We start from the raw sequence: 114,693 nt of genomic DNA, 5'->3' as shown, positions 1-114,693 counted from the left end.
AGCGTGCCACAGCCTCGACCGTGTCACCGACTCGGTTCGCCGGAGCCACCGGACGGGGGTGCGGTTTGGCGTTCCCCAGTACGCCTGCCGTCTCCTTGACCGAGGCGGCGACCTTCTGCGGGCCCTTGCCCTTCTTGGCCTTCTTCGCGAAGACGACGCCGATCAGGGCAAGCAGCGCGGCCACCAGCACGTTCGCCGCGAAGGAGAGCAGGAAGCACCAGCCGAGGTTCCAGCCGCCCTCACCGTTGTGCCCGCCGGTCCAGGCCTGGATCCCGTAGGCGAGCGCGAAGCTCAGCATGGGCAGCGAGAAGAGCAGGACCACGCCGGCCGCCGAGAGGGCGCCGCCGCTGACCGCACCCCGCTTCACGTCCTGCTTGAGCTGGGCCTTCGCCAGAGCGATCTCGTCGTGCACCAGCGCGGACATCTCGGTCGTGGCCGTGGCGACCAGCTGGCCGATGCTGCGCTCGGCGCCGACCGGTGTGCCGTCGGGTGCGCTCATCGCGTACTCCCTCTTCTGTTTACGGGCATCTTTAGCAGACCTGCTGTCAGATCATGCCGGACGACTGCTCCCGTCGCTTGCCCCGCCCGTCACTTCGGCAAGCCTGCGGTGTTCGGCGGCCTTCTTCTCGTAGATCTCCGCCATCCGCAAGTGGTACTCCGGCTTGTCCTCCTCGTAGATGTCCGGGATGCCGTCGAGGTCGTCGTCCCGCTCCTCCTCGGCGCACATCGCGCGGTACTTGGCGTTACGGATCTTGAGCAGGACGCTCGACAGGACCGCCGCGATGAGGGAGCCCATCAGTACGGCGGCCTTGACCTCGGCTGTCAGCAGGGGGCTCTCGGTGAAGGCGAGTTCGCCGATGAGGAGCGAGACGGTGAAGCCGATCCCGGCGAGGGACGCGACCGCGAACACGTCGGGCCAGGCCAGTTCGTCGGAGAGCGAGGCCCTGGTGAAGCGGGCCGTGAGCCAGGTCCCGCCGAAGATGCCGACGGCCTTGCCGACGACGAGCCCGAGCACCACACCGAGCGTCTCGGGCTTGGTGAACACGTCGGTCAGGGCGCTGCCCGACACGGCAACGCCCGCGCTGAACAGGGCGAACAGGGGCACGGCGAGCCCTGCCGAGAAGGGGCGCACCAGATGCTCGATGTGCTCGCCGGGCGAGTGCTCCTCGCCGTCCTGCCGGGTGCAGCGCAGCATCAGGCCCATGGCGACACCGGCGATGGTGGCGTGGATGCCGCTGTTGTACATCAGGCCCCAGATCACGAGCGCGAGCGGCACGTAGATGTACCAGCCGCGTACGCCCTTCCGCAGGAGCAGCCAGAAGACGGCGAGGCCGACGACGGCGCCGGCGAGCGCCGCGAAGTTGATGTCGCTGGTGAAGAAGATCGCGATGATCAGGATCGCGCAGAGGTCGTCGACGACGGCGAGCGTGAGCAGGAACGCGCGCAGCGAGGACGGCAGGGACGTGCCGATGACGGCGAGGACGGCGAGCGCGAAGGCGATGTCGGTGGCGGTCGGCACGGCCCAGCCGTCGAGCGAGCCGCCGCCCGTGATGTTGACGAGGAAGTAGACGAGTGCGGGGACCGCCATGCCGCAGAGCGCGGCGGCGACCGGCAGCATGGCCGCCTTGGGGTCGCGCAGGTCGCCGGCGACGAGTTCGCGCTTGAGCTCGATACCGGCGACGAAGAAGAACACGGCGAGCAGTCCGTCGGCGGCCCAGTGCTCGAGGGACAGGTTGAGGCCGAGCGCTGCGGGGCCGACGTGGAACTCGCTCACGGACTCGTAGCTGCCGCTGAGCGGTGTGTTCGCCCAGATGAGGGCGGCGATCGCGGCGACGAGGAGCAGAACTCCGCCGACGGTCTCGGCACGCAGGGCGTCCGCCACGAACGTGCGCTCAGGAAGCGTGAGTCGGCCGAGTGCCTTACGGCTGCTCTTGTGTGGGGCGGGCGCGGCCACGGGTGAAGACCTCCGGTCGGGTTCGGCTTCGCGAACGCGCCGGCGAGGGGTCGCCGACGGCGTTGCCGACCAGACTTCCCGGCACACCATTTGAGGTATTCACCCTACCGGGTGCACGCGGTCCGTACCTGGTGATCGTCACTTTACGTACGAAACGGGCACCCGGCGCGTTCGGCGCCGGGTGCCCGTTTCGTGGTGTGCGGTGCGGTCAGTCCTCGCTTGATGCGGCCGGGAGCTTGGTCTGGATGAGGTCCATGACGGACGAGTCCGTCAGGGTCGTGACGTCTCCCAGCTCCCTGTTCTCCGCGACGTCACGCAGCAGGCGCCGCATGATCTTCCCGGATCGGGTCTTGGGCAGCTCGGCCACGGGCAGGACCCGCTTCGGCTTGGCGATCGGGCCGAGCGTCGCGCCCACGTGGTTGCGCAGGTCGGCGACGAGACCCTCGTCGTCGGCGGACGCCGTGCCGCGCAGGATCACGAAGGCCACGATGGCTTGACCCGTCGTCTCGTCGGCCGCGCCCACGACCGCCGCCTCGGCGACCGAGGGGTGCGAGACGAGCGCCGACTCGACCTCGGTGGTCGAGATGTTGTGGCCGGAGACCAGCATCACGTCGTCCACCCGGCCGAGCAGCCAGATGTCGCCGTCGTCGTCCTTCTTGGCACCGTCACCGGCGAAGTACTTGCCCTCGAAGCGGGACCAGTATGTGTCGATGAACCGCTGGTCGTCGCCCCAGATGGTGCGCAGCATCGACGGCCACGGCTCGGTCAGGACGAGGTAACCGCCGCCCCCGTCGGGGACTTCCTGCGCCTCGTCGTCCAGGACCGTCGCCGAGATGCCGGGCAGGGCGCGCTGGGCGGAGCCCGGCTTGGTCTCGGTGACACCGGGCAGCGGCGAGATCATCATCGCGCCGGTCTCGGTCTGCCACCAGGTGTCCACGATGGGGCACTTGTCGGCGCCGATGTTCTTCCGGTACCACATCCAGGCCTCGGGGTTGATCGGCTCACCGACCGAACCGAGGACCCGCAGACTGCTCAGGTCGAACTTGGCGGGGATGTCGTCTCCCCACTTCATGAACGTGCGGATCGCCGTCGGCGCCGTGTACAGGATCGTCACCCCGTACTTCTGCACGATCTCCCAGAAGCGGCCCTGGTGCGGGGTGTCCGGGGTGCCCTCGTAGATGACCTGCGACGCACCGTTCGAGAGCGGCCCGTAGGTGATGTACGAGTGCCCGGTGACCCAGCCGATGTCGGCCGTGCACCAGTAGACGTCGGTCTCCGGCTTGAGGTCGAACACCGCGTGGTGGGTGTACGAGGCCTGCGTGAGGTAGCCGCCGGAGGTGTGCAGGATGCCCTTGGGCTTACCTGTCGTGCCGGACGTGTAGAGGATGAACAGCGGATGCTCGGCGTCGAACGCCTCGGGCGTGTGCTCCGCCGACTGCTTCTGTGTGATCTCGTGCCACCACACGTCGCGGCCCTCGGTCCAGGCGACGTCCTGCTTGGTGCGCTGGACGACGAGGACCTTCTCGACCCCATCGACGCGGCTGACCGCGTCGTCGACGGCGGGCTTGAGCGCGGACGGCTTGCCGCGCCGGTAGCCGCCGTCGGCCGTGATGACGACCTTGGCGTCGGCGTCCTGGATGCGGGCCGCGATGGCGTCGGCCGAGAATCCGCCGAAGACGACCGAGTGCGCGGCGCCGATGCGCGCGCACGCCAGCATCGCGACGACGGCCTCGGGGATCATCGGCAGGTAGACGGCGACCCGGTCGCCCTTCTGCACGCCCAGCTCGGTCAGCGCGTTGGCCGCGCGGCTGACCTCGTCCTTGAGCTCCGCGTAGGTGATGGCCCGGCTGTCGCCGGGCTCGCCCTCGAAGTGGATGGCGACCCGGTCGCCGTTCCCGGCCTCGACGTGGCGGTCGACGCAGTTGTACGCGACGTTCAGCTTCCCGTCCGCGAACCACTTGGCGAACGGCGGGTTCGACCAGTCGAGGGTCTCGGTCGGTTCGGTGGCCCAGGTCAGCCGACGGGCCTGCTCGGCCCAGAAGCCGAGCCTGTCAGCCTTGGCCTGTTCGTACGCCTCCGCGGTGACGTTGGCGGCGGCCGCCAGGTCGGCCGGCGGCGCAAACCTTCGCTCTTCCTTAAGAAGGTTGGCCAGGCTTTCGTTGCTCACGACATCTCCCTTTCCCAGGGTGTCCGTTGTGTCCCAGACCACAGCTCATCAGACGGCCCCCCTCGGTGACAAGGGGGGTCCGAATAATGGTTTAGACCTGTTGGGCTCTATGCGTGCGCGCCGATGGCGTCACTCCACGGCACGCACGCTCTCACGGACGGGTTCACGCCGGGCGCAGTTCGCCCTCCGGCTGCACCTGGTCGAACACCTCGTCGGGCTGCTCGGTGAGCAGATAGGCCTGTGCCTCCCCCACGTGGAAGTACATCCCGTGGAGCTCGAGCGAGCCCTCGTGGAGGCGGCGGGCCACCGACTCGTGGGCCCGCAGATGCTCCAACTGCTGGACGACATTGGTCAGGCAGAGCTGCTCGACCGCGTCGGCGGGGGCGCGCCCGGCGAACCTCGCCCATGGCTGGTTCGCGACCGCCATGCGGGCAAGGCTCGGCAGGCCGTGCCGCAGCCACCGCTTCAGTGGTGTCTGCGCGCCGCCCTCGGGCGGACTGTTGAGCAGCGCCTGCATCGCGCCGCAGCCGGAGTGTCCGCACACGGTGATCGACTGCACCTTCAGTACGTCGACGGCGTACTCGATGGCCGCGGCGACCGAGTCGTCACCGCTCTCGGCGCCCGGCAGCGGCACCAGATTCCCCACGTTCCTGACGACGAAGAGGTCGCCGGGGCCGCTTGAGGTGATCATCGACGTCACGAGCCGGGAATCGGCGCAGGTCAGGAACAGCTGGGTGGGACGCTGCCCCTCACGGGCGAGCCGGGCCAGTTCGTCCCTGACATGCGGCGCCGTGTTCCGCTGGAACGCGCTGATTCCGCTGGCCAGTTGATACCCGCCGCCACCTGCCGGGGGCTCGGAGGTCTCGGTCTGCGGGCGGTCGCAGTGGTGGTTGCGCCAGGGGGTCCAGGGCCGGCAGCAGGAGTTCGACGTCGGCGCGGGCTCGGAGATGCGGGTACCCGCCCGCCCGGTCACCTCGACCTTGCCGCCCTGCGCGACATGTGACTTCTGCCAGTCCTGCAGGGACTCGAACGCGGCATGGTCCATGAAGGACCCGTCCAACTCCACGACGCAGCAAACTCCTTGGGGTACTTGATGCAGTACGCGACTGAGGCGGGGCACGGCGAGGAAGGTCAGTTGCCCGCGCACCCGTACGTGATGCGTCCCGCCTTGGCCTGCGGTGCCCGTCTCGTCCACGGTGTGGGTGATCCGGGTGCGGGCGAGCCGGTGCAGGGCGACGGCGACGGCGACGGCGATGCCGAGGGCCACGCCCTCGAGTACGCCGAGGACGACCACGCCGAGCGTCGTCACGGCGTAGACGAGGACCTCGCGGTGGCGCGTGACCGTACGGATGTGGTGCAGGGACACCATCTGGATGCCGACGGCCATCACCAGGGCGGCGAGTGAGGCGAGGGGGATCTGCTCAAGCACCGGGACCAACAGGAGCGCGGCCACTACTACCCAAACGCCGTGCAGCATCGTGGAGTTCCTGCTCTCGCTGCCCGCGTTCACATTCGCGGCGCTGCGGACGGCGACCCCGGCGACGGGGAGCCCGCCGAGGGTGCCGGAGACGATGTTGGCCGCTCCTTGACCGAGCAGTTCCCGGTCGAGGTCGGAGCGGCGTGCCTCCGGGCGCAGGGCGGGCTTCGAGGACGCGAGTTTGTCCACGGCGACGGCGCCGAGCAGCGACTGCACGCTGCACACGAGCGTCACGGTCAGGACGGCCGCCACGAGGCCCATTGCGGGTCCTTCGGGCAGGCCGGCCAGGGCGTGGCTGCTCCAGGACGGCAGGTCGACCTTGGTCACGGTGATTCCGGCGAACGCGGCGGTCGCGGTGGCGCAGGCGACGGCGACGAGCGCGGCGGGCACTCTTCGCAGGGCCCGCCCGGCGGGTCCGGGGATTCGGGGCCAGGCGAACAGGACCGCGAGCGTCAGCATGCTCAGGAGCAGCGCGGCCAGGTCCACGTGGGTCAACTCGGCGGGCAGCGCACGGAGATTGTCGAGAACGGCGCTCTGGGGGATGCCGCCGAGCACGATGTGCACCTGTGCGACCGCGATGGTGACGCCGATTCCGGCGAGCATGCCGTGGACGACGGCGGGGGACACGGCGAGCGCGGTGCGGGCCACGCGTAGGCAGCCGAGGCCGAGTTGGGCGATTCCGGCCATGACGGTGATCGCGCAGGTCGTCCGCCAGCCGTAACGGTGGATGAGGTCGGCGGTGACGACGGTGAGGCCGGCGGCGGGGCCGCTGACCTGGAGGGGAGAGCCGCCGAGGCGGCCGGCCACGAGTCCGCCGACGGCGGCGGCGACGAGTCCCGCCTGGAGCGGGGCCCCGGTGGCCAGGGCGATTCCGAGGGACAGCGGCAGGGCGATCAGGAAGACCGCCCCAGACGCGGACAGGTCGGCGCCCGAGATGCGGAAGCGGCGGGGCGGCTTCGGCGGCGGGCTGTGGGGTGGATGGGTGCGGCTGGTTTCGTCGGTCCGTGTCGGATCGGCGGGGCGTGTGGGGACGCAGGCTGACATGTTTCCCGTCTCCTCCGGGGCAGCGCGGTCGCGGAATGAGGGGCCCCGTCTGTGGCGGGGCAGGGTCGCGGCCGTGGATTACGGCGTGCAGCGGCGGGATGAATCAACGCTCGGTAAATGGATCGTAATGCAGAGTAAAGGTTGTGGACGTATTTTCGGGGCAAATGGGGCATTCATTCACCTCAATGGGTGAATGGGGCTTTCTTTCGGCTTGTCGTATTAATTCTTCCTCGGGCCTCGTGTGACGTTGGCGGCACCGTCGTCAAATGCGGCATTTCATCGCATTACGCCTGCCCTGGTGCGGAGAGATCAGAGCCGAAGAGACCAAGGAAGAAGGTGGGCGGACATGGCCGCCACCAAGCAGCTCGCCGCGAACTTCACCGCCGTCGCGGCGTGTGTCGCAGCCCTGTCCGGTTGCGCGACCGATGACCACCAGGCGACCGGACCCCAGAAGGGCGCTCCCGGTGCGAACGAGGCGGCCCCCGCCCCTGCCCCCGCCCCCGCGCCGGGACACGTGATGCGGCTGATCGGGGACGGCTCGACCGCGTTCACCGGAAGCCAGCCGCATCTGCCCAGGCCCGAGCGCCTGAAGTCCGGCCGGAAGCCGCCGCAGTTCGTGGTGTTCTCCTGGGACGGCGCGGGGGAGGGCAGCCAGAAGCTGTTCTCGCGCTTCCGCAAGGTCGCCAGGCAGAACAACGCGACGATGACGTACTTCCTCAGCGGCGTGTACCTGCTCCCCAAGGACAAGCGCGACCTCTACCGGCCTCCGCAGCACTCACCGGGCAGCTCGGACATCGGCTTCAACGACGAGCAGGGAATCAAGGACACCGTGGACCAGCTCCGCGGCGCCTGGCTCGAGGGCAACGAGATCGGCACGCACTTCAACGGCCACTTCTGCGGCAAGGGCGGCGTCGGCGAGTGGTCGGTGGCCGACTGGAAGAGCGAGATCGGCCAGGCCAGGTCCTTCGTGAAGTCCTGGAAGACGAACACGGGCATGAAGAACGCCGCCCCGCTCCCCTTCGACTACGACAAGGAGCTCATCGGTGCCCGCACCCCGTGCCTGGAGGGTCAGAAGAACTTCCGGCGAGGGGCCCACGACCTCGGTTTCCGCTACGACACCAGCGGTGTCAACGACCAGATCTGGCCCAACAAGAACGATGGCCTGTGGGATCTGTCGATGCAGCTCGTGCCCTTCCCCGGGCACAAGTCCGAGCAGCTCACCATGGACTACAACTTCATGGTCGACCAGTCGGGCACCACGCCCCAGGGCGACACCGACAAGCAGCAGTTCTGGGGTGACGAGATGCGCGACAGCCTCCTCCAGGGCTTCGACCGCGCCTACAACGGCAACCGCGCGCCGCTCGTCATCGGCAACCACTTCGAGTCCTGGAACGGCGGCAACTACATGCGCGCCGTCGAAGAGACCGTCCACGCCGTGTGCAACAAGCCCGAGGTGCGCTGCGTCTCCTTCCGTCAGCTCGCCGACTGGCTGGACGCGCAGGACCCGCAGATCCTGAAACGGCTCACCACACTGGGCGTCGGAGAGGCCCCCGCGCAGGGCTGGGCATCCTTCATGTCGACCATCCCCGCCCCGGCACCCAAGGGGGTGCCGGGAGCGCCGGCGGTCAAGCAGTAGCCGAGCCGGTCAGGCGGTGGCGGCCACACTCTCCTGGAGAACGAAGGCGGGGTCGACCTGGGCCGCCAGGTCGGCGCCCGTCTTCGCATTGCCCCAACTCTGCGCGTTCTTCAGGTGGAAGTGGACCATCTGGCGTGTGTAGCGCTCCCAGTCGCGGCCCGCGTAGGCGGCGTCCGCGGCGGACCTGAGCGTGCGCAGAGCAGCCGCGTTGGGCTCCTCCAGGAGATCGAACCGAGGCGGGAGGCCCTTCTCCATGGCACGCACCCAGTCGGAGTGCCCGACGGTGACGAGCAGGTCGTCCCCCACCTGTGCGCGGAGGAAGTCGAGGTCGTCCTGGCCCTGCACCTTGTTCCCCACGACCTTCAGCGTGATGCCGAAGTCCCGTGCGTACTCCTTGTACTGGCGGTAGACCGAAACCCCCTTACGCGTCGGCTCGGCGACAAGGAACGTCATGTCGAAGCGGGTGAACATGCCGGAGGCGAAGGAGTCCGAGCCCGCGGTCATGTCGACGACCACGTACTCGTCGCGGCCGTCGACGAGATGGTTCAGACACAACTCCACCGCTCCGGTCTTGGAGTGGTAGCAGGAGACACCGAGGTCGGCTTCGGTGAAGGGGCCCGTGACCATCAAACGCGCGGTCCCGCCGTCGAGTTCCACGGGTCGCGCACATGCGTCGTACACCGGGTTGTTCTCGCGTACCCGCAGGAGGCGCGAGCCCTCGCCGGGCGGGGTCGTCTTGATCATCGTGTCCGCGGAGGCGATCCGTGGATTCGAGCCGCGCAGGTAGTCCTTGATGAGGGGGAGGCGTGCGCCCATGGCGGGCAGTTCGGCGGCCTGGTCGTCGTCGAGACCGAGCGCGGGCCCCAGGTGCTGGTTGATGTCGGCGTCCACCGCGATGACCGGGGCGCCGATGGCGGCGAGGTGACGGATGAAGAGCGAGGACAGCGTGGTCTTCCCGCTGCCGCCCTTCCCCACGAAAGCGATCTTCATGTTCACCAAGGGTAGTGGGGTCGTCGCTTTTCGTGTCTGTGGAGCGTGAAGAAGACCACTCCTTCGTGGGGTCGGGCCCTGAACTGCGTAGGGTCGTACCCATGAGTACGACAGCCGACCCCCTTGCCGCCCTTGGGGCCCTTCCGGGCGTGGCCGACTCCGTGGACTCCGTGCGCAAGGCCGTGGACCGGGTCTACGGCCACCGGGTCATGCGGCGTCGCAGCACTGCCGTCACCTCCGAGGCCGCGCTGCGCGGCGCGCGGGGCAGCGCGGCGCTGTCCGGCGCCGACTGGCCGCTCGAAGAGGTGCGCAGGCGCTCCGACTTCAGCGGCGTGGGTGGGGACGAGGAGGCGCGCACCGTCGGCGCTGCCCTGCGGCTGACGGCGGAGGCGGGCCAGCTCCTGTCGATCTGGCGGCAGTCGCCGCTGCGGGTGCTCGCGCGCCTGCACCTCGTGGCGGCGGCCGACAGCGGCGACATGGTGGGGCGCCCCCGTCAGGGAGGCGAGCCGGTCGACGAGCCGCTGGTCGAGCTGCCGCTGCCGGATGCGCAGGAAGTGGCGGGCCGGCTCGAAGGGCTCTCCGGCCTGATCATTGCGGGCGGCTCGGCTCCGGCCCTGGTCACCGCGGCTGTCGTGCACGGCGAACTGCTCGCGCTGCGGCCCTTCGGGTCGTACAACGGTCTGGTCGCGCGCACGGCCGAGCGCATCGTCCTGGTGGGCAGCGGTCTCGACCCCAAGTCGATCTGTCCTGCCGAGGTGGGACACGCGGAGCAGGGGCGCGCGGAGTATCTGGCCGCGCTCGAAGGCTATGCGTCGGGCACTCCGGAAGGGGTTGCCGCATGGATCGCGCACTGCGGGCGGTCCGTGGAGTTCGGTGCCAGGGAGTCGACGGCCGTGTGCGAGGCGCTCCAGCGCGGAGCGGCGTAGGCGTCGTAACAGGTTCCTGGAAAGTCCCTGAAAAAGGGTTGCGGCGGTACGAGTCCTCGTACCGCCGCTGGCATGTTCACCTGGTTACCAAGCGTCCTCGAAAATTGCCCATCAGGTCGGGAACTTAGCCCGTGGCCTGGTGCGGCTGGCCCGTAATCGACGGGTCGACGTCGCGTGGGTGCCTGGCGTTCATGCTCGGTCCGTGGGGCCTTGGTTGCGTTTAAAGGTGATCCTCTCGGATGTCCCTTGGTCTCGCGGGCCGTTGCCTTATTTGTACTCCAGGTGCAGAGGAAGCGAAACCCCTGACCGTACTTCTTTACTTTTAGGTTCAATTAGGGGTGAAACGGGCGGCCGAGGGCGGCTCTGTTCGGCGGCTGTGTGGCGGGCCTGCTCAAAGGAGCCGGTCAGCTGGCCGTGGCGCGCCGGCGGCTGGCGTACCAGACCAGGCCCGCGGTGGCCGCCGCGGCGCCGACGGCGGCGGCCGCGACGAGGGCGGGCCGCGACGGCGCGGACAGAGTGGGCAGCCGCTGCTTGAGTCGGACGGGTCGGTTGAAGTCGAGAATCGGCCACTCGCGCGCGAGTGCCTCACGGCGGAGCGCCCGGTCCGGATTGACCGCGAAGGGGTGGCCGACCGCCTTCAGCATCGGCACATCGGTCGCCGAGTCGCTGTACGCGTAGCAGCGCGAGAGGTCGTACCCCTCGGACCGGGCGAGCTCCTCGATCGCCTCCGCCTTCGTCGGCCCGTACGCGTAGTACTCCACCTCGCCCGTGAAGCAACCGTCGTCGCCCACCACCATGCGCGTGGCCACCACGCGGTCCGCGCCGAGGAGTTCGCCGATCGGCTCGACGACCTCGGCGCCGGACGTGGAGACGATCACCACGTCGCGCCCCGCGGTGTGATGCTCCTCGATGAGTGACGCGGCCTCGTCGTAGATGATCGGGTCGATCAGGTCGTGAAGCGTCTCGGCGACGATCTCCTTCACCTGCTGCACATTCCACCCGCGGCACAGTGCCGAGAGGTACGCGCGCATCCGCTCCATCTGGTCGTGGTCGGCGCCGCCGGCGAGGAACACGAACTGCGCGTACGCGGTCCGCAGTACCGCCCTGCGGTTGATCAGCCCGCCTTGGTAGAACGACTTGCTGAAGGTGAGCGTGCTCGACTTCGCAATGACCGTCTTGTCCAGGTCAAAGAACGCGGCGGTGCGGGGCATCGAGTGGGTCAAGGAGTGGTTTTCCACGAGCCCGAGCATAGGCGCCCACCATTCGGCGTAAGCTCTGGCGCGTGGGTTTGCCTGAGAAGGCTCTCGGGTACACCATGGAAGTCACGGATCGTTCGCGACCGTGCTAACCCGGTCTGGCTCCTCCCCCCCCGAGTCGGACCGTGGGGACGACCCCCGCTCTCCCCCCCGGCGGGGGTCGTCGCATGTCCGGACCCACTTTGGGTCCGGACTTATGCGTTCTCCACCCTTGTGTCGCCCCGCGCCGCGCTTCCGGCGGGTGCCGCCTCGCGCCCGATCTACGTCACCGTGTGTAGTCGAAAGGCTGCTCTGTGGAAGGTGCGATGAGGGTAGTTGAGGGGCCGCCCTAGATGACACAAGTGATGTCACCGGTATGGGAGATGGGGATATTCACAAGCCCTCTCTTGTCCACAGTAATTGACCAAGATCCACACGATTTCCGGGATCGCTGCACGGTGATTCCACTCGCGAAGTCGGGACCGGTGTTCATTATCGGTTCCGTTTCCCGGTCGGGCACTCGGTAGGGCCTTCGGCCGGGTCTGGCTGCGCGAGGGGAGTGGCCGGCTCGCAGGTGCGAGCGGGACAGCGAGCGAGGGGGCGGAAATCGTGGCGGGAGCCATCACATGCGACCGGGCGCCGGTCGCGGACGGGCGGCGGCGCACACCGCTGATCGTGACCGAGGACGTGGATCTGCTGGACGACCTGCTGCGGCTGTGCGCCGCGGCCGGCACGCGGCCCGAGGTCCATCACGGGGTGCCGGAGCGCAGAGGGAGCTGGGAATCGGCGCCGCTGGTGCTCGTCGGGGACGACGCGGTCGAGCGGGTACTGGGCGTGGCGCGGCGGCGTGGCGTCGTACTGGTCGGGCGTGACCAGGACGATTCGGGGGTGTGGCAGCGGGCCGTCGAGATCGGTGCCGACCACGTGCTGATGCTGCCGGACGGCGAGCAGTGGCCGATGGACCGGATCGCCGACGTGGCCGAAGGCGTGGAAGGCCCGCGCTCACCGTCGGGGTGATCGGCGGGCGAGGCGGAGCCGAGGCGTCCACGCTGGCGTGCGCGCTCGCCGTGACCTCGGCGTCGCGTGACTGGGGTCGTGGGTGCGTGCATGTTGGACGGGGTGCGGCAGTGGCTCGCGGTGAACGGTGCGGAGGCGACCCCGGCGCGGGTCGCGGAAGCGCTCAGGGCCCAGGGGAAACTCCTCGGGGACGCCGAAGTGCTGGGCGCAGCCGATCAGTTGCGCCCCAAACTCGCGGGAACGGGCCCACTTGGGCCTCTGCTCGCCGACCTGTCGGTGACCGACGTGCTGGTCTCCGCGCCCGACCGGGTGTGGGTGGACCGGGGCGCTGGCCTGGAGCTGACGGGAGTGCGGTTCGAGAGCACATCGTCCTGCGGAGGCTCGCGCAGCGCCTCGCGGCGGTGGCCGGACGACGCCTGGACGACGCGAGGCCATGGGTGGACGCCCGGCTGCCGGACGGGATCCGGCTGCACGCCGCCGGCTGCGCCTGCCTGGCGCTGCGGGGGCGGTAGCGGCAACGCGCCTTCACGCTGGAGGAGCTCGTGGCGGCGGAGACGGTGCCGCCCGGCGGGGACCAGGTGCTTCGGGCTCTCCTCGACGCGCGGCTGTCGTTCCTGATCAGTGACGGTACGGGGTCCGGGAAGACGACGCTCCACAGCGCGTTACCCGGCCTGGTGGGGCCGGGGGCGCGTGGTGCTAGCCGAGGACTCCGCCGAGCTGCGGCCCGACCATCCGCATGTGGTGCGGCTCGAGGCGCGGCCTGCCAACCCGGAGGGGGCGGGGCTCGTGGGTCTGGACGACATGGTGCGTCAAGCGCTGCGCATGCTGCCGGACCGCCTGGTGGTGGCCGAAGTGCGGGGCCCGGAGGTCGTGGCGCTCCTCGCCGCGTGGCGTTACGGCCGCTCTTCGCTGTCCTCTCCGGCGCCCAGGACGAACGTCCCCTTCGCGGGCAGGGTCGCGACTACGCCCCGCTCACGGAGTAGCGCGACGGCGCGGCGCACTGTCCCGATGCTGACTCCGTAGACCTCCGTCATGCGGCGCTCAGCGGGGAGGGCGGCCCCCTTCGCCAGCGTCCCGGAGCGGACCTCCTCCGTGATCTGGTCGGCCAGCTCCTCGTACCGGTAGCGCGGCATTCCACTCATGATCCGAGACTGCCGCGGCCTAGGCCGTCCCGCAGCGTGAGGACGCGTCCGGACGCGTTGGGTATTAGAGGGACGCAGTGGGACGCAGTCGCGTAGCCTGGGGAACGAAGGACCCCCGCGACAGCGGCTAACTGTCCGGGGGCGTGGCCGATCGCTACGAAGGAGCGAACGACATGACACAGCCTATGCGGCGCCTCCCCTGGACCGACGATGGGCGGGACGCCTATACCCCCCAGGGCAACGGCCTCATCAACACCATCGCCGACACGATGGAAGCCAGCATGATTGCGACGGCGCGGGATGACGCCGGCCGGGCCCGCGCCCTGGCCGACGACCCGGACGCCTCCAAGCTGGAGATGCGTACGGCGATTCGCTACCTGGCCCACGCCGTGGAGGACACGGCCCTGGTGGCAGACCTCCGCCTGGAGCGACTCCCGGAGACGATCGCCCCCGCCGGAGAAGTCCTTTGGGGTAGTAAGGCCAGAGAGATCGGCGAAGCGCACCGGGGGTGATCCGCAATGACAACCACTGAAGCCCTGGAAGCCGCAGAGGTACAGGCGCTCTTCAACCTGGAAGTCCTGGAGATCCAGCGCCAGTCAAAGGACCTGCGGGAGGCCCTCCGGCGCGACAGCGGTAACCCCCGGCTGAAGGCCCGCATTGCGTGCCTGGACGCGCTCCTGTTGGCCCTCTGCGGCGACCCGTCAGCGCTCGCCGAGCGGCCGTCCGTACTGGCCCAGGGCGGGATGCCTGACGCCCCGGCGGATCAGACGGTGGACACCGTTAACGACTGACGCGGACAGCGCGGACACCCGAAGAGCCCCCGGCGGCCAGCCTGCGGACAGGCGGTCACTGGGGGCTCTCTGCTGTCCGCGGACAGGCGGCCAGACGCGGACAGTCTGTCCGGACAGCGTTAACGGTCAGACGGCAGGGATGCCATGAGCCAACCCAACAGGGCGTACCGGTTTGCGTACCGGATTCCGGGGTCTGCGGTTGCGAGTTGGTCACGTTGGACCGGTACGCAAACCGGTACGCGTTTCGGCACACCCCCTTGCGGCACCCGCCCCAACGCGAACCGGTCCTCGACAGGCCCGGCGAGCCTTCTGTGGACGTTCGCGTAATTCCCCAGCTGGAACGGCACGGAATGGGCCAGGGACATCGCGGAGTCGACTCCTTCGTCTCCAGGCGGACTGCGGAGGCGCTCCTTGCTCCCAGGGACGCCAGGGTTCTCGGGCCGCTCGATAGCCGACGATCATTACGGCTGGTCGGGGCGGTCAAGGGTGGCGAAGGCCAGCGCGGAGCGCCACCGAAGGCGCCCTTGGGGGCGCTGTCCAGCCCCACACTCAGCAGTCGGGCGGCCCGTCACCAGCCGTAACCAACTGGGGAATTACGCGGAGCTGAAGGCGCCGCCGATGGGGAATTGCATGAACGCTCACGTCTTCACCCAACGTGTCCAACTATGGGCTGCGCAGCGTCCGACGGCCGACTGCGCACCCTCGTTCTCGGAAGCTGCGCAGTGTGGTGCGCAGCCTCCTGACGACCCGTGCGCAGTGACCGGTGCCGGGGTGCGGCCTACGACTGCGCAGCGCCCTATGGATCCCGTACTCGGGGTGCAGCACGCCCGCCCGGCCCCGACTCCGGCTGCGCAGTGCCAACTGGGGCGCGTTGCGCACCGGGTACTGCGCAACGCGTACCGGTCGACTGTGAGCGGTCGTTACGCATTTTGTGGCGCTTGCCAAAAGCGCGTAACAGGCGGCTGGAGCGGTACGGCGAAAACGCGTGCCAGTACCTGAGCAACCCGTTGTGTTCTGCTGGCCATGGATACGTCTGACAGGTCTGTGACCTGGGTGTTCTGCAGACCGGTGCACGTTTGGGTACGCGCTTCTCCGCCCCCGCAAAACGCGTACCGGTCGGCGGACGGCAACGGGCGCGGCCAGTCGCCGCGGCGCCCTCGAAACCGGGTGACACGGAATTGGCCGAGGCTGCCGGTACGCGTTGGAAGACCAAACGCGTACCGGTGCGGGGGAGTGCGCAGTCACCGCGAAAGAGCGCCCACGGTGCTGCGCAACCTCCGCTGCGCAGTCACAGTGCACCCTGGGATCCCCGATGCGCAGCGGACTATCAGGTGGTGCTGCGCAACCATCCGCGAGCCGTTGCGCAGGCGGCGACAGGCGAGTGCGCAACGGTGCGCAGTAGCCGCCCGGCGGCGCGGTGCAGCGAGACGTGTACCGGTATGCGTACCGGTCGGCTGTGACGGACTGTGACCGCTACGCTTGTCATCGCCACCAGCGCGCCCTGGTGGGCGGCGCTCGCCGCCACGGGCCTCACCGCGGCCGTCTCTTCGGCCGTCACCGCCCTCTCCCCCAGAATTCCGCTGACCGCCTCGCCTCGTGGAGTAGCTACCTCAACAGCTGTACCCCTGTCCGCCTCGACAGCCAGTCCAAGCCCGCGGACGCCGACCACCGTGGCGCGCACTTCACGAAGAGTGCGACTCGACGACGGCGACGATGAGTGAGGGGGGTCGCTGTTGACGAACGTGACCCGCCGGGGCGGGCGGCGGCATTGAGGGCTCGGCGGCGGCCGGCCGCCGCCAGCACGTTCACCGGCGCGGCTCGTATCGGGCCGCCGGGGTCGTGATGGGCTCGGCAGTGGCGAGATTCCAGGGCGCGGGTGCGGAGTTCGTCGACGGCCGCTGCTTTGTAGGGGCGGGCGGCGCCGAGCAGCGTGTTGAGGCGGGAAGCGGGGCCGCCGCCTGATCGACCTGAGCCCGTGTTCACCATGGAGCCCGTAGTGCGCGGGTGACGGAGGCCCAACGCCTGTGACGACCTGCCCGGGCGCCACAGCCTCCGCACCTGCACTGTCGACAAACTAACCCTCAAAACCACTAGCAAAGTCACCCGCAAAACGGGTCTCAAAGCCCCTAGTGCACCTTCCTCCGCTTGAAAGAGGAAAACGGCAGGTCAGGACCGCCGGTACGGGCGTACCGGACTTGCCGACAACCCCTCTCACGCACCCTTCGGCCTGGCAGAAAAGGTGGGAAAGGAAGGAGAAGAGAAAGAGCAGACGGCAGGACGAGGCCGGCGCGTGCGTGCTCGGGGGTCGGAGCCGCGTTCTGTCTTGTTGCGCGTCGGCCGGGGGCCTTCGCGCTCGCGGCCCGATGAGACGGGCCGCGGCGGGAAGAGGGACGGCTGCTCTCGCGGCCGCCGTCACTGGATGGAGGGCCGTGAGGAGGCCTGCGCCCACGCGGCCCGGGTGGCGGTGGCACAGGACGCACGGCTCGTGCGGTGCGTGGTGTACCGACCATTTCTGCTGGTCCCGTGGATCCGGCCGGCCCCTTTGATCCCGAGTGATGGGCCTCGCGGGATCAGTCGGTCAGTCAGCCGCCGGACCAGGTTCCTGACCCTGAGATGTCGGCCGCCCCTCGGACGAAGCCCGCGCCGAAGACGTCCCCGTACCTGTCGAGACCGGTGCCGGAGGTGCCGTCGAAGGCATCACCGAAGGGGCGTCCCTGAGCAGGACCTTCAGCAGCCGTACCGCGCCGCGTTTGTGGAGAGGGTCGTTGCCGTTGCCGCACTTGGGGGACTGGATACAGGACGGGCAGCCCGCCTCGCACTCGCAGGAGGCGATCGCTTCGAGCGTGGCGGTGAGCCACTCGCGGGCCGTGTGGAACGCGCGCTCCGCGAATCCCGCCCCGCCGGGATGGCCGTCGTACACGAAGACAGTGGGCAGCAGGGTGTCCGGGTGGAGGGGGATGGAGACGCCGCCGATGTCCCAGCGGTCGCAGGTGGCGAACAGCGGCAGCATGCCGATGGAGGCGTGTTCGGCGGCGTGCAGCGCGCCGCCGAGGATCTCCGGGTTCACGCGTGCCGCGTCGAGTTGGTCCTCCGTCACCGTCCACCACACGGCGCGGGTGCGGAGGGTGCGGGGAGGGAGGTCGAGTTTGGTCTCGCCGAGGACTTCGCCGGTGATGAGGCGACGGCGCAGGAAGGAGACGACCTGGTTGGTGACTTCGACGGAGCCGTAGCACAACCGGCCTTCACCCCAAGGGACTTCGATGTCCGTCTCCAGTACGGAGATGGCGGTGGTGTCGCGGGCGGTGGTCGAGTAGGTCGGGTTGGCCTCCTCGACGAGGGCGACCGAGTCCTCCAGGTCCAGGTGCTTCACGAGGTATGTGCGGCCCTGGTGGAGGTGGACGGCGCCGTCGTGGACGGTGGTGTGCGCCGAGCCGGCGTCCACGGTGCCCAGGAGGCGTCCCGTACCCGCCTCGACGATCTGTACGGGGTTGCCGCCGTCGCCTCGGATGTCCGTCAGATCGGCGGCGCGTTCGCGGCGGGTCCAGTGCCAGGCCTTGGTGCGGCGGCGCAGCAGCTTCGCGTCCTCCAGCTGGGGGAGCAGCTCGGCGGTGGTCGGGCCGAAGAGGGGCAAGTCGTCGTCGGTGAGAGGGAGTTCGGCCGCGGCCGCGCATAGATGGGGGGCGAGGACGTACGGGTTGTCGGGGTCCAGGACCGTGGACTCCACCGGCTGGTCGAAGAGGGCTTCGGGGTGGTGGACGAGGTATGTGTCCAGTGGGTCGTCGCGGGCGACGAGGACGGCGAGTGCCCCCTGTCCCGATCGTCCCGCGCGGCCTGCCTGCTGCCACAGCGATGCCCTGGTGCCCGGGTAGCCGGCGATGACGACAGCGTCCAACCCTGAGACGTCGATGCCGAGTTCGAGGGCGGTGGTGGCGGCGAGGCCGAGGAGTTCGCCGGAGTGCAGGGCGCGTTCGAGGGCGCGGCGTTCCTCGGGCAGGTAGCCGCCGCGGTAGGCGGCGACGCGGCGGGCGAGGGAGCGGTCGATTTCGGCGAGGCGTTCCTGGGCGATCACCGAGATCAGCTCGGCGCCGCGCCGGGAGCGTACGAAGGCGACGGAGCGGACGCCCTGCAGGGTCAGGTCGGTCAGCAGGTCCGCCGTCTCGGCGGTGGCGGTGCGGCGGACGGGGGCGCCCTTCTCGCCGTGGAGATCGGTGAGAGGGGGCTCCCAGAGGGCGAAGACGAGCTCCCCGCGGGGTGAGGCGTCGTTGGCGATCTCGAGGACCGGGAGACCTGTCAGGCGCTCGGCGGCGACGGCCGGGTCGGCGGCGGTGGCGGACGCCAGCAGGAACACGGGTTCCGAGCCGTAGCGGGCGCACAGGCGGCGCAGGCGGCGCAGGACCTGGGCGACGTGGGACCCGAAGACGCCGCGGTAGGTGTGGCACTCGTCGATGACGACGTACTTGAGCGACTTGAGGAAGGAGGACCAGCGGGGGTGTGAGGGCAATATCCCGCGGTGCAGCATGTCGGGGTTGGTCAGGACGTAGTTGGCGTACTGCCGCACCCACTCGCGTTCCTCGACAGGGGTGTCGCCGTCGTAGACCGCGGGGCGGATCGCCGTGCCGAGCGGTTGTGAAAGTTCCTTCACCGATCGGCACTGGTCCGCGGCGAGGGCTTTCGTCGGCGCGAGGTAGAGCGCGGTCGCGCCACGCCCGTTCGGTGCCTCGGAGCCGTCGAGGAGCCGGGAGAGCACCGGGACGAGGTACGCCAGGGACTTTCCGGAGGCCGTTCCGGTGGAGACGACGACCGACTCGCCGTCCATGGCGTGCTCGGCGGCGAGCGCCTGGTGGGCCCAGGGGTGCTCGATTCCGGCCGCCTGGACGGCGGCGATGACCTCGGATCGGATGCGGTCGGGCCATACGGCATGACGACCCGGTCGCGGGGGCAAGTGCTCCGTATGAGTGATGCGCGAAGCCCGGCTCGGACCCGAAGCGAGCCGGTCGAGAATCGCCCCGGGAGAGGGGCTGGAAGCGGTGTCCGACGCGGGTTGTCCGCGACGGTGATTCTTGGCCATCGACACCGAGTGTGTCACTGGCGTGACGGACAATGCTCCTAAGGCGTCGTGCACGCCTGCCGGTAAGTGATTGAATGCCATCGCGGCTGGCGATCCGTCCCGGGGGCTCTGCCGAGGTGTCCCGAGGGATGACCGCTCGATAGCAAGGTGCTGGAGGATCCGTGGACCTGTCCCTGTCGACCCGTACCGTCGGCGATCGTACGGTCGTCGAGGTCGGTGGCGAAATCGATGTATATACCGCGCCCAAGCTGCGAGAGCAGCTGGTCGAGCTGGTGAACGACGGCAGCTTCCACCTTGTCGTCGACATGGAGGGAGTCGATTTCCTCGACTCCACCGGGCTCGGCGTGCTGGTGGGCGGACTGAAGCGAGTGCGGGCCCATGAGGGCTCGCTGCGACTGGTCTGCAACCAGGAGCGCATTCTCAAGATCTTCCGTATCACCGGCCTGACCAAGGTGTTCCCCATCCACACCTCGGTCGAGGAAGCCGTAGCGGCTACCGACTGATCGGTCACCGGCCCACAGGCCGGTGGCTGAGCGGAAGTGGGGGCCGGGCCGATGGCCCGGTCCCTTCAGAGCACGCCCGTACATCCGAGGGGGATGCATGGCCACCGTCGAACTCCGATTCAGCGCGCAGCCCGAGCACGTCCGAACCGCCCGCCTGGTGGCGGCCGCGGTGGCGCGCAGGGCCGGAGTGGACGAGGCCGTGCTCGACGAGGTCAGGCTCGCTGTCGGCGAGGCCTGCAGTCGCGCCGTCGGTCTTCACCGGAGCAGCGGTATCGCTGCACCCGTTCGGGTAATTCTCACCGAGGAGGAGAAGCAGTTCTCCATCGAGGTCGGGGACGAGGCTCCGCGGAGTGTTCCCGGCGATCAGTCGTCCGACGCGCCCGGCGGGTCGGACGATCTGGAGGCGGAGGGTGAGGACGACATGGGCCTCGCCGTCATCAGTGGCCTCGTCGACGACGTGGAGGTCACCACGGACGAGTCCGGTGGACTCATTCGGATGACTTGGCCGACCACGCCGGCGACTCTTCCGTCCTGACGCGGTCCCCCCGGCGTCCACACAACGCCCCCTGATCCGCTCGTCCGTGGCTCCGCCCGGCGGTTTCCCTATGTGATCGTTTCTGGCTCGAGGCCCTGCAGTCACCCCGGTGAGCAGGGTCCTTTTGCGTTTCCTAGATCGTCGATCATAATTGGATCAAGCCTCAATGCTTTCAGGGCATTACTGCTTCTTGTGCGCCCATCGTGTTGGACGATCATTTGCCGGGTAGTAACGGATGGCAAATTCCGTTTCCCGCGCACTGTTTTGATCAGGCGCCACTCCCTACAATCCGTCCACATCTTGAGCTCAGCCCAAGCGTCAAGGAGGACGAATGGCGGGGCTTTCTACCCCTCAAGCGTTTAACCACCCCTCAACCTTCGCAGCCGCAGTCCTGACCGACGACAACCGCCTCATCGTCATGGTGATCGGGATCGTCGCGCTCGCCGCCCTCGTGGTGGCCGCAGTGCTCGTACGCCAGGTACTGGCGGCAGGCGAGGGCACCGACAGCATGAAGAAGATCGCGGCAGCGGTCCAGGAAGGCGCGAATGCCTACCTCGGGCGGCAGCTGCGGACCCTGGCGGTATTCGCCGTCGTGGTGTTCTTCCTGCTCATGCTGCTGCCCGCGGACGATTGGAATCAGCGAGCCGGGCGTTCGATCTTCTTCCTGATCGGCGCGGTGTTCTCGGCGACCACCGGATACATCGGAATGTGGCTCGCGGTGCGCAGCAATGTGCGCGTGGCCGCCGCGGCCAGGGAAGCAACCCCGGCGGAAGGCGAGCCGGAAAAGGATCTCACCGCCGTCTCGCACAAGGCCATGAAGATCGCTTTTCGCACGGGTGGCGTAGTCGGCATGTTCACGGTGGGGCTGGGCCTGCTCGGCGCCTCCTGTGTCGTGCTGGTCTACGCGGCCGACGCGCCCAAGGTCCTCGAAGGATTTGGCCTCGGCGCGGCGCTCATCGCGATGTTCATGCGTGTCGGAGGCGGCATCTTCACCAAGGCCGCCGACGTCGGCGCCGACCTGGTCGGCAAGGTCGAAAAGGGCATTCCGGAGGATGATCCGCGAAATGCCGCGACCATCGCCGACAACGTGGGCGACAACGTCGGCGACTGTGCCGGTATGGCCGCCGACCTCTTCGAGTCGTACGCCGTCACGCTGGTCGCCGCACTGATCCTCGGCAAGGCGGCCTTCGGCGACTCCGGGCTCGCCTTCCCGCTGATCGTTCCCGCGATCGGCGTAGTGACGGCGATGATCGGAATCTTCGCCGTGGCGCCGCGCCGGTCCGACCGCAGCGGAATGAGCGCGATCAACCGCGGGTTCTTCATCTCCGCGGTCATCTCGCTCGCCCTGGTGGCCGCAGCGGTCTACACGTATCTGCCGGCGACGTATGCCGAGCTCAACGGCATCACCGACGCGGCGATCAAGGTGAAGGACGGCGATCCGCGGATCCTGGCCCTTGTCGCCGTGGCCATCGGTATCGTGCTCGCCGCGCTGATCCAGCAGCTCACGGGCTACTTCACCGAGACCAGTCGGCGTCCGGTCCGCGACATCGGCAAGTCGTCGCTCACCGGACCCGCCACCGTGGTGCTCGCCGGAATCTCCGTCGGCCTCGAATCGGCCGTCTACACCGGCCTGTTGATCGGTCTCGGTGTGTACGGGGCGTTCCTGCTCGGCGGCACGTCGATCATGCTGGCGCTGTTCGCGGTCGCCCTCGCGGGCACGGGCCTGCTCACCACGGTCGGCGTCATCGTCGCCATGGACACCTTCGGACCCGTCTCCGACAACGCGCAGGGCATCGCCGAGATGTCCGGTGACGTGACGGGCTCGGGCGCGCAGGTCCTCACCGACCTGGACGCCGTGGGCAACACGACCAAGGCCATCACCAAGGGAATCGCCATCGCCACGGCCGTACTCGCGGCCTCGGCGCTCTTCGGGTCCTACCGTGACGCGATCGTCTCCGCCGCCAAGGACGTCGGCGAGAAGGTCGGCGACGGCGGCCCGATGAACCTCGTGATGGACATCTCGCAGCCCAACAACCTGGTGGGCCTGATCGTCGGCGCCGCGGTCGTCTTCCTCTTCTCCGGACTCGCGATCAACGCGGTGTCGCGGTCAGCGGGTGCCGTGGTCTACGAGGTGCGGCGGCAGTTCCGCGAACACCCCGGGATCATGGACTACACGGAGAAGCCGGAGTACGGGCGCGTCGTCGACATCTGCACGAAGGACGCGTTGCGGGAGTTGGCCACGCCGGGTCTGCTCGCCGTCCTCGCGCCCATCGCGATCGGTTTCACGCTCGGCGTCGGTGCCCTCGGTTCGTTCCTCGCCGGCGCGATCGGCACGGGAACGCTGATGGCGGTCTTCCTCGCCAACTCCGGTGGTGCGTGGGACAACGCGAAGAAACTCGTCGAGGACGGGCATTACGGCGGCAAGGGCAGCGAGGCCCACGCCGCGACCGTCATCGGCGACACGGTCGGCGACCCGTTCAAGGACACGGCCGGGCCCGCGATCAACCCGCTGCTGAAGGTGATGAACCTGGTGGCGCTCCTCATCGCGCCCGCAGTCGTCAAGTTCAGCTTCGGGGCGGACGCGAGCCTGGGAGTACGGATCGTCGTCGCCGTGCTGTCGATCGGCGTGATCGCCGGTTCCGTTTACGTCTCCAAGAGGCGCGGCATCACGGTCGGCGACGACGACAACTCCGACCACGTAGCGAAGCGGGAGGCGGATCCGGCGGTGGTTTCCTGACCCCGGGTTTCACCTGGTCAGGTACGGCCGCGAGCTCAACGGACGGGCGGGCAGCGCGTATTGACGCGCTGCCCGCCCGCCCGCGTCGGGTGACGGTTCTTCAGTGAGGCTTATCTCTCTTGGTGCAAATGGCTGCAAATACCCGATAAAGCACTCATGACGGACGTTCAGCATGCGATTGTCGCCCACTTGGCGTGTATGTTCCGGGGCCGAGAGCCATGGAAGGGACCAATCCGGTGAACAAGAAGCTTGCAGCCGCACTGTCCGGCGGTGCGGTACTGGTGCTTGCGCTGTCGGGATGCAGCAGCGACAACGGCAACGAGAAGCTCGACTCCTGGGCCAAGGCGGTCTGTGACTCGGTCCAGCCGCAGGCCAAGAAGATCGAGGACGCCAACGCCGCGATCCAGAAGGAGACCTCGGACAACGCCAAGCCCGCGGACGTCCAGAGCACCGACGCGCAGGCCTTCCAGGACATGTCCGACGCCTACAAGGCGATCGGTTCAGCCGTGGACAAGGCGGGGCCCCCGCCGGTCGACGGCGGCGAGAAGAAGCAGACGGACGCGGTCAAGGAGCTCAACGCGATCTCGGCCTCGTACGCGGACCTGAAGAAGCAGGTCGACAAGCTCGACACGAAGGACCAGGCGAAGTTCGCCGACGGCCTCAAGGGCATCGCGGGCGAGCTCGACAAGCTGAGCCAGAGCGGGAGCGACGCGCTCAAGAAGCTGGAGGAGGGCGACGTCGGCAAGGCGATGGCGAAGCAGGACAGCTGCAAGAGCGCGTCCGCTTCCCCGGCTCCCTCCAAGAGCTGACGCGGGTGCGCCGATCCCGGGAGTTGGCCCAGTCGAGCCGACTCCCGGGGGCTGGCTCCGGGTGCGGGCTCAGGCGAGCCGGCTTCAGGCGCCGGCTTCGGGCGAGCTCACTCCGGGAGTCGGTTCTGCGGTGAGCTGGCTCCAAGGCGAGTCGGTTCTGCGGTGAGCGGACTCCGGGTGCTGGCTCTGGGGCGAGCTGACTCAGAGCGCTGACGTTTCCCCCGTGTCCCCGGTGCCGTTTTCACGCGGTGCCGGGGACACGTCGTATGTGGGTGGCCATCGGGGGGCCGGGGTGACAATGGGGGCGTGAGTAGCTCCAGTCTGTCCCAGTTGCCGTCCATTGACCGTGACGATGTCGTCGCCCGACTGCGTGAGGCCCTGTTGGGGGCCGAATTCACCGCCGACGGCCTGCTCGAGCTGCTCGGGGCGCCTGCCTACGCGGCGCTCGCGCGGAGCGAGACCGTCCCCGCCCTGCGGGCGACCCGCGGGGACAGCCCGCTGGAGACGCTCGTACGGCTGTTCCTGTTGCAGCAGCCCGCGGAGTACGCGCGCGTGGCGGCCGTTCTGCCGGCCGAGGAGTGCCTGGAGAGCGGGTGGCTGACGCGCGCCGGTGACGACGAGGTCGCCGCGTCCGTCGACGTACGGCCGTACGGCGGGCCCGACGGCGAGGACTGGTTCATCGTGTCCGACCTCGGGTGCGCCGTCGGTGGTGCCGGAGGCATCGGCAGTCGCGCCGAGGGCGTCGTCCTGGGTGTTGGTGGTGCGTCCACGACGCTGTCCGGGATCACCGTACGGACGCCCGTGGAGAGCGCGCTCGACCTCGGTACGGGTTCCGGGATCCAGGCGCTGCACGCCACCCGGCACGCCACGCGCGTCGTCGCCACCGACCTCAACCCGCGCGCCCTCCACATGACGGCGCTGACCCTCTCCCTCTCCGGTACCGGCCCCGCCGACCTGCACGAGGGCTCACTGTTCGAGCCCGTGGGTGACGAGACGTACGACCTGATCGTGTCGAATCCGCCCTTCGTCATCTCGCCGGGTGCGCGGCTGACGTACCGCGACGGCGGGATGGCCGGGGACGATCTGTGCCGCACGCTCGTTCAGGAGGCGGGGGCACGACTGAACGAGGGCGGGTACGCGCAGTTTCTCGCCAACTGGCAGCACGTCGACGGGGAGGAGTGGACCGACCGGCTCCGGTCCTGGGTGCCGCGCGGGTGCGACGCGTGGGTGGTGCAGCGCGAGGTGCAGGACATCACGCAGTACGCCGAGTTGTGGCTGCGGGACGCCGGGGACCACCGCACGGACCCGGCGGAGTACGCGGCGCTGTACGACGCGTGGCTCGACGAGTTCGAGGCGCGCAAGGTGCGGGGCGTCGGGTTCGGCTGGATCACCCTGCGCAAGGCCCCGGAGGGCGTCGAGCCGTCCGTCACGGTGGAGGAGTGGCCGCACTCCGTCGAACAACCCCTCGGGGACACGGTGCGGGCGCACTTCGAGCGCCTCGACTATCTGCGCACGCACGACGACGCCGCCCTGCTCGGCGCCCACTTCAGGCTCGCGGGCGAGGTCGTGCAGGAGCAGGTCGGGCTGCCAGGGGCCGAGGACCCGGAGCACGTGGTGCTGCGCCAGCACCGCGGGATGCGTCGGGCCACGAAGGTGGACACGATCGGCGCCGGGTTCGCGGGCGTCTGCGACGGCACCCTCAGCGCCGGCCGGATCCTCGACGCCATCGCGCAACTCGTGGGGGAAGACCCGGTCTTGCTGCGGGACCGCACGCCCGCGCAGATCAGGATGCTCGTCGAGCAGGGGTTCCTGGAGCCTGCTCAGGTCTGACGCGAGGTCTGGCGCGAGGGCGAATGCGATTCCGCTTTTCCTTCGGAAGATCCCGGGAGATCTTCCGAAAGACCTCAAAAGATCTCCGACGACGCCCCGTGACATCGTTGCCAGAGGCGCACCATGGCGGTCGTTCACCCGGGGTTCGCCCCGTCGTCTCCCGCGCGTGTCAGCCTCACCGGCCTGGGACCCCAGCACCGGGAGGAAAAGCCATGGAGAGCGGACCAGCGATCTTCGCCGGGACCGTGTTCACGCTGTTCGGGGCGGGGCTGCTGCTGTGGACCGGGGCACGTGTCATGCACCGGGCACCCGTCGCCGACGGTGTGAACCCTGTCGCATCGGCGACGCTCGCCACGCTGGCCGCAGTGGCCTGTCTGGTACTCGGGGTGTGGTGCTTCGGCCGGTTCTGAGCGGCGGCCCGCAGGGGGCGTCCCGGGTGAGGGCCCGGTGGACGTCCCGGACACCCTGTGGGCACTCCGGGCGGCAGGATCGTCGGTAGTCGGGTTACCGTTCGAGTGGCCGTTGCGGGCTTTTCCCGTTTGACACGGGGGCGGGAGGTACCGTCACACTCCGCAGCGACACCGCACGTACCGCAGTGCCGACCCCCATGAGGGCGCGGGGATCCCCAGCGCCGACCGGAGAGAAGAGCGAAGTTGTCCCCGACCAGCGAGACCGCACACGGCGGCCGCCGACTCGTCATCGTCGAGTCGCCTGCCAAGGCGAAGACGATCAAGGGCTACCTCGGTCCTGGATACGTCGTCGAAGCGAGCGTCGGGCACATCCGCGACCTCCCGAGCGGCGCCGCCGAGGTGCCCGAGAAGTACACCGGCGAGGTGCGCCGGCTCGGTGTGGACGTCGAAAACGACTTCCAGCCGATCTATGTGGTCAACGCGGACAAGAAGGCCCAGGTCAAGAAGCTCAAGGACCTGCTGAAGGACTCCGACGAACTCTTCCTCGCCACCGATGAGGACCGCGAGGGCGAAGCCATCGCGTGGCACCTCCTCGAGGTCCTGAAGCCCAAGGTCCCCGTCCACCGGATGGTCTTCCACGAGATCACCAAGGACGCGATCCGCAGCGCCGTCGCCAACCCGCGCGAGCTGAACAAGCGCATGGTCGACGCCCAGGAGACCCGCCGCATCCTCGACCGCCTCTACGGCTACGAGGTCTCGCCGGTCCTGTGGAAGAAGGTCATGCCGCGCCTGTCGGCGGGCCGCGTCCAGTCCGTGGCCACCCGCCTCGTCGTCGAGCGGGAGCGCGAGCGCATCGCCTTCCGCTCCGCCGAGTACTGGGACCTGACGGGCACCTTCGCGACCGGCCGCTCCGGCGACGCCAGCGACCCGTCGAACCTCGTGGCCCGCCTGAGCGCGCTCGACGGCAAGCGCATCGCGCAGGGCCGCGACTTCGACTCGCTCGGCCAGCTGAAGTCCGCGAATGTGCTCGCTCTGGACGAGACGAACGCCCGCGCGCTCGCCGCCGCCCTGGAGAACACGAACTTCGCCGTACGGTCCGTCGAGTCGAAGCCGTACCGTCGCTCGCCGTACGCCCCGTTCCGTACGACGACGCTGCAGCAGGAGGCGAGCCGCAAGCTCGGCTTCGGCGCGAAGGCCACGATGCAGGTGGCCCAGAAGCTGTACGAGAACGGCTTCATCACCTATATGCGTACGGACTCCACGACCCTGTCCGACACGGCGGTCTCGGCCGCCCGTGCGCAGGTCACGCAGCTGTACGGGGCCGACTACCTGCCGGACAAGCCGCGCACGTACGCCGGCAAGGTCAAGAACGCTCAGGAGGCGCACGAGGCGATCCGCCCTTCGGGTGATCGTTTCCGCACGCCCGCCGAGACCGGCCTGACCGGCGACCAGTTCCGGCTCTACGAGCTGATCTGGAAGCGGACCGTCGCCTCCCAGATGAAGGACGCGGTCGGAAACTCCGTCACGGTCAAGATCGGCGGCACCTCCGCCGACGGCCGCAACGCCGAGTTCTCCGCCTCCGGCAAGACGATCACCTTCCACGGCTTCCTCAAGGCCTACGTCGAGGGCGCGGACGACCCGAACGCCGAGCTCGACGACCGTGAGCGCCGGCTGCCGCAGGTCTCCGAGGGCGACGCACTGTCCGCCGAGGAGATCACCGTCGACGGCCACGCGACCAAGCCGCCGGCCCGTTACACCGAGGCCAGCCTGGTCAAGGAGCTGGAAGAGCGCGAGATCGGCCGCCCGTCGACGTACGCGTCGATCATCGGGACCATCCTCGACCGCGGCTATGTGTTCAAGAAGGGGACGGCCCTTGTGCCCTCCTTCCTGTCCTTCGCCGTGGTCAACCTCCTGGAGAAGCACTTCGGGCGGCTCGTCGACTACGACTTCACCGCCCGGATGGAGGACGACCTCGACCGCATCGCACGCGGTGAGGCGCAGGCCGTGCCGTGGCTGCGGCGCTTCTACTTCGGCGAGGGCGAGGGCTCCGGAGGGGCCGCCGACGCGGGCAACGGCGACGGCGACCACCTCGGCGGCCTCAAGGAGCTCGTCACCGACCTGGGCGCGATCGACGCCCGCGAGGTGTCGTCCTTCCCCGTCGGCGAAGGCATCGTCCTGCGGGTCGGCCGCTACGGCCCCTACGTCGAGCGCGGCGAGCGCGACTCCGAGAACCACCAGCGCGCGGACGTGCCGGAGGATCTCGCTCCGGACGAGCTCACCGTCGAGTACGCGGAGGAGCTCCTCGCCAAGCCGAGCGGCGACTTCGAGCTGGGCGCCGACCCCGTCTCCGGGAATCAGATCATCGCGAAGGACGGTCGCTACGGGCCGTACGTCACCGAGGTGCTCCCCGAGGGCACCCCGAAGACCGGCAAGAACGCGGTCAAGCCGCGTACGGCGTCGCTCTTCAAGTCGATGTCCGTCGACACCGTCACCCTGGACGACGCCCTCAAGCTGATGTCCCTTCCGCGCGTGGTCGGTGCCGACGCCGAGGGCGTCGAGATCACCGCGCAGAACGGGCGGTACGGGCCGTACCTGAAGAAGGGCACCGACTCGCGCTCCCTGGAGACCGAGGAGCAGCTCTTCGCCATCACGCTGGAGGAGGCCCTCGCGATCTACGCGCAGCCCAAGCAGCGCGGGCGCGCGGCCGCCAAGCCGCCGCTGAAGGAGCTCGGCGAGGACCCGGTCAGCGGGAAGCCCGTCGTCGTCAAGGACGGTCGCTTCGGCGCGTATGTCACGGACGGCGAGACGAACGCGACACTCAGGTCGTCCGACTCCGTCGAGGAGATCACGCCCGAGCGCGGCTACGAACTGCTCGCCGAGAAGCGGGCGAAGGGCCCCGCCAAGAAGACGGCCAAGAAGGCCGCGAAGAAGGCTCCGGCGAAGAAGGCGCCCGCCAAGAAGACGGCTGCCAAGAAGACCGCCGCTTCGAAGACGACGGCCGCGAAGAAGACGACCGCCGCGAAGAAGACGACGGCCAAGAAGGCGACGGCTTCGAAATCGACCTCTACGGAGGAGTAGTCCTCCTGTAGCCGTCCTCCTGTAGCCGTCCTCCTGTAGCCGTCCTCCTGTAGTCGTCCCCTACGGAGGTCCTTCGACGGGGGCCTTCTACGGAGGAGTAGGCACACGGGAGTGCGCACGCGCGCGTGAATGTCATACGGCCGCCGGGGCGAGTGCCCCGGCGGCCGTATGTTCGGGTGGACCTTCGGGGAGTCAGTGGGTCCGGATAGGCTGGACGAATGACGCGAGCCGAGCAGCCAACGGCCAAGATTCCGGCCCCCGACGACGCCCTGGTCGCAGATTCCCGGGAGCGCGCTGTCCGCGCCCTGCTGCGGGTGCCGCAGCTGAAACGACTGTGGAGCGCCCAACTCGTGGGCGGCATCGGTGACGCGCTCGGGCTTCTTGTGCTCGTGGTGCTGGCCCTTCAGGTAGCCGTCTCCGAGGGCTCGTTCGGGGGCGGGTACCGGGGCGTGGCCTTCGCCGTCGCCGCCGTGTTCGGCGCGCGCGTCCTGTCGACGCTGCTCTTCGGAGCCGTACTGCTCGGCCCGCTCACGTCGTTGACCTCCAAGGACGGACCCCTCGACCGGCGCTGGACGATGGTTGGCGCGGACGGCGTGCGGGCCGCGCTCCTCATCGTCGCGCCCCTGTGGATCGACTGGACCCCGGACAACGCGCTGGCGGTCCTGCTCGTCACCGCCTTCGTGGCCGGCGTCGCCGAGCGCTTCTGGACCGTGTCGCGCGAGAGCGCGGCGCCCGCGCTGCTGCCCGCGCCGCCCCTCGAAGGCGCGGCCGTACGCCCGCTGCCCGACCACATGGACGCGCTGCGGCGCCTCTCCCTGCGCACCGGTTTCGTGGCGCTGCCCCTCGCGGCCGCCGCGCTCGTCGTCGTCACTCTCGTGGGGAACCTGATCGGGGCCGGGGTCGACTGGTTCGGCCTGCACCAGGCCGCACTGGCCTCCTACGTAGCGGCCGGTCTGTTCGCCGCCTCGCTCTCCGTCGTCTTCTTCCTCGAACTTCCCGACACGCAGACCCCGCGCGCGCGGTCGCCGCTCGAGGGTTTGCGCCGCCCCAAGACCGGTAGCGGTGTCGACAAGGGACGCACGGGAGCCATTCCGCTCCTCGTCCTTGCCTGCGCCGCCGTCGCCGGGGCGATCTCGGCGGCCGTCGCCGTCTCCGTGCTGCACGCCAAGGACCTGTCCGGCGGCCCGGTGATGTTCGGGCTGCTCGTGCTCGGGCTCACGGGCGGCACGGTCGTCGGCATCCGCTCGGCTCCCTCCGTGCTGCCGTCGCTGTCGCGCCGCAGGCTCCTCGCGCTGGCGATCGCCCTGACCGGCATCGCCCTGCTCGCCGCCGGCCTGGTCCCCGACGTCACCAGCGTCCTGCTGATCGTCACCCTCGCCGGCGTCACCGCGGGCATCGCAGCCAACACCGGCCACACCCTCCTCGACCAGGAGTCCGAGGACTACCGGCGCGCCCGCACGACCGAGCACCTCCAAGCCGTCGTCCGCGTCTCCATCGCGGTCGCCGCCGTCGCCGCGCCCCTGCTGGCGGCCGCGATCGGCCCGCACCGGCTGGTCAACGGCAAGTTCGTGTTCGCGCACGGCGGCGCCGCCTTCACGCTGATGCTCGTCGGCGCCCTGCTGCTGCCCGTGGCCGCCCTCGTACTCGCCAAGGCCGACGACCGCAGCGGAGTGCCCCTGCGGCACGACCTGCGCGACGCGCTGCTGGGCGGGAACGATCCGGCGCAGGCCCCCGCCGCCACCGGCTTCTTCATCGCCCTGGAGGGCGGTGACGGCGCCGGGAAGTCGACCCAGGCCGAGGCGCTCGCCGAATGGATCCGCGGTAAGGGCCACGAGGTCGTCGTCACGCGTGAACCCGGCGCGACACCGGTCGGCAAGCGGCTGCGCTCGATCCTTCTCGACGTGTCGTCGGCCGGCCTCTCGCACCGCGCCGAGGCCCTCCTGTACGCCGCCGACCGCGCGGAGCACGTGGACACCGTCGTACGGCCCGCCCTCGAGCGCGGTGCCGTCGTCATCTCCGACCGCTACATCGACTCGTCCGTCGCCTACCAGGGCGCCGGCCGCGACCTGTCGCCGACCGAGGTCGCCCGCATCAACCGCTGGGCGACCGGCGGACTCGTACCGCATCTGACCGTCCTGCTCGACGTCGACCCGCAGGCGGCCCGCGAGCGGTTCACGGAGGCGCCCGACCGGCTCGAATCGGAGCCGGCCGAGTTCCACGCGCGCGTGCGCTCCGGTTTCCTCACGCTCGCCGCCGCCGACCCCGGCCGCTACCTCGTCGTCGACGCGGCCCAGGAGCCGGAAGCCGTCACGACCGTGGTCCGGCACCGGCTCGACATGGTGCTGCCGCTCTCCGACGCCGAGGTGAAGGCCCAGGAAGAGGCCCGTAAGGCCGCCGAGGAGGAGGCCCGCAGGAAGGCCGAGGCCGAGGCCGCCCGCAAGGCCGAGGAGGAGCGCGTCGAGCGCGAGCGGCTGGCACAGCTCGCCAAGCTGCGCGCCGAGGAGGAGGAGCGCAAGCAGCGCGAGCTGGAGGAGGCGCAGCGGCGCGAGGCCGAGCGCCAGGCCGAAGAGGCCCGCCAACGCGCCGAGGAGTCGCGTCGCCGTGCCGAGGAGGAGCGCGCCAGGCTCCTCGCCGAGGAACAGACCCGGGCCGTCGAGGAGGAGCGCCGCCGCCGTCAGGCGGAGGAAGAGGCGCGCCTGCGCGCGGAGGCCGAGGAACGACGCCTGGAGAAGCAACGCAAGGCGGAGGAGGCGCTGCTGCGGGCGGAGGAGGCCCGTCGGCTGGCGGCGGCGTCCGCGGCGGCTGCCTCTGCGGCGGCGGCTTCGGCCGCTTCCGAGTCAGCGGCGGCTTCTGCAGCCGGGGCCGGGGCCCGGTCCGAGGTCGCCGGCCGGCCATCGAGGGCCGACAACGAGACCACCGTTCCCACGCCCGTGGTGAATCCCACGGGTGGCGCGGCCGACGAAACGGCCGTGCTGCCGCCGGTCAGGGACGCAGGTGCGGGTTCCGGGGCTGGGACTGCCTCTGCCTCTGGTGCTGGTGCTGGGCGTGGTGCTTGGCAGGGTGGGGACAACGACGAGACCACTCAGCTGCCGATGCCGCCGAATCCCGCACAGCAGGCCGGGGCCGCCGACGAGACGGCGGTGCTGCCGCCGGTGCGTGATGATTCCGTCGGTAGCGGTGCTGGTGCTGGCGATGGCGGGCCGGTGGATCGGGTTCCGCCGGGGTACTTCCGTGATGAGCGCCGGACTTCGGCGCCGTCGGCCGGGGGTGCGGGTGCCGGTGCGGGTGCCGGTCATGGTTCGGATGACCGGACGCGTGAGTTGCCCCAGGTCGACGAGGAGGGCCGGCCCCGTCAGCGGCCGAGGCCCGACTGGGCGGAGGAGACTCCGCTGGACGACCTGCCGACGCTGGCGGACGAACTGCTCGGCGGGCACGACGGCGACGGCGACGAGGGCGCGGGCGGCAGGCCCCGGGGGCGGCGCTGAGCCGGCCGGGGCCGACGACCGAAATGCCGGCCCGACCGCTGGGTGGGTTGCCGGCTCGGTCGCCGGACGGCGTTGTCAGTGCCGTCCCGCACAATGAATCCGGTAGAGCGAAGTGCCGGAGTTCGACGGTGAGGCGGTAGTCCATGCCCGTATGGGACGACCTGGTGGGTCAGGAGCGCGTGGCCGCGCAGCTCGACGCCGCCGCGCGGGACGCCGACGCGCTCGTCACGGCCACGGCGACGAAGGCGCCGCTGCCCGAGGCCTCCAAGATGACGCACGCCTGGCTCTTCACCGGTCCGCCTGGCGCGGGGCGGGCGACGGCGGCGCGCGCGTTCGCCGCGGCGCTCCAGTGCGTCAGCCCGGACCGAGCGCTGGGCGGAGGCCCGGGCTGCGGATTCTGCGACGGTTGTCACACGAGCCTCGTCGGCACGCACGCCGACGTGGAGATCGTCCGTACGGATCTGCTCTCCATCGGTGTGAAGGAGACCCGCGAGCTCGTCCGCAGAGCACAGCTGTCGCCCGCCGTGGGCCGCTGGCAGGTCATCGTCCTGGAAGACGCTGACCGCCTCACGGAGGGCGCGGGGAACGTACTTCTGAAGGCTGTGGAGGAGCCCGCCCCGCGGACCGTCTGGCTGCTCTGCGCGCCCTCCCTCGAAGACGTGCTGCCCACGATCCGCTCCCGCTGCCGCCACCTGACGCTGCGTACACCCGCGGTCGAGGCGGTGGCCGACATGCTCGTACGACGCGACGGCATCGAGCCGGCCGTCGCCGCCGAAGCGGCCCGCGCCACGCAGGGCCACATCGACCGCGCGCGACGCCTAGCCACGGACCCGCGCGCGCGGGCGCGCAGAGCGGCGGTGCTGAAGCTGCCCCTGCGGGTCGACGACATCGGCGGGTGCCTCAAGGCCGCGCAGGAGCTGATCGACACCGCGGCGGAGGACACCAAGCAGCTCGCCGAGGAGGTCGACACCAAGGAGACCGAGGAGCTGAAGGCGGCGCTCGGCGGACAGAGCGGCAGCCGGATGCCGCGTGGCACGGCGGGCGCCATGAAGGAGCTGGAGGACCGTCAGAAGCGCCGCAGAACGCGTACGCAGCGAGACAGCCTCGACCTGGCCCTCACGGACCTCACGGGCTTCTACCGCGATGTTCTCGCCCTGCAGCTCGGCTCCCGCGTCGCCCTCGCGAACACCGACGCGCAGGACACCCTGGAGCGCCTCGCCCGCGCGGCCTCGCCCGAGGCCACGCTCCGCCGCATCGAGGCGATCGCCGAATGCCGTGACGCGCTCGACCGCAATGTGGCGCCGCTGCTCGCGGTGGAGGCGATGACGATGGCGCTGCGGTCGGGCTGAGACGCCCTTCGGGTAACTCGTACGGGGCGTGGTCGCCACACATCGCGACTGACCGAACGCGGACAGTTACGCTCGGGGGATGTACTTCAGGCGTCACCATTCCCCTGTCCGAGGCCTCCGGGCCTGTGGAGCCCTGCTCGCCGCCGCCGGGCTCCTCATGTCCGCCTGCTCACCAGGGAGTTTGGGAAGCACGCGGACGGCGGACGTCTCGCTGGCCGCGCTGCCCAAGGAGACCCCCGTCAACCTGGCGGCCTACTACGGGCAGTCGCTGAGCTGGCGCGAGTGCGGCGTTTCCGGCTTCGAATGCACCACGATGAAGGCGCCGCTGGACTATGCGGAGCCGGACGCCGGTGACATCAAGCTGGCCGTCGCTCGCAAGAAGGCCACCGGCCCGGGCAAGCGCCTCGGCTCGCTCCTGGTCAACCCCGGCGGACCCGGCGGCTCGGCGATCGGTTACCTCCAGTCGTACGCCGGCCTCGGCTACCCGGCGGCGGTCCGCGCCCGCTACGACATGGTCGCGGTCGACCCGCGCGGCGTCGCCCGCAGCGAGCCGGTCGAGTGCCTCAGCGGCAAGCAGATGGACGCGTACACGCAGACCGACGTCACGCCCGACGATCAGGCGGAGACGAACGAACTGTCGGCGGCCTTCAAGAAGTTCGCGGCCGGCTGCGAGGCGAAGTCCGGCGAGGTGCTGCCGCACGTCTCCACGGTCGAGGCGGCCCGCGACATGGACATCCTGCGCGCGGCGCTCGGCGACGACAAGCTGAACTATGTTGGGGCCTCGTACGGCACGTTCCTCGGGGCGACCTATGCGGGGCTCTATCCGGAGCGGGTCGGTCGCATGGTCCTGGACGGCGCGATGGACCCGTCTCTGTCGGCGCGAGAGATGAACCGCGAGCAGACGGCCGGCTTCGAGACGGCGTTCCAGTCGTTCGCGAAGGACTGCGTACGGCGCTCCGACTGCCCCCTGGGCACCGGGAGCGCCGCCGATGCGAGCAAGCGCCTCAAGTCCTTCTTCACCGAACTGGACCGCGCCCCCATCCCCACCGGTGACCCTTCGGGCCGCAAGCTCGGCGAGGCCCTCGCCACGACCGGCGTGATCGCGGCGATGTACGACCAGGGGGAGTGGGCGCAGCTGCGCTCCGCGCTCAGCTCGGCGATCAAGGACAGGGACGGCGCGGGCCTGCTAGCCCTCTCCGACAGCTATTACGAACGCGACGGCGGCGGCACGTACGCGAACCTGATGGCAGCCAACGCGGCCGTGAACTGCCTCGACCTGCCCCCGTCCTTCAAGAGCCCCGACGACGTGAAGGCGGCCCTGCCGTCCTTCGAGAAGGCGTCCCCGGTCTTCGGTGACGGTTTCGCGTGGGCGGCGCTGAACTGTACGTACTGGCCGGTGAAGGCGACCAGCGGGGCCCACCGCATCGAGGCGAAGGGTGCCGCCCCGATCGTCGTCGTCGGCACGACCCGCGACCCGGCCACCCCGTACCGCTGGGCGCAGGCCCTCGCCGGCCAGCTCGAATCCGGCACGCTCCTCACCTACGTGGGCGACGGCCACACCGCGTACGGCCGCGGCAGCGCCTGCATCGACTCCGCGATCAACACGTACCTCTTGGACGGCACCCCGCCCAAGGACGGAAAGCGCTGCTCATAAGGGGTGCGGGGGCACTTTTCGGCACCCCAGGACGTGCGTCCCGGAGCCTCCGCAGGGGGTGTGCGGAGCACCCCCGAAAACTGTGTAGACTTGGCGACGTTGCTGACCGCACCATGGTGCAGACGGCGCGCCGCCTTAGCTCAGATGGCCAGAGCAACGCACTCGTAATGCGTAGGTCTCGGGTTCGAATCCCGAAGGCGGCTCTGTAGAAGCCCCAGAACTCACTCGCCGTGATCTGGGGCTTTTGCTTGTTCTGGTGGCCCTCCGCGGGATGAAGATCGCGGAGGGCCTTCCGCATGGCATCGCCCGGTGCCTCGCGCAGGGCGGGGCGAGCCCCGGTTGCGTGTGGTGGCCTGGCTGCAGCCGACCGAAGGAATTTTCTTCGTTCCGGTCGTCACACTCCTGTGTCGGGATCCGTCAGTTCATCGAAGGCAGAGAGACAGAGCTGACGGAGGGAAAGACATGAGTGTCCAGGCGCGCATACAGAACCCGGCCCAGCTGATTCCCGGGGTTACGCAGCCCGTGCTGGCGCTTCTCAAGGCCACCCGCGAGGGCGGTGTGCCCGAGAGCACGCTCGAGCTGGTGCACCTGCGGGCCAGTCAGATCAACGGGTGCAGTTACTGCGTCGACGCCGGTGTGCGCAGTGCGCGAAAGGGCGGGGAGAGCGACGACCGGCTGTTCGCCGTCGCCGCTTGGCGTGAGGCGCCGTACTTCACCGACGTCGAGCGGGCCGCGCTGGCCCTTGCCGAGTCGGCGACCCGGCTCGCCGACTCCCCGGACCCGGTGCCGGACGCCGTCTGGGACGAGGCTGCCCGTCACTACGACGAGCGCGGGCTCGCGGCGCTGACGCTCATGATCGGCGTCACCAATCTCTTCAACCGGTTCAACGTGACCACGCGGCAGCCGGCGGGCGCGAGTTGGTAGAGCGGGCAGCCGCGCTCCGCCTTGGCACGCTTCGTCATTACGTGATTCCTGGCCCTATTGGATGAGTTCAGCTGTGAGTTCAGCTAAGTGGGCTCAGGGTTCGGTACGCGAGTTCTGACTCCATTGCACGGCCCGGCCCGGCCCGGTCCGGTCTGCTCGCCTCGGTTTGAAGTGGGTGGGCGGACCGGGCCGCGTCGTATCTTGCGGCGATCGTAGAGTGCGCGCCGCAGGCTCTCGAGGGATCGCGGTGTCGCGAAACATCCCGTCCGCCTCACCGCATCTAAAAGGTGTGGGGCGATGAGGGGGAGGGCGCCTGATGAGGCGGTCCAAGGAGAGCGGGTTCCGGGAGTTCGCGGAGGCCCGGACAGGACACCTGTTCCGTTCGGCATGCCTGTTGACCAGTGGCGACACGCACTTCGCCGAGGATCTGGTGCAGGAGACGCTGGGACGGATGTATGTGGTGTGGGGGCGGTCGTCACGGGTCGGGAACCCGGCGGCGTACGCCCAGACCGTGCTCATACGTGCCTTTCTCGCGCACCAGCGGCGGCGTTCCGCGCAGGAGCGGCCCAGCGACGAGCTTCCGGAGACCTCGGACATACCGCCGGGCGACGCCTCGCTGCGGATCACTCTTCTTGACGCGCTGCGGCAGCTGCCGCCGAAGGACCGGGCGGTAATCGTGCTGCGGTACTGGGAGGACCGATCCGTGATGGAGACCGCGGAGATTCTGAACGTCAGCTCGGCGGCGGTGCGTACGCGGAGCACGCGGGCTCTGGCCCGGCTGCGGGAACAACTGGGCGGCAGCGTGGCCGAGTTCGCCGCGTAATGAGCTTGACCCGATTCGGTGTGAGGAGTGGTGGTCGGCATGTCAGGAATAGACGAAGACCGTGACCAGGAAGCCTTCGTGGGTGGCCTCGGGGAGGCCCTGCGGATAACGGGTGAGACGTTCAGCGCCGCGGGTGGGCCGCTGGTCGACGGCGGCATGGCGCGCGGCCGACGCAGGCTGCGGCGTCGGCGGGCCGCGACGGTCACCGGGAGCTTCGCCGCGCTCGCCGCGGTCGGATTCGGCGCGTCATATGCAGCCGGGGCCTTCGGGGTCGAGGCCGGCCACGGCAGCCCGGTGGCCGCGCAGCCCGAGCCGGGGAGCACGACGCAGGGGAAGACGAGCACGCCGGGCGAGGGACCGCAGTTCTCGGCCAGCCATCTGATCAAGACCCTCGAAGGGCTGCTGCCCGACGGCAAGTTCAGCAGTGAGTCGGGCCGCGGTACGGAGGACGGGCTCGGGCCGCTCGCCTCGGTCGTCTTCGACGACGGCAAGGGCAAGGCGGCGATCGGCCTGAGTCTGGGCCGGGTCGACCCTGAGGGCACGGGGGTCGCGGAGCAGCTCGCCTGCCCCGCGAAGGTCTACACGCCGTACGACTCCTGCTCGAGCAAGACGTTGGCCGACGGCTCCCGGCTGCTGCTCCTGCAGGGCTACGAGTACCCGGACAAGCGCGCGGACACCAAGTGGTGGCACGCGTACGTGGTGACGCCGGAGGGCTACACCGTCGACGCCAGTGAATGGAACGCACCGGCGGAGAAAGGCGAACCCGTCTCCCGGGACGAACCACCGCTCAGCACCGGACAGTTGAAGGCCCTGGTGACCTCCAAGGAGTGGCGTCCGATACTCCGGGCTCTGCCGAAGCCGCAGGACGAGCCCGTGCAGCAGCCGGTCCCGCAGGCCGCCGGCGGCGACACCATCCTCAAGAACCTCACCTCGCTGCTGCCGAAGAGTGCCAAGGTGACGACCCGCCAGAGCGAAGACGGCTTCGCGTACGTCGTGGTGAACGACGGGAAGGGGGCGAGCCTCGTCCAGATCAATGCGCAGCCGAACATGTCGGATGTGGAGGGTGAGCTCTTCGGCTCCGACGCGCAGACCCTGCTCGACGGCACGAAGGTCGTCACGCATCAGGGGCCCGGCGAGAAGGGGGGCCAGGGCGTGGTGATGTGGACCGTGGACACGATCCGCAAGGACGGGTTCCGCGTGGTGATATCGGCGTTCAACTCGGGCGCGCAGAACACAGCCGCCACAAGGGCCACGCCCGCCCTGACCATGACACAACTCAAGGCGATAGCCACGAGTGGGAAGTGGCAGGGGTAGGGGTAGGGCGCCGGGGGAGACACTCTGGGCTCGGGGGCTCGGGGGCTCGGCTACCGGTGAGCTGGCTGTGCTGACCAAAGATCGGTGACCGGTGATCAGCGGTCATCGGCTGTGAGGTCAGGCGGGTCGTGAGTAGCTCTACGGACGGACGTCACTTCGCGTCGGCGTAGCACTTCACCACTGCGGTGGTGAAAGGGAAGTGGACCGGGGAGTCGCCGAACGTGAGCTGGCCGGCCAGCTCTGCGGCCTCGCGGATCGCCGCGGTCACTGCTTCCGCTTCCTCTTCCGGGCAGTGCACGATCACCTCGTCGTGCTGGAAGAAGACCAGTTCCGCCGCCATCCCGGTGCAGGACCGGCGCAGGGCGGCGAGCATCAGGTCGGCCCAGTCGGCGGCGCTGCCCTGGACGACGAAGTTGCGGGCGAAGCGGCCGCGGGCGCGGGAGTTCGAGGAGGCGTAGCCGGGGGTGAACTCGGTGCCTCCTGAGGCCTGTTCGGGTGTCGGGTCGTCCTGGGGGATGCCTGCTTCCTCCTGGTCGCCGGCGCCGACGACCGGTGGGCACGTGCGGCCGAGCCAGGTCCGTACGAGGCGGCCCTCCTCGCCCGCGCGGGCCGCGTCGTCGACGTAGGCGACGGCTTGCGGGAAGCGGCGGCGAAGGGCGGCGAGGTTCTTGAGGCCGTCACCTGAGGTCTGGCCGTACACCGCGCCGAGCACCGCCAGCTTTGCCTTGGCGCGGTCGCCGGAGAAGGCCCGGTCGGAGACGGACTGGTAGAGGTCGGTCTCCCGCCCGGCGACCTCCATCAGGCCGGGGTCGCGGGAGATGGCGGCCAGGACGCGGGGTTCCATCTGATCCGCGTCGGCCACGACGAGCCGCCAGCCCGGGTCGGCGACGACGGCACGCCGGATGACCTTGGGGATCTGGAGTGCGCCGCCGCCATTGGTGACCCAGCGTCCCGTGACGGTACCGCCGGGCAGGTATTCGGGCCGGAAACGGCCGTCGCGGACCCAGTCCTGGAGCCAGGACCAGCCGTGTGCGGTGTAGATCCGGTACAGCTTCTTGTACTCGATCAGGGGCCGCACCGCCGGATGGTCGATCGACTCGATCTCCCAGCGGCGCGTGGACGTGATCTTCACGCCGGCCTGGGCGAACGCCTTCACCACGTCGGCGGGCAGATCGGGGCGTACGCGGCGGCCGAAGGCCTCGGACACCTCGTCGGCCAGTTCGGCGAGGCGGCGCGGTTCGCCACCGCCCGCGTAGCGCTCGCCGAGCAGTTCGTGCAGTACGGAGCGGTGCACGTCAGCGCTCCAGGGGAGGCCCGCCGCGTTCATCTCGGCCGCTACGAGCATGGCGGCGGACTCGGCGGCGGTGAGCAGCCGCATCCGGCCCGGGTGGGAGGTGGCGTCATGGCGGCGTTGCTGATCGGCGTACACCTCTATGAGGTCTTCGAGGGGGACATGAACGGGTTGCGGTTCGAAGAGGGAGGACTGGGAGCCGGGGGTCGCGGCGCGTTGCGGGGGGTCCGGGGGGACGGCCGTCCCGCGGATTCTGGCCAGGGCGGCGGCCGCGGAGCGGGGTTCCCCGAAGTGGCCGGCGTGACCGAGGAGGAGGGTCTCGGCGTCCTCGATGTCGTAGCAGCGCGGCACGCGGACGCCCGCGGCGAGCAGGCTGGGGTAGACGGCCGCCGTCGAACGCCAGATCCAGCGCGTGACGTCAGGACGGGAGCGGACCGCTTCCGCGAGGCTGGGCTCCTGGCGGACCGGGGCGGCGGGTGTGCCGTCGGCACCGAGCGGCGCGAGCTGGGCTCCGCCGTCCTCGGTGGCCGCGATGGCCCACTTCTCGGTCATGCCGGTGAGTCTTACACCCGGCACTGACAGCGCCGGGGGCGCCGGGAGCCTGCCCGGGCGGGGGGCCGGGTCCGGGTGCGGGTCAGCTGTCGCCGCCCTCGTCGATCAGGCGGCGGACCTCCCGGTCGATCAGGCCGAGACGGGCCTCCGCGACCAGAGGGACGACTCTGCGTTGCCGACGGGCCTCGTGGAGGTCGATGTCGATCGTCACGAGGGCCGGTTCCCACTGGGGGGCCTGGGCCACGACCGTCCCGCGTGGGTCGACCACTCGGGAGCCACCCCAGAAGGAGGCGCCATGTTCGTTGCCGACGCGGTTCACGAAGACGACCCAGCACTGGAGCATCTTCGCGGTGTAGGCGAGGAGGGTGTCCCAGTACAGGCCCGTGTCCATGGCCTCCGGGTCGAGTGTCGCCGCGCTGTTCGCGGGGACGATGACGACCTCTGCGCCGTCCTGCACGGCGAGCCACGGCAGGACCGGCTGCCAGGCGTCGTTGCAGACGAGGGTCGCGGCGCGGCCGTGCCCGTGCGGCAGGTCGTACGCGCGCAGATGCTGGCCGGGGCTGACGTGCTTGCGTTCCTCCCAGGCCAGGTAGTTCGGCAGGTACAACTTGCGGTGGGAATGGAGGAGCTGACCATTCGTGTAGTAGGCGGAGGCGTTGTAGGCGCGCAGGCTGGTGTGTTCGTGCAGGCCGATCACGACGTCCGCGCCGAGCGTCGAGAGGGCGGCCAGTCGCGGGTCCGTCACGGGGAGGGAGGCGTCCTGGTGCAGGGCGCCGAGGTGATAGCCGTGCAGGCTCAGTTCGGGGAACACCACGAGGTCGGCGCCCTGGGCCGCCGCCTGCTCGGTCTGCTCCCGGGCGACGGCCAGATTCGCGTCCACATCGCCGAGCACACAGTCGGTCTGCGCAAGCGCCACTCTCATTCCCTGAGCGTCGCAGCGTACGGCGAAGTCGGCATCCGCAGGGGCGCGCGGCGGCCCGGTTGGCGGAGGCGGGGTCCCCGTGGGCGGCTGGAGTGGGTGCGCCGGCCTATCCCGGGGCAGCCGGGAGGCCTCACCCCATCAGGGCCACCAGTGTCACTGGGGCCACGAGTGTCACTGGGGCCGCCGGGACCTCTAGGGGCACCAGGACCACCGGGACCCCTGGGGGCACCAGGACCGCCGGGGTCGCCAGGACTATTTGGACCACCGGGATCACCAGTTGCGTCACCCCACCAGAAGCACCAGCTTGCCCCGCACGTGGCCCGACTCGCTCAGGGTCTGCGCCTTGGCCGCGTCGCGGAGGGGGAACGTGTGGGCGATCGAAATGTGGAGCTTGCCGTTCGCGGCGAGTGCGGCCTGGTGGGTGAGGCCCTCGCGGGCCTTGGCGCGGTCGCTGCCACCCGACGCGAAGGGCACGTTGTATCTGGCCGCGTCGGGGTCGGCGATGGTGACGATGCGGTCCGGCGTGCCGCCGCGCAGTTCGACCGAGGCCGCCAGCGCGCCCTTGCCCGCCGCGTCGAACACAGCGTCCACCCCCTGTGGGGCCACCGCGCGCACCCGCTCCACGAGCCCGCCCCCGTACGCGACAGGGACGGCGCCGATGGAGCGCAGGTACTCGTGGTTGGCGGGGGAGGCAGTGCCGATCACCGTCGCGCCGAGCGCCACGGCCAGTTGTACGCCCATGGAGCCGACCGCGCCCGCGGCGCCGTGGATCAGCAGCGTCTCGCCGCTGCGTACTCCGAGCAGGTCGAGTACGCGCTGGGCCGTCTCGCCGGCGATGGGGAGGGTCGCAGCCTCGGCGGGTTCGAGTCCGGTGGGCCTTGGGGCGACGGCGGAGGCCTGGGCCAGGGCATAGGCCGCGTAGGCGCCGGTCTCGGTCCAGCCGAGGACTTCGTCGCCGACGGAGAGGCCGGTGACGCCCTTGCCGACCTCGTCGATGGTCCCGGCGAACTCGTTGCCGGGTACGGCAGGCAGGGCGGTCGGGAAGACCTGCTCCATCCAACCGTTCCTGATCTTGTACTCGATGGGGTTGACCCCGACGGCAGCGACCTTCACCCGGACCTGGCCCGGACCCGCGTGCGGCTCCGCGACGTCGTCCTTGAAGCGCAGTACCTCAGGTCCGCCGAACTCCTCGAAAACGATGGCTTCCATGCGGGTGCCTGCCTCTCACTGTTTCGTCGAACCAGACGGGGGCTGGTCCTGCTGGTGTTCTCTGGAGTCCCTGGCGATCTCGTACGTTCTCCTGCGCTCGCCAGAGTTGCGTTCTCCAGAGTCGATCGTCACCGGGGGCGGGCCGCCCCGCCCTTCCAACAGTTCGACCTTCCCGCATCCCGCAGTCCCACCCAGGCCCTTTCACCACTCACCCACGCCATTCCGGTGCCCCCATCCCGCGCCCAGCACGCCCGTCCCCACAGCGACCATCGCGCACACGCCCACGGCCGAACTGACGACACCCCACGGCATTACGACCCCAGCCTCAAGCCCCGCCTCCGCACCGGACTCCGGCGAGAGAAGGCCGAGCGCGGCCGCGAGTCCGCCCAGGTTGAGCGCGGTGACGGCCAGTCCGAGGGCCGTGCCGGCCGCGACCGCGACCAGTGCCTCGCCGGCGAGCATCAACCTGACCTGCGCCCGGGTGGCCCCCGCCCGGCGCAGGGCGCGCAGTTCCCCGTCCCGTACGGACGCGGCCATCAACTGCGTTCCGGCGAGCGAGATCGCCGCATAGGTCAGGGCGATGCCCAGGAGCAGCAACATTCCTTGCCGGGTCTGGGGTTTGACCCTGGGGTGGGTGGCGTCGAGCCAGGTGGCTGCGGTGCGTACACGCACGTCGTGGCCGGACGTGGCCGCTCGCAGCGCGTCCGTCGCCGCCGCGGGTGAGGCGCCCGGCGTCAGGCGTACGTCGATCCGGTCGACCGGCGCCGCGCCGGCGTTGGCCATGGTGACGTACGCGCCGTTGTCGCCGGTGCCGTGCGCCAGGACGGCGGCGACCCGGAGTGTGGTGCGGCGGCCGTCACCGAGCCAGACGGTCAGGCGGTCGCCGACGCGGTGGTGTTCCCACTCCTCGTTGACGACGATGGAGCGGTCGTCGAGGTGGCGTATGTCGCCGGAGACGACGGGGAGCCGGCTGGTCGCGGCGAGGGCCGCGGGGTCGCTCACGGCTCGCGCCTCTGAGCGGAGGAGGGCGGTGCCCTCCTCCCGTACGAAGACCGCGGTGGAGGTGGACGGGGACAGGGCCGCCACACCCGGCACCGGCCGCCGTGCAAGGCTCAAATCATCACCCGTGGCCATGAGTTGGGAGTTCGTCTGCTCGCTCGCCTCCTGTGCCTTCGCCGCGCTCACCGACTCCGCCGAGCCCATCAGGGATCCCGCGAGCGCCACTGTCACCAGTACGGGTGCGGCGACCGCGGCGGTGCGGCGGACGGAGGCGGCGGCGTTCTCGCGGACGAGGAGACCGACGGCTCCAGGCAGCCGGATCATCCGCAGCACCGGGCGGACGAGGAGCGGGGCGAGTGCGGCCGCCGCCGTGATGAGGATCATCGGCTGGGTGGTGTACGTCTTGCGCTTCAGGAGCGCCGACGGGTCGGTCCAGAGGGTGTGGACCGTCAGGCCGAGTCCCAGGGCGAGGAGCGCCGCGCCGACGATCCGGCGGCTCCACGGCATGACGTCCGTGTCCACGTCGGCGTCCCTCAGTGCTTCCACCGGGCCGATGCGTCCGGCGCGTCGCGACGCGGCCCATGCTCCCGCGACCGCCACGAACAGGCCGGTCCAGAAAGCGAGTTGGAACGGCCATGAGGTCCAGGAGGTCCACGAGGTCGACTGTGTCGTACCAGTGCCGCTCACCGTGAACCACGGGGGCGCGATGCCGTTGTCGATCAGCGCGCGGGCGAGCAGTGGTGCGCCCCAGGAGCCGAGGGCGCAGCCCGTGGCGCTCGCCGCGACGCCCACCGCGAGGGCCTCGGTGAAGAGCTGACGCCGTACGCGTCCCGGAGTGGCGCCCGCGAGCCGCAGCAGCCCGAACTCCCGCCTGCGCAGGGCGACCACGAACGCGAATGTCGACGCCGTGACGAAGACGGCGACGAACGCGGAGACTCCGCCGGCCGTGCCCAGCATCGCCCGCACCGCGACGACCGCCTGGGCGTCGCGCTCTGCGCCCGGGTCGGCCAGGCGCCGTGCCGCGCCGGTCAGGACCTGCGCCCGGTCGCCGACCACCCCGCGTACGGCGGCGGCCGAGGCGTCGACGCCGACCGCGTCCGGCGCGAGATGATCACGGTGGACGGTGCCCAGCTCGGCGAGCTCGCGCAGCAGTTCTTTGTCCACAGGCTGTGGATGAGGAATCGTCTTCGAATCGAGGGCGCTGTGCGGGCCACGGTCGACCTCAACGGTCAGGGTGTCGTGTGGCATGACCACGACGGGTTGTGCGGCGAACCGCTGAGGCTTGCCCGCAGGCGGATCGGCGGCCGCCGCGAGCCCCAGCCCCATGCTCGCGACCAGGGCCACCCCGAGCGCGACGGCGACGAACGCTCCCGCGAAGAGGTGCCGGCGTGTCCGCAGGTTCGCCCAGGCGGAGGCGAGTGTGGTCAGCATGCGTCGACCCCCTTGCCGGGTGCGTTGCCGCCGGACAGGGAGCGAGCAGCGGCGGACATGTCACCCGCACCCGCACCAGTGCTCGTGCCCGCACCCGCGCTCGTACCTGCACCCGCGCTCGTACCCGCACCCGTTTCCGAACCCCTGGAGCCCCCCGAACCCCCCTCAAGCCCCGTCATCCGCGCCGCGACCGTCTCCGCGTCCGGTGTCAGGAGCTCGTCCACGACCCTCCCGTCGACCAGGAACACCACCCGGTCCGCGCGAGCCGCGGCTACCGGGTCGTGCGTCACCATCACTGTCGTCTGGCCCTCCCGGTCAACCAACTCTCTTAGCAGAGTGAGGACTTGACGGCCGGTCGTCGTGTCGAGGGCGCCCGTCGGCTCGTCGCCGAAGAGGACGGCCGGCCGGGTGATCAGGGCACGGGCCAGGGCCACCCGCTGCTGCTGGCCGCCGGAGAGCTGCGAAGGGCGATGCCCCGCGCGCTCGGCGAGACCCACGCGGCCCAGCGCCTCGCGCACCTCCGCGCGCGAGGGGCGTCGACCGGCGAGCCGCAGGGGGAGTGCCACGTTCTGCGCGGCAGTGAGCGACGGCAGCAGGTTGAAGGACTGGAACACGAAACCGATCCGGTCCCGGCGCAGGAGTGTGAGCGCCCGTTCGCCGAGTCCGGTGAGGTCGGTCCCGGCGACGGTGACGGTGCCCGACGTCGGACGGTCCAGGCCCGCGGCGCACTGGAGCAGCGTCGACTTCCCGGACCCGGAGGGCCCCATCACGGCGGTGAAGGTCCCGGCGAGGAAGTCGAGGTCGACCCCGTCGAGAGCGGTGACGCCGCGGTACTCGCGACGTATGGCGGTGAGCCGCACAGCAGGTGTGGTCATGCCTCAACCCAACCGCCGCGGCGCCCCGCGAACACGACCACTGGGGGGCGTCCTGGGGGTATGGCCAGCCCTACCGTTCCTAGAGACTGAGCGGCAGTGAGTCCTGTTGCCAGGGCCCGTGCTCGGCCGAACGCCCCGAACGGTGTTGGGCGTTCTGGTCCCCCGCGTTCGTTCCGCATCCGGGCCAGGCGGATCGTGTCCGTGGTCCGGGAATGCGGGGGCGGGTTCCCTCACGCCCGGGGATGCCCGGTCGGGCCTGAACGGTCCGATGCCCTGCACGATCACTCTGGTCGTGCAGGGGCGGTGTCGCCCGTCGCCGGATCGGATATCCCTGGGCGCGTCGTCCGATCGCCACGGCGGCAGCGTCGTGGCGAGTGGTCTTGCGGTTCTTCGCGGTGAGGGGTTTTCGCCAGTGCTGTGCGCCCCAGCGGCTGGTGTAGGCCGGATCCACGGCGGTGATCGCGATGCCGGTGTGGTCGGCCATGGAGGTGAGGCGGGCACGGAGTCTGCCGGTGGGCATGCCGGAGATAAGCTGCCTAAAGCGCTTCTTCCCGCCGTGTTTCTCGCGGGTCTTTCTCGCGGTCGGCGCACTCCATGCGAAACACGCCAACGGCACTCGCTCCCGCTCACCAGCGCACCCTTAAGTGCCTTGCAGAGGCAGCAACTCCAAACCCCGTATCCGCCTGAGACCATGAAGGAGAAGACACGGCAGACCGCACGGCAGACCTCGCGGCAGACCGGACAGGCAAGGAGGCGGAGCCCCCGTATGACGGAACGTACGACGCGGACCACGGTCGAGCAGGCCTTCGGCGCCGCCCTGTACGGGGAGGGTGCGGAGGCCGGGCTCGACACGGGCGCGTCCCTGCTCGCCGCCGACCCGTCCGCCGACACGCAACTTGCCCTGCGTGGGCAGGAGTTCGTACGCCGGGCCTGGGAGCGCGGCTGGCAGCCGGCCGACGTCATGCGCATCGTCGTACGCGACCTCGAAGAGGCCCCGCACGGACACATCGCGGCCCGCATGATCCGAGCCGAGACCGCGCGTTACGAGTACCTGCCCCCGCGCTGGGACGCACAGCTCGCCGACCTGCCGCAGGACACGAGTGCTGGTGGGGTTCCGCGTCTGGACCGCTTCTCGTACGCCACCGCCGTCCTGGAGCTGTACCGCCTGCTCCTGCGGCTCCCGCCGATCGAGGCCGTGGGGCCCGTGCCGGGAGAGTCCGTGGCGAGGCCCGTCGCGGGGGAGCCGCGCGAGCTCGCCCGGATCCGCGCGCTGCTCGCCAAGGCCGAGGCGACCGCCTACCCGCCGGAGGCCGAGGCGCTGGCGGCGAAGGCGCAGGAGCTGATGACCAGGCACAGTGTCGACGCGGCGCTTCTCGCGGCCCGTACGCACGCGAAGGACACGCCCGTCGCGTGCCGGATCGGCGTGGACGCCCCGTACGAGACGGCGAAGGCGGCCCTCCTGGACGCGGTCGCGTCGGCGAACCGCTGCCGCGCGGTGTGGAACAGCGGTTTCGGCTTCTCCACGGTCGTCGGCTTCGAGTCCGACCTGGAGGCGGTGGAGCTGCTCCATACGTCGCTGCTGGTGCAGGGCACGGCGGCGATGACGCGGGCCGAGGCCGAGCAGCGCGCCGGGGGCCGTAAGCGGACCAAGACGTTCAGGCAGGCCTTCCTCGCCGCGTACGCGCACCGCATAGGCGACCGGCTCGCGGCGGTGGCGGAGGAGGTGACCGGCCGGAGCCAGGAGGGCGGGCTGCTGCCGGTCCTGGCGGCGCGCGATGTCGCGGTGGCCGGCCGGACCGACGACATGTTCCCGCAGACCGTGACGACCCGGGTCCGGGGCGTCAGCGACGGCGCCGGCTGGGCGGAGGGCGTGGCGGCCGCCGACCGCGCCCGCGTCTCGGACCGCGCCCGCTCCCCCGGCCGTGCCGAGGTGCGCGGCGGCACGCCCCGCTGAACCGAACCATCCCGACCTATATGTTCGACTCGCCCGTATTCTGACGGAGTGAGCTGGTTCCGGGCGCTGAAGGACACCACCCGCTCGGGCCTGAGTGTCGAGCGGAAACGCCTGGAACCCCTGGTCGCGCTGCGTGGCGCCGCCGGTCTGGCCATCGTGATCACGGTCAGCCTCACGTTCTTCGGCCCGGCGGTCGCGGCGAGCTCCGCGTTCGGTGCGTTCCAGGCGGCGATCGCCACGTTCCAGCGCAGCTGGCGCCCCCGCCCCGAGCTGGCCGTGGCATCCGGAGCGAGCCTCGGCGTCTCGACGTTCCTCGGCTATCTCACCGGCGGCCGCCTCGTCCTGTTCCTCGCGCTCCTGGTCCTGTGGACGTTCCTGGCGGGCCTGTCCTGGGCGGCAGGCCCGACGATCGGGATCATCGCGTCGTCGAACGTCGCGATGATGCTGGTCACGATCACCCTGCCGACGTCGGTCGCGGCCGCCGCCGGGCACGCCGCGATGATGGTCTTCGGTGGTCTCGTCCAGGCCGCCCTCGTGATCCTCTTCCCGGTACGCAGATGGGGCGCGCACCGCGACGCCCTGGCCGACGCGCTCGCCGCGGAGGCCGACTACGCGCGCCGGCTGCGCCACGACCCGGTCGCCCCGTTCGACGGCGAACCGCTGATGCTGGCGCGCAACGCCGCCGCGCTCACCCCGCGCCAGGCCCGCACCCGCCCGGCCCAGCTGCGCGGCGCCCGCGGCATCGCCGAACGCATCCGCCCGGTCCTCGCTTCGCTCGCGGACCCGGCGGTCGGCGTCCCGGACGAGGGGCCCGAACGCGAGCGCGTCCTGGAACTCCTGGGCGCGGCGGGCTCGATCCTGGACGCGGCGGCGCGCGCGATCCGCCACGGCGCGCCGGTCAAGGTGCCCCCGGCGGCGGTCGCCACGTTCAAGACCCCCGACACGGGGGCGATCCTCTCCGGCCCGGCGAAGCGAGCGGCGGCGCGCCTCGGCTCGCTCCTGACGGACGTACTGGAGACCGCGGGCGCGCGGACGGACACCCAGCACCCCGAGCCCCGCAACGAGAACGCCCAGCTCAGCCGCCCCACCCTCGTCCGGCTGCTGCCCATCGCGGCGGGAGCGATGCGCAGGGAGCTGTACCGCGGGTCGCCGATTCTCAGGCACGCCATCCGGGTGTCGGCCGTCGCGGCGGTCGGCTACCTCATCGGCACCGCCCTCCCCTTCGGCCACGGTTACTGGGCGCCGATGGCCGCCGTCATGGTCATGCGCCCCGACTTCTCGCAGACGTACTCGCGCGCGGTGGCCCGTTTCGGCGGCACGCTCATCGGAGTCGCCCTCGCCACCGGGCTCGTCCAGCTCGCCCACCCGGACACCAGGCTCTCCGCGACGCTCGCCGTGACCTGCGCGGGCCTGATGTACCTCGTGATGCGTACGGGCCAGCTCGCCGCGCAGGCCTGCATCGCCGCGTACGTCGTGTTCCTGCTCGGCATGGGCGGCGAGGCGTGGGACCAGACGGTCCCCGAGCGGGTCGTGCTCACGCTCGTCGGCGGCCTCCTCGCGATGCTGGCGTACGCGGTGTACCCGGCCTGGGAGACGCCCCGACTGCGCACGCGGCTCGCGGACTGGCTGCTCGCCCTCGGCCGGTACGGCGCCGCGGTGATCGGCCGCTACGCGGATCCCGGCGGCGGGAACCTGCCCGATGTGCGCGAGGCCCTGCTCGCCGCTCGCACGGCCGAACTCGCCTGGCAGGAGGCCGCGTCCAGGGCGCGGACCGAACCGGTGCGCCACCGCGGCCTCTCCCGCGCCGCGGCCGACGACGCCGAACACGCCCTGCGGCACATCGGCCGGGTCGAGATGCTGATGGAGGCGCATCTCCCCGAACGTGACGCGACCCCGGTCCCGGCGGCCGCCCGCCTCGCGAAGGCACTGCGCACCGCCACAGAGGACGGCGCGCGTGCGGTGCGCGAACGCCGGGTGCCGCGCTGGCAGGCGGTACGGGACGCTCTCGCGGACTGGGACGGCGAGGGCGTACCGGACCGGGTCGTACGCCGAGGCGCGGGCCTGCTCCTGGAGGCCCTGGAGGATCTCTCGGACGCACTCGACACCGACGTACCCCCGATCACCCTGAAACCCGACGACCCGCACACGCCCGACGACCCGAAGCCGGATGACCGGAGACCAGACGACCCGAAGCCCGGTGCCCCGAAGCCCGGCACCTCGAAGTCCGGCGCACAGAAACCCGACGACCGGAAACCCGGCGCCCCGAAACCCGAAGGGTCGCCCGGTCCGGAGGATCGAGCGGCCCAATAACGGCGAAGCAGCGACGAAGAAACCGCCCGAGCCGCCCGAGCCGCCCGAGCCGCCCGAGTCGGCCGAGCCGCCCGCGTCAGCCCCGCGTCAGGACTTGGGCAGCCCCATCGTCGGGAACCCCGACGGCAGCTTCCCGCCGTCCGTCTTGCGGAACGTGTCGTCCCCGAAGCCTTCCCACGACACCTTCAGGGTCGTGGCGTCGACGGACTTGACCTGCCCCATGTTCCGGTCGGTGTTCCCGTCGGCACACTTCAGGGTGAGCATCTGCATGCCCATCTCGTCGCCTGCGGTCCCGCTGCACACGTGCTCGCCGACCAGGGCCACCTTCTTGCCGCTGATGAGCAGGGCGATGCTCTTGCCCTGGGATGTGGTGACCCAGCTCCCCTGAAGACTCCCGGACTTCCCGCCGGAACCGGAACCGGAACCGGACCCACCCGTGTCGGCCCCCGTGGACGTCGAGGCCTGCGGCGTCTCCTTGGACTTGCCGCCGTCGCCCCCGTCGCCGCTGTCGCTGCTGCATCCGGTGATCACGAGCGCCGCGGCAACTCCCGCCGCGGCGGCAACGATCCGTACGCGCTTGAGCACAAGATCCCCCTACGTTGCGGATGTGACTGCCGGTACGTGGCCCGGCCCGCAGCAAGCTACCAGCCGCCCCTCACGTCACCAGGAAGACTTCCGCGCTCCGGCCAGGAAGCCCGCGTGCGCCTGCTCGCGCAGGTTCACCCGGGAGAGGCCGAAGGCGCGCAGGTATCCGCGCGGCCGACCGTCGACACTGTCGCGGTTGCGTACGCGGGTGGCGCTCGCGTCCCTCGGCTGACGTGCCAACTCCCTTTGTGCGGCGACCCGTTCCGTCCCGGTGGACGACAGCAGGCGGACGATCTCGCTGAGCTCGGCCCGGCGCGCGGCGCGGCGGACGGCGACCCTCCGGCGCTCCTCACCCTTTGTGATCTTGCTCCACCTCGCCATCAGATCCTCACTCCACGGTCACGAATCCTGGCGACGGAGGCCCCGACGCCGATCGCGTCGAGGGTCCTGATCGCCCTGACGCCCAGCCGCAGCCGTACGTGCCGGCCCCGGTCGGCATGCAGTGCGCGGACATGGCGACGCACCTCTCTCGGTGGCCGTGGCCCGCAACCCGGAGCTGTGACCCGGATCATTTTGAAAACGGGATTCATTTTCATATACTGGTCCCATGGCACGCAACGAACTCCGCCCAGTGATCAAGCTCAGGTCCACCGCGGGTACGGGCTACACCTACGTCACCCGCAAGAACCGCCGTACCGACCCCAACCGCGTGACCCTGCGCAAGTACGACCCGGTCGCAGGCCACCACGTCGACTTCCGAGAGGAGCGCTGAGCCCGTGCGAAAGGACATCCACCCCTCCTACGGCCCGGTCGTCTTCCGTGACCGTGCCGCGAACCACGCCTTCCTGACTCGCTCGACCGCCACCAACGACAAGACCGTCGAGTGGGAGGACGGCCACACCTACCCCGTCATCGACGTCGAGATCTCGAACGTGAGCCACCCCTTCTACACGGGCAACGCGCGCGTACTCGACACCGCCGGGCGCGTGGAGCGCTTCGAGCGGCGCTTCGGGAAGCGGGGCGGCCGGTGACCCGGCTGCTGGTAGCGATCGTCGGCGGCCTGCACGCGTAAGCGCGCCGGGCCGCCGTCGAGGAACTGCTCGCCACGGTCCCGGGCGGCGTCGCGCTCCACCACGACCTCACGCCTGCCGTACAGGGCACGGTCATACGGACCCTGCGCGACGCCACCGGGGTCCTCGTCATCGGCGAGGCGGTCCTGGAGGGCCGGCCCCGCGCGTTCGACCCGCTCCTGGAGGTCTGAACGCGAGCGGGGGCGTCAGAACGGGAACTGGCTCCGGCCGTGCTGCACGGAGATCCACTTCTGCGTGGTGAACGCCTCGACGGTCGCCTCGCCGTTCAGCCGGCCGAGCCCGGACCGCTTCTCGCCGCCGAACGCGACGAGTGGCTCGTCGTGCACCGTCCCGTCGTTGACGTGGATCATCCCGGTGTCGATGCGCCGCGCGAACGCGACGCCCCGCTCCACGTCCCGCGTGTGCACGGCCCCGCTCAGCCCGTACGGGGTGTCGTTCGCGACCTCCACCGCCTCCTCGTCCCCGTCGAAGGGGATGAGGAGCGCGACCGGGCCGAAGATCTCCTGCCGCAGCACCGGGGAGTCGGCCGGCAGGCCCGTCAGGATGCTCGGTTCGACCAGATTGCCGACGGCCTTGCCGTGCAGCAGTGCGGTCGCGCCTTCCGCGAGCGCCTGGTCGACGACGCCCGAAACGGCGTCCGCCTGCGTGGAGTTGATGACCGGACCGATGACGGTCGACGGGTCGCGTGGGTCGCCCACCTTGAGGGACCTCACCTTGGCGACGAACTTCTCGGTGAACTCCTTCTCCACCTTGCGGTCCACCAGGATCCGGTTGGCGGCCATGCAGACCTGGCCCTGGTGCACGTACCGGCTGAAGACCGCCGCGTCGACGGCGTAGTCGACGTCCGCGTCGTCGAGCACGGTCAGTGCGCTGTTGCCGCCCAGCTCCAGGACGGCGTGCTTGAACTGCGAGGCGCATACCGTCGCGACGTGCTGGCCCACCGCGTCCGAGCCGGTGAAGGAGATGACCTTCGGCACCGGGTGGGTGAGGAGCGCGTCGCCTATCTCGGCGATGTCGGTGATGACGACGTTGAGCAGACCGGCCGGCAGGCCCGCGTCCTCGAAGATCTTCGCGACCAGGGAGCCACCGCAGATCGGAGTGTTCTGGTGCGGCTTGAGAACCACGCCGTTGCCGAGGGCCAGCGCGGGCGCGACCGACTTCAGCGACAGCAGGAACGGGAAGTTGAAGGGGCTGATGACGCCCACGACGCCGACGGGAACGCGGTAGACCCGGTTCTCCTTGCCGTCGACGGGCGACGGGATGACCCGCCCCTGCGGGCGTAGCGCCAGCTGGATCGACTCGCGCAGGAACTCCTTGGCGAGATGCAGCTCGAACCCGGCCTTCAGCCGCGTACCGCCGAGCTCGTCGACGATCGCGTCGGATATCTCGTCCTCGCGCTCCTCGACCAGGCGCAGTGCCCGCTCGAAGACCAGGCGTCGCGTGTACGCGTTGGTGTCCGCCCAGCTCTTCTGCGCCCGCTCGGCCGCGCGGTAGGCCTCGTCGACCTCGTCGGCCGACGCCACGGTGATGGAGGCCAGCTTCTCGCCGTTGTACGGGTTGAAGTCGATGATGTCCCACGCCCCACGGCCGGGACGCCATGAACCGTCGATGTATTGCTGGGCCAGTTCGGTGAAGTAGGACATGAGATCCCTTGCTGCTGCCGGCAGACACCTAATGGCTCGTCATCTTACGTCTGTACCAGTCGAGTTGTGGCGTGGTCAGGACGTCCGACCGATCGCCGCCGATCGGAAATCGGGCCGGAAGGAGCGGTTCTCGGCCAGCCATGGTCAGCGGGTATCGGTCAGCGGGTACTGGTCAGGCGGCCTTCGCCAGCAGGCCGCGGATGATGTCCACGCTCTCCGCGGGCGTCGGGCACTCCGCCTGAAGCTGCTTCATCGCCCGCGCGTACTGCGTGACGTCCTCGCGCTTGTCGAGGTACAGGGCGCTGGTGAGCTGCTCCATGTAGACGATGTCCGAGAGGTCGGACTCCGGGAAGCTGAGCATCGCGAAGGCGCCGGTCTCACCCGAGTGGCCACCGAATCCGAACGGCATGACCTGAAGTGTGACGTTGGACCGCTCGGAGACGTCGATCAGATGCTGGAGCTGACCCTGCATCACCTTCGGTCCGCCGTACGGGCGTTGCAGCGCCGCCTCGTCGAGTACCACGTGGAACTCGGGGGCGTGCTCGGAGACGAGGAGTTTCTGCCGTTCGAGGCGCAGCGCCACACGCCGGTCGATGTCCGCCCGCGGCGCGTCCTTCATGCCCCGGGCGACGACCGCGTGCGCGTACCCCTCGGTCTGCAGCAGCCCGTGCACGAACTGCACCTCGTAGGCGCGGATGAGCGACGCGGCGCCCTCCAGGCCGACATAGGTGGGGAACCAGCCGGGCAGGACGTCCGAGTATGTATGCCACCAGCCCGCGACGTTGGCCTCCTTGACGAGGGAGAGGAGCGCGCCGCGCTCCGCCTCGTCGGCCACTCCGTACAGGGTCAGCAGGTCCTCGACGTCCCTGGCCTTGAAGCTCACCCGTCCCAACTCCATGCGGCTGATCTTCGATTCGGATGCGCGGATCGAGTAGCCGGCCGCTTCCCGGGTGATGCCACGTGATTCGCGCAGGCGCCTCAGCTGCGAGCCCAGCAGGATGCGCCGCACCACCGAGCCGCTCGACTCTCCCGCACTCACGTCGCTCCACCCTCCCGATAGCTCCAGCAGCCGAAGTCTGCCATTAAAACGCTCCGGCCTGTACTCGTTCGGTTACAGAAACGGAAAGGTTGCGAAAGGTCTCCACAAGAAGTCGTGGGAAGAAATGAGCAACAAGTGGTACGCGGGGGGACAGGACGGGCGCGTGCACGTGCATCTGCCCTTGCATCTGCTGTACGCATTCGGAACGATGGCCCACGCACCACCGCTCCACTCGCTATGTACCGCGAATCCCGGGAGTGCCTCGCATGGGGACGAATGGACCGGCCATGCTCGAGCCGTTAAGGCAGGGGCTTCCGCCACTCGACCCTTCTGCCGTTTCCAGCTCCGCCTCCTGCGCACTTCCCGCACGGTACGAAGCGGTGGGCAGCGCCCGTAAGTTCACGCGCGGGACGCTCGACGGCTGGGACGTGGCGGAGAGATTCGACGACGTCTGTCTCGTCGTCTCCGAACTCGTCACCAACGCCCTGCGGCACGCACTGCCCTCGGACACCCCGCGCTCGCAGGACCCGCCGGTGCGGCTGCACCTGATGCGCTGGACCTCACGCCTGGTGTGCGCGGTGCGGGACCCCAGCGACGAGAGCCCCGTCGCCCGCGAGGCGGAGGACGACTTCAACGCCGAATCGGGCCGCGGCCTGTTCCTGGTCGACTCGTTCAGCGACAGCTGGGGCTGGCATCCGCTGGCCGGCACGCTGAACGGGAAAGTGGTGTGGGCACTGTTCCGGCTGTGAGAGCCGGCAACTGGCCATTGCCATTTGAGAGTTGGTGACTCATGACTGACGGCTGACGACTTACGGCTGCCACCTGTCATCTGACGATAGCCAGCTGACAGTTATCGTCATCTGTCATCTGTCAGTCGTCATCCGTCGGTTGTCACCCGGCAAGCTGTCAGTCGGCAACGGTCACCCGTCAGCTATCAGGTGGTCGAACTCCCCGTCCTTGACGCCCAGCAGCATCGCCTCGATTTCGGCGGGCGTGTAGACGAGGGCCGGGCCCTCCGGGAAGTTCGAGTTGCGCATCGCCACCCGTCCCCCCGGCAATTTCGCGAACTCCACACAGGAGCCCTGCGAGTTGCTGTGCCTGCTCTTCTGCCAGACCACACCGTGAAGTTCCGTGGCCGCCATGCCGTTGTACACGTGGTGCACAGGTCGCTCCCCGGTCGTGCTGTGGCCTATGAGGCTCATGTGGCCAGTGAGTCAGGTGTAGTGGTCAACTGTCCTGGATCATAGCTGCGTTCACATGCTGATGCATGGGCAGATGCACGTGCACGAGGGGTGTTCCCGCGGTTACAGCTCTTCGAGCGTCTGCCCCAGCGCCCGCATGACATGCGAACGCCAGCCCCCGTCCATGATCTTCCGCGCCATCATCTGTGCCGGATCGTCCGGATCGAATCCGTCGTGCACTAGGAAGAGACGCGTGCCACGGCCTTCTGGCTCCAGGTTCCACGTAATGGTCCAGTCCGCAGAATTGGCCGGATCCCGGTCCTGCCACCGGACGCTGAGCATCCGTTCCTCCTCGTACGCGAGGACCTCGACGTCGAGGGTGCCGGAGAAGCCGGTGTTGGGCCGCGGCACGGTCGTCATCACGTACCGGTGGCCCACCTCGAGGCGGAAGTCCTCACTGCCCGGCATCAGCCACTGGGCGATCAGCTCGGGTTCGGTGAGGGCACGCCAGACCTTGGCGGACGGGTGGGGGAGGAACTGGTCGACGGTGATGCTCGTAAGGCTCATGACCCGTCATCGTCGGGCATGCGGTCGAGGAGTTCGGCGAGCCCCTTCAGGCGGCCGCGCCAGAACCGCTCGTACGGATGGAGCCAGTCCTGCACCTCGGCCAGGGGGGCGGCCTCGAGCCGGTAGATGCGCTGACGTCCCGCGCGTTCCTCCGAGACGAGGCCGGCCTCGCGCAGCACCTTGAGGTGCTCCGAGAGGCTGGGCCGGCGCATCGCGAAGTGGTCGGCGAGGGCCTGGACGGGCTGGGGGCCCTCGTCCCTGAGGAGGCGGAGCACCTCGCGTCGTGTTCCGTTGGCGAGCGCGGCGAACAGCCGGTCCTGGCCGGCGGTGTCGGTCGCGTTCGCGGTCGCCATCGGCGTCAGAAGCCTTCCTTCTCCGTGATGAGCATCAGTGCGTTGCCGTCCGGGTCGCTGAAGGAGGCCATGCGCCCCCACGGCACGTCGTCGGGGCCGGTGACCTCGGCTCCGGCGGCGGTGAGCCGCGCGCAGTCGGCGTCGACGTCGGTCGTCACCAACATGATCCCCCGCGCCGAACCCGGGGTGAAATCCCCCATGCCCGGGCCGGCCAGCGTGAAGACGGTTTGCGCGCCCGCGGGTGCGACCTGGAGCCAGCGGCCCGGCGGCATCTCACGGTCGGCCGTGACGTCGAAGCCGAGTACGTCGACGTAGAAGCGCAGGGCGCGGTCCTGGTCGGCGACGGGGAGGGTGATGAAGGAGGCGTGCGTGATGTTCGTGTGGCTGCTCATGCCCGAACTGTAGGTAGGAATTTCCCTACGCGTCAAAGGTAGGAAAATTCCTACGCGACGCGTTCCCGGGTGGTGCCGCTCGGGACAGAAGTCGGCCGCGATTCCCTCTACCTTCGTCCGTACAGGCGGCGGAACCGATGGAAACCGGCCCAGGATGGCGACTCAAGGGAACGCGGAGATCCGTGGCGACGAGCGTGGCACGCTCCTGATCTTTCTCGCCGGGCAGCGCGGCGCCGTCCGCCGGGCCGTGCTCGGACTGACCGACGAGCAGGCCGCGGAGACGCCGAGCGCCAGCGCCCTGTCGCTGTCCGGGCTGGTCAAGCATGTCGCGGAGACCGAGCAGGGATGGATGGCGCGGGCCCGGCAGGTCGCGCCCGACATGCAGCGCACCGAGGAGAACTGGGCCGACAGCTTCCGGCTCGTGGGAGACGATCCGTCGAGTCGGCCCTCGCTTACTGGGACAAGGTGGCGCTGGCCACCGAGGAGTTCGTCCGGTCGGTGCCGAGCCTCGACGACACGTTCCCGCTGCCCCGCCATCACTGGTCGCCGGGCGAGGAGGAGGTGTCCGTGCGGTGGCTGCTGCTCCATCTGATCCGGGAGGCGGCCCGGCACGCGGGGCACGCGGACATCATCCGCGAGTCCCTGGACGGGAAGACGGCGCATGAGCTGGTGGCGATGGCGCGGGAGTGACGTCCTACGCTGGGGCCCATGTCAGCGATCCGCCTCCTGGTCCTCGGGGCCGTACGCCAGCACGGCCGCGCGCACGGGTACCAGGTGCGCAACGACCTCGAGTACTGGGGCGCGCACGAGTGGTCGAACGCCAAGCCCGGGTCGATCTATCACGCGCTCAAGCAGATGGCGAAGCAGGGATTTCTCGTCGCGCACGAGATCGCGCCCTCCACGGCCGGCGGCCCGCCGCGCACCGAGTACGAGATCACGGACAAGGGCACCGAGGAGTTCCTCACGCTGCTGCGGGAGGCGCTCGTGACGTACGACCAGAAGCCGGACATCCTCTCGGCCGCGCTCGGCTTCATCGTCGATCTGCCGCGGCGGGAAGCGGTGGAGCTGCTGCGGCGGCGCGTGGACGGCATCGAGGAGTGGCGGCGCGCGGTCACCGAGTACTACACGCCCGAGGACGGGCCCGAACGGCTCGGCCACATCGGCGAGATCATGAATTTCTGGGTGCACTCGGCCGACACGGGCGCGGAGTGGACGCGGGGGCTGATCGGCCGGATCGAGGGCGGCGCGTACACATTCGCGGGGGAGGGTGAGCCCTTTGTCGGGGTGCTCGCCGAGGGGCAGGAGAACCCCTACGCCACGGGTGAGCCGCATCCCGGGGATCCCTGTTAATCAAGGTTGACTAGTGATGGGGGCGGGGATACCTTTCCCGGTGTAGTCAAATTTGATTAGTATGTGTGCTCGGTGGGAGGAGCCGGATGACCGACGCGATCATCGTCGAGGGCGCACGGAAGAGGTACAGGGACAAGTGGGCGCTGGACGGGCTCGACCTCACGGTCGCCCGCGGCACCGTCCACGGCCTGCTCGGTCCGAACGGCGCGGGCAAGACGACGGCCGTCCGCGCCATGACGACGCTGTTGCGGGTCGACGAGGGCCGGGTCGAGGTGGCGGGGTACGACGTGCGGCGGCAGGCGCGCGAGGTGCGGCGCCGCATCGGGCTCCTCGGCCAGCACGCGGCGGTGGACGAGGAGCTCGGAGGGTGGCAGAACCTGGAGATGTTCGGACGCCTCCACCACCTGGGCGCCCGGCGCGCGCGGGTGCGGGCCGGCGAACTGCTTGAGCGCTTCGGCCTCGCCGGGACCGGGCGCAAGGCGGTCAGGCAGTACAGCGGCGGCATGCGGCGACGGCTCGACCTGGCCGCCTCCCTCATCACGGACCCCGAGGTGCTCTTCCTGGACGAGCCGACGACGGGCCTCGATCCGCGCGGACGGGCCGAGGTGTGGGACGCGGTGCGCTCGCTGGTCGGGGGCGGTACGACGGTCCTGCTCACGACGCAGTATCTGGAGGAGGCCGACCAGCTCGCCGACCGCATCTCGGTCGTGGACCGGGGCCGGGTCGTCGCCGAGGGGACGGCCGGCGAGCTGAAGGCGCGGCTCGGCGGTGACCGGATCGACGTCGTCGTGCGGGACGGGGCCCAACTGGGCGTAGCAGCAAGGCTGTTGCCGGACGGTGTCACGGTCGACACGGACCGTCGGCTGGTCAGTGCGCCCGTCGCCGACCGGATGGCCGCGCTCACCGAGACCGTGCGGGCGCTTCAGGACGCGGGTGTGGAGGCGGAGGACATCGCGGTGCGCAGACCGACCCTGGACGAGGTGTTCCTGCATCTGACGGGACCGGGACATAAGGACGCGGCGGAACGTGGGCACATGGCGGACCGGTCGGAGGTGACCGCATGAGTACGTCGATGAGCTGGGCCGTCGCCGACTCGTGGACCATGACGCGGCGCGAGCTTGCGCATGGGGCGCGGCAGCCGGCGCAGATCGTGGTGGGTCTGGTCTTCCCGGTGATGCTGCTGCTGATGTTCGGCTTCCTGATCGGCGGCGGCAAGGGCGTCGAGGGCGAGTACGTCGACTATCTGGTGCCGGGCATGCTCGCGCTCACCATGGCGTTCGGGCTCGAGGCGACGATGCTGGCGGTGACGCAGGATCTCAACAAGGGCGTGATCGACCGGTTCAGGTCGATGCCGATGGTCAACGGAGCGGTGCTGGTGGGCCGTTCGGTCGCCGACATGCTCCAGTCGTCCGCCGCGCTTGTCGTGATGACCGGCGTCGGTTACGTGATCGGCTGGCGTCCGCACGGCTCGACCGGCGCCCTCCTGGGCGCGCTCGGTCTGCTGCTCCTCTTCCGGTTCGCGATGCTGTGGATCGGCATCCACCTGGCGATGGTGGCGGGGAAGCCGGAGCTGGTCCAGGCCGTGCAGATCCTGGTCTGGCCGGTCGGATTCCTGTCGAACGCGCTCGCCGAGCCCGGCTCGATGCCCGGCTGGCTGGGCACGGTCGTCGAGTGGAACCCGATGTCGCACACGGCGACGGCCGTACGGGACCTGTTCGGCGGCCCCGGTGGGGAGCCGGGGCACCTGTGGGCGGCGGTGCTCTGGCCGCTCGCGCTGCTCGCGGTGTTCTTCCCGCTGGCGGTACGGAAGTTCGCGGCGCTCAGCAAGTAGGGCTCAGCATGTGCGGCGCTCGGCAAACAGGGTTCAGCGGACGGGGCCCGTGAACGGTGTCAGTGGTGGAAGGCGGTCGCCGCTTCCTTGTCGCGGGTCAGCGGGTGCGGCTGCTGGTGCAGTTCGGGCAGCAGCCGCCTGAGGTCGGCGATGAAGAGCGCCGCGAGGTCGGCCGAGAAGCCGTTGCGGCACACCAGCCGCAGCACCGCCAGGTCCTGGCGGTGCGCGGGGAAGGTGTACGCGGGTACGAGCCAGCCGAATTCGCGCAGGCGGCGCGACACGTCGAAGACGTCGTACGCCTTCACATCGGGTGCTGTCGTGAAGGTGACGACGGGCAGTTGGTCCCCGCGGGTGATGAGCTGGAAGTCGCCGATGGACTCGATGCGTTCGGCGAGGTCCCGGGCGACGTCCCGGGTCGACTGCTGGACCGCGCGGTAGCCCTCGCGGCCCAGGCGCAGGAACGTGTAGTACTGCGCGACGACCTGCGCGCCGGGCCGGGAGAAGTTGAGGGCGAAGGTCGGCATGTCGCCGCCCAGGTAGTTGACCCGGAAGACCAGATCCTCCGGCAGGTCGTCCGCCGTACGCCACAGGGCCCAGCCGACGCCGGGGTAGACGAGGCCGTACTTGTGGCCCGACGTGTTGATGGACGACACCCGCGGCAGGCGGAAGTCCCAGACCAGGTCGGGGTCGATAAAGGGCGCGATCATGCCGCCGGAGGCGCCGTCGACGTGGACGGGGATGTCGAGGCCGGTCTTCTCCTGGAGGGTGTCGAGGGCGGCGCACAGCTCCGCGATCGGCTCGTACGAACCGTCGAACGTCGAGCCGAGGATGCCGACGACGCCGATGGTGTTCTCGTCGCACAGCTCGGCGGCGGCCTGCGGGTCGAGATGGAAGCGGTCGCCGTCCATGGGGACCTGGCGCGCCTCGACCTCCCAGAAGTTGCAGAACTTCTCCCAGCAGACCTGGACGTTGATGCCCATGACGAGGTTCGGGCGGGCGTGCTGGGACGGGTAGCGGTCGGCGTTCCGCTTCATCCAGCGGCGCTTGAGGGCCATCCCGGCGAGCATGCACGCCTCGCTCGAACCGGTGGTCGAACAGCCGACGGCGCCGTCCGGGTCGGGCGCGTTCCACAGGTGGGCGAGCATCGACACGCAGCGCCGCTCCAGCTCCGCGGTGCGCGGGTACTCGTCCTTGTCGATCATGTTCTTGTCTCTGCACTCGCCCATCAGGACGCCGGCCTGCGGTTCCATCCATGTGGTGACGAACGTGGCGAGGTTGAGCCGTGCGTTGCCGTCGAGCATCAGCTCGTCGTGGACCAGCTGGTACGCCGTGGAGGGCGGCATGGGGTCGTCGGGCAGCCGGTGCTTGGGCGGGGCGTCGGTCATGCCGCCGACCGGATTGGCCTCGCCGTAGAAGGGGTTGACGGCCATCGGGCGCTCGTCGTGCTGGTCGGGACCGTGGTGCAGCGGCATCGTCGCGGGCTCCCTCGATACGGGGTCGTGGCCTCATCGCGAGGATACGGAGGGGTGGGGTGTACCGCCCGGCGAGACCGCGCGGCCGCGCCGGTCGGCGGTACCTCTCAGCGCACGGACGTGCCGTCGTCGCGCAGCTGCATCTGGGGGCGTCCGGTGACCAGGAGCCAGGCCGGCAGCGAGGCGATGCACAGCAGGGCGATGATCGTCGGGGACGAGACGAGGACGGCCGCGGTGAACAGGCTGATCCAGCCCTGCCGGGTGATGGCGAGCAGGATGCCGAGGACGCCCGCCGCGACGCCGACGGCGGGGTGCACGCCCGGCACGAGCGCGTGGGCGAGGAGGCCGAAGGCCGACCCGACGAAGACCGCGGGGAAGATCCGGCCGCCGCGGAAGCCGCAGGAGGCGGCGACCAGCAGGGCCGCCAGCTTCACCACCGTCATCAGGGCGAACTGGCCGGCCGACCAGCCGTCGGGGTCCCGGGCCAGCTCGGCGACCTCGTCGAGTCCCTTGAAGAGCGTGAGATGTCCGCCGAGCGCGCCGAGCAGACCGAGCACGAGCCCGCCCGCGGGCAGCATCAGCATGGGGTGCTTGAGGCGCCCGAACGCGGCGTGCGTGTGGGGGAAGGCGTAGACGGCCGCCATGCCGAGGACCGCTGCCGCGGAGGCGATCACCAGGGAGGCGAGAAGGTCGCCCCCGTCCGGCCGGGGGACGGAGGGCAGGCCGAGGTCGAAGGTGGGGTGTGCGACGAGGGCCGTGGTCATCGCGCCGGTGGCGGCCGCGGTGAGCGGCGCGAACAGGGCGTCCCACAGCGAGCCCCTGATCTTCCTGCCCGCGAGAGCCTCGGAGATGACGAGGGCGGCGGCGACGGGCGTGCCGAACAGCGCGCCGAGCGTCGCCGCCTCGGCCAGCGGGACCCACAGCGCGGGGGGCACGGCCGGCCGGGCCTTCGCGCCGAGCCAGAACACGAGGGCGATGTTGGCGGCGATGATCGGGTTCTCGGGGCCGAGGCTGGGCCCGCCGGCCAGCATCAGCGCGGTCGCGACGAGCAGCCCGGGCAGCAGGAACGGCGGCAGCGGCGCGCTCGCGAGCCCGACGGTGGCCGGGTCGGGTCCCGCGTGACCGGGCGCCTTCCAGACGACGAGACCTACGAGGATGCCGGTCGCGGTCAGCATGACGATCATCCAGAGCGAGGAGTACCCGCCGACGCCGAGCGCGTCGGGCAGGTCCGTCCACAGCACGTGCTGGAGCTTCTCGGCGAGCTCGCTCACGCCGAGGAACAGCAGGCTGCACGCGACGCCTACGACGAGCGCGGGGACGACCAGCGGCAGCAACATCCGTGCCGGGGTGGTCTCCTGGGGCGCGGCCTGCTCGTCGGTGCTCACCGGCACACCATAAGCGGACGAAAGCCGCACAACACCCGGAGGAAATGCCGCTTGCACCTCACGTGACGTGAGGCTGCACGCTGGGACCCGTGCCGACGAAGGCGCCGACAAAGACACCGACAAAGACAGGGAGAGGGCCGGAGCCGTGAGCTACTCCGTGGGGCAGGTCGCCGGGTTCGCCGGCGTCACGGTGCGCACGTTGCACCACTACGACGAGATCGGCCTGCTGGCGCCGGTCGGGCGCAGCCACGCGGGTCACCGGCGCTACAGCGACGCCGACCTGGACCGGCTCCAGCAGATCCTGTTCTACCGGGAGCTCGGCTTCCCCCTCGACGAGGTCGCGGCCCTTCTCGACGACCCGGAAGCGGACCCGCGCGCGCATCTGCGCCGCCAGTACGAGCTGCTGACCGCCCGGATCGGCAAGCTCCAGAAGATGGCCGCCGCCGTCCAAACCGCCATGGAGGCACGCAAGATGGGCATCAACCTCACGCCCGAGGAGAAGTTCGAGGTCTTCGGCGACCACGACCCCGAGCAGTACGCCGACGAGGTGCAGGAACGCTGGGGCCACACCGAGGCCTACGCCGAGTCGCAGCGCAAGGCCGCCTCGTACACCAAGGAGGACTGGCTGCGGATCAAGGAGGCGAACGACGACTGGATGCGCCGCCTCATCGCCGTCATGGACTCGGGCGAGGAGCCCGGGTCCGGGGTCGCGATGGATCTCGCGGAGGAGCACCGGCAGCAGATCTGCCGGTTCCACTACGAGTGCACCTACGAGATCCAGACCGCTCTCGGTGAGATGTTCGTCGTGGACGAGCGCTACCGGCGCAACCTCGACAAGGACCGGGAGGGCGTGGCCGCCTTCCTGCGGGAGGCGATCCTCGCCAACGCCGTACGCAACGTGTAGCCGCCCTACCGCGGTGCGATCACCACGGCCGTGCCGTACGCGCACACCTCGGTGCCCACGTCCGCCGCCTCGGTGACGTCGAAGCGGAACATCAGCACCCCGTTGGCGCCGCGGGAGCGGGCCTGCTCGACGAGCCGCTCCATCGCCTGGTTGCGGGTCTCCACCAGTGTCTTGGTGAGGCCCTTCAGCTCGCCGCCGATCATCGATTTGAGTCCGGCGCCGATCTGGCTGCCCAGGTGCCTGGAGCGGACGGTGAGGCCGAAGACCTCGCCGATCACCTTCTCCACCCTGTAGCCCGGCACGTCGTTCGTGGTGACGACGAGCACATCCGTCTGCGGATTCTGGCCGCCGCCGAAGTCTTCGATACCCATACACACAGGTTTGCCACAGTTGACGCACAGTGCATCCTGGGAGGGCGGCTGGAACCTGGTGCCGTCATCCGGCGTTGATAACTTTGCACCGCCATTGCCCTCGCTTCACCACCCCTCAGGAGTCCGGAACCGTGACGACGCTTGCTCTCGGACCAAGCTGGCTGGACCCGGACCACCTGCTCAACACGTTCGGCATCTGGGGCCTGCTCCTGATCGTGTTCGCGGAGTCCGGTCTGCTCATCGGCTTCTTCCTGCCGGGCGACTCCCTGCTGTTCACCTGCGGACTGCTGATCACCGCCGGCACGCTGGACTTCCCCCTGTGGGGTGCCGTCGGCCTGATCTGCCTCGCCGCGATCCTCGGTGACCAGGCGGGTTACCTCTTCGGCAAGAAGGTCGGCCCCTCGCTGTTCAACCGCCCGGACTCCCGCCTCTTCAAGCAGGAGAACGTGGTCAAGGCCCACGAGTTCTTCGAGAAGTACGGCCCGAAGTCCCTGGTCCTGGCCCGCTTCGTGCCCATCGTCCGCACGTTTACGCCGATCATCGCGGGCGTCAGCGGCATGAAGTACCGCTCGTTCATCACGTTCAACGTCATCGGCGGCGTGCTCTGGGGCGCGGGCGTCACGCTCCTCGGCTCCTGGCTGGGCAACATCGCGTTCGTCCACAAGAACATCGAGGCGATCCTGATCTTGATCGTCCTCGTCTCGGTGGTCCCCATCGCGATCGAGTTCCTGAGGGCGCGCAGCAAGTCGAAGAAGGCCGAGGCGGCGATGCCCCAGCCGCAGACGCCGTCGCAGGGTCAGCGCGGCCGCCACGCGAAGCGCTAGACCGCCAGGGCGCCTTCGCGGCGTCCTAGAACCCTCGGGTCCGCTTCGCCGCCCGGCGCCCCGCCGCGCCGGGCGAGCGCAGGAACAGCCGCGCGATCTCGGACCCGAGGTTCACCCCGATCGCGATGGCCATGGCGAGAGCCGCCGCCTTCGTCAGTGACACCAGGCCCGCGTCCACATCGTTCTGCGCGATGGCCAGCAGCCCGAAGTACGTCGCGGAACCCGGCAGCAGCGGCCCGATCGCCGCCGTCACGTACGGCAGCGCGGACGCGAACCGGTAGCGCGAGAAGAGCTGCCCGAACAGGCCGACGAGCCCGGCCGCCGCCGCGGTGGAGGCGACCGGCGAGATCCCGCCGACGACGTGCATGGCCCCGTACACGACCCACGCCACACCGCCGTTCAGCGTCACCGCGAGCACGGTGGAGCGTTCCTGCTGGAGCAGGACGGCGAAGGCGAGCGAGAGCGCCATCGAGGCCGCGATCTGCCAGTAGGGGCGGTCGAGGACCTGGAGGGCCGCCTCCGGGTTCAGCTGCGCGTGCAGCTGAACGCCGAGATAGAGCACGACCAGGACACCGATGACGATGCCGACGAAGAAGTACATGACTTCGAGCAGGCGCGCGGCCGCGGTGATGTAGTAGCCGGTCAGACCGTCCTGCACGCCCGCCACGAGGGCCCGCCCCGGCAGCAGCGCGAACAGCCCACCGGTGATCACCGCGGAGGCGCGTACGTCCACGAGGTTGTGCGCGAGGGTCAGCAGGATCCCTATGGCGGCGGGCGGCATCGCGGCGACGGTGAACTGGTAAAACTCCGGCAGCCCGCGGCCCGCGCACAGCCAGGCCAGTCGGTCGCCGAGGATCGCGCCGAGCGCCGCCGCGACGAAGACGATGAGGTCACCGCCGACGAGGATCGAGGCGCCGCCCGCCAGGAGCCCGGTGGCCGCGGAGAGCACCCAGCCGGGATAGGGGTGGCGGTTGCGGCGGATCTCGGCGAGACGCCGGTAGGCCTCCTCCAGGGAGACGTCGACCTCTTCGTCGCTGATGTCGTACACCAGCTGGAACACGGCCGCGAGGCGCGTGTAGTCGGTGCCGCGCCGCCGCACGGTCCGTGACGCGGTCACCGGGTCGTCGACCAGCGACGGCTGGTACGAGATCGAGAGCAGCGTGAACGTCACCGTCGGCTCGCACCGGTCGAGGCCGTAGGAGCGGCACACGGCGAACATCGCCGCCTCCACGTCCTCGGCGCCCTCACCGCCCGCGAGGAGCAGCTCGCCGATGCGCAGGGTCAGGTCGAGGACGCGCGGAACGGCCGGGCCCTCGTCGTCGTGCTTCTGCACGGGCTCGGCCGCGGGGCGCTCGGCGACCGGCATGCGCAGCATCGTGCGCATCCGGTCCTGCCAGGGCGCCTCCTTGGTCAGCTTGACCGTGGGGATGCCGTGGGCGGGTGTGAACGCGGGCGGTGCGTACCGGGAGCTGTAGGTCTGCGGGGGCGTGAAGGCCGAACCGCTGGTGTCGGCGGGTGCGGCCGCCAGGGTGCTGAGCCCGTCGGGGAGCGCGAACTCGGACGTCGTCTGCGACTCGTCCTGCTCGGGCGCCGGGGTCTGCGGCACCACCCCGGGCGGCGGTGTGAAGGCGCTGCGTGCCTCGTCCGACTGCGGTTTGCGGTCTTCGGCCGCCTCCGGCTCCCGCTCCGTCACCAACTCGCCCTTCGTATGACGTCTGCGCACCTCCCGGTACGCCTCAGTATGAGCACAGATACGCGAACGGGCCGCCCCACCCCCGGAGGAGTCGGACGGCCCGTGCGTGGCGGGGGAGGTCAGTGACCGCCCTCGTCCTTGAAGCGCTTGTAGGACCGCTCGATCTCGGCCTCGGCCTCGGTGCGGCCGACCCAGTCGGCGCCCTCGACGGACTTGCCGGGCTCCAGGTCCTTGTAGACCTCGAAGAAGTGCTGGATCTCCAGGCGGTCGAACTCGGACACGTGGTGAATGTCGCGCAGGTGCTCCACGCGGGGGTCCGAGGCGGGGACGCACAGCAGCTTGTCGTCGCCGCCGGCCTCGTCCGTCATCCGGAACATGCCGATGGCGCGGCACTTGATGAGGCAGCCGGGGAAGGTCGGCTCCTCCAGGATGACCAGCGCGTCCAGCGGGTCCCCGTCCTCACCGAGCGTGTTCTCGACGAATCCGTAGTCGGCCGGGTAGCTGGTCGAGGTGAAGAGTCGACGGTCCAGGCGGATCCGACCGGTCTCGTGGTCCACCTCGTACTTGTTCCGCGAACCCTTCGGAATCTCGATCGTGACGTCGAACTCCACCGGTGGCTCCTCCATGATCAACACATACGACTGGTGGTTAAGTGTCCCTCACGCAGGTGTGTGATCGCGAAAGGGGCTGGTCCGTGGTGCCCGAGCTCAAGGCTTCGCAGGCAGTTTCACAGGCAGTGAAGATGCTTACGAAGGTCAAGACCTGGCAGCTCACAGCGGGCGCTGCCACCCTGGGCCTGGCGCTCTCGGCCGTGGCGGTGGCCTCGGCCGGTCCGTGGGACTCCAGCGGTCAGCGTACGGCGGAGGCGCGCCGGGCTGTGTCCCAGGAGGCCGGGGGTGGCACAGATCACGGCCGCGACGGGCGCTCCGACGAGCCGGTCGCCGCCCCGAGCGCCCGTGCCGTCCTCGCGGCGCCGGGCGGCTCGGTCCCCGGCCCCACCAAGCGCGCGCTCGCCGACGTGCTCGACCCGCTCCTGAACGACCCGGCCCTCGGCAAGCGGCGCACCGCGGCCGTCGTCGACGCGGCCACCGGCGAGCGGCTGTACGGCAAGAGCTCCGGCGACGCCCTGACGCCCGCGTCGACCACCAAGCTCGCCACGGCGATCGCCGCCCTGTCGATGCCGGGATCCGACCACCGCATCGACACGAAGACCGTCATCGAGCCCGACTCGTCGGCGCACGAGGTCGTCCTGGTCGGCGGCGGCGACCCCACGCTCACCGCCCGCAAGGACGCCGGACCGAACGCGAGCCTGCGCGCCCTCGCCGACGCCACCGCCAAGGAACTCAAGGGCCGGGACACGGACGAGATCACGCTCTCGTACGACACCTCGCTCTACTCGGGGCCGCTCCTGCACCCCATCGGGCCCAACGAGAACATCGCGCCGGTCAGCGCCCTCATGGCCGACGAGGCGCGCATGGACGACTCGTCGAGCGGCCCGGCGCCCCGCGAGTCCGACCCGGCGGCCGCCGTCGCGCGGAAGTTCGCGGATCTGCTGCACGACCGCGGCATCAAGACGAAGGGCGAGCCGGGCCCGGCCAAGGCGTCGGGCGACTCCGAGAAGCTGGCCAAGGTGTCGTCGCCCCCCGTATCGGCCCTGGTCGAGCGCATGCTGACGCACAGTGACAACGACATCGCGGAGGCCCTGGCCCGCCAGGTGGCGCTCGCCACGGACGAGGCCGCGAGCTTCGACGGCGGGGGCGCGGCGATCCGCAAGGAGCTGGACAAGCTCCGACTCCCGCTCTCCGGAAGCCACTTCGCGGACGGCAGCGGCCTCGACCGCGCCGACAAGGTCTCCGCCGACCTGCTCACCCAGGTCCTCGCGCACGCCGTCGAACGCGAGCGCCCCGGGCTGCGCCCGGTCCTCACCGGACTGCCCGTCGCCGGCTTCACGGGCACGCTGAGCAAGCGGTACACCGACGCGGCCGACGCGGCGGGCATCGGCCTCGTACGGGCCAAGACCGGCACGCTGACCGGGGTGAACACACTGGCCGGCACGGTCGTCGACGCGGACGGTCGGCTCCTGGTCTTCGCGTTCATGACGGACGGCACCGTCAACCCGGGACAGGCTCAGGCGGCCCTGGACCGGCTCGCGTCGACGGTCGCGAACTGCGGCTGCCGCTGACCCGCCCCGCACCCCGGCCCCGCCCGTCCCGGCCGTGTCCCCTAAGGGGCACAACCGGGGCGCCGTCCGGGGCCAAGGCCCTGTGCACCAGGACCCGAGCACGTACGGTTGACGCATGACGAGCATCGGTGGTGCTTCTGGGATGGTCGACTGGAATCTCGCGGTGGCGACCGCGACCCGACTCGTGCGGCCGGGTCCGGAGGTGACCCGGGACGAGGCGCGGGCGATCGTCGCGGAGCTGCGCCGGCACGCCAAGGCCTCCGAGGAACACGTCCGCGGCTTCACGCGGATGTCCACCGAGGAGGCGCACGACACGCCTGTCCTCGTCGTCGACCGCCCCGGCTGGGTCCGGGCGAACGTGGCGGGGTTCAGGGAGCTCCTCAAGCCCCTCCTGGACAAGATGGACGAGCGGCGCGGCTCCGGCCCGGGCGGAGCGGTCCTCGGCGCCGTCGGCGGCAAGGTCACGGGCGTCGAGCTCGGCATGCTGCTGTCGTTCCTGTCCTCCCGCGTCCTCGGGCAGTACGAGACCTTCGCCCCCGCCACCCGGGACCTGCCGGCCGCGCCGAACGGCGGCGGAAGACTGCTCCTCGTCGCGCCGAACATCGTGCACGTGGAGCGCGAACTCGACGTGAATCCGCACGACTTCAGGCTCTGGGTGTGCCTGCACGAGGAGACGCACCGCACGCAGTTCACGGCCGTGCCCTGGCTGCGCGACCACCTCGAGGGCGAGATCCAGTCATTCCTCGCCGAGACGGACGTCGACCCGATGACGTTCCTGGAACGCATCCGGGAGGCAGCCCAGTCCCTGGCGGGCGCACGCCCCGAGGGCGAGCAGGGCGAGGGCGACGACGGGGGCCGCTCCCTGGTCGAGCTCGTGCAGTCCCCGGCCCAGCGCGAGATCCTCGCCCGGCTCACCGCCGTGATGTCGCTGCTCGAAGGGCACGCGGACTTCGTGATGGACGGGGTCGGGCCCGCCGTGGTGCCTTCGGTGACCGAGATCAGGGAGAAGTTCAAGGAGCGCCGTCAGAAGGGTGCGTCCCGCCTGGACCTGGCGCTGCGCAAGCTCCTGGGCCTCGACGCGAAGCTGCGCCAGTACCGCGACGGCGAGCGGTTCGTCAGGGCCGTGGTGAACGAGGTGGGTATGGACGGATTCAATCGCGTATGGACATCGCCGAACACGCTCCCCACCAAGGCGGAGATCGCCAAACCGGCGGACTGGGTCGCGCGGGTGCACCGCAAGTCTGAGGGTGCACCGTAAGGCAGGGTCGTGAAACAAATACGGCCAACGGCAGGAGAACGCCCCGGTAATCACCCATCCGAGGGACCGTGGGCCGTGGGTAGGCGTGCAATGCTCGGGGAATGGCTCGGCTCTGTCACGATCGACGCACTCTGAGTGACTGAAATCACCGAGTCGCTGTTGAGTGACTAGTCCGAGCCACACCCCCACCGAAAACTTCATGAAGGGAACCGGACATGGGTCCCCATCCTGCGGTCGCGGCGATACGCCTGGCGGTCCGCCGCGTACTCCACGACGTACTCAACGACCACAGCGCCCCCCACGCGGCGCCGGAAGCCCCGCGCACCCCGCCCCTGGTGCTTGTCGCCTGCTCCGGCGGTGCCGACTCCATGGCGCTCGCCTCCGCCCTCGCCTTCGAGGCCCCCAAGCTCGGCATCCGCGCCGGTGGCGTGACGGTGGACCACGGTCTGCAGCCCGGCTCCGATCTCCGCGCCGCCGAAGTCGTCGCGCGGCTCACCGCCCTGCGCCTCGACCCCGTCGAGTCCGCGGCCGTGCACGTCGGCCGCGACGGCGGGCCCGAAGCCGCCGCGAGGGACGCCAGATACGCCGCGCTCGACGCCGCCGCGGACCACCACGGCGCCGCCGCGATCCTGCTCGGCCACACCCGCGACGATCAGGCAGAGACGGTCCTGCTCGGCCTCGCCCGCGGCTCCGGCATCCGCTCGCTGTCGGGAATGGCCGCGACCTCGGGGGTCGACGGCCGTTACCGCAGGCCCTTCCTGCACGTCGACCGCCAGACCGCCCGCAAAGCGTGCATGGCCCAGTCGCTGCCCGTCTGGGACGACCCCCACAACACCGATCCGGCGTACACGCGCTCCCGGCTGCGCCACGAGGGGCTGCCCGCCCTGGAGAAGGCGCTCGGCAAGGGTGTCGTCGAGGCGCTCGCCCGTACGGCCCAGTTGTCCCGTGACGACGCCGACGCCCTGGACACGTGGGCCGCGCAGGCCGAAGCCATGGTGCGGGACCCCGCGGGCCTCCTCGAGTGCGCCAAGCTCTACGCACTGCCCCCCGCCGTACGCCGCCGTGTACTGCGCCGCGCGGCCATCGAGGCCGGCGCCCCGGCGGGTGCTCTGTTCGCCCGGCACATCGAAGAGGTCGACCGTTTGATCACCGGTTGGCGCGGCCAGGGGGAGATCAATCTCCCCGGCAAGGTCGTGGCTCAGCGGCAGGGTGGCAGACTGGTCATCCGGCAAGGCTGACGAGGGGCGCGAGTCCTTCAGCGGCCGGTGGGACGACCGAAAGTGATGCGGGTGGACGCGAAAGACATGGGCACCGACCTTCAGTCGGTGCTCATCACCAAGGAAGAGATCGACGCGAAGCTGGCTGAGCTGGCCGCGAAGATCGATGCGGAATACGCGGGCAAGGACCTGCTGATCGTCGGTGTCCTCAAGGGCGCCGTGATGGTCATGGCGGACCTGGCGCGTGCGCTGTCCACCCCCGTCACGATGGACTGGATGGCGGTGTCCTCGTACGGCGCGGGCACCCAGTCGTCCGGCGTCGTGCGGATCCTCAAGGACCTCGACACCGACATCAAGGGCAAGCACGTCCTGATCGTCGAGGACATCATCGACTCCGGCCTCACGCTGTCGTGGCTGCTCACCAACCTCGGCACCCGCGAGCCCGCGAGCCTCGAGGTCTGCACGCTGCTGCGCAAGCCGGAGGCGGCGAAGGTGGCCATCGACGTGAAGTGGACCGGGTTCGAGATCCCGAACGAGTTCGTCGTCGGGTACGGCCTGGACTACGCGGAGAAGTACCGGAACCTGCCGTTCGTCGGCACTCTGGCTCCCCACGTCTACGGCGGCTGAACGTCCGCCGAAGCCATGTGAGACGGTCGGGAACCCTTGCGGGCTCCCCGCCGTTGGAGCATGCGTGGGCGAGATTCCCAGCCGTCCCCTGCGGCTTCGGGTGACAATGCTGGGGTACCGTCCGAAGAACAGTCTTCAAAACAGCCTTTATCAAACTCACTATGGCAGGAGGGACGGGGCGGCATCGCTCCGTATGGATGGACGTGAAGCGATACTTCCGTGGGCCGGTCATGTGGATCGTGCTGGCCGTCCTTGCCGTGGTCGTGTTGATGCAGGTCGTCGGTTCGTCCGGTGGCTACAAGACAGTGGACACCGGCCAGGTCATTCAGGCCATCGACGACAACAAGGTGCAGTCGGCCAAGCTGACCACCGGCGACGAAAACAACATCAAGGTCGAGCTCAAGGACGGACAGAAGGTCCAGGGCAGCAGCAAGATCCAGGCGAGCTACATCGGCGACCAGGGCGTCGATGTGGCCAAGGATCTGCAGGCCAAGTTCGAGAGCAAGCAGATCCCCGACGGGTACACCGTCGCTCCGACGAAGCAGAACGCCTTCGTGGGGATCCTGCTCTCCCTGCTCCCCTTCGTCCTGATCGTCGTCGTCTTCCTGTTCCTGATGAATCAGATGCAGGGCGGCGGCTCCCGAGTCATGCAGTTCGGGAAGTCCAAGGCGAAGCTCATCACCAAGGACACCCCGAAGACGACGTTCGCCGATGTGGCGGGCTCGGACGAGGCAGTCGAGGAGCTCCACGAGATCAAGGAGTTCCTCCAGGAGCCGGCGAAGTTCCAGGCCGTCGGCGCCAAGATCCCCAAGGGTGTGCTGCTCTACGGCCCGCCCGGAACCGGTAAGACGCTGCTCGCGCGCGCCGTTGCCGGTGAAGCGGGGGTTCCCTTCTACTCGATCTCGGGTTCCGACTTCGTCGAGATGTTCGTCGGTGTCGGTGCCTCCCGAGTCCGTGACCTGTTCGAGCAGGCCAAGGCGAACGCCCCGGCGATCGTCTTCGTCGACGAGATCGACGCTGTCGGCCGGCACCGCGGTGCGGGTCTCGGCGGCGGTCACGACGAGCGCGAGCAGACGCTCAACCAGCTGCTCGTCGAGATGGACGGCTTCGACGTGAAGGGCGGCGTCATCCTGATCGCCGCCACGAACCGGCCCGACATCCTCGACCCGGCACTGCTGCGCCCGGGACGTTTCGACCGGCAGATCGCGGTCGACCGCCCGGACATGCAGGGCCGTCTGGAGATCCTCAAGGTTCACCAGAAGGGCAAGCCGGTCGCACCCGATGTCGACCTCTCCGCCGTCGCCCGGCGTACCCCGGGCTTCACCGGCGCCGATCTGGCGAACGTGCTGAACGAAGCGGCGCTCCTCACGGCGCGCAGCGACCTCAAGCTCGTCGACAACTCGATGCTGGACGAGGCGATCGACCGCGTAGTGGCGGGCCCGCAGAAGCGGACCCGGATCATGTCCGACAAGGAGAAGAAGATCACCGCGTACCACGAGGGCGGACACGCCCTGGTCGCGGCGGCTTCGCCCAACTCCGACCCGGTGCACAAGATCACGATCCTGTCCCGTGGACGGGCCCTCGGTTACACGATGGTCCTGCCCGACGAGGACAAGTACTCGACCACGCGCAACGAGATGCTCGACCAGCTCGCCTACATGCTGGGCGGGCGCGCGGCCGAGGAGCTGGTCTTCCACGACCCGACCACGGGCGCGGCGAACGACATCGAGAAGGCGACCACGACCGCGCGGGCCATGGTCACGCAGTACGGCATGACCGAGCGGCTCGGCGCGATCAAGTTCGGCGGCGACAACACCGAGCCGTTCCTCGGCCGGGAGATGGCGCACCAGCGCGACTACTCGGAAGAGGTCGCCGCGCTCGTCGACGAAGAGGTCAAGAAGCTCATCGAGACCGCGCACAACGAGGCCTGGGAGATCCTCGTCGAGAACCGAGACGTTCTCGACAACCTGGTCCTCGCGCTCCTGGAGAAGGAAACGCTGAACAAGGAGCAGATCGCCGAGATCTTCGCTCCGATCGTGAAGCGCCCGGCCCGCCCCGCGTGGACCGGCTCCTCCCGCCGCACCCCCTCGACCCGCCCGCCGGTGCTCTCCCCCAGGGAGCTGTCACTGACGAACGGTTCGAACGGCACGGCAACGGGCGTCGAGTCCGGGCTGGACATCGCTCCTACGGACAGCCCCGAGGCCTGATCACCCCGGAATGGATAACCGCGTCCCCCACGCCTTACGGTGTGGGGGACGCGGTTCTTTGTTCAAGGAAGAGGCACAGATGACCGACCCGGTGGCGCTGGACGGCGAGGGGCCGATCGGCGAGTTCGACGAGAAGCGGGCCGAGAACGCTGTGCGTGAGCTGCTCATCGCGGTCGGGGAGGACCCCGACCGCGAGGGCCTCAAGGAGACGCCGGCGCGGGTGGCTCGGGCGTACAAGGAGATATTCGCGGGCCTGTGGCAGAAGCCCGAGGATGTCCTGACGACGACGTTCGACCTCGGGCACGACGAGATGGTCCTGGTGAAGGACATCGAGGTCCAGAGCAGCTGTGAGCACCATCTGGTGCCGTTCGTCGGTGTCGCCCACGTCGGCTACATCCCGTCGAGCGACGGCAAGATCACGGGCCTGTCGAAGCTGGCCCGCCTCGTGGACGTCTACGCCCGGCGCCCGCAGGTCCAGGAACGCCTGACCACGCAGATCGCCGACTCCCTGATGGAGATCCTGGAGCCGCGCGGGGTGATCGTGGTCGTCGAGTGCGAGCACATGTGCATGACGATGCGCGGGGTGCGCAAGCAGGGCGCGAAGACCATCACGTCCGCGGTGCGCGGCCAGCTGCGCGACCCGGCGACGCGCAACGAGGCGATGAGCCTGATCATCGCGCGCTGAGCCCGTGCGGGCACGCGGCAGGCACATGGCGGGCCCCCGTGAGTCCCCCGGGCCCTCAGTGGGCCCTCAGTGGGTCCCTGGCGGGTCAGGCCGCCGGTGCGGCCCCGCCGTGGTCCTCGTCGTCGTCCTCAGGGAGCTTGCAGACGCGCTCCAGGAAGAGGGCGGCCGCTATCACGGCGATGCCGGTGAGGACCGAGAAACCGGCGTAGATCGCCTGGTCGCGGCGGGCCGGGACGTCGAGGTGCTCGAGCAGGAAGGCGCCTGTGCCGCCGTACATCCCGGCGACCAGGGCGGCGACCAGGGCGCTGGCCTGGCCGAAGACGAGGGCGCGGGCCGCCATCAGCGGGTCGACGCCCTTGGCGCCGGGGCGCCGCTCGCGCTGGGCGCGCAGCCGGGCCCGGATGGAGAGCGCGGTCGCCAGCAGGATGACGGCGATCACGGCGAGGACGATCGGCGCCGCCAGCGGGACCCTCGGCAGCGTGCCGACCGAATCCCACAGGCGGGCGCCCGCCCAGCTCAGTACACCGGCGCCCAGGAAGAGGCCGGCCAGCGTCCTGATGCGCAGTTGCTTCATTCCGGTGGTCGCCCCTCAGTCCCCGCGCTGTCTTCGTGTGCCCGCATGACCCTAACGACTATTCGGGCAACTGGAGTTCCAGGTCGGCGCGCGGCGCGACGCCTTCGCGGGTGACCGCGGCGAGCAGCTCGGCGACCGGTCCGTGGCCCGGCAGCTGTGCCTCCGGCTCCACGTCGAACCAGGGCGCGAGGACGAAGGCCCGCTGGTGCGCGCGCGGGTGGGGGAGCGTGAGGACCGGGTCGTCGGAGACGACGTCGGCGTACGTGACGATGTCGACGTCGATCGTGCGGGCCCCCCAGCGCTCGTCACGGACGCGGTCGAAGGCCTCCTCGACGGCGTGCGCCCGCTCCAGGAGGGAGGACGGGGGGAGGGTCGTGCGGAGCACGATCACCGCGTTGAAGTACGCGGGCTGGCTGCCCGGCTCGACGCCCCACGGCTCGGTCTCGTAGACGGGCGAGACGGCCTTCACGCGGACGCCGGGGGTGTCCTCCAGCGCGTCGATGGCGCCCTGGATGGTCTCGAGGCGGTTCCCCAGGTTCGAGCCGAGGGCGATCACCGCGCGTTTGGGGTTGGAGAGCGTGGTGTCGGCCGCGTCCACCTGTTCCACCACGGAGGCGGGCACCGGCTGTACGGTCGGATCGCTGGGGCCCTCGGTGAAAGATGCAGTCATACTCGGCTCCGGGTGATGGTGACGGTCACATCGTCGAAGGGGACGGTGATCGGCGCGTCCGGCTTGTGGACGCAGACCTCGACCTCCAGGACTCCTTCGTGCTTCAGGCACGTCCCGGCGATGCGCTCGGCGAGCGTCTCGATGAGATCGACCGGATCGCCTTCGACGACGGCCACGACCTCCTCCGCCACGATGCCGTAGTGCACGGTCTTCGCCAGGTCGTCGTCGGCCGCGGCCGCGCGTGTGTCCAGTCCGAGCACCAGGTCCACGATGAAGGTCTGGCCTTCCTCGCGCTCCTTGGGGAAGACGCCATGGTGCCCGCGGGCCTTGAGGCCGCGCAGCGCGACACGATCCACGCGAATCACTCCTGCAATCGTCGGTAGCGGCGGGTTCGTACCGAGTGCGGTCGGCACACCAGCCTCGATCGAATCTACCTGCGAGCACCGACAGCGTTCGCCCGCGGGGGCTATGGACAGGGCGGCTCACCGCTGGTAGCCGCGCCCCTACCCACCAGCGCGCTACGGCAACCGCGTGGGTGCCACGTGGACCCGCCCACCCCGTCAGGAGCTGCTCAGGAGGGTGTCTCGTCGCTTTCCTCGCCGGCGTCGCCCTCGGGCTCGGACTCGGCGAGTACGGGCGACGCGTGGTGCGACCACAGTTTCCAGCCGTCACGTGTGCGACGGAACACATTCGTGGCGACGACGCGCTGGCCGACGAGCGGGCCGAGTTCGTCGCCCTCCTCGGGGGCCGGGCCGCCGCTGAGGATGTTCTCGGTGCAGGTGATCAGAGCCGTGTCGGCGACGATGCTGATGTGCACATCCGTGAGGAAGAACTGGATGTACTCGGTGTTCGCCATGATCAGCGCGTACGAGCGCAGGACCTCGCCGCGGCCGGTGAGCACGGGCCAGCCGGGGTGCACGCAGCTGATGGACGTGTCCTCGGCCTCGTCGGAGTCCTCGCTGTACGAGACGTCCTCGGGCGCGATCCAGAGCGCCGTCAGCAGTTCGAAGTCGCCCCGCTCCAGTGCCTCGTAGAAGGAGCGGTTGGCGCTGTCCACGGCCTCCGCGTCGGTGCGCCTGGCCGCCGCACCGCGCGGCTCGTCGGGCTCCCTCGGTGGGGTCACTGGGCTCCCTCTACGGCGCGGGCGACACGGACCGCGTCCGCCGTGGCGCGGACCTCGTGGACGCGGACCGCCCAGGCGCCCTGATGGGCCGCGATCGCGGAGACGGCGGCCGTGGCGGCGTCGCGCTCGCGGGCCGGGGGCGGGGCGCCCTGGTCGCCGGCCAGCACATGGCCGAGGAACCGCTTGCGGGAGGCGGCGACCAGCAGGGGGCGGCCGAGCGCGCGCAGCTCCTCCAGGTGGGCTAGGAGCTGCAGATCGTGGGCGGCCTCCTTGGAGAAGCCGAGGCCCGGGTCGACGACGATGCGCTCGGGGGCGATGCCGCCCTCGATGACGGCCTCCACGCGCGCGCGGAGCTCGGCGACGACCTCGGAGACCACGTCCTCGTATGTGCCCTTGACGTTGCCGCCCTCCAGGAAGCCGCGCCAGTGCATGACGACGAAGGGGGCGCCCGCCGCGGCGACGACGGGGATCATCGCCGGGTCGGCGAGGCCGCCGCTGACGTCGTTGACGAGGGAGGCGCCGGCCGCCAGGGAGCGCTCGGCCACGGAGGCGCGCATGGTGTCGACGGACACGGCGACGCCCTCCGAGGACAGGCCCTGCACGACGGGGATGACGCGCTTGAGCTCCTCGTGCTCGTCGACGCGGGTGGCGCCGGGGCGGGTCGACTCGCCGCCGACGTCGATGAGGTCGGCGCCCTGTGCGACCAGTTCGAGGCCGTGTTTCACGGCGGCCGTCGTGTCGAACCAGCGGCCCCCGTCGGAGAAGGAATCGGGCGTCACATTGACGACTCCCATGACCGCGCAGCGGTCCCATTCGGGAAGGCCTGTGACGTGGCCGCGACGGCCCGGCGACGTGCTCATGCCTTCAAGCCTAGGCCCGGCGGCCCGGTGGCCGTGCCACGGCCGGATACCGGACCGGGCTCAGGCGGCCCGCACGCCGCGCTGACCGCCGTCGGGCGCGCCGTCGTGTGCGCAGGGCCGGGGCGCGGCCGTACGCCGCCGCAGGACGCGCGGCATGCCGAGGTTCACGAAGCCCTCCGCCTGCATGGCGGCGAAGCCGATCCGGGGCAGGTCGCGCGGGGAGCGGTAGACCACGAAGCGGGGCTCCCAGCGCGGCCGGAACTTCGCGTTGAACCGGTACAGCGACTCGATCTGGAACCACCGGGACAGAAAGACGAGCAGCCCGCGCCAGGCCCGCAGGACCGGGCCCGCGCCGATCTTCTCGCCGCGCGCGAGCGCGGCGCGGAACATCGCGAAGTTCAGCGAGATCCGCGTGATGCCGAGCTTCGGGGCGGCCTGGAGGGCGGCCACGATGAGGAGTTCGTTCATGCCGGGGTCGGCGGCGCGGTCTCGGCGCATCAGGTCGAGGGAGACGCCGTCGGTGCCCCAGGGGACGAAGTGGAGTACGGCCTTCAGGTCGCCGTGGGGGCCGGCCGGGTCGTCGTCCTTGTGGGCCGTGGCGACCAGGCAGTCGCCGTCCGCGGTGTCGCCGATGCGGCCGAGCGCCATGGAGAAGCCGCGTTCGGTGTCGGTGCCGCGCCAGTCGTCGGCGGCACGCCTGATCCGCTCCAGCTCCTGGTCGCCGAGGTCACGGATGCGCCGCACCCGAGTCTCGTAGCCATTGCGCTCGATCCTCTTGACCATCTGGCGTACGTTGCGCATCGCACGCCCGGCCAGGGAGAAATCCGCGGTGTCCACCACCGCCTCGTCGCCCAGTTCGAGTGCGTCGAGGCCGGTCTCGCGGGTCCAGACCTCGCCGCCCGTCTCGGAGCAGCCCATGACGGCCGGGGTCCATGAATGGGCCTTGGCCTCGTCCATGAACCGCTCGATGGCTCCGGGCCACGCCTCCACGTCCCCGACGGGGTCGCCGCTCGCGAGCATCACGCCCGACACGACGCGGTAGCAGACGGCCGCCTTGCCGCTGGGAGAGAAGACGACCCCCTTGTCGCGGCGGAGCGCGAAGTGGCCGAGGGAGTCCCTGGCGCCGTGCTTGTCCAGGAGGGAGCGCAGCCGCGCCTCGTCGTCCTCGGTGAGGCGTGCGACCGGGTGTTCGGGCCGGAACGCCAGATAAATGGTCGTCAGCGCGGTGAGCAGGCCGAGCGCGCCGAGCGAGCAGGCCACGGTCCAGGAGGTGCGGCCCGCGTAGTCGACGGGTCCGTCCATGCCGAACAGGCCGTACAGGACGTGTTCCAGACGGTCGGACAGGCTCGGGTCGCCCACCAGCTTCTTGGGGTGGGCGCTCACGATGGCGAGGCCGATGACGATCGAACCGGCGCCCATGAGCACGAAGTTCGCGAGCGCCCGCCAGCGGCTGCGCGGGTCGGGCAGCGCCGCGAACTCACTCCGGTGGCGCAGCAGCACCGTGAGCAGCACGAGCGGGATCAGCACACCGAACAGGGAGTGCCGGTACGCGAACTGCGCGAGCGCTCCGAGGGGCAGGAGCACCACGGCCGCGCGCCAGGCCCGCCGCTTTCGGCGGCGCAGCCCGTGTGCGAGGAGGAGCAGCAGGACACCCGTACTGATGGCGAGTGCGGCCGCGAACGGGCCGAGGGCGCCGGGCAGGACCTCGGCCAGCGCGTACATGCGGCTGTGCCGGAACCGCGGGAAGACGCCCGCCGCGATGTCGAGGAGTCCGACGAGGATGCAGGCCCGGGCGATCAGGGCGGGGACGGCCTCGGGCCGGGGGCCCCGCAGTATCCGGCGCAGATGCTGGGTTTTGCCCGGAACCTCGCCTGACATATCGGCATCTATCCTGACAGACATTGCATCCCGTAGTTCCGCGAGAGGGCTCGAAGCCGGTGCCATTTCCGGCATCCGGCCACATTGCGCCCTCTAGGACGGGACTTGTGGGAGGCGGGTTCACTCGGCCAGGTAAACCGGTGGAAAAGGTTCAGAAACCAGGAAGCGCAGGCGGTTACAGCACGATGGGTCTCACGAGCAGCAAGGTTCTTGCGCTTTCGGTCTTACTGGCCGTGCTCCTCTTCGCCGGCACGGTCTGGCTGTGGCCACGCCTGGCGGGCCGCACCTGGGGATCCGTCACTGGGCGGGTGGGCCTGCTGCTCGCGACGCAGCTCACGCTGTTCCTCTCGGTCGGACTCGCCGCCAACCAGGCGTTCGGGTTCTACGCCACGTGGGACGACCTCCTCGGGCGGGAGCAGGGCCAGGGCGTGGTCACCGACCTCGGCGCAGTAAGCACCCGGGGGCCCCTTCAGGTACTCGGCACGCGGTACGTGAACGTGCCGGGCGGCTCACAGCCCGAGGTCGGCGGCCAGATCCAGAAGGTCGACATCGTCGGGAAGCGCTCGCACATCGCCACGTCCGCGTACGTCTATCTGCCGCCCGAGTACTTCAAAGGCCGCTACAGGGACCACACTTTCCCCGCCTCGGTCGTCCTCACCGGCTACCCCGGCACCGCCGAGGCGCTCATCAAGGGACTGCGCTACCCGACCACCGCCCACGAGCAGGCCAGGGCGGGCGCGATGCGGCCGATGATCCTGGTGATGATGCGCCCGACCGTGGCGCCGCCGCGCGACACGGAGTGTGTGGACGTGCCGGGCGGCCCGCAGACGGAGACGTTCTTCGCCCGGGACCTGCCCCAGGTCATCTCGGCGCACTACAGGGTCAACAGGAAGCCCGGCGGCTGGGGCATCGTGGGCGACTCCACGGGCGGCTACTGCGCCCTGAAGATCGCCGTGCACCACCCCCGGGTCTACGGCGCGGGGGCCGGCCTGTCCGCGTACTACAAGGCGCCCGTCGACCCCACCACGGGCGACCTTTTTCACGGAGACGAGGCACTGGAGCGGCACGCCGACCTGATGTGGACCCTGAGACATGAGAGGCCGCCCGCCACGTCGCTGCTGGTCACCACGAGCAGGCGCGGCGAGAGCAACTACGGGAACACGATGAGGTTCATCCGTGAGGTGAAGCCGCCCACCGGTATCTCGTCGATCGTCCTGGACAGCGGCGGCCACAACTTCAACACCTGGCGCCGCGAGATCCCGGCCACGCTGGCGTGGGTGAGCGCGCGCATCACGGAGTAGGGATCCGGGGGCTTGGGGGCTTAGGGGCTCACGCTTCGGGGTTCACGCGCCCTCAGGCCCCCGTCACCGTCTCCAGTTCGACCTCCGCGCGCGGGATGTCCCGGGCGTCCGCCGCCGTCGAGCGGCGCAGCGCCTCGTGCAGCCGCGCGGGGGTGAGGACGCCGAGGAAGCGGCCCTCGCCGTGCTCGTCGATGACGGCGATCCAGCCCGCGTCGTGCTGGAGCATCGTGGCGAACGCCTGCTTGAGGGAGGCGCCGACCGGCAGCCACGCCTCCATGCGGCGGGCATGCTCACGGACCGTGCCGCTGTGCACGCGCGCGTGCTCCGCGGAGATCCAGCCGTGCAGGTTGTTGTCGCCGTCGAGGACCACCGCCCAGGGGGCGTCGAGCTTCGCCGGCAGCGGGTCGTCGAGATGCACGACGGGCGGCTGCTCCAGGTCGCTCTCCTCGATGGGCGTGACGGACAGGCGCTTGAGGCCGCGGTCCGCGCCGACGAAGTCGGCCACGTACTCGGTCGCGGGGGCGCCGAGGACGGTCGACGGAGTGTCGAACTGCTCGATCCGGCCCTGCCCGTACACGGCGATCCGGTCGCCGAGCCGGACGGCCTCCTCGATGTCGTGGGTGACGAACAGGACCGTCTTGCGCACGGCCTGCTGGAGGCGCAGGAACTCGTTCTGCAGGTGTTCGCGCACGACCGGGTCGACCGCGCCGAACGGCTCGTCCATCAGGAGTACGGGAGGATCCGCCGCCAACGCCCTTGCCACACCGACGCGTTGACGCTGTCCGCCGGAGAGCTGGTCGGGGTAGCGGTGGCCGAAGGTGCGCGGGTCGAGCCCGACGAGGTCGAGGAGTTCGGCGGCGCGTTCGCGGGCCTTGGCGCGCTTGACGCCGAGGAGGTGCGGGACGGTCGCCGTGTTGTCGAGGACCGTCTTGTGCGGGAAGAGACCGACCTGCTGGATCACATAGCCGATGCGGCGCCGGAGTTGGACCGGGTCGACGCCGGATATGTCGTCGCCGTCGAGGAGTATCCGGCCCTCGCTCGGTTCGATGAGCCGGTTGACCATCTTCATCGTGGTGGTCTTGCCGCAGCCCGACGGGCCGACGAGCGTGACGAGTTCCCCCTCGTTCACCTCGAAGGACAGGTCGTCGACGGCCGTTGTCCCGTCGGCGTATCGCTTGGTGACGTGCTCGAACCGGATCATGGGTCCCCATTGTGCCGGGCAGTCGCCGCCTGTGGGCAGCCGCTGTGTGAAGGCCGTGTTGCGTCGTGACGAGGGGTCTCGGCGATTGTCAGTGGTGGGGGCTAGGGTCGTCCGCAGTCGGAATCAGGCGCTCGCGCGAGCGGTTTCAAGACATACGTACGGGGATTCGGGGGAGGTGGGACGGGTGAGCAGTCCCAATTGCATGGTGACCAATGAGTGGGTGTGCGGGGAATACCTGCGCACCCGCAGGCCGGAGCTGGTCGACGCGGTCGTCCAGCACATCGGCATCACGGCCGCTTCCGTCGTGATCGGCGTGCTGATCGCCTTCCCGCTGGCCCTCCTGGCCCGGCGCCGGCGCGCCTTCGCGGGCCCGGTGCTCGGCCTGACGACGGTGCTCTACACGATCCCGTCGCTGGCCATGTTCTCGCTGCTGCTCCCGCTGTTCGGGCTCTCCGCCTCGCTCGTGATCACCGGACTCGTCCTCTACACCCTGACGATCCTGGTGCGGAATTTCCTGGCGGGCCTCCAGGCCGTGCCGGACGAGGCGAGAGAAGCGGCCCGTGGCATGGGGTACGGGCCGGTCCGGCTGTTGTGGGAGGTCGAACTGCCGCTGGCGCTGCCCGCCATGCTCGCGGGCGTGCGCATCGCCACGGTCTCCACGGTCGCGCTGACGACGGTCGGCGCGATCGTCGACTACGGCGGCCTGGGCACGCTGATCATGGACGGGCTCGACAGCGACTTCAAGGCCCAGGTGCTCACGGCGTCCGTGCTGTGCGTGCTCCTCGCCGTGGGCGCCGATCTGCTGCTGCTCGGCCTCCAGCGGTGGCTGACCCCCTGGACCCGCGTCGCGTCCGGGACGTCCCGCATACGCAGACGCACGGACCGCTCCGGCAGTCCGGACCGCCCGGGTGGCGGCTCCGGCGACACGGAGCGACGTAAGGAGAAGGCGGCGCAGGCGGCATGAGCGCGATATCGGGGGCCTACGACTGGCTGACGACAGGGGCCAACTGGCAGGGCCAGAAGGGGGTGTGGCACCGCCTGGCCGAGCATCTGTACTTCAGCGGCGTCACCCTCGCCGTGTCCTGCCTGATCGCCCTGCCGCTCGCGCTGTGGCTCGGGCACATCGGCAAGGGCGGCGGCCTCGCCGTCAACATCTCGAACGCGGGCCGCGCGGTGCCCACGCTCGCGGTGCTCGTCCTGCTCACGCTGACGCCGCTGGGCCGGCACGGGGACCTGCCGACGTTCATCGCGCTCGTGCTGTTCGCGGTGCCGCCGCTGCTGACCAACGCCTACATCGGGATGCGCGAGGTCGACCGGGCCGTCGTGGAGGCGGCGCGGGGGATGGGGATGAGCGGAGGACAGGTGTTCCGGCGGGTCGAACTCCCGCTGGCGTACCCGATGGTCATCACCGGGGTCCGGCTGGCGGCGGTGCAGGTGATCGCCACGGCGACGCTCGCCGCGATGGCCGGCAAGGGCGGGCTCGGGCGGATCATCACGGCCGGGTTCAACCTCCAGGACACCCCGCAGGTGGTCGCCGGCGCGGTCCTGGTGGCGTTGCTCGCGCTGCTCGTGGAGGGCGTCCTGGCGGGCGCGGGGCGGGTTCTGGATCCGATGAAGGGCCGCTCCGGCGCGGCGCGCTGAACCCCGCTCGGGCGGCGAGGCGGGCTGAACCCCCGACGGGCGCCGCGGCGGGCGGGACGCCAACTTGATATCTCGTCACGGCATTTCGATCATTCCGGCTTTCGATTGGGTGGACAACGATGAACAGCAGAACGCGACGGATCGCCGTGGCGGCGGTCGCCGTCGGCGCGCTCACCACCGGACTCACCGCGTGCGGCGGGGACAGCCTGGAGGGCGGCAAGAGCGACAAGGCCGGCTCCGACTCGGAGGGGAGCGGCAAGAAGGGCACGGTCGTCGTCGGCGCCGCCGGGTTCACCGAGTCGAAGGTGATGGCGGAGCTCTACAAGCAGGTTCTGGCCGACGCCGGATACTCCGCCTCGGTCAAGACCGTCGAGAACCGCGAGATCTACGAGCCGCAGCTCGCCAAGGGCGCCATCGACGTCGTTCCCGAATACGCGGCGACGCTCGCGGAATTCCTCAATCTCAAGAAGAACGGCGCGGACGCCAAGCCCGTCGCCTCGAGTGATCTTGATGCGACTGTCACCGCGCTGCGCGGACTCGCCGGACCCGAGGGACTGACCGTGCTCGACGCCGGAGAGGCCGTCGACCAGAACGCCTTCGCGGTGAGCGCGGATTACGCGAAACAGCACCATCTGAAGACCCTTTCGGACCTCGGCAAGTCCGGCCAGAAGGTCAAGATCGCGGCCGGTGACGAATGCGAGAAGAGGCCCTTCTGCGCCCCGGGTCTCGAGAAGACGTACGGCATCAAGGTCAGCGGGATCGACCCCAAGGGTGTCGGCACCACGCAGGCCAAGCAGGCCGTCAAGAACGGTGAGGACCAGCTGGTTCTGACGACCACCACGGACGCCACGCTGAAGAGCTTCGGCCTGGTGCTCCTGGAGGACGACAAGAAGCTCCAGAACGCGGACAACATCGTTCCGGTCGTGAACACCAAGGACGCGGGCGACAAGGAGATAGCCGCCGTACTCGGGAAGCTGACCAAGACGCTGACGACCGGCGATCTCGTCGAGCTCAACCGGAAGGTCGACGCGGAGCGCCAGAAGGAGGCCGATGTGGCCAAGGAGTATCTCCAGTCGAAGGGGCTCCTGAAGAACTGAACGGTCCGCGCAGGAGCTGATCGGCAAAGGCGCCGAGTTCAGGGGTGAATGGGAGTGGCGGGACAGAAGACCACGGGATTTTGGCTGCCGGGGCACCACGATTCGCCTACGCGCGGTAAGTTTCTGGCCATGCCACGTGGACGTCACCGCCATTCCCCACCCCTGCACAGGCTGCTTCCCCCCTCGGCGATCGCAGGCGTCCCGCTCGTCTGCGCGGCCGGCGCCTGGCTGACCGCGGAGCCGCTCGTGCTGCGCGGCCTGGTCGGTGCCGCCGCCTGCGCTGCCGTGGTGGGCGCGGTCGTCATGCGCCGCTGGGACCGGCTGGCGGGCAAGCGCGTCGCCGAGCTGAACCGGTCGCGGGTGAGCGACGAATGGCGCCACGACGAGCGCGTCGCCGAACTCGAGACGGACCTCGAGGAGTCGCGTGAGCTGCGCTTCAAGATGGAGGCGAAGCTGCGCGGCAAGCGCACGGAGCTGGCGGCCCTGCGCAACGAGCACGCGGCCCTGCTGCGGCGCTACGCGACAGCGGAGACGGAGCGGGCCACCGCCCTGGAGGGCCGCAGGCAGCTCGCGATAGAGGCCTCGGCCCCGGCGCGTGCGTTGCCCGCGGCCGCCTCCCCGGCACCCGGCGCCGAGCTCGTCCCGGCGCAGCGCGCCACGTCCACCGGCGCGCCGGTGACTTCTCCGGTGCTCTATCTGCGGGCGAACGCCGCGCTCGACCGTATGGCGCGCGCCGCGAACCCTCCGCGGGGCGACGGCCCGAAGGCCGCGGCTCCCCAGGGCGGTGAGCCGCAGGGGAAGCCCGAGGCGGCCCGCGCACAGGAGCACGAGCACGTGGCCGCCCTGCCGTCCGGCGTCCCCGGCCACTTCACCGTCCCGGCCGCGGCGGCGGTCGTGCCGCCCGCGGCGGTGCGGCGGCCCCTGGTCGAGGGCGGATTCGACTTCTTCGGTACGAAGGGCGTGGCGCCCGCGGCCCTGGAGGCCGTGCAGAACACCGACCTCGCGGACGTCGTCGGCGAGGAGGCCCTCGCGCTCCACAAGGCGGACGCCGAGGCCGAGTTCAAGCAGGCCGACGCCACGACCTCGGGCGAGGGCGTCAGCCAGGTCATCGACCTGACCGCTCACGACGAGACGGAGCAGATCGACGTGGCGGAGCTGCGGTCAGCGATGCGGGCATAGGTTCCGGCGGCGGAGACGTAAGCACGTACGACGTAAATGGGGCGGGGCCTCGGTGTGTGTCACACCGAGGCCCCGCCCCATCGCCATGCCGCCGCCCTCACGGGGCCATCCAGCGGTCGGGCCGTGCCACCTTCCGTCCCGTCCGTGAGCGGTCCGCCTGGGCCCGCAGGAGCGCCGCCGCCTCCCCGGCGTCCCGCAGCCGGGCCGTCACCGTCTTGTTGGCACCCGTGTCCACATGGACGTCGGCCACGCCCCGGAACCGCTCCCAGGGCCCCTGCGTGAGCCGCACACTCTGCACCTTCGCGTGCGGCACCAGCGCGAGCCGCCGCCGCATCAGACCGTGCCGGGACGCGAACACCGCGTCGGTCGTCACGAGCCCGTAGCCCCGCCACCACACCGGCACGCACCACGCCGCGCGCTTCGGCGGCCGGGTCAGCGCCTCCGCGCCCGGCACCGTCACCCCGGGAAGCACCCGTTCCACCACGCCCTCCGCGATCTCGCGGGGCGCGACCGGCACGAGGACGGAGTTCGACGAGCCGGCCACGGCCAGTTCGACGCGCACCCAGCCGCGCCGCCGCCACAGCAGCGGCTCCACGATCCGTACGGTCTGCACCCGTCCCGGCGGCACCGTCTCGTGGTCGCGGTCGAGGAGGCCGTGGTCGATGCGCAGGCCGTCGGGCGACTCGCCCACCGTCCAGTCGTACTCCTTGATGAAGCGGCCCACGCTGTTCGTGCCGGCGCCGCCCGCGAGCGGGACGGCCACGGCGAGCACCGTCCACAGGTTGTGGGTGGCGAACCACAGCAGCGCCGGCACGACGACCGCGGCGAGCAGCATCGCCCAGGGCCCGCCGGTGAGCAGAAGTGAGACGGCGAGCATGCGGGGCGGCACGTGCAGGATCTGCTCGGCCGGTGCCTCGCCGACATCGCGCACGGTCTCGGGCGCGAACCCGGCCGCACGGGCGAGCAGTTCGGCGCGCAGCTCGCGGGCCTCGCGCTCGCCGAGATAGGCGAGTTCGTCCTTCTTGTCCGCGCCTATGGCATCCAGTTTGAGCTTGGCGACGCCCACGAAGCGGGCGAGCAGCGGCTGGGTGACGTCCACGGCCTGGATCCGGTCGAGCCGGATGTGGGCGGTGCGGCGGAACAACAGGCCCGTACGGATGCGCAGTTCGGCGTCGGTGACGGAGAAGTGCGTGAACCACCAGGTCAGGAACCCGTAGAGGGCGGCGGCCGGGATCAGTACGGCAATGCCGATGAAGAGGGTGGTCGCGGTGAGCTGGGCGAGCCTGCGCTGCGCCTCGTTCAGGTCGTGGACCGCCCAGCCGAGGACGATCGCGACGGGCGCCCAGGCCCGGCGCAACGGCGTGACGGGGTGCAGGCGCCGCTCGCGCGCCCCGGCGGTCAGATCCTGGTCCCGTACGTCCTCGTGGACGTCCGGGGCGGTCACAGCCCCGCCGATCGGGCCTCGCCGAGTTCGGTGAGCCGGTCGCGCAGGCGCTCGGCCTCGGCGGGCGTCAGACCAGGGATCGTGGCGTCGGTCGCCGCGGCCGCCGTGTGCAGCTGGAGGCTCGCGAGCCCGAACTTCCGCTCGAGCGGCCCGGACGTGACCTCGACGAGCTGCATGCGCCCGTACGGCACGATCGTTTCCTCACGCCACAGGACGCCCCGGCTGATCAGCAGGTCGTCGGCGCGCTCGGCGTAGCGCCACGAGCGCCAGTTGCGCCCGAGCATCGGCCATCCCCACAGCAGTCCGGCGAGCGGCAGCAGCCCGAATGCCGCCCACACGCCACCGGCGAACACTCCGAGCAGCACCCCCACCGCCGCCGTCAGCGGCACCAGCCACAGCACGAGCAGCAGCCTGCGCACCTTCAGCAGCCCTCTCGGGAGCCCGGTCCACACCGGTTCCGCCCCGGCTCCCGCCCTCGGAGCCGCCATCCCCTCAGTCCCCGTTTCCATGCACCCACCCTACGTACGAGACACTGTTCCCATGACGCCCACGACGGAGACGACGGTCGGCATCGGCGGCGCCGCCGAGACCACCGACATGGTGCTCAACATCGGCCCGCAGCACCCGTCCACGCACGGGGTGCTGCGCCTGCGCCTCGTCCTCGACGGCGAGCGCATCCGGCAGGCCGAGCCGGTCATCGGCTATATGCACCGCGGCGCGGAGAAGCTCTTCGAGGCCCGCGACTACCGGCAGATCGTGATGCTGGCCAACCGCCACGACTGGCTCTCCGCCTTCTCGAGCGAACTCGGGGTCGTCCTCGCCGTCGAGCGGATGCTCGGCATGGAGGTCCCTGAGCGCGCGGTGTGGCTGCGCACCCTGCTCGCGGAGCTGAACCGGGTTCTCAACCACCTGATGTTCCTTGGTTCGTACCCGCTCGAACTGGGCGGAATCACCCCGGTGTTCTATGCCTTCCGGGAACGCGAGGAACTCCAGCACGTCATGGAGGAGATGTCCGGCGGCCGCATGCACTACATGTTCAACCGCGTCGGCGGCCTCAAGGAGGACGTGCCGGCCGGCTGGACCACCCGCGCGCGTGAGGCGGTCGCCTCGGTGCGCTCGCGCATGGACGTGTACGACGACCTGGTCCTCGGCAACGAGATCTTCCGCGGCCGCACGCGCAACGTGGGCGTGCTGTCCCCGGAGGCGGTGCACTCCTACGGAGTGAGCGGTCCGATCGCCCGGGCCTCCGGCGTCGACTTCGACCTGCGCCGCGACGAGCCGTACCTCGCGTACGGGGAGCTCCAGGACACCCTGAAGGTCGTCACGCGGCGCGAGGGCGACTGCCTGGCCCGCTTCGAGGTCCTCCTGGAGCAGACCCACAACGCCCTGGACCTCGCCGACGCCTGCCTGGACCGGCTCGCCGAGCTGCCGCCCGGCCCCGTCAACCAGCGCCTCCCGAAGGTCCTCAAGGCGCCCGAGGGCCACACGTACGCGTGGACCGAGAACCCGCTCGGGATCAACGGCTACTACCTGGTCAGCAAGGGCGAGAAGACGCCGTACCGGCTCAAGCTGCGGTCCGCCTCGTACAACAACATCCAGGCACTCGCCGAGCTGCTGCCCGGCACGCTCGTGTCGGACATGGTGGCGATCCTCGGGTCACTGTTCTTCGTCGTCGGCGACATCGACAAGTAGGAGGTCCCGTACGCCTGCGCCCACGGGCTGCACCAGCCAGCCGAAGTCGCCGAGCCCGCCCGCCGCGGTCAGCTCGGCGGCCTCGCCCGCCCCGGACAGGGCCCGCACGTAGGCCGCCGGATCGCTGGAGGCGAGCGACAGCGGCGGACGGCCGCCGCTCACCCCGAGGGCGTGCAGTGCCGCGCGCTGCGTGAGGAGCAGGGCGCCCGGGAGCGCGCACGCGTCGAGCGCCACATGGGCCGTGATGTCGCACGAGCCGTCCGGCGCGGGCGGGGTCTCACGGCCCTCACGGAAGCCCGTGAGCGTCCCGAAGGGGGGCCGGGCATCCCGGGAGTGCGCGTAGTCGACGGCGACCGCCGCACCGCGCTCCAGCGTTCCCGCGGCCGCGGCCCAGGCGGCGTCCCTGGGGAGGCCGATCTCCGCCCGAAGCCCCGGTTCACCGGCGAGCGGCCACCACCGGGCCAGCCACTCCGCCTCCGGCCCGTCCACCATGGGCTCCCCGAGCTCCTCGGTCCCGTCCTGCTGTACGAGGACGTGGCGCGGCACTCCGGAGGTGTCGGCCTCGACGACGTCCAGGGGGACGTTGTCGAGCCACTCGTTCGCGAAGAGGAGTCCGGTGACCCCCTTCGGGGGGTGTGCGCACCACTCGATGCGGTGGTCGAGACCGGCGGGACGCTCCGCCCGTTCCACCGCGTACGCGCGCGTGCGGGCCGCCACCTCGGCGGGCAGCGCCCCCAGGACGCCCGTCACCAGCTCGCCGCGGCCCGCGCCCATGTCGACGAAGGCGAGTTCCGACGCGCCCCCGAGTGCCTCGTCCACCCGGCACAGAAGCCGCGCGACGGCCCCGGCGAACAGCGGCGACGCATGCACCGACGTGCGGAAATGCCCCGCGGGTCCCTCAGGCCTGCGATAGAAGCCGCGCGGCCCGTACAGCGCCTCCTCCGTCGCCTCGCGCCACCCACGCCCCGCACCCCACTGCTCGTTCGTCACAGGGAGAGGCTAGGGCCGGAGAAGGGGTCGGCCTCCACCTTGGGGAGTACGCGGGCGGTACTCGGATCGATCCTCCGGTTGACCTCTGCACACTGCACGCTTCTTTACGCTGGGTTACGTGCAGCGCCTTTACGACTTCTTCCGCCGACACCCGACGTGGGTCGACAGCTTCTGGGCCGTCGTCCTCCTCGGGGTCTCCGGCATGAGTCTGATCGCGGGGCAGGAGAACATGCAGGGCGACGCCCGCCTCCTGGGGATCCCCGTCGTCCTGGCGCTGAGCCTGGCCGTCGCCCTGCGCAGGCGCGCTCCCGAGCGGATGCTCATCCTCATCGCCCTCGTGGGCGTCTTCCAGCTCGTCGCGGACGTCCGCGTGCAGCCGGCCGACTTCGCCATGCTGGTGATCATCTACACCGTGGCGGCGGACAGCCCGCGCTGGGCGTCGAGATTCGCGCTGATCGGCGGCCTGTGCGCGGCGCCTCTCTCGCAGCTGCGCTGGCCGATGCACGAGACGAGCAGCGCGGGCAACGTGCTGATCACCATCTTCCAGATGGTGCCGTTCGCCCTGGCCTGGGTGCTCGGTGACTCCGTCCGCACACGCCGCGCCTACCTGGCGGAGCTGGAGGAGCGCGCCGCGCGTCTGGAGAAGGAGCGCGAGGCCCAGTCGAAGGTCGCCGTCGCCGCCGAGCGGGCCCGGATCGCGCGCGAGCTGCACGACGTCGTCGCCCACAACGTGTCGGTGATGGTGGTGCAGGCGGACGGCGCCGCGTACGTCATGGACACGGCTCCCGAGCAGGCGAGGAAGGCCCTGGAGACGATTTCCGGCACCGGCCGGCAGGCGCTCGCCGAGATGCGGCGCCTGCTCGGAGTGCTGCGCACCGGTGAGCACCAGGAGAGCGGCGAGTACGTGCCGCAGCCCGACGTCGAGCAGCTCGACGAGCTGATCGAGCAGGTGCGCACCGCGGGCCTGCCCGTCGACTTCAAGGTCGAGGGGACCCCGCGCCCGCTGCCCAGCGGCGTCGAGCTGACCGCGTACCGCATCGTGCAGGAGGCGCTGACCAACACCCGTAAGCACGGCGGCGCGAACGCGGGCGCGAGCGTCCGGCTCGTCTACTTCGACGACGGCCTCGGCCTGCTCGTCGAGGACGACGGCAAGGGCGCCCCGCACGAGCTGTACGAGGACGGGGGCGCCGACGGCCGCGGGCACGGACTCATCGGCATGCGGGAGCGCGTCGGTATGGTCGGCGGGACGCTCGACGCGGGACCGCGCCCCGGCGGCGGATTCCGGATCAGCGCGCTGCTGCCGCTCAAGCCCGCCCACTGACGCCGTGCACGTACTGAACCCGACCCCGTACACGTACCGAAAGGGACCCCCTTCATGGCGATCCGCGTGATGCTCGTCGACGACCAGGTGCTGCTGCGCACCGGCTTCCGGATGGTGCTCGACGCCCAGCCGGACATGGAGGTCGTCGCCGAGGCGGGCGACGGGGTCGAGGCGCTGGAGGTGCTGCGCGGCACGGCGGTCGACGTGGTCCTGATGGACGTCCGCATGCCGAAGCTGGACGGCGTGGAGACGACCCGGCGGATCTGCATGGAGGAGAACCCGCCGAAGGTGCTCATCCTGACGACGTTCGACCTCGACGAGTACGCCTTCTCGGGGCTGAAGGCCGGGGCGTCGGGGTTCATGCTCAAGGACGTGCCGCCCGGCGAGCTGCTCGGCGCGATCCGGGCCGTGCACAGCGGCGACGCGGTGGTCGCGCCGTCGACGACGAGGCGGCTGCTCGACCGCTTCGCGCCGATGCTGCCCAGCTCCGGGAAGGAGCCGCAGCTCGCCGGGCTCGGCCGGCTCACAGAGCGCGAGCGCGAGGTCATGATCCTCGTCGCGCAGGGCCTGTCGAACGGCGAGATCGCCGCACGGCTCGTCCTGTCGGAGGCGACCGTGAAGACGCACGTGGGCCGCATCCTCACCAAGCTGAACCTGCGCGACCGCGTCCAGGTCGTCGTACTCGCCTACGAGACGGGGCTCGTACGGGCCGGCGGCGGAGCTGCCTGACCTTCCCGAGCGGTCAGCGCAGTACGCCCTCGATGAAGTCGCTGCCCAGGCGGGCGACGGCCGTCAGATCCAGCTGGTGCTGGACGTAGCGGCCCCGGCGGCGCGTGGTGATTAGGCCCGCCTTCTTGAGCACGGTCAGGTGGCGGGATATCTCCGGTGCCGTCATTCCGTGCGCGTCGGAGAGCTCGCTCGTCGTGTACGCGCCGCGTGCGAGGTGGCGGCACAGGCGCATGCGTACGGGGTGCGCGAGGGCCGTCATCCGGCGCGTGAGCTGCTCGACGGTCGCCGGTGTGGTGAGGCCGGGCGAGCCGACGGGATACGTGATCGCCGGCTGCCATCCGAAGCGGTGCAGCACCATGAGGTGTGGCCAGCCGAGGCTGGTCGGCACGAGGACGAGACCGCCGTCCTCCGTGGTCGTGCGGCCCACGGTGATCTTGTCGACGGTGATCAGGTTCGCCGTCTCGTCGAGCGTGACGACCGACGACACCGCCGTCAGCGCCTCGGCCAGGCCCTTGCGCCTCAGGAGCTCGGTCTTGTGCCGGGCGTCGGCCGCGAGCTGGTGGTGGACGCGGGCCCAGATGTCCGCGAAGAACGCCTCCTCGCAGTCCTCCACGAGCCGCCGGAACCAGGCGCGTACGGCGGGCGGGTCGTCCAGGAGCCGCTGAGTGAACTGGACCTGGGGCAGCCCGCGTGTGGCCGCGAGGTCCAGGGCGCGACGGTGCATGTCCGGGTCGTCCAGCGGGTTGGCCTCGCGCAGCGCGTAGCTGTTCTGGCAGGTGAACTCAAGTGCTGCGTCCACGAACTGACGGTCGGTCAGCTTGTCGAGCAGATCGAGCTCCTCGGCGAGGGTGGCACCGGGCAGGGCGGCCCGGCCCGGGATCCCGGCGAACGGCGCGAACACGTCCGAGAACGTCGCCCGCCACAGGAAGTCCGCCTCGCAGAGCCGGTCCGCGAGGCACGGGTCGAGGCGCGCGGACACCGCGGTCGTCCAGCCCTGGAGCCCCGGGTGGTGCGCGGGCTCGGCCAGCGCGTGCAGCGCCATGCCCAGCTCGGCCAGGGGCGAGGGCACGACACTGATCCGCTCCGGGGCCAGCCCGCTGATGTCGATGCTCACGCTCATGGCTCCATGGTGCACGCAGGGTCGGACAACCGAGTTCTCGATTGACGGCTCCCGTCAATCCACGTGACCGGGCGTGGGCGCCGGGCGGAGTCTCCTTTAGGTCGGACCGAAGCGGCAAAGAGCGATGAATGCCAAACAGTGCCAATAAAGCTCTGCAAAGCAAATAAAGCTCTCCGAATAGCCGCATTCATGGTCATGACGTGACAATGAGAAGACCAGTGAGGGGTACGTCATGAGCATCAATCAGCAGTACGCACTGGATGTCTACCGCGCCTCCCTGCACGGGGAGCCCGCTCCGCCGGCGCCGGGCGTCCACGACTGGGGCGCCATCCGCGAGCTGCGCGACTACCGCCGCTTCCGCGCGGTCGTCGCCGGCCGCCCGGCGCACGGCCGTATCCGGGCCGCCCTGGCCCGCCTGATCCACCCGCACCGCGGCGCGGCGGGCTGCTGACCTCAAGCCCATGACGGACGCCGGTCAGGCTGCGCCGGTCAGGCGTTCTGGGCGGCGGTCTCCGGGGGGATGAGCGCCACGAAGTCCGCGACGGCCGCGCGGACGTCGTCGGCGGTCCATTCGAGCCCGCGCGCGGAGACCGTGACCTCGGTGACCGAAAGCCCCGGAGGGCCCTGCTCCCACCAGCGCCGGAACAGCGACGTCCGGGTCTGCTCGGCCTGCAGCACCGACGCCTCGTCGAGCCGTTTCGAGGCGTACGGCAGCCAGACCTGGAACTCGTGCGTGTGCGGCACCTCGGGGTGCACCCGCACCCACGGCACCCCGGCCTCGGCGAACCCTTCGCGCAGCGCCTCGGCGACCACGCGCGCGTGGGCCACGTAGTCGGGCACGCGCGGCAGCTCCCGCTCCAGGCCGACCAGGGCCGAGAGCACCGCGGGGAACTGCTGGAAGAGCTGGCCCCCGTAGCGGTGGCGCCAGGTCTTCGCCTCCTCGATGAACGACCGGGGCCCGGCGAGCGCCGCCCCGCTGAGGCCGCCGAGGGTCTTGTAGAACGACACGTACACGCTGTCGGCGAGGTCGGCGATCTCGGCCAGGGAGCGCCCGAAGTGGGTGGTGCACTCCCACAGGCGTGCCCCGTCGAAGTGCACGACGGCGTCCCGTTCCCTGGCCGCCTCGGTGACGGCGACCAGCTCGTCCCAGGTGGGCAGTACGTAACCGGCGTCCCGGAGCGGCAGTTCGAGCATCAGCGCGCCGAAGGGCTCGGCGAAGTCGCGTACCTCGTCGGCGTCGGGCAGCCGCGGCTCGGTCGTCGGGTGGACGGTGCGCAGGCCGCTCAGCGCGCTGAAGGCGCCGCGCTCGTGGCGCTCCGGGTGTGCCATCGGGTGCAGGGCGACCGTCGGGTTCCCCGTACGGCCCGCCCAGCAGCGCAGCGCGACCTGCTGCGCCATCGTGCCGGTGGGGAAGTAGGCCGCCGCCTCCGTGCCGAGGAGCCCCGCGACGCGCTCCTCCAGGTCGGCGACGATGCCGTCGCCGTACAGATCCCCGGTCCGGCCCGGGTCGGCGACCGACCATGCGGCCTCCGTGAGGGCCGTCAGGCGCTCACCGATGGTGGCGTCGAGGCCGTGCGCGCCCAGGATCCGCTCGGCGCCCCGCACGGCCGCGGCGCGGCGCTCCCGCGCCTTCGTCGCGTCGTCCGCCGCGGGGTTCTCCCGCTCTTCGCTTTCCGTCATCCGCCGATGATGTCGTACGCGCGTGCGGTTGCCCACAGCCTGTGGACGGGCCGGGGCTCGTGGAGCAGATCGCGTTAACATGACGAGAAATCGTCCGGTACCCCGAGCGGACTGGAACGGAAGGCCGTCGTCCTGTGAACGCACCTCCTCGACCCGAACCCACCGACCCAAGGGACCGCCCGGCCCGGCTCACCGTCGGAGTGGTCGGCGCGGGCCGTGTCGGCCCCGCCCTCGCGGCCTCCCTGGCCCTCGCGGGGCACCGCCCGGTCGCCGTCTCCGCGGTCTCCGAGGCATCCGTGCGCCGGGCCGGCCGCCTGCTGCCCGACGTCCCCGTCGTGACGCCCGCCGAGGTCCTCGCGCGCGCCGAACTCGTGCTCCTCACGGTGCCCGACGACGCGCTGCCCGGCCTCGTGGAAGGGCTCGCCGAGACCGGTTCCGTACGCCCGGGACAGCTGATCGTGCACACCTCGGGGCGCTACGGCACGAAGGTGCTCGACCCCGCACTGCGGGCCGGCGCGCTGCCGCTCGCGCTGCACCCCGCCATGACGTTCACCGGCACCCCCGTAGACGTACAGCGGCTGGCCGGCTGCGCCTTCGGCGTGACCGCGCCCGAGGAGCTGCGGCTCGCCGCGGAGGCGCTCGTCATCGAGATGGGCGGCGAGCCCGAGTGGATCCGCGAGGAGTCGCGCCCGCTGTACCACGCGGCGCTCGCCCTCGGCGCGAACCACCTGGTCACGCTGGTCGCCGAGTCCATGCAACTGCTCCGGACCGCGGGCGTCGAGGCCCCCGACCGGATGCTCGGCCCGCTGCTCGGCGCGGCCCTCGACAACGCCCTCAGGTCCGGCGACGCGGCGCTGACCGGGCCCGTCGCGCGCGGGGACGCGGGCACGGTCGCCGCCCATGTCACCGAGCTGCGCAAGCACGCGCCCGAGACCGTCGCCGGGTATCTGGCGATGGCCCGCGCCACCGCCGACCGTGCCCTCGCGCACGGCCTGCTCAAGCCCGAACTCGCCGAGGACCTGCTGGGGGTCCTGGCCGACGGCGCCGAGGGAGACAAGCGATGACCACAGTGCTGCACACCGCCGATGAACTGCGCGCGCGCACGCGTGCGGGCCGGCGCGCCGTCGTCATGACGATGGGCGCCCTGCACGACGGCCACGCCGAACTGATCCGCACGGCCCGCTCGATCGCCGGTGCCGACGGCGAAGTGGTGACGACCGTCTTCGTGAACCCGCTCCAGTTCGGCGCGGGCGAGGACCTCGACCGCTATCCGCGCACCCTCGACTCCGATGTCAAGATCGCCGAGCAGGCGGGCGCCGACGTCGTGTTCGCGCCCTCCGCGGACGAGGTCTACCCCGGCGGCGAGCCCCAGGTCCGCGTCGTCGCGGGCCCCATGGGCGAGCGCCTCGAAGGCGCCTCGCGGCCCGGCCACTTCGACGGCATGCTCACCGTCGTCGCCAAGCTGCTGCACCTGACCGCGGCCGACATCGCGCTGTTCGGGCAGAAGGACGCCCAGCAGATCGCCCTGGTCCGCCGCATGGTGCGCGACCTGAACTTCCCCGTGGAGATCGTCGGCGTACCCACCGTGCGCGAGGACGACGGCCTGGCCCTCTCCAGCCGCAACCGCTACCTCTCCGCCGAAGAGCGGCGCACCGCGCTCGCCCTGTCCCAGGCGCTCTTCGCCGGCCGTGACCGGCACGCCGCCCAGGAGGCCCTGCGCGCGCGTGCCCAGGAGGCGCCCTCCACGCACGCGCGTGCCGATGCCCTGAACGCGATCGGCGAGGCCCGTGCCGCGGCCGACGCGCACGCCGTCGCGAAGGCGTCGCCCGGCGGCCCCGAAGCCGTCCGCGCCGCGGCCCGCCAGGTCCTCGACGAGGCCGCCCGCGTCCGGCCGCCGCTCACGCTGGACTACCTCGCTCTCGTGGATCCGGCCGACTTCACCGACGTGAAGCGCGGCCACACCGGAGAAGCCGTGCTCGCCGTCGCCGCCAGGGTCGGTGCGACGCGGCTGATCGACAACATCCCCCTGACCTTCGGAGCTCCCGTATGAGTGCCACAGGGACCACAGCCACCGGTACAGCGACCGGCATACGCCTGCACGCGCCCGCGCCCGGCTGGTCCGTCACCGCCGACGTCGTGATCGTCGGCTCCGGTGTCGCCGGACTCACCGCGGCCCTGCGCTGCCAGGCGGCCGGACTGCGGACCGTCGTCGTCACCAAGGCCCGCCTCGACGACGGCTCCACGCGCTGGGCACAGGGCGGCGTCGCCGCGGCGCTCGGCGAGGGCGACACCCCCGAGCAGCATCTCGACGACACGCTCGTCGCGGGCGCGGGCCTGTGCGACGAGGAAGCGGTCCGCACCCTCGTCACGGAGGGCCCCGACGCCGTACGGCGGCTCATCGCGACCGGCGCCCACTTCGACGAGTCGGCCGACGGCGCCCTCGCGCTCACCCGGGAGGGCGGCCACCACCGCCGCCGCATCGCGCACGCGGGCGGCGACGCCACCGGCGCCGAGATCTCCCGCGCCCTCGTCGAAGCGGTACGCGCGCGTGGGATCAGGACCGTCGAGAACGCCCTGGTCCTCGATCTCCTCACGGACGCCGACGGGCGCACGGCGGGCGTCTCCCTGCACGTCATGGGGGAGGGCCAGCACGACGGCGTCGGCGCCGTGCTGGCGCCCGCGGTGGTCCTCGCGACCGGCGGCATGGGCCAGGTCTTCTCCGCCACCACCAATCCGCACGTCTCCACCGGCGACGGTGTCGCGCTCGCCCTGCGCGCGGGCGCGGAGGTCTCCGACCTGGAGTTCGTGCAGTTCCACCCGACGGTGCTCTTCCTCGGCGCGGACGCGGAGGGCCAGCAGCCGCTGGTCTCCGAGGCCGTACGCGGCGAGGGCGCCCACCTCGTCGACGCCGACGGGGTCCGCTTCATGGTCGGCCAGCACGAACTGGCCGAGCTCGCGCCGCGCGACATCGTCGCCAAGGGCATCATGCGCCGTATGCAGGAGCTGGGCGCCGAGCACATGTACCTGGACGCCCGGCACTTCGGCGCCGAGATGTGGGAGACCCGGTTCCCCACGATCCTCGCCGCCTGCCGCGCCCACGGCATCGACCCGGTCACCGAGCCCATCCCCGTGGCGCCCGCCGCGCACTACGCCTCCGGAGGCGTCCGCACGGACCTCCAGGGCCGCACGACGGTCCCCGGCCTGTACGCGTGCGGAGAGGTCGCCTGCACCGGCGTCCACGGCGCGAACCGCCTCGCCTCCAACTCCCTCCTGGAGGGCCTGGTCTACGCCGAGCGCATCGCGGACGACATCGCCGCGAACCACCGGGAGAACGGTCTCCACGCGCGCGTGCCCGCGCCCGTCCCGCACCCGGAGACCCCGACCCACGCCCTGATGCCGCCCGAGGCGCGGTTCGCCGTCCAGCGCGTCATGACGCGGGGCGCCGGCGTGCTGCGCTCCGCGGACTCCCTGGCCGAGGCCGCCGCGGGACTCGGCCGCATCCACGCCGAAGCGGCGGGCGCCCTCGCGGAGAACGGCAAGACCTCGGAGCCCGGCGTCGACACCTGGGAGGCCACCAACCTCCTGTGCGTCGCCCGCGTCCTCGTCGCCGCGGCCCGCCGCCGTGAGGAGACCCGCGGCTGCCACTGGCGCGAGGACCACGCCGACCGCGACGACGCGGCATGGCGGCGCCACATCGTCGTACGGCTGAATCCCGACCGGACGCTGGCCGTGCACACCACGCCCACCGCAGAATTCCCCCCGACCCGCCCCGAGTGCCGTACAAACCAGCAGGAGCAGTGAGAGACGTGAGTACCCCCGACCTCCCCCTCGCCGAGAGCGGCGGCTGCGGCGACGGCTGCGGCTGCGGCGGAGCCGACGCCGACATGATGGAGTGCGGCCTCGACCCCGCCCTCTCCCAGCTCCTGGCCGACGCGGGGCTCGACCCCGTGGAGGTCGAGGACATCGCGCACATGGCCATCGCCGAGGATCTGGATGGCGGCGTGGACGTCACCACGGTCGCCACCATCCCCGAGGACGCCGTCGCCACCGCCGACTTCACCGCCCGCGAGGACGGCGTCGTGGCGGGCCTGCGCGTCGCCGAGGCCGTGCTCTCCGTGGTCTGCACGGACGAGTTCGAGGTCGAGCGGCACGCGGAGGACGGCGACCGGATCACCGCCGGGCAGAAGCTCCTCAGCGTCACCACCCGCACCCGCGACCTGCTGACCGCCGAGCGCAGCGCCCTCAACATCCTGTGCCGCCTGTCCGGCATCGCGACCGCCACGCGCGCGTGGGCGGACGCGCTGGAGGGGACCACGGCGAAGGTCCGCGACACCCGCAAGACGACGCCCGGCCTGCGCTCCCTGGAGAAGTTCGCCGTCCGCATGGGCGGCGGCGTCAACCACCGCATGTCGCTCTCCGACGCGGCTCTGGTCAAGGACAACCACGTGGTCGCCGCCGGCGGCGTCGCGCAGGCCTTCAAGGCCGTACGGGAGTCCTTCCCCGGCCTCGCCGTCGAGGTCGAGGTCGACACCCTGGACCAGCTGCGCGAGGTCGTCGAGGCGGGCGCCGACCTGATCCTCCTGGACAACTTCACGCCCGCCCGGACCCAGGAGGCCGTCGCGATCGTGGGCGGCCGCGCCCTCCTGGAGTCCTCGGGCCGGCTGACCCTGGCGAACGCGCGCGAGTACGCCGCGACGGGCGTCGACTTCCTCGCGGTGGGCGCGCTGACCCACTCGTCGCCGATCCTCGACATCGGCCTCGACCTGCGCGCGGCGGAGTAGTCGCCATGCTGCTCACCATCGACGTAGGCAACACGCACACCGTCCTCGGCCTGTTCGACGGGGAGGAGATCGTCGAGCACTGGCGCATCTCCACCGACGCCCGCCGCACCGCCGACGAACTCGCCGTGCTCCTCCAGGGCCTGATGGGCATGCACCCGCTGCTCGGCGACGAACTCGGCGACGGCATCGACGGCATCGCGATCTGCTCCACCGTCCCCTCGGTCCTGCACGAGCTGCGCGAGGTCACCCGGCGCTACTACGGAGACGTGCCCGCCGTCCTCGTGGAGCCCGGCATCAAGACCGGTGTCCCGATCCTCATGGACAACCCCAAGGAGGTCGGCGCCGACCGCATCATCAACGCGGTGGCGGCGGTCGAGCTCTACGGGGGGCCCGCCATCGTCGTCGACTTCGGCACGGCGACCACCTTCGACGCGGTCTCCGCGCGCGGGGAGTACGCCGGCGGCGTCATCGCCCCCGGCATCGAGATCTCCGTGGAGGCCCTGGGCGTCAGGGGCGCCCAGCTCCGCAAGATCGAGATCGCCCGCCCGCGCAGCGTCATCGGCAAGAACACCGTCGAGGCCATGCAGTCCGGCATCCTGTACGGCTTCGCGGGCCAGGTCGACGGCGTCGTGACCCGTATGGCGCGCGAACTCGCCGACGACCCGGACGACGTGACCGTCATCGCCACGGGAGGCCTGGCGCCCATGGTGCTCGGCGAGGCCGCAGTGATCGACGAGCATGAGCCGTGGCTGACGCTGATCGGCCTGCGCCTGGTCTACGAGCGGAACGTCTCCCGCTCCTGACACCGCTCGGCAGCACGCCCTTTCGGCGGCCGGCATTTCCGGCGGTCGGCCTTTTCGGCAGCATGCCTTTTCTGGGTGGCGCCTCAACTGCCCCTTCGCGCACGGACTTTCGACAAGGCGTGCGCGAAGGGCGCAACCGTTCGTACGCTTCGCTCGTCTCCGCAGAGACGGGGCACGAGTCGGCATGCGAGGGACGTGGGGCGAAATGTGGCGTAAGGGCAGACAGTTGGCGGCTGCGACGGCGGCGATCGCGCTGACCGGGGTCGGTCTCACGAGCGCCACGGCCCGGGCTGCTGACGGCCCCACGCTCCCCACACAGTCCTACGCGGTCATCACCGCGCCCGCGCAGATAGCCGTCCCGGCGGCGGGCACGGCCATCGCGCCCGACGCGGGCTACAGCTTCGCCGACGACGGCGTGGAAGGCCTCCCGCTGCCGGAGAACGCCAAGTTCGTGATCGACGCGAGCGGACTCAAGGGCATCGCCACGATCAAGGCCAAGAACGACCAGTGCACGACGGACGGCGCCGTCGTCACGTGCCTGGACAACGGCAATCTGCACGGCCCGTTCGAGCCCTTCACGATCAGCGCGGTCGCCGGCACGAAGCCCGGCGACACCGGAACGCTGCGCTACGAGGTCACGGCCGACAAGGCGACCCCCGACACCGAGACCTCCAAGGTCGTCATCGGCTCCCCGAAGATCCAGGTCGCCGCACTGCCCGCCAGGTCCGGCCTGACGCCCGGCCAGTCCGTCGACTACCCCGTGGTCCTGCGCAACACCGGCGACCTGCCCACCGAACAGATCACCGTCCGCCTCACCGGCAGCCCCGGGGTCACGTTCGCCGGGAAGCACAGCAACTGCCTCTACCTGCCGGGCGACTTCGGCAGGGACGACGCCGACGTGACCTGCGTCTTCAAGACGGCGATCGCCCCGGGTGACACGGTTGGATTCTCCGACCCGCTCGAAGGGTCCCTCGGCAAGGATGCCTTCCACACCTGGACCGACATCACCGCCGAGGCCCTGCCGGCCTCCTCCGGTACGGACACCGGCGGCACTCCCGGCAAGGGCGCAGCGCTCACCCTGACTCCCGCCACGGGCAAGGACTTCGCCGACAGCCACCGGGTGACGTACGACGCCGACAACGCCGCGGACTTCCTCGCGGTCGGCGCCGTCCTCGTACCCGGCAAGAAGGGCTCCACCCACCCGCTCGCCTTCGGCCTGCGCAACGCGGGCCCCGCCGTGGTCGCCCACCCCGACGGCAAGCCCGTGGCCTTCGCCGAGGTGAGGCTCCCCGAGGGCGTCGTCGCCAAGAGCGTGCGCGTCGACGAGGAGCCCGACGACCAGGCGAGCGGCGACTGCTACACGTACACCGGCGGCAAGACCTCGCCCTTCGAGCCGGGCCACCGTCGCTACCTCTGCCCGGACACCGTCTCCGAGGAGAGCGGCGACGGCCAGATGTACCGCTTCCAGGTCGGCTACGAGAAGGACCTCGCCGCCGGCGCCGCCCGCGGCACGGTCACCGTGCGCCCCGGCGACGGGATCGTCCTGAACGACCCGGACCAGTCGAACGACGAGGCGGCGATCACCGTCGGCGACGCGTCCTCCTCCCCGTCGCCGTCCCCGTCGGCCTCGGACGGCACCGCGACCCCCTCGCCCTCCGCTTCCGCCACGGCCTCCGTGACGTCGGGCGGCTCGGGGACGTCGGGCACGTCCGGGTCCATGGCGGCGACCGGCGCGGGGTTCCTGCCGTGGCTGGCCGCGGCGGCCGCGGCGGCGCTCGGCGTGGGCGCGATCGTGTTCGCCATGTCGCGCCGCCGGGCGGAGTGACCTGGGCGGAGTGCCCCGGGCGCGGGTGACCCGGGGCGAGTGACTCGGGGCTGAGTGACTCCACGCCGAGTGGCCTGGGTGGCCGGTCCGGCGGTGAGCCACGCCGCAAATTGGCGGTTAAGCGGATTTTGTCCGTCGTGCTGCGTATCGTCGGCCCATGCCCACGCCCTACGGAAACCGCGGCGGCATGGCGTTCGGCGCTGAAGAGCTGCGTGTGCTCCGACGCGCCCTCGCCATTGCCCTTCACCCCAGTCCCGTCTCCGCCGAGGACATCCAGGACTGCCTCCGGCTCGCCGAATCGGTCGACGAGGCTGCCGACGAAGGCGTCCGCATCCGCGCCTTCCTGCTGGCCGACCTCGCCCGCTATCGGGCCGCCCTACCCGGCACCGCCACCGGCTACCTGGAACTGCTCGACGAGGCGCTCGCGGCGGGCTACCAGCCCGGCGCCGACGACCTCGCCGCCCTGCGCGCCCTGCGTGCCAACCCCTCCGCCGCCATCCTCCTCGAACGCTGCCGCACGCTCGCCGAGCGCGACGTGCGGGCCAGACTCGAGGGCTGGGCACCGGCGCGCGCGGAAAAGCGCGTCGCGCAGCCCCGCGTCCCGGCCTCCCGTACCCGGCTGCTCGCCCTGCCCGGAGGCCTCGCCGCCACGGGGAAGCCGGCATCCGCCCCCCGGCCCCCGGCGAACCCCCCGGCCCCGCCGCGCCCCATGCCCACCCCGGCCGAGGTCTTCCCGCCCAAGCGCCGCCCCGCGCCCCCCGCGGCCCCGCCGCAGGAGCTCGCCGTCGGATAGCTACTCTGGGGGCATGGACTACGTCTCCGCGCTCGTGCCCCCCGTAGTGATGGCCGTCTTCTTCATCGGTCTCATCGTGACGATCGTGAAGTCTCAGGGCGGCGACAAGAAGGCCAAGGAGGACGCGGCCGTCGACGCGGCGATCGCCCGCGCCGAGGCGGCCCGCCAGGCCGGCCCGCAGCTGAGCGACATCTGAGAAGGGCGCCCCACGGGCGCCCTTTTTGTCGTTATTAGGCGCCGTTCGCCACGTCCGGCGCCCTATTGCCGACTTCTGCCACTAGTGTGCTGTTCGTGCCGCGCCCATTGGGAGAACTCGAAGACGCAGTGATGACACGGGTGTGGAAGTGGAACCGCCCCGTGACGGTTCGCGAAGTCCTGGAAGACCTCCAGCAGGAACGGTCCATCGCCTACACCACGGTCATGACCGTTTTGGACAATCTCCACCAGAAGGGCTGGGTGCGCCGCGAAGCGGAAGGCCGGGCCTATAGATATGAGGCCGTCTCCACTCGCGCCGCCTACTCCGCCGCGCTGATGAACGACGCATGGTCCCAGAGTGACAACCCTGCGGCGGCTCTCGTCGCCTTCTTCGGCATGATGTCGCCGGAACAACGCGAAGCGCTGAGCGATGCCGTACGCATGGTGCAGGGGCCTCAGGCGAAGACCCTCACGACTCGAGAGCCGGAAGGCTCTGACGCCGGCGAGGGGCGTGAAGAGCCACAGGACTCCGAGCAGTCTGAAGCGCCTGAAGCATCGGAAGGGCCCGAGGAACCCGAAGGACCCGGGGAACCGGCCTCGGACGCCGGGCGATAGCGTCCGCTCATGCCAGCACAGCTCCCCGAAGTCACCGCAAAAGCAGTCACCGTGCGCAGGGCGAGGACGGCCGATGTGCCGTCCGTGCGCCGACTCCTCGACGCGTACAGCCGCGAGGGGATCCTGCTCGACAAAGCCACCGTGACGCTTTACGAGGACATCCAGGAGTTCTGGGTCGCGGAACGCGACGACAACGCGGAGGTCGTCGGCTGCGGTGCCCTGCATGTGATGTGGGAAGACCTCGCGGAAGTCCGCACCCTCGCCGTGAATCCGGTGGTCAGGGGCGCGGGTGTCGGTCACCAACTGCTCCAGAAGTTGCTGCAGACCGCGCGCTGGATCGGTGTTCGCCGGGTTTTCTGTCTCACCTTCGAAGTGGAGTTCTTCGCGAACCACGGCTTCGTGGAGATCGGAGAGGCACCCGTCGATACCATCGACACCGATGTCTACAGCGAGCTCTTGCGTTCCTATGACGAGGGCGTCGCGGAGTTCCTCGGTCTCGAACGAGTGAAACCGAACACCTTGGGCAACAGCCGGATGCTTCTGCATCTGTGATCGCCCCCCCCGGTATTCCTGAGCAGCTCCCTGCCCAGGTGCCCTATGTCCGAAACGCGCATCTTTCCGGGCTTCTCGGGTCCTTGGTCTCTCCTGGATCTCTCCCAGGGGTTTGTGTTTTTCCAGCAAAAGCGGTTTGCTTTCCGACGTACTGCGTACTGCATATAACAAGGGGACGGCGAATCAACGACTGAGGTCGTGGGGTCCGGCCCTACAGATATCGATGAAAGGAAATCCGGTGGCACAGAAGGTTCAGGTCCTTCTTGTCGACGACCTCGACGGTGGCGAGGCGGACGAGACCGTGACGTTCGCGTTGGACGGCAAGACTTACGAGATCGACCTCACCACCGCCAACGCGGACAAGCTCCGCGGACTTCTTGAGCCGTACCTCAAGGGTGGTCGTCGTACCGGAGGCCGTTCCGCCGGCGGACGCGGCAAGGCGCGCGCCGCGGTGGCCGGCGGCAGCCAGGACACGGCGCAGATCCGTGCATGGGCCAAGGAGAACGGTTACGAGGTCAACGACCGCGGCCGTGTCCCCGCATCCATCCGTGAGGCCTACGAGAAGGCCAACGGCTGAGCGCAGGCACGTCGCAACCGGATCCGGTGGCAGTGGGTCGCCGCCGTTTCCACCAGCCGTACGAGACCGGGGGCGCCCCCACCGCCCCCTACGGCCGACAGCGCCGTCAGGGCCGGAAGTGTCGGCTCGACGTCGCATCCGGGCTCGGGGGGCCGCACCCAGACAGCGGCCTCCTGCGGGTCCGGCACTCCCGCGGGCGCGGGCGCGTCGATCCGCCCGCCAGCACCGACCACGGTGAGGTCGAGGGGCAGCGCCCCCCACTCCAGCCAGTCGAGCAGCCCCGGCAGCTCCTCCGCGCTGCCTGCGGCCACCAGCAGGCGCATCGTCTCCCCTTGCAGGGCCACCGGGCATCCGGGGTCCAGCCGCCGCAGCACGGCACGTCCCGCCTCCGCGGGCAGCTCCAGTACGTCGAAGCGCAGCCCCGTCAGCAGCTGAAGGCCCTTGGGGCCCGGCGCGGTGGCCCAGCCGAGCGCGTTCTCGTACCACTCCCGCACCGGGTCGCCCGCGTCGAGCGGTCGACGGGGCAGGGGCACGGTGGGCACGATGGAGACCATGTCCGGAGCAACCGCCGGGAACCCTCATGAGTTACGCAACGTTGTCAGGTGAGTGCGTAGAGTTTCTCGAATGGGGGCGTGCGGAGGCGTTGGGCGGCGCAAGGGTGTTCGCCCGTAGCGGAGGGAACCGGGGCGCGCCGCATGGACTGTCACTCCTGGCGGGTAAGACATCCCTAGTGAGGAGGGGCGACACGTGGGTTCTGGCCCTCTTGCGTTCGCCATCGGCGTACTGATGGTGGGGGTAACTGCCTGGCCTGCGGGAACATCGTCTCGCACCATCGGTGTTGGAGCAGTTGTCGGCGTTCGCGTCAGGAGAACCTCCGAGATGGGGTCCGGGTGTCGGCAGTTGGAATGAGCGGTCCCCGCTTGCGGGACTAAGCTGCGGAAGGACAGGGAGGGGAGCGTCCCCTTACTGCCTGACCGCTCTGAGGAGCGATTAACGATGTTCGAGAGGTTCACCGACCGCGCGCGGCGGGTTGTCGTCCTGGCTCAGGAAGAAGCCCGGATGCTCAACCACAACTACATCGGCACCGAGCACATCCTCCTGGGCCTGATCCACGAGGGTGAGGGTGTCGCCGCTAAGGCCCTGGAGAGCCTCGGGATTTCGCTCGAGGCGGTCCGCCAGCAGGTGGAGGAGATCATCGGTCAGGGCCAGCAGGCCCCGTCCGGGCACATCCCCTTCACCCCCCGTGCCAAGAAGGTCCTGGAGCTGTCGCTCCGCGAGGCGCTTCAGCTGGGTCACAACTACATCGGCACGGAGCACATCCTGCTCGGCCTGATCCGTGAGGGCGAGGGCGTCGCCGCCCAGGTCCTGGTCAAGCTGGGCGCCGATCTCAACCGGGTGCGGCAGCAGGTCATCCAGCTGCTCTCCGGCTACCAGGGCAAGGAGACCGCCGCCGCCGGCGGTCCTGCCGAGGGCACGCCCTCCACGTCCCTGGTCCTCGACCAGTTCGGCCGGAACCTCACGCAGGCCGCCCGCGAATCCAAGCTCGACCCGGTCATCGGGCGCGAGAAGGAGATCGAGCGGGTCATGCAGGTGCTGTCCCGCCGTACGAAGAACAACCCGGTCCTCATCGGCGAGCCCGGCGTCGGCAAGACCGCCGTCGTCGAGGGCCTCGCGCAGGCCATCGTCAAGGGCGAGGTGCCCGAGACCCTCAAGGACAAGCACCTCTACACCCTCGACCTGGGCGCGCTGGTCGCCGGTTCCCGCTACCGCGGTGACTTCGAGGAGCGCCTGAAGAAGGTCCTCAAGGAGATCCGCACCCGCGGCGACATCATCCTGTTCATCGACGAGCTGCACACGCTGGTCGGTGCGGGTGCCGCCGAGGGAGCCATCGACGCCGCTTCGATCCTGAAGCCGATGCTGGCCCGCGGTGAGCTCCAGACCATCGGTGCGACCACGCTCGACGAGTACCGCAAGCACCTGGAGAAGGACGCCGCTCTCGAGCGCCGCTTCCAGCCGATCCAGGTGGCGGAGCCGTCGCTGCCGCACACGATCGAGATCCTCAAGGGTCTGCGCGACCGCTACGAGGCCCACCATCGCGTCTCGATCACGGACGAGGCCCTCGTGCAGGCGGCGACGCTCGCCGACCGGTACATCTCGGACCGCTTCCTGCCGGACAAGGCGATCGACCTGATCGACGAGGCCGGTTCCCGGATGCGCATCCGCCGGATGACCGCGCCGCCGGACCTCCGCGAGTTCGACGAGAAGATCGCGGGCGTGCGCCGCGACAAGGAGTCGGCCATCGACTCCCAGGACTTCGAGAAGGCAGCTTCGCTCCGCGACAAGGAGAAGCAGCTGCTGGCGGCGAAGGCCAAGCGCGAGAAGGAGTGGAAGGCCGGCGACATGGACGTCGTCGCCGAGGTCGACGGCGAGCTGATCGCCGAGGTCCTCGCGACCGCGACCGGCATTCCCGTCTTCAAGCTGACCGAGGAGGAGTCCTCGCGTCTGCTGCGCATGGAGGACGAGCTCCACAAGCGCGTCATCGGTCAGAAGGACGCCGTCAAGGCGCTCTCGAAGGCGATCCGCCGTACGCGTGCCGGTCTGAAGGACCCGAAGCGCCCCGGTGGCTCGTTCATCTTCGCGGGCCCGTCCGGTGTCGGTAAGACCGAGCTGTCCAAGGCGCTCGCCGAGTTCCTCTTCGGTGACGAGGACGCGCTGATCTCCCTCGACATGTCGGAGTTCAGCGAGAAGCACACGGTCTCGCGTCTCTTCGGTTCGCCCCCCGGTTACGTGGGCTACGAAGAGGGCGGCCAGCTGACGGAGAAGGTGCGGCGCAAGCCGTTCTCGGTGGTTCTCTTCGACGAGGTCGAGAAGGCCCACCCGGACATCTTCAACTCGTTGCTGCAGATCCTGGAGGACGGTCGCCTGACCGACTCCCAGGGCCGGGTCGTGGACTTCAAGAACACGGTCATCATCATGACGACCAACCTCGGCACGCGGGACATCTCGAAGGGCTTCAACCTGGGCTTCGCGGCCACGGGTGACACGAAGTCCAACTACGAGCGGATGAAGAACAAGGTCTCGGACGAGCTCAAGCAGCACTTCCGTCCCGAGTTCCTCAACCGCGTGGACGACGTCGTCGTCTTCCCGCAGCTGACCCAGGACGACATCCTCCAGATCGTCGACCTGATGATCGGCAAGGTCGACGAGCGCCTCAAGGACCGGGACATGGGCATCGAGCTCAGCCAGTCCGCGAAGGACCTGCTGGCCAAGAAGGGTTACGACCCCGTGCTCGGCGCGCGTCCGCTGCGACGCACGATCCAGCGCGAGATCGAGGACTCGCTCTCCGAGAAGATCCTCTTCGGCGAGCTGCGTCCGGGCCACATCGTGGTCGTCGACACGGAGGGCGAGGGTGACGCCAAGACGTTCACCTTCCGCGGCGAGGAGAAGTCCCCGCTGCCGGACGTCCCGCCGATCGAGCAGGCGGCCGGCGGAGCCGGTCCGAATCTGAGCAAGGAGGCGTAACCCTTCGGGGATGCGCTGAGTCAAAGGGGCTGCCCCAGGACTTCGGTCCTGGGGCAGCCCCTTTGCCGTGCTCCCGTGATTCAGCGACCCCGGCGGTGGACGGTGACCTCGGCTTGCGGGAAGAGGCCGGCGTAGATGGCGTCGGCAGCCGGTGCGGCGTCCTCGGCGAAGTGGAGGCGCACCTCGTCCGCGTACGGGACGGCGGGGGCGAAGCAGCAGACGTGCTCCTCGGTTCCCGCCTCCAGGCGGAGGGTGAGGACGCGGATGCCTGGCAGCTCGCTGGACAGGCCGTGCGGGGGCAGGAGCCGGCCGCCGAGGGAGAGACGGGTGAGCGCGGGATGCCGGGCGAGCTGTTCCCAGTCGCGTGGGCCGAGCGCGGCCGTGTCGCTGGACAGGTTCGGCCAGGTCAGCTCGGGGAGCGCGCCCAGGCCGTTGAGTCCGGTGGCCTCCGTGGCGCCTCGGCCGAGGATGAGCTGGTCGAGCGGGGCCCCGACCGGCAGGAGCGCGGCGAGCGAGTCGCCGGGGACCGGCTGGATGACGCTGAGCGAGGAAAGGCTGGTCACCCGGGACAGGCAGGTGAGCCCGAGGGTCCGCTTCTCGCCGTGGAAGGTGACGAGGCCCGAGAGGCGTACGGGCTTGTCCACCTGGCCCGCGCCGGGGCCGTCACGGGTGAGGAGCTGCTTCACCAGAGGCGGGAGCACGCTCGACGCCAGGCGTGTGCCGAGGACTGCGGGATCCATCTGCGCGCCCCCCGAAAGGCCGTGAAACCAGGCGCTTCGGCGTAGCCCGCGTCACATTCGCGGGTCTCTGGATCTTGCCTCCCGGTGACATGGCGCACAGGTGTTTTGTCCGGTACTAGACGCAATAGTGGATGCGCTGCAGGGATGGGGGGTTGCTGCGGCATCGATGGGTTCTACCGAAATGTCCGTTTCTTGGATCGGTGGGGCATGTGGCCGGTGGGGCGCCGGAACGCAGGGGTTCGAAGTGGCCCTAAATCTGGAATCGGGGCATAAAACCGACAGGTCGCAGGGGGTCTTCGAGGGCCGTCAAGAGGTAGAAGTCCTGGTCTTTTGGTACGGCTTTGGGTAGTAGATGGGGCCTTTGAGTCGAGATGGGTTCCCGGGTTACCAATGAACAGCCAGCCCGGCACGTCACCAACGAGTGCCGGTCTGTTCCTGTCATCAACGCGGAGGTAATTCCCGAATGTCGAAGCGCACCATGACTCCTTCTTCCGGCTCGTCCCTGCTCCGTACTCGGGCGGCCGTCGTCACCGTCGCCATGGGAGCCACGGCGCTGCTGGGGGCCGGGGCCGCGGTCGCCGCCGAAAGCACTCAGGGAAGCGTCGCGCTGCCCAGCGTGGCTGCCGCTTCGGTCCAGGCGCAGGCCAAGGCCCAGGCCAAGGCCGCCGAGCAGGCCAAGGTTCACGCCGCGCAGGTCAAGCAGGCCGCGGCGAAGAAGGCCGTCAGCTGGATAGACCCGGTCAAGAGCTACGAGCTGTCCGCGGGCTTCGGCCTCGGCGGCAACATGTGGTCGCACAAGCACTCCGGCCAGGACTTCGCCGTGCCGATCGGCACCAACGTCATGGCCGCCCACGGCGGCACCGTCGTCAAGGCCGGCCCCTACGGCGGCGGCGACGGCCCGGCGTACGGCAACGCCATCGTGATCAAGCACGGCAACGGCACGTACTCGCAGTACGCGCACCTGTCCCGCATCGACGTGCGCATCGGCCAGACGGTCTCCACCGGTCAGCACATCGCGCTCTCCGGCAACACGGGTAACTCCAGCGGCCCGCACCTGCACTTCGAGATCCGCACGACCCCGAACTACGGTTCCGCGGTCAACCCGGTCAACTTCCTGAAGTCGATGGGCGTCGCCGTCTGACCTGCTGCGTGAGCGAGCTCATCCGCGTGGATGAGCTCACCCGCCCAGGGAGCACAACTGCATGACAGAACTCAGGCGTCCCGCTGCGCCTGGGTGACGAGATCGGTGGCGACCTCGAGGATGGCCTTGCGCTTTTCCTCGGGGTCGCCTTCGATGTCCTTGAGGACGAACAGGCCCGCGTGCATCGAGAAGATCGCGCTGAAGCAGCGGACCCGCTCGGTCATGGTGGCGTCCTCCGGCAGGAGCTGGTCGAGGAGCGCCTTCATGCGGTCCTTGAAGAGCTCGCCGATGCTCAGCTCGCGCATGGTCGCCTGGTTCTCCTGCATGAAGCGGAACAGCGGCCCCGCTCCGTGCAGTGCCAGGCTGTAGCGCTCCATGAGCTCCCGCTTGGTCTCCAGGGTGTCGGGCTGCTCCCGGCCCCACTCGATCAGCTCGTCGATGGGCCGCGTCAGGTCCTCGAAGAGGCTGACGACGATGTCTTCCTTGGTCTTGAAGTGGTAGTAGAGCGCCGCCTTGGTGACGTCGAGGTGCTCGGCGATCTCGCGCAGCGAGGTCTTCTCGTAGCCCTGCTCGGCGAACAGTTCCAGCGCCACGTCCTGGATGCGCTGCCGCGTGTTCCCGCGGCGCTGCTTGCTGCTGCCCATCTGTGGCTGCTCCTTCGTGCTGGTGGCGGGCCTTGGGCGAAAACTTACTTGACGCCCGGCTAGTTAGCGCTCTATCTTCCCTCAGTGTAGTCAACTTGCCGGGCGGCAAGTAAGTAGTGGCGAGTGAGCAACTGGGGAGTGGGGATCATGGCGGAGACCGGAACAGTGGCGGTGGACACCGGCGGGGGCGGCACGGCGGCCACCAAGGAGCGGCAGCCGCGCAGCGTGCGCGTAGTCCTGATGGCGTTGATGATCGCGATGCTGCTCGCGATGCTCGACAACATGATCGTCGGCACCGCGATGCCCACGATCGTCGGCGACCTGGGCGGCCTCGAACACCTCTCGTGGGTCGTGACCGCGTACACGCTCGCGACCGCCGCCTCGACCCCCATCTGGGGCAAGGTCGGCGACATGTACGGCAGGAAGGGCGCCTTCCTGACCTCGATCGTGATCTTCCTGATCGGCTCCGGGCTCAGCGGCATGGCCCAGGACATGAACCAGCTCATCGCGTTCCGCGCGATCCAGGGCCTCGGCGCCGGTGGCCTGATGGTCGGCGTCATGGCCATCATCGGTGACCTGATTCCGCCGCGGGAGCGCGGCAAGTACCAGGGCATGATGGCCGGCGTCATGGCGCTCGCCATGATCGGCGGACCGCTCGTCGGCGGCGCCATCACCGACAACTGGGGCTGGCGCTGGTCCTTCTACATAAACCTGCCGCTCGGCATCGTCGCCCTCGCCATGGTCACCGCGGTCCTGCACCTGCCGAAGAAGCGCTCCAAGGGGAAGATCGACTACCTGGGCGCCGCGCTGCTCACCGTCGGCATCACGTCGATCGTGCTCGTGACGACCTGGGGCGGATCGCAGTACGCCTGGGGCTCCGCCGTGATCATGGAGCTCGCCGCGATCGGTGTCGCCGCGCTCGTCGGCTTCCTCTTCGTCCAGACGAAGGCGGCCGAGCCGATCCTGCCGCTGCACATCTTCCGCAGCCGCAACTTCACGGTGATGTCCCTCATCGGCTTCATCACCGGCTTCGTGATGTTCGGCGCCGTGCTCTTCCTGCCGCTCTACCAGCAGACGGTGCAGGGAGCGAACGCGACCAACTCCGGTCTGCTGCTCCTGCCGATGCTGCTCTCGATGATGGTCGTCTCGCTGGTCGCGGGCCGCGTCACCACCAGCACCGGCAAGTACAAGGTGTTCCCGCTGGTCGGCAGCGTCCTGATGGTGGCCGGACTCTTCCTGCTCGCGCAGATGGACACGGAGACGACGCGCCTCACCTCCGGCCTGTACATGGCCGTGCTCGGTGCGGGCATGGGCTGCCTGATGCAGATCACGATGCTGGTCGCGCAGAACAGCGTCGAGATGAAGGACATGGGCGTCGCCTCGTCCTCCACGACCCTGTTCCGTACGCTCGGCTCCTCCTTCGGCGTCGCGATCATGGGCGCGCTCTTCAACAATCGCGTCCAGGACGTGATGGCCGAGCGGGCCGGGGCGATGGGCGGCAAGGTCGCGGAGCATTCCACGCAGCTGACGGCCGAGGGCCTGGCCAAGCTGCCGGACGTGGTGCGCGACGCCTACCTGCACGCGGTGTCGGCCGGTACGCACTCGGCGTTCCTGCTCGGTTCGGTCATCGCGATCCTGGCGCTGATCGCGGCGGTCTTCGTGAAGGAGGTGCCGCTGCGGGGCGCGGGCCCCGCCAAGGAGGCGCCGAGCTCTCCCGAGGCGGCGGGTCCGGCGGACGCGCAGCCGGTCGACATGGCCAAGGCCGGTACGGCTACGGCCGACGCGGCTGCGAACGGTACGGCCACGGCCGACGCGAAGCCGGTCGAGGGGGTCGCGGCCGGGGACGCCGCGGCGGACGGCAGGACGGTCTCCGAGACCGTCTGAGCGGGTCGTCCCGATCCTCCTCGGCTTGTGTGAAGGCCCCCGGTGCGCTGATGTGCACCGGGGGCCTTCGCCGTGCCGAGGCCGTTGTCAGTGGGGCGTGCCAGCATCGGTGACGTGGAGAAATTGCGGCAGCTGCGGCTCGCCAAGGACGCGATGGACCGCGATTGGGCCGAGGCCGGGCTCGACCTGGACGCGGTGGCGGCCCATGCCGGTTATTCGCGCTACCACTTCGTGCGGTGCTTCAAGGAGGCGTACGGGGAGACGCCGGGGCAGTATCTGACGCGCCGTCGGATCGAGCGGGCCGAGGAGATGCTGAGATCGGCGGACCTGTCGGTCACGGAGATCTGCGGCCTCGTGGGATTCAGCAGCCTGGGCACGTTCTCGTCCCGGTTCAAGAGACAGACGGGCCTGACACCGAGCGAGTACCGGGCGAAGCACGTGGGGCGCGGGGCGGCGCTCATCCCCGGGTGTTACGCGATGTTGTGGGCCGGCGGCTTCCCCGGCAGGGGGCCGTCCGGGAGTACGGGTCAGGGGGCCGGCGAGGAGCGCAATTCTGGAGAAGCGGAGGCGGGGGGCGACTGCCTACGGTGACAGGGCACGGCCGGATCCGCCGGCGCGTGGCCCGACCACTGCGGAGCGCATCATGATCAAGGGACTCGCCATTTCCACCGTCTGGGTTCTCGACCAGGACCGGGCCAAGGAGTTCTACACCGAGAAGCTGGGACTCGAGGTGCGTACGGACATGACCATGGGCGAGGGCGGTATGCGCTGGCTGACCGTGGGCGCCAAGGACCAGCCCGACGTCGAGCTGACGCTGATGGTG

Annotated in this window: 98 protein-coding genes, 1 tRNA gene and 7 pseudogenes (2 of these 106 cut by a window edge); 63 read left to right on the top strand and 43 right to left on the bottom strand. The window is 70.3% G+C overall.

Annotation, left to right across the window (positions count from 1 at the left end):
• From OG758_RS24155 to OG758_RS24140, 4 genes are all read right to left on the bottom strand, one after another.
• A protein-coding gene (locus OG758_RS24155; protein ID WP_266561809.1) for a phage holin family protein crosses the window boundary here: on the bottom strand, positions 1–499 show its 5' portion. Its footprint begins 11 nt before the window's first position; 499 of the gene's 510 nt are visible here — the first part of the coding sequence; it begins with the start codon at positions 497–499; its stop codon lies off the left edge, out of view.
• 51 nt (positions 500–550) lie between these two features.
• Positions 551–1,954: a Na+/H+ antiporter NhaA gene (gene nhaA, locus OG758_RS24150; RefSeq protein ID WP_326711885.1), complete on the bottom strand. Its 1,404-nt coding sequence runs from the start codon at positions 1,952–1,954 to the stop codon at positions 551–553.
• 208 nt (positions 1,955–2,162) lie between these two features.
• Entirely contained in the window at positions 2,163–4,163 is a 2,001-nt protein-coding gene (acs, locus tag OG758_RS24145) for an acetate--CoA ligase (RefSeq protein WP_326711884.1), read from the bottom strand.
• A 121-nt stretch (positions 4,164–4,284) separates the two neighbouring features.
• Positions 4,285–6,642, bottom strand: coding sequence for a bifunctional SulP family inorganic anion transporter/carbonic anhydrase (locus OG758_RS24140; protein ID WP_326711883.1), 2,358 nt, complete (start codon positions 6,640–6,642; stop codon positions 4,285–4,287).
• Between the two features lie 346 nt (positions 6,643–6,988).
• Between OG758_RS24140 and OG758_RS24135 the strand changes: the two genes are divergently transcribed.
• Entirely contained in the window at positions 6,989–8,278 is a 1,290-nt protein-coding gene (locus OG758_RS24135) for a hypothetical protein (protein ID WP_326711882.1), read from the top strand.
• A gap of 9 nt (positions 8,279–8,287) precedes the next feature.
• Here the strand turns inward: OG758_RS24135 and OG758_RS24130 are convergent, their stop codons facing one another.
• Entirely contained in the window at positions 8,288–9,268 is a 981-nt protein-coding gene (locus tag OG758_RS24130) for an ATP-binding protein (RefSeq protein ID WP_326711881.1), read from the bottom strand.
• Positions 9,269–9,369: 101 nt separating this feature from the next.
• Here OG758_RS24130 and OG758_RS24125 point away from each other — a divergent pair, with 101 nt between their 5' ends.
• Positions 9,370–10,194: an oxidoreductase gene (locus OG758_RS24125; RefSeq protein ID WP_326711880.1), complete on the top strand. Its 825-nt coding sequence runs from the start codon at positions 9,370–9,372 to the stop codon at positions 10,192–10,194.
• A gap of 404 nt (positions 10,195–10,598) precedes the next feature.
• On the opposite strand, the gene OG758_RS24120 is transcribed toward OG758_RS24125, so the two are convergent.
• On the bottom strand, positions 10,599–11,444 hold the full coding sequence (locus tag OG758_RS24120; protein WP_326711879.1) for an HAD family hydrolase: 846 nt from the start codon (positions 11,442–11,444) through the stop codon (positions 10,599–10,601).
• Positions 11,445–12,038: 594 nt separating this feature from the next.
• Between OG758_RS24120 and OG758_RS24115 the strand changes: the two are divergent.
• A pseudogene (locus tag OG758_RS24115) lies at positions 12,039–12,508 on the top strand (septum site-determining protein Ssd); the annotation flags it as partial.
• Between the two features lie 28 nt (positions 12,509–12,536).
• Positions 12,537–13,346 (top strand): annotated as a pseudogene (locus OG758_RS24110) (ATPase, T2SS/T4P/T4SS family); the annotation flags it as partial.
• Here OG758_RS24110 and OG758_RS24105 read toward each other — a convergent pair.
• The gene (locus tag OG758_RS24105) at positions 13,340–13,588 is read right to left on the bottom strand and encodes a winged helix-turn-helix domain-containing protein (protein WP_326711878.1); all 249 of its coding nucleotides are present in this window, start codon (positions 13,586–13,588) and stop codon (positions 13,340–13,342) included. The pseudogene OG758_RS24110 and the gene OG758_RS24105 sit on opposite strands and share 7 nt — an antisense overlap.
• A 173-nt stretch (positions 13,589–13,761) precedes the next feature.
• Here OG758_RS24105 and OG758_RS24100 point away from each other — a divergent pair, with 173 nt between their 5' ends.
• Positions 13,762–14,100: a hypothetical protein gene (locus tag OG758_RS24100; protein ID WP_326711877.1), complete on the top strand. Its 339-nt coding sequence runs from the start codon at positions 13,762–13,764 to the stop codon at positions 14,098–14,100.
• 6 nt (positions 14,101–14,106) lie between these two features.
• Positions 14,107–14,379, top strand: coding sequence for a hypothetical protein (locus OG758_RS24095; protein ID WP_326711876.1), 273 nt, complete (start codon positions 14,107–14,109; stop codon positions 14,377–14,379).
• Positions 14,380–16,957: 2,578 nt separating this feature from the next.
• Here OG758_RS24095 and OG758_RS24090 read toward each other — a convergent pair.
• On the bottom strand, positions 16,958–19,528 hold the full coding sequence (locus OG758_RS24090) for a DEAD/DEAH box helicase (RefSeq protein ID WP_326711875.1): 2,571 nt from the start codon (positions 19,526–19,528) through the stop codon (positions 16,958–16,960).
• 80 nt (positions 19,529–19,608) lie between these two features.
• Between OG758_RS24090 and bldG the strand changes: the two genes are divergently transcribed.
• From bldG to OG758_RS24020, 14 genes are all read left to right on the top strand, one after another.
• Positions 19,609–19,950 (top strand): anti-sigma factor antagonist BldG, encoded by a 342-nt coding sequence (gene bldG / locus OG758_RS24085; protein WP_003975386.1) that lies wholly within the window; start codon positions 19,609–19,611, stop codon positions 19,948–19,950.
• A gap of 97 nt (positions 19,951–20,047) precedes the next feature.
• Positions 20,048–20,485 (top strand): ATP-binding protein, encoded by a 438-nt coding sequence (locus OG758_RS24080; protein ID WP_266561765.1) that lies wholly within the window; start codon positions 20,048–20,050, stop codon positions 20,483–20,485.
• A 331-nt stretch (positions 20,486–20,816) separates the two neighbouring features.
• Complete coding sequence (locus tag OG758_RS24075; RefSeq protein ID WP_326711874.1) at positions 20,817–23,222, top strand: sodium-translocating pyrophosphatase; 2,406 nt, start codon at positions 20,817–20,819, stop codon at positions 23,220–23,222.
• Positions 23,223–23,440: 218 nt separating this feature from the next.
• On the top strand, positions 23,441–24,031 hold the full coding sequence (locus OG758_RS24070; RefSeq protein WP_326711873.1) for a small secreted protein: 591 nt from the start codon (positions 23,441–23,443) through the stop codon (positions 24,029–24,031).
• A gap of 306 nt (positions 24,032–24,337) precedes the next feature.
• On the top strand, positions 24,338–25,861 hold the full coding sequence (locus OG758_RS24065) for a DUF7059 domain-containing protein (protein ID WP_326711872.1): 1,524 nt from the start codon (positions 24,338–24,340) through the stop codon (positions 25,859–25,861).
• A 212-nt stretch (positions 25,862–26,073) separates the two neighbouring features.
• On the top strand, positions 26,074–26,271 hold the full coding sequence (locus OG758_RS24060) for a hypothetical protein (protein WP_326711871.1): 198 nt from the start codon (positions 26,074–26,076) through the stop codon (positions 26,269–26,271).
• A gap of 243 nt (positions 26,272–26,514) precedes the next feature.
• Positions 26,515–29,349 (top strand): type I DNA topoisomerase, encoded by a 2,835-nt coding sequence (topA, locus tag OG758_RS24055; protein WP_326711870.1) that lies wholly within the window; start codon positions 26,515–26,517, stop codon positions 29,347–29,349.
• A gap of 218 nt (positions 29,350–29,567) precedes the next feature.
• Entirely contained in the window at positions 29,568–32,834 is a 3,267-nt protein-coding gene (tmk, locus tag OG758_RS24050; protein WP_326711869.1) for a dTMP kinase, read from the top strand.
• A gap of 143 nt (positions 32,835–32,977) precedes the next feature.
• Complete coding sequence (locus OG758_RS24045; RefSeq protein WP_326711868.1) at positions 32,978–34,183, top strand: DNA polymerase III subunit delta'; 1,206 nt, start codon at positions 32,978–32,980, stop codon at positions 34,181–34,183.
• A 79-nt stretch (positions 34,184–34,262) separates the two neighbouring features.
• Complete coding sequence (locus OG758_RS24040; protein WP_326711867.1) at positions 34,263–35,837, top strand: alpha/beta hydrolase; 1,575 nt, start codon at positions 34,263–34,265, stop codon at positions 35,835–35,837.
• 129 nt (positions 35,838–35,966) lie between these two features.
• A tRNA-Thr gene (locus OG758_RS24035) sits at positions 35,967–36,040 on the top strand.
• A gap of 259 nt (positions 36,041–36,299) precedes the next feature.
• Positions 36,300–36,761, top strand: coding sequence for a carboxymuconolactone decarboxylase family protein (locus OG758_RS24030; protein WP_326711866.1), 462 nt, complete (start codon positions 36,300–36,302; stop codon positions 36,759–36,761).
• Positions 36,762–37,077: 316 nt separating this feature from the next.
• Positions 37,078–37,584, top strand: a complete 507-nt coding sequence (locus OG758_RS24025; RefSeq protein WP_326711865.1) for a SigE family RNA polymerase sigma factor — start codon at positions 37,078–37,080, stop codon at positions 37,582–37,584.
• Positions 37,585–37,623: 39 nt separating this feature from the next.
• Positions 37,624–38,898 carry a hypothetical protein gene (locus OG758_RS24020; RefSeq protein ID WP_326711864.1) on the top strand — a complete coding sequence of 425 codons (1,275 nt, stop codon included), beginning with the start codon at positions 37,624–37,626 and terminating at the stop codon, positions 38,896–38,898.
• Between the two features lie 151 nt (positions 38,899–39,049).
• Here OG758_RS24020 and OG758_RS24015 read toward each other — a convergent pair whose 3' ends face one another.
• The 6 genes and pseudogenes from OG758_RS24015 to OG758_RS23990 form a co-directional block, all read right to left on the bottom strand.
• Entirely contained in the window at positions 39,050–40,741 is a 1,692-nt protein-coding gene (locus OG758_RS24015; protein WP_326711863.1) for a bifunctional 3'-5' exonuclease/DNA polymerase, read from the bottom strand.
• Positions 40,742–40,823: 82 nt separating this feature from the next.
• On the bottom strand, positions 40,824–41,663 hold the full coding sequence (locus OG758_RS24010; RefSeq protein ID WP_326711862.1) for a nitrilase-related carbon-nitrogen hydrolase: 840 nt from the start codon (positions 41,661–41,663) through the stop codon (positions 40,824–40,826).
• A 282-nt stretch (positions 41,664–41,945) separates the two neighbouring features.
• The gene (locus tag OG758_RS24005; protein WP_326711861.1) at positions 41,946–42,872 is read right to left on the bottom strand and encodes an NADP-dependent oxidoreductase; all 927 of its coding nucleotides are present in this window, start codon (positions 42,870–42,872) and stop codon (positions 41,946–41,948) included.
• 201 nt (positions 42,873–43,073) lie between these two features.
• A complete protein-coding gene (locus OG758_RS24000; RefSeq protein ID WP_326711860.1) occupies positions 43,074–45,302 on the bottom strand; it encodes an ABC transporter permease in 2,229 nt (742 codons plus the stop codon).
• A complete protein-coding gene (locus OG758_RS23995; protein WP_326711859.1) occupies positions 45,296–46,177 on the bottom strand; it encodes an ABC transporter ATP-binding protein in 882 nt (293 codons plus the stop codon). Before OG758_RS23995 ends, OG758_RS24000 begins: the two co-directional genes overlap by 7 nt.
• A gap of 79 nt (positions 46,178–46,256) precedes the next feature.
• Positions 46,257–46,757: pseudogene (locus OG758_RS23990) on the bottom strand (IS200/IS605 family accessory protein TnpB-related protein); the annotation flags it as partial.
• 186 nt (positions 46,758–46,943) lie between these two features.
• On the opposite strand from OG758_RS23990, the gene OG758_RS23985 reads away from it, so the two are divergent.
• Positions 46,944–48,131, top strand: a complete 1,188-nt coding sequence (locus tag OG758_RS23985; RefSeq protein WP_326711858.1) for a DUF2786 domain-containing protein — start codon at positions 46,944–46,946, stop codon at positions 48,129–48,131.
• Positions 48,132–48,179: 48 nt separating this feature from the next.
• Complete coding sequence (locus OG758_RS23980; RefSeq protein ID WP_326711857.1) at positions 48,180–50,441, top strand: FUSC family protein; 2,262 nt, start codon at positions 48,180–48,182, stop codon at positions 50,439–50,441.
• An 87-nt stretch (positions 50,442–50,528) separates the two neighbouring features.
• Here the strand turns inward: OG758_RS23980 and OG758_RS23975 are convergent, their stop codons facing one another.
• From OG758_RS23975 to OG758_RS49090, 3 genes are all read right to left on the bottom strand, one after another.
• Complete coding sequence (locus OG758_RS23975) at positions 50,529–51,026, bottom strand: hypothetical protein (protein ID WP_326711856.1); 498 nt, start codon at positions 51,024–51,026, stop codon at positions 50,529–50,531.
• Between the two features lie 75 nt (positions 51,027–51,101).
• On the bottom strand, positions 51,102–51,407 hold the full coding sequence (gene rpsN, locus OG758_RS23970; RefSeq protein ID WP_326711855.1) for a 30S ribosomal protein S14: 306 nt from the start codon (positions 51,405–51,407) through the stop codon (positions 51,102–51,104).
• Positions 51,407–51,598, bottom strand: a complete 192-nt coding sequence (locus OG758_RS49090) for a 50S ribosomal protein L28 (protein WP_382062370.1) — start codon at positions 51,596–51,598, stop codon at positions 51,407–51,409. The genes rpsN and OG758_RS49090 overlap by 1 nt, the downstream gene beginning before the upstream one ends.
• Before the next feature lie 35 nt (positions 51,599–51,633).
• Between OG758_RS49090 and rpmG the strand changes: the two genes are divergently transcribed.
• The 3 genes and pseudogenes from rpmG to OG758_RS23950 all read left to right on the top strand — a co-directional run.
• On the top strand, positions 51,634–51,798 hold the full coding sequence (gene rpmG / locus OG758_RS23960) for a 50S ribosomal protein L33 (RefSeq protein ID WP_326711854.1): 165 nt from the start codon (positions 51,634–51,636) through the stop codon (positions 51,796–51,798).
• A gap of 4 nt (positions 51,799–51,802) precedes the next feature.
• Positions 51,803–52,057 carry a type B 50S ribosomal protein L31 gene (locus OG758_RS23955; protein ID WP_326711853.1) on the top strand — a complete coding sequence of 85 codons (255 nt, stop codon included), beginning with the start codon at positions 51,803–51,805 and terminating at the stop codon, positions 52,055–52,057.
• A pseudogene (locus tag OG758_RS23950) lies at positions 52,054–52,245 on the top strand (cobalamin biosynthesis protein CobW); the annotation flags it as partial. The gene OG758_RS23955 and the pseudogene OG758_RS23950, both read left to right, overlap by 4 nt.
• Before the next feature lie 57 nt (positions 52,246–52,302).
• Here the strand turns inward: OG758_RS23950 and OG758_RS23945 are convergent.
• Both OG758_RS23945 and OG758_RS23940 read right to left on the bottom strand, forming a co-directional pair.
• Positions 52,303–53,760, bottom strand: a complete 1,458-nt coding sequence (locus tag OG758_RS23945; protein WP_326711852.1) for an aldehyde dehydrogenase family protein — start codon at positions 53,758–53,760, stop codon at positions 52,303–52,305.
• Positions 53,761–53,932: 172 nt separating this feature from the next.
• Positions 53,933–54,799, bottom strand: a complete 867-nt coding sequence (locus OG758_RS23940; RefSeq protein ID WP_326711851.1) for a helix-turn-helix domain-containing protein — start codon at positions 54,797–54,799, stop codon at positions 53,933–53,935.
• Between the two features lie 266 nt (positions 54,800–55,065).
• Between OG758_RS23940 and OG758_RS23935 the strand changes: the two genes are divergently transcribed.
• Positions 55,066–55,548: an ATP-binding protein gene (locus OG758_RS23935; RefSeq protein ID WP_266672906.1), complete on the top strand. Its 483-nt coding sequence runs from the start codon at positions 55,066–55,068 to the stop codon at positions 55,546–55,548.
• Between the two features lie 171 nt (positions 55,549–55,719).
• Here the strand turns inward: OG758_RS23935 and OG758_RS23930 are convergent, their stop codons facing one another.
• From OG758_RS23930 to OG758_RS23915, 4 genes are all read right to left on the bottom strand, one after another.
• Positions 55,720–55,962 (bottom strand): DUF397 domain-containing protein, encoded by a 243-nt coding sequence (locus tag OG758_RS23930; RefSeq protein WP_100597687.1) that lies wholly within the window; start codon positions 55,960–55,962, stop codon positions 55,720–55,722.
• A 141-nt stretch (positions 55,963–56,103) separates the two neighbouring features.
• Positions 56,104–56,547: an SRPBCC family protein gene (locus OG758_RS23925; protein ID WP_326711850.1), complete on the bottom strand. Its 444-nt coding sequence runs from the start codon at positions 56,545–56,547 to the stop codon at positions 56,104–56,106.
• Positions 56,544–56,900: an ArsR/SmtB family transcription factor gene (locus OG758_RS23920; protein ID WP_326711849.1), complete on the bottom strand. Its 357-nt coding sequence runs from the start codon at positions 56,898–56,900 to the stop codon at positions 56,544–56,546. Before OG758_RS23920 ends, OG758_RS23925 begins: the two co-directional genes overlap by 4 nt.
• Positions 56,901–56,905: 5 nt before the next feature.
• Positions 56,906–57,292 carry a glyoxalase superfamily protein gene (locus OG758_RS23915; RefSeq protein ID WP_326711848.1) on the bottom strand — a complete coding sequence of 129 codons (387 nt, stop codon included), beginning with the start codon at positions 57,290–57,292 and terminating at the stop codon, positions 56,906–56,908.
• Positions 57,293–57,446: 154 nt separating this feature from the next.
• On the opposite strand from OG758_RS23915, the pseudogene OG758_RS23910 reads away from it, so the two are divergent.
• The 4 genes and pseudogenes from OG758_RS23910 (at position 57,447) to OG758_RS23895 (ending at position 60,473) form a co-directional block, all read left to right on the top strand.
• Positions 57,447–57,982, top strand: a pseudogene (locus OG758_RS23910) (DinB family protein).
• An 18-nt stretch (positions 57,983–58,000) separates the two neighbouring features.
• Complete coding sequence (locus tag OG758_RS23905; RefSeq protein WP_326711847.1) at positions 58,001–58,642, top strand: PadR family transcriptional regulator; 642 nt, start codon at positions 58,001–58,003, stop codon at positions 58,640–58,642.
• An 86-nt stretch (positions 58,643–58,728) separates the two neighbouring features.
• Positions 58,729–59,706 carry an ATP-binding cassette domain-containing protein gene (locus OG758_RS23900; RefSeq protein WP_326711846.1) on the top strand — a complete coding sequence of 326 codons (978 nt, stop codon included), beginning with the start codon at positions 58,729–58,731 and terminating at the stop codon, positions 59,704–59,706.
• Positions 59,703–60,473, top strand: a complete 771-nt coding sequence (locus tag OG758_RS23895; RefSeq protein ID WP_326711844.1) for an ABC transporter permease — start codon at positions 59,703–59,705, stop codon at positions 60,471–60,473. Before OG758_RS23900 ends, OG758_RS23895 begins: the two co-directional genes overlap by 4 nt.
• Before the next feature lie 59 nt (positions 60,474–60,532).
• On the opposite strand, the gene OG758_RS23890 is transcribed toward OG758_RS23895, so the two are convergent.
• Positions 60,533–61,945 carry a glutamate decarboxylase gene (locus OG758_RS23890; RefSeq protein WP_326711843.1) on the bottom strand — a complete coding sequence of 471 codons (1,413 nt, stop codon included), beginning with the start codon at positions 61,943–61,945 and terminating at the stop codon, positions 60,533–60,535.
• A 107-nt stretch (positions 61,946–62,052) separates the two neighbouring features.
• Positions 62,053–63,282, bottom strand: a complete 1,230-nt coding sequence (locus tag OG758_RS23885) for an ion channel protein (RefSeq protein WP_326716013.1) — start codon at positions 63,280–63,282, stop codon at positions 62,053–62,055.
• 193 nt (positions 63,283–63,475) lie between these two features.
• Here OG758_RS23885 and OG758_RS23880 point away from each other — a divergent pair, with 193 nt between their 5' ends.
• Positions 63,476–64,234: a MerR family transcriptional regulator gene (locus tag OG758_RS23880; RefSeq protein ID WP_326711842.1), complete on the top strand. Its 759-nt coding sequence runs from the start codon at positions 63,476–63,478 to the stop codon at positions 64,232–64,234.
• Between the two features lie 5 nt (positions 64,235–64,239).
• On the opposite strand, the gene OG758_RS23875 is transcribed toward OG758_RS23880, so the two are convergent.
• Entirely contained in the window at positions 64,240–64,605 is a 366-nt protein-coding gene (locus OG758_RS23875; protein WP_326711841.1) for a YbjQ family protein, read from the bottom strand.
• A 131-nt stretch (positions 64,606–64,736) separates the two neighbouring features.
• Between OG758_RS23875 and OG758_RS23870 the strand changes: the two are divergent.
• Positions 64,737–65,399, top strand: a pseudogene (locus OG758_RS23870) (DedA family protein); the annotation flags it as partial.
• A gap of 55 nt (positions 65,400–65,454) precedes the next feature.
• On the opposite strand, the gene OG758_RS23865 reads toward OG758_RS23870, so the two are convergent.
• Both OG758_RS23865 and OG758_RS23860 read right to left on the bottom strand, forming a co-directional pair.
• Positions 65,455–67,152: a threonine/serine ThrE exporter family protein gene (locus tag OG758_RS23865; protein ID WP_326711840.1), complete on the bottom strand. Its 1,698-nt coding sequence runs from the start codon at positions 67,150–67,152 to the stop codon at positions 65,455–65,457.
• 89 nt (positions 67,153–67,241) lie between these two features.
• The gene (locus OG758_RS23860; RefSeq protein WP_100597700.1) at positions 67,242–67,733 is read right to left on the bottom strand and encodes an inorganic diphosphatase; all 492 of its coding nucleotides are present in this window, start codon (positions 67,731–67,733) and stop codon (positions 67,242–67,244) included.
• A gap of 131 nt (positions 67,734–67,864) precedes the next feature.
• On the opposite strand from OG758_RS23860, the gene dacB reads away from it, so the two are divergent.
• The 6 genes from dacB to folE all read left to right on the top strand — a co-directional run bounded on the left by dacB (position 67,865) and on the right by folE (position 75,298).
• Complete coding sequence (gene dacB, locus OG758_RS23855) at positions 67,865–69,304, top strand: D-alanyl-D-alanine carboxypeptidase/D-alanyl-D-alanine endopeptidase (RefSeq protein ID WP_326711839.1); 1,440 nt, start codon at positions 67,865–67,867, stop codon at positions 69,302–69,304.
• Positions 69,305–69,419: 115 nt separating this feature from the next.
• A complete protein-coding gene (locus OG758_RS23850; protein WP_326711838.1) occupies positions 69,420–70,562 on the top strand; it encodes a zinc-dependent metalloprotease in 1,143 nt (380 codons plus the stop codon).
• A gap of 215 nt (positions 70,563–70,777) precedes the next feature.
• Positions 70,778–71,800, top strand: coding sequence for a tRNA lysidine(34) synthetase TilS (gene tilS / locus OG758_RS23845; RefSeq protein ID WP_326711837.1), 1,023 nt, complete (start codon positions 70,778–70,780; stop codon positions 71,798–71,800).
• 45 nt (positions 71,801–71,845) lie between these two features.
• Positions 71,846–72,406, top strand: a complete 561-nt coding sequence (gene hpt / locus OG758_RS23840; protein WP_116511523.1) for a hypoxanthine phosphoribosyltransferase — start codon at positions 71,846–71,848, stop codon at positions 72,404–72,406.
• Positions 72,407–72,603: 197 nt separating this feature from the next.
• Positions 72,604–74,613 (top strand): ATP-dependent zinc metalloprotease FtsH, encoded by a 2,010-nt coding sequence (gene ftsH / locus OG758_RS23835; protein WP_326711836.1) that lies wholly within the window; start codon positions 72,604–72,606, stop codon positions 74,611–74,613.
• A 79-nt stretch (positions 74,614–74,692) separates the two neighbouring features.
• On the top strand, positions 74,693–75,298 hold the full coding sequence (gene folE, locus OG758_RS23830; protein WP_326711835.1) for a GTP cyclohydrolase I FolE: 606 nt from the start codon (positions 74,693–74,695) through the stop codon (positions 75,296–75,298).
• Between the two features lie 85 nt (positions 75,299–75,383).
• On the opposite strand, the gene OG758_RS23825 is transcribed toward folE, so the two are convergent.
• From OG758_RS23825 to OG758_RS23800, 6 genes are all read right to left on the bottom strand, one after another.
• Positions 75,384–75,872: a DUF3180 domain-containing protein gene (locus OG758_RS23825; RefSeq protein ID WP_326711834.1), complete on the bottom strand. Its 489-nt coding sequence runs from the start codon at positions 75,870–75,872 to the stop codon at positions 75,384–75,386.
• Between the two features lie 58 nt (positions 75,873–75,930).
• Positions 75,931–76,542, bottom strand: coding sequence for a 2-amino-4-hydroxy-6-hydroxymethyldihydropteridine diphosphokinase (gene folK, locus OG758_RS23820; RefSeq protein WP_326711833.1), 612 nt, complete (start codon positions 76,540–76,542; stop codon positions 75,931–75,933).
• A complete protein-coding gene (gene folB / locus OG758_RS23815; RefSeq protein ID WP_116511517.1) occupies positions 76,539–76,898 on the bottom strand; it encodes a dihydroneopterin aldolase in 360 nt (119 codons plus the stop codon). The genes folK and folB overlap by 4 nt, the downstream gene beginning before the upstream one ends.
• Before the next feature lie 215 nt (positions 76,899–77,113).
• Entirely contained in the window at positions 77,114–77,665 is a 552-nt protein-coding gene (locus OG758_RS23810; RefSeq protein WP_326711832.1) for a nuclear transport factor 2 family protein, read from the bottom strand.
• Entirely contained in the window at positions 77,662–78,525 is an 864-nt protein-coding gene (gene folP / locus OG758_RS23805; protein WP_326711831.1) for a dihydropteroate synthase, read from the bottom strand. The genes OG758_RS23810 and folP overlap by 4 nt, the downstream gene beginning before the upstream one ends.
• Positions 78,526–78,585: 60 nt before the next feature.
• Complete coding sequence (locus tag OG758_RS23800) at positions 78,586–80,403, bottom strand: phosphatidylglycerol lysyltransferase domain-containing protein (protein ID WP_326711830.1); 1,818 nt, start codon at positions 80,401–80,403, stop codon at positions 78,586–78,588.
• A gap of 185 nt (positions 80,404–80,588) precedes the next feature.
• Here OG758_RS23800 and OG758_RS23795 point away from each other — a divergent pair, with 185 nt between their 5' ends.
• On the top strand, positions 80,589–81,704 hold the full coding sequence (locus OG758_RS23795) for an alpha/beta hydrolase (protein ID WP_326711829.1): 1,116 nt from the start codon (positions 80,589–80,591) through the stop codon (positions 81,702–81,704).
• Between the two features lie 52 nt (positions 81,705–81,756).
• On the opposite strand, the gene OG758_RS23790 is transcribed toward OG758_RS23795, so the two are convergent.
• Entirely contained in the window at positions 81,757–82,905 is a 1,149-nt protein-coding gene (locus OG758_RS23790) for an ABC transporter ATP-binding protein (RefSeq protein ID WP_326711828.1), read from the bottom strand.
• 184 nt (positions 82,906–83,089) lie between these two features.
• On the opposite strand from OG758_RS23790, the gene OG758_RS23785 reads away from it, so the two are divergent.
• The 4 genes from OG758_RS23785 (at position 83,090) to OG758_RS23770 (ending at position 86,822) form a co-directional block, all read left to right on the top strand.
• Entirely contained in the window at positions 83,090–83,869 is a 780-nt protein-coding gene (locus OG758_RS23785; protein ID WP_326711827.1) for an ABC transporter permease, read from the top strand.
• The gene (locus tag OG758_RS23780; RefSeq protein ID WP_326711826.1) at positions 83,866–84,546 is read left to right on the top strand and encodes an ABC transporter permease; all 681 of its coding nucleotides are present in this window, start codon (positions 83,866–83,868) and stop codon (positions 84,544–84,546) included. Before OG758_RS23785 ends, OG758_RS23780 begins: the two co-directional genes overlap by 4 nt.
• Before the next feature lie 119 nt (positions 84,547–84,665).
• Positions 84,666–85,643, top strand: a complete 978-nt coding sequence (locus OG758_RS23775; RefSeq protein WP_326711825.1) for an ABC transporter substrate-binding protein — start codon at positions 84,666–84,668, stop codon at positions 85,641–85,643.
• 129 nt (positions 85,644–85,772) lie between these two features.
• Complete coding sequence (locus OG758_RS23770) at positions 85,773–86,822, top strand: hypothetical protein (RefSeq protein ID WP_326711824.1); 1,050 nt, start codon at positions 85,773–85,775, stop codon at positions 86,820–86,822.
• A gap of 97 nt (positions 86,823–86,919) precedes the next feature.
• On the opposite strand, the gene OG758_RS23765 is transcribed toward OG758_RS23770, so the two are convergent.
• Positions 86,920–88,266, bottom strand: coding sequence for a PH domain-containing protein (locus OG758_RS23765; RefSeq protein WP_326711823.1), 1,347 nt, complete (start codon positions 88,264–88,266; stop codon positions 86,920–86,922).
• The gene (locus tag OG758_RS23760; protein WP_326711822.1) at positions 88,263–88,775 is read right to left on the bottom strand and encodes a PH domain-containing protein; all 513 of its coding nucleotides are present in this window, start codon (positions 88,773–88,775) and stop codon (positions 88,263–88,265) included. Before OG758_RS23760 ends, OG758_RS23765 begins: the two co-directional genes overlap by 4 nt.
• Before the next feature lie 31 nt (positions 88,776–88,806).
• Here OG758_RS23760 and OG758_RS23755 point away from each other — a divergent pair, with 31 nt between their 5' ends.
• Positions 88,807–89,958, top strand: coding sequence for an NADH-quinone oxidoreductase subunit D (locus OG758_RS23755; protein ID WP_326711821.1), 1,152 nt, complete (start codon positions 88,807–88,809; stop codon positions 89,956–89,958).
• On the opposite strand, the gene OG758_RS23750 is transcribed toward OG758_RS23755, so the two are convergent.
• Positions 89,923–90,948 (bottom strand): SAM-dependent methyltransferase, encoded by a 1,026-nt coding sequence (locus tag OG758_RS23750; RefSeq protein WP_326711820.1) that lies wholly within the window; start codon positions 90,946–90,948, stop codon positions 89,923–89,925. The two genes, OG758_RS23755 and OG758_RS23750, sit on opposite strands and share 36 nt — an antisense overlap.
• 118 nt (positions 90,949–91,066) lie before the next feature.
• Between OG758_RS23750 and OG758_RS23745 the strand changes: the two genes are divergently transcribed.
• On the top strand, positions 91,067–92,269 hold the full coding sequence (locus OG758_RS23745; protein ID WP_326711819.1) for a sensor histidine kinase: 1,203 nt from the start codon (positions 91,067–91,069) through the stop codon (positions 92,267–92,269).
• 54 nt (positions 92,270–92,323) lie between these two features.
• Positions 92,324–92,998 (top strand): response regulator transcription factor, encoded by a 675-nt coding sequence (locus OG758_RS23740; RefSeq protein ID WP_326711818.1) that lies wholly within the window; start codon positions 92,324–92,326, stop codon positions 92,996–92,998.
• A 13-nt stretch (positions 92,999–93,011) separates the two neighbouring features.
• On the opposite strand, the gene OG758_RS23735 is transcribed toward OG758_RS23740, so the two are convergent.
• Positions 93,012–94,118, bottom strand: a complete 1,107-nt coding sequence (locus tag OG758_RS23735; protein WP_326711817.1) for a DUF5937 family protein — start codon at positions 94,116–94,118, stop codon at positions 93,012–93,014.
• A 232-nt stretch (positions 94,119–94,350) separates the two neighbouring features.
• On the opposite strand from OG758_RS23735, the gene OG758_RS23730 reads away from it, so the two are divergent.
• A complete protein-coding gene (locus OG758_RS23730; protein ID WP_326711816.1) occupies positions 94,351–94,569 on the top strand; it encodes a hypothetical protein in 219 nt (72 codons plus the stop codon).
• A 38-nt stretch (positions 94,570–94,607) separates the two neighbouring features.
• Here the strand turns inward: OG758_RS23730 and OG758_RS23725 are convergent, their stop codons facing one another.
• Positions 94,608–95,798 carry a threonine aldolase family protein gene (locus OG758_RS23725; protein ID WP_326711815.1) on the bottom strand — a complete coding sequence of 397 codons (1,191 nt, stop codon included), beginning with the start codon at positions 95,796–95,798 and terminating at the stop codon, positions 94,608–94,610.
• 134 nt (positions 95,799–95,932) lie between these two features.
• On the opposite strand from OG758_RS23725, the gene OG758_RS23720 reads away from it, so the two are divergent.
• The 11 genes from OG758_RS23720 (at position 95,933) to OG758_RS23670 (ending at position 105,939) form a co-directional block, all read left to right on the top strand.
• Positions 95,933–96,862 carry a Rossmann-like and DUF2520 domain-containing protein gene (locus OG758_RS23720; protein WP_326711814.1) on the top strand — a complete coding sequence of 310 codons (930 nt, stop codon included), beginning with the start codon at positions 95,933–95,935 and terminating at the stop codon, positions 96,860–96,862.
• The gene (panC, locus tag OG758_RS23715; RefSeq protein WP_326711813.1) at positions 96,859–97,848 is read left to right on the top strand and encodes a pantoate--beta-alanine ligase; all 990 of its coding nucleotides are present in this window, start codon (positions 96,859–96,861) and stop codon (positions 97,846–97,848) included. Before OG758_RS23720 ends, panC begins: the two co-directional genes overlap by 4 nt.
• Positions 97,845–99,599, top strand: a complete 1,755-nt coding sequence (locus OG758_RS23710) for an L-aspartate oxidase (protein ID WP_326711812.1) — start codon at positions 97,845–97,847, stop codon at positions 99,597–99,599. Before panC ends, OG758_RS23710 begins: the two co-directional genes overlap by 4 nt.
• Positions 99,600–99,604: 5 nt before the next feature.
• A complete protein-coding gene (nadC, locus tag OG758_RS23705) occupies positions 99,605–100,579 on the top strand; it encodes a carboxylating nicotinate-nucleotide diphosphorylase (RefSeq protein WP_326711811.1) in 975 nt (324 codons plus the stop codon).
• Positions 100,580–100,584: 5 nt separating this feature from the next.
• Complete coding sequence (locus OG758_RS23700) at positions 100,585–101,382, top strand: type III pantothenate kinase (RefSeq protein WP_100597731.1); 798 nt, start codon at positions 100,585–100,587, stop codon at positions 101,380–101,382.
• A 226-nt stretch (positions 101,383–101,608) separates the two neighbouring features.
• Positions 101,609–103,207 carry a hypothetical protein gene (locus tag OG758_RS23695; RefSeq protein ID WP_326711810.1) on the top strand — a complete coding sequence of 533 codons (1,599 nt, stop codon included), beginning with the start codon at positions 101,609–101,611 and terminating at the stop codon, positions 103,205–103,207.
• Positions 103,208–103,364: 157 nt separating this feature from the next.
• Positions 103,365–104,000, top strand: a complete 636-nt coding sequence (locus OG758_RS23690; protein ID WP_326711809.1) for a hypothetical protein — start codon at positions 103,365–103,367, stop codon at positions 103,998–104,000.
• 13 nt (positions 104,001–104,013) lie between these two features.
• Positions 104,014–104,196, top strand: a complete 183-nt coding sequence (locus tag OG758_RS23685) for a hypothetical protein (RefSeq protein ID WP_266672987.1) — start codon at positions 104,014–104,016, stop codon at positions 104,194–104,196.
• A 95-nt stretch (positions 104,197–104,291) separates the two neighbouring features.
• The gene (locus OG758_RS23680) at positions 104,292–104,810 is read left to right on the top strand and encodes a BlaI/MecI/CopY family transcriptional regulator (RefSeq protein ID WP_326716012.1); all 519 of its coding nucleotides are present in this window, start codon (positions 104,292–104,294) and stop codon (positions 104,808–104,810) included.
• 9 nt (positions 104,811–104,819) lie between these two features.
• Positions 104,820–105,362 carry an amino-acid N-acetyltransferase gene (locus OG758_RS23675; protein ID WP_326711808.1) on the top strand — a complete coding sequence of 181 codons (543 nt, stop codon included), beginning with the start codon at positions 104,820–104,822 and terminating at the stop codon, positions 105,360–105,362.
• Between the two features lie 238 nt (positions 105,363–105,600).
• Complete coding sequence (locus tag OG758_RS23670) at positions 105,601–105,939, top strand: histone-like nucleoid-structuring protein Lsr2 (protein WP_100597736.1); 339 nt, start codon at positions 105,601–105,603, stop codon at positions 105,937–105,939.
• Here the strand turns inward: OG758_RS23670 and OG758_RS23665 are convergent.
• Positions 105,918–106,493, bottom strand: coding sequence for an SCO3374 family protein (locus OG758_RS23665; protein WP_326711807.1), 576 nt, complete (start codon positions 106,491–106,493; stop codon positions 105,918–105,920). The genes OG758_RS23670 and OG758_RS23665 overlap by 22 nt on opposite strands.
• 442 nt (positions 106,494–106,935) lie before the next feature.
• Between OG758_RS23665 and OG758_RS23660 the strand changes: the two genes are divergently transcribed.
• Complete coding sequence (locus tag OG758_RS23660; RefSeq protein ID WP_326711806.1) at positions 106,936–109,461, top strand: ATP-dependent Clp protease ATP-binding subunit; 2,526 nt, start codon at positions 106,936–106,938, stop codon at positions 109,459–109,461.
• 581 nt (positions 109,462–110,042) lie between these two features.
• Here OG758_RS23660 and OG758_RS49085 read toward each other — a convergent pair.
• Positions 110,043–110,201 (bottom strand): annotated as a pseudogene (locus tag OG758_RS49085) (NACHT N-terminal Helical domain 1-containing protein); the annotation flags it as partial.
• Positions 110,202–110,664: 463 nt separating this feature from the next.
• Between OG758_RS49085 and OG758_RS23650 the strand changes: the two are divergent.
• Positions 110,665–111,342: a M23 family metallopeptidase gene (locus tag OG758_RS23650; RefSeq protein WP_326711805.1), complete on the top strand. Its 678-nt coding sequence runs from the start codon at positions 110,665–110,667 to the stop codon at positions 111,340–111,342.
• Positions 111,343–111,413: 71 nt separating this feature from the next.
• Here OG758_RS23650 and OG758_RS23645 read toward each other — a convergent pair whose 3' ends face one another.
• Positions 111,414–111,986: a TetR/AcrR family transcriptional regulator gene (locus OG758_RS23645; protein WP_326711804.1), complete on the bottom strand. Its 573-nt coding sequence runs from the start codon at positions 111,984–111,986 to the stop codon at positions 111,414–111,416.
• Between the two features lie 147 nt (positions 111,987–112,133).
• On the opposite strand from OG758_RS23645, the gene OG758_RS23640 reads away from it, so the two are divergent.
• The 3 genes from OG758_RS23640 to OG758_RS23630 all read left to right on the top strand — a co-directional run.
• Positions 112,134–113,870, top strand: coding sequence for an MDR family MFS transporter (locus tag OG758_RS23640; protein ID WP_326711803.1), 1,737 nt, complete (start codon positions 112,134–112,136; stop codon positions 113,868–113,870).
• A 153-nt stretch (positions 113,871–114,023) separates the two neighbouring features.
• Positions 114,024–114,461, top strand: a complete 438-nt coding sequence (locus tag OG758_RS23635; protein WP_326716011.1) for a helix-turn-helix transcriptional regulator — start codon at positions 114,024–114,026, stop codon at positions 114,459–114,461.
• A 52-nt stretch (positions 114,462–114,513) separates the two neighbouring features.
• Positions 114,514–114,693, top strand: partial view of a VOC family protein gene (locus OG758_RS23630; RefSeq protein ID WP_326711802.1) — the 5' end (the start) only. It continues 267 nt past the right edge of the window; only the first 180 of its 447 coding nucleotides appear in the window; its start codon is at positions 114,514–114,516; its stop codon lies off the right edge, out of view.

It is taken from the genome of Streptomyces sp. NBC_01474 (genome assembly GCF_035918215.1).
GTDB classification, from domain to species: domain Bacteria; phylum Actinomycetota; class Actinomycetes; order Streptomycetales; family Streptomycetaceae; genus Streptomyces; species Streptomyces aureus.
This window is presented reverse-complemented; position numbering and strand designations above follow the sequence as displayed.

Bases quoted from the DNA above. Each gene is read 5' to 3' on its own strand.
- OG758_RS24140 (WP_326711883.1), bottom strand. From the start codon at position 6,642: ATGTCAGCCTGCGTCCCCACACGCCCCGCCGATCCGACACGGACCGAC.
- OG758_RS24135 (WP_326711882.1), top strand. From the start codon at position 6,989: ATGGCCGCCACCAAGCAGCTCGCCGCGAACTTCACCGCCGTCGCGGCG.
- OG758_RS24130 (WP_326711881.1), bottom strand. From the start codon at position 9,268: ATGAAGATCGCTTTCGTGGGGAAGGGCGGCAGCGGGAAGACCACGCTG.
- OG758_RS24125 (WP_326711880.1), top strand. From the start codon at position 9,370: ATGAGTACGACAGCCGACCCCCTTGCCGCCCTTGGGGCCCTTCCGGGC.
- OG758_RS24120 (WP_326711879.1), bottom strand. From the start codon at position 11,444: ATGCTCGGGCTCGTGGAAAACCACTCCTTGACCCACTCGATGCCCCGC.
- OG758_RS24105 (WP_326711878.1), bottom strand. From the start codon at position 13,588: ATGAGTGGAATGCCGCGCTACCGGTACGAGGAGCTGGCCGACCAGATC.
- OG758_RS24100 (WP_326711877.1), top strand. From the start codon at position 13,762: ATGACACAGCCTATGCGGCGCCTCCCCTGGACCGACGATGGGCGGGAC.
- OG758_RS24095 (WP_326711876.1), top strand. From the start codon at position 14,107: ATGACAACCACTGAAGCCCTGGAAGCCGCAGAGGTACAGGCGCTCTTC.
- OG758_RS24090 (WP_326711875.1), bottom strand. From the start codon at position 19,528: ATGGCATTCAATCACTTACCGGCAGGCGTGCACGACGCCTTAGGAGCA.
- OG758_RS24080 (WP_266561765.1), top strand. From the start codon at position 20,048: ATGGCCACCGTCGAACTCCGATTCAGCGCGCAGCCCGAGCACGTCCGA.
- OG758_RS24075 (WP_326711874.1), top strand. From the start codon at position 20,817: ATGGCGGGGCTTTCTACCCCTCAAGCGTTTAACCACCCCTCAACCTTC.
- OG758_RS24070 (WP_326711873.1), top strand. From the start codon at position 23,441: ATGGAAGGGACCAATCCGGTGAACAAGAAGCTTGCAGCCGCACTGTCC.
- OG758_RS24060 (WP_326711871.1), top strand. From the start codon at position 26,074: ATGGAGAGCGGACCAGCGATCTTCGCCGGGACCGTGTTCACGCTGTTC.
- tmk (WP_326711869.1), top strand. From the start codon at position 29,568: ATGACGCGAGCCGAGCAGCCAACGGCCAAGATTCCGGCCCCCGACGAC.
- OG758_RS24045 (WP_326711868.1), top strand. From the start codon at position 32,978: ATGCCCGTATGGGACGACCTGGTGGGTCAGGAGCGCGTGGCCGCGCAG.
- OG758_RS24040 (WP_326711867.1), top strand. From the start codon at position 34,263: ATGTACTTCAGGCGTCACCATTCCCCTGTCCGAGGCCTCCGGGCCTGT.
- OG758_RS24030 (WP_326711866.1), top strand. From the start codon at position 36,300: ATGAGTGTCCAGGCGCGCATACAGAACCCGGCCCAGCTGATTCCCGGG.
- OG758_RS24025 (WP_326711865.1), top strand. From the start codon at position 37,078: ATGAGGCGGTCCAAGGAGAGCGGGTTCCGGGAGTTCGCGGAGGCCCGG.
- OG758_RS24020 (WP_326711864.1), top strand. From the start codon at position 37,624: ATGTCAGGAATAGACGAAGACCGTGACCAGGAAGCCTTCGTGGGTGGC.
- OG758_RS24015 (WP_326711863.1), bottom strand. From the start codon at position 40,741: ATGACCGAGAAGTGGGCCATCGCGGCCACCGAGGACGGCGGAGCCCAG.
- OG758_RS24010 (WP_326711862.1), bottom strand. From the start codon at position 41,663: ATGAGAGTGGCGCTTGCGCAGACCGACTGTGTGCTCGGCGATGTGGAC.
- OG758_RS24005 (WP_326711861.1), bottom strand. From the start codon at position 42,872: ATGGAAGCCATCGTTTTCGAGGAGTTCGGCGGACCTGAGGTACTGCGC.
- OG758_RS24000 (WP_326711860.1), bottom strand. From the start codon at position 45,302: ATGCTGACCACACTCGCCTCCGCCTGGGCGAACCTGCGGACACGCCGG.
- OG758_RS23995 (WP_326711859.1), bottom strand. From the start codon at position 46,177: ATGACCACACCTGCTGTGCGGCTCACCGCCATACGTCGCGAGTACCGC.
- OG758_RS23985 (WP_326711858.1), top strand. From the start codon at position 46,944: ATGACGGAACGTACGACGCGGACCACGGTCGAGCAGGCCTTCGGCGCC.
- rpsN (WP_326711855.1), bottom strand. From the start codon at position 51,407: ATGGCGAGGTGGAGCAAGATCACAAAGGGTGAGGAGCGCCGGAGGGTC.
- OG758_RS49090 (WP_382062370.1), bottom strand. From the start codon at position 51,598: ATGATCCGGGTCACAGCTCCGGGTTGCGGGCCACGGCCACCGAGAGAG.
- rpmG (WP_326711854.1), top strand. From the start codon at position 51,634: ATGGCACGCAACGAACTCCGCCCAGTGATCAAGCTCAGGTCCACCGCG.
- OG758_RS23945 (WP_326711852.1), bottom strand. From the start codon at position 53,760: ATGTCCTACTTCACCGAACTGGCCCAGCAATACATCGACGGTTCATGG.
- OG758_RS23935 (WP_266672906.1), top strand. From the start codon at position 55,066: ATGGGGACGAATGGACCGGCCATGCTCGAGCCGTTAAGGCAGGGGCTT.
- OG758_RS23925 (WP_326711850.1), bottom strand. From the start codon at position 56,547: ATGAGCCTTACGAGCATCACCGTCGACCAGTTCCTCCCCCACCCGTCC.
- OG758_RS23920 (WP_326711849.1), bottom strand. From the start codon at position 56,900: ATGGCGACCGCGAACGCGACCGACACCGCCGGCCAGGACCGGCTGTTC.
- OG758_RS23915 (WP_326711848.1), bottom strand. From the start codon at position 57,292: ATGAGCAGCCACACGAACATCACGCACGCCTCCTTCATCACCCTCCCC.
- OG758_RS23905 (WP_326711847.1), top strand. From the start codon at position 58,001: ATGTCAGCGATCCGCCTCCTGGTCCTCGGGGCCGTACGCCAGCACGGC.
- OG758_RS23900 (WP_326711846.1), top strand. From the start codon at position 58,729: ATGACCGACGCGATCATCGTCGAGGGCGCACGGAAGAGGTACAGGGAC.
- OG758_RS23895 (WP_326711844.1), top strand. From the start codon at position 59,703: ATGAGTACGTCGATGAGCTGGGCCGTCGCCGACTCGTGGACCATGACG.
- OG758_RS23890 (WP_326711843.1), bottom strand. From the start codon at position 61,945: ATGCCGCTGCACCACGGTCCCGACCAGCACGACGAGCGCCCGATGGCC.
- OG758_RS23885 (WP_326716013.1), bottom strand. From the start codon at position 63,282: ATGTTGCTGCCGCTGGTCGTCCCCGCGCTCGTCGTAGGCGTCGCGTGC.
- OG758_RS23875 (WP_326711841.1), bottom strand. From the start codon at position 64,605: ATGGGTATCGAAGACTTCGGCGGCGGCCAGAATCCGCAGACGGATGTG.
- dacB (WP_326711839.1), top strand. From the start codon at position 67,865: ATGCTTACGAAGGTCAAGACCTGGCAGCTCACAGCGGGCGCTGCCACC.
- OG758_RS23850 (WP_326711838.1), top strand. From the start codon at position 69,420: ATGACGAGCATCGGTGGTGCTTCTGGGATGGTCGACTGGAATCTCGCG.
- tilS (WP_326711837.1), top strand. From the start codon at position 70,778: ATGGGTCCCCATCCTGCGGTCGCGGCGATACGCCTGGCGGTCCGCCGC.
- hpt (WP_116511523.1), top strand. From the start codon at position 71,846: ATGCGGGTGGACGCGAAAGACATGGGCACCGACCTTCAGTCGGTGCTC.
- ftsH (WP_326711836.1), top strand. From the start codon at position 72,604: ATGGACGTGAAGCGATACTTCCGTGGGCCGGTCATGTGGATCGTGCTG.
- folE (WP_326711835.1), top strand. From the start codon at position 74,693: ATGACCGACCCGGTGGCGCTGGACGGCGAGGGGCCGATCGGCGAGTTC.
- OG758_RS23825 (WP_326711834.1), bottom strand. From the start codon at position 75,872: ATGAAGCAACTGCGCATCAGGACGCTGGCCGGCCTCTTCCTGGGCGCC.
- folK (WP_326711833.1), bottom strand. From the start codon at position 76,542: ATGACTGCATCTTTCACCGAGGGCCCCAGCGATCCGACCGTACAGCCG.
- folP (WP_326711831.1), bottom strand. From the start codon at position 78,525: ATGAGCACGTCGCCGGGCCGTCGCGGCCACGTCACAGGCCTTCCCGAA.
- OG758_RS23800 (WP_326711830.1), bottom strand. From the start codon at position 80,403: ATGTCAGGCGAGGTTCCGGGCAAAACCCAGCATCTGCGCCGGATACTG.
- OG758_RS23795 (WP_326711829.1), top strand. From the start codon at position 80,589: ATGGGTCTCACGAGCAGCAAGGTTCTTGCGCTTTCGGTCTTACTGGCC.
- OG758_RS23790 (WP_326711828.1), bottom strand. From the start codon at position 82,905: ATGATCCGGTTCGAGCACGTCACCAAGCGATACGCCGACGGGACAACG.
- OG758_RS23780 (WP_326711826.1), top strand. From the start codon at position 83,866: ATGAGCGCGATATCGGGGGCCTACGACTGGCTGACGACAGGGGCCAAC.
- OG758_RS23775 (WP_326711825.1), top strand. From the start codon at position 84,666: ATGAACAGCAGAACGCGACGGATCGCCGTGGCGGCGGTCGCCGTCGGC.
- OG758_RS23770 (WP_326711824.1), top strand. From the start codon at position 85,773: ATGCCACGTGGACGTCACCGCCATTCCCCACCCCTGCACAGGCTGCTT.
- OG758_RS23760 (WP_326711822.1), bottom strand. From the start codon at position 88,775: ATGGAAACGGGGACTGAGGGGATGGCGGCTCCGAGGGCGGGAGCCGGG.
- OG758_RS23755 (WP_326711821.1), top strand. From the start codon at position 88,807: ATGACGCCCACGACGGAGACGACGGTCGGCATCGGCGGCGCCGCCGAG.
- OG758_RS23740 (WP_326711818.1), top strand. From the start codon at position 92,324: ATGGCGATCCGCGTGATGCTCGTCGACGACCAGGTGCTGCTGCGCACC.
- OG758_RS23735 (WP_326711817.1), bottom strand. From the start codon at position 94,118: ATGAGCGTGAGCATCGACATCAGCGGGCTGGCCCCGGAGCGGATCAGT.
- OG758_RS23730 (WP_326711816.1), top strand. From the start codon at position 94,351: ATGAGCATCAATCAGCAGTACGCACTGGATGTCTACCGCGCCTCCCTG.
- OG758_RS23725 (WP_326711815.1), bottom strand. From the start codon at position 95,798: ATGACGGAAAGCGAAGAGCGGGAGAACCCCGCGGCGGACGACGCGACG.
- panC (WP_326711813.1), top strand. From the start codon at position 96,859: ATGACCACAGTGCTGCACACCGCCGATGAACTGCGCGCGCGCACGCGT.
- OG758_RS23710 (WP_326711812.1), top strand. From the start codon at position 97,845: ATGAGTGCCACAGGGACCACAGCCACCGGTACAGCGACCGGCATACGC.
- OG758_RS23700 (WP_100597731.1), top strand. From the start codon at position 100,585: ATGCTGCTCACCATCGACGTAGGCAACACGCACACCGTCCTCGGCCTG.
- OG758_RS23690 (WP_326711809.1), top strand. From the start codon at position 103,365: ATGCCCACGCCCTACGGAAACCGCGGCGGCATGGCGTTCGGCGCTGAA.
- OG758_RS23685 (WP_266672987.1), top strand. From the start codon at position 104,014: ATGGACTACGTCTCCGCGCTCGTGCCCCCCGTAGTGATGGCCGTCTTC.
- OG758_RS23675 (WP_326711808.1), top strand. From the start codon at position 104,820: ATGCCAGCACAGCTCCCCGAAGTCACCGCAAAAGCAGTCACCGTGCGC.
- OG758_RS23665 (WP_326711807.1), bottom strand. From the start codon at position 106,493: ATGGTCTCCATCGTGCCCACCGTGCCCCTGCCCCGTCGACCGCTCGAC.
- OG758_RS23660 (WP_326711806.1), top strand. From the start codon at position 106,936: ATGTTCGAGAGGTTCACCGACCGCGCGCGGCGGGTTGTCGTCCTGGCT.
- OG758_RS23650 (WP_326711805.1), top strand. From the start codon at position 110,665: ATGTCGAAGCGCACCATGACTCCTTCTTCCGGCTCGTCCCTGCTCCGT.
- OG758_RS23645 (WP_326711804.1), bottom strand. From the start codon at position 111,986: ATGGGCAGCAGCAAGCAGCGCCGCGGGAACACGCGGCAGCGCATCCAG.
- OG758_RS23640 (WP_326711803.1), top strand. From the start codon at position 112,134: ATGGCGGAGACCGGAACAGTGGCGGTGGACACCGGCGGGGGCGGCACG.
- OG758_RS23635 (WP_326716011.1), top strand. From the start codon at position 114,024: ATGGACCGCGATTGGGCCGAGGCCGGGCTCGACCTGGACGCGGTGGCG.